The sequence below is a fragment of the Paraburkholderia sp. D15 genome (genome assembly GCF_029910215.1).
Taxonomy (GTDB): Bacteria; Pseudomonadota; Gammaproteobacteria; order Burkholderiales; family Burkholderiaceae; genus Paraburkholderia.
On sequence record NZ_CP110396.1, the window covers coordinates 173,015 to 287,265 of the forward strand.

The window sequence follows — 114,251 nt, forward strand, 5'->3', positions numbered from 1 at the left end:
TTCGGCGAGCAGCAACGCCGCGACATGCTTGCAATCGCGGCCGACCGGGCAGGTGCAATCGCCCTGCGCCCACGGCGAGCCGCCATCGGTGCGAAAGCGCACGCGCGTCTTGTACGGCTGCGCGCGCGTGCCTTGCACATAGCCGCTCAGCGAGGTGCCGTGCCACTTGAGATTCGTGACCGCGCCGACCGAGCGCGCCTTGGCGAGCGTGTGCGCACCGAGCCATTCCGCAATCCGTTCCCGATCGAAGAAAACTGACGACATCAGGGTCCATCCTGCTGTTGTTCTGTTCAGGCCTGTTCAGGCAAAAGCGCCCCCGGACGCGGGATAAGCGGCCCGGCGGACGGTCGACGCAGTCCGCGAGCCCGGGTCGCCGACGCCGGTTGCCGAGGGTAATCGGCCATTTTACGACGTGGCGCGCGCTGCTTGCAGACGCGCCGCCGCGGGTTAGAGCGCAGCGGCCGCGGCGACCTCGATCTCCACGCCGGCCGCCGCCAATACCTGCGCGAGCGCCGGCGGCGGCGCTTCGTCCGTCACCAGCAGATCGACGCCGTCCGGCTCGAACACATGAAGCAGCGCGCTATGGCCGATCTTCGCGCGATCCGCCGCGACGATACGGCGCTCGGCCTGCGCAAACGCGGCTTGCGCGAACGCCACGTCGGCGGGCAGCGCATCCATGAAGCGCCCTTGCAGATCGATCGCCGTGACCGAGACGATCGCGTGACGCACGCGGAACTGGCGCAGAAAGGCGAGCACGCTGTCGCCGAACGCGGCGGAGTCGTCGGCGCGCAATTCGCCGCCGGCGATGAATACGCGATTACCGTTGCGCGCATTGAGCACGCGCGCGACTTCGATGGAGTGGGTGACGACCGTCAGACGCGAGCGCGCGGCCAGCGCCTCGGCGATCCGCAGACAGGTCGTGCCGCCTTCGATGATCAACGATTCGCCGTCCCTCACCCGCCCGGCGATGTGCGCGGCCATCGCCCGTTTGCCCTCGAGACTCGTGCCCATGCGACGCGGGAACGGCGGTTCGTCGAGCCGTTCGGGCAGCATCACGCCGCCGTGGACCTTGATTAGCAGGCCGTCCGCGATCAGCGGCTTGATCGTGCGGCGGATGGTTTCGTCGGACACCTCGAAGCGCGCGGCCAGATCCGTAATCGTGCAGGTGCGCTCGTCGCGCACGAGGCGGAGGATTTCGGACTGGCGGAGGGTGGTGAACATGGCGTTGGCGGCATGGTGGACTGGACGGAGTCTAGCAAAAACCACGGAATTCGATGAATCATTCCCACACATTACCGCATCAAACCACATTCAGCGGTAACGGCGATTTCCGTGGACGGCTCGATTCCCGCGGCCTGACTCGCCAATCCATGACCCTTGTGTGACACAAACCCAATCCCAACAACCCGGTCTCATAGGTGTTGCAATTTGTGTTTTTCATAGGCAATCTGTGCGCATTGAATCAACTCAATCCCACACATGTCCACACCCATCCCTTCCCATGCCCGCGTCGTCATCATCGGCGGCGGGATCATCGGCTGTTCGGTCGCCTATCATCTGACCAAACTGGGTTGGACCGATGTCGTGCTGCTCGAACAGGGCCAACTGTCGTGCGGCACCACCTGGCATGCGGCCGGGCTCGTCGGCCAGTTGCGCGCGCAGGAGAGCATGACGAAGCTGATCCGCTACTCCACCGCGCTGTACGCCGAACTCGAAGCCGACACCGGCCTCGCGACCGGCTGGAAACAATGCGGTTCGCTGTCGGTTGCCCGCACGGCCGAGCGCATGACCCAGTTAAAGCGCACCGCCGCCGTCGCGCGCGCGTACGGCGTGACCTGCGACGTGATCGGCCCGCGCGAAGCCGGCGACCTGTGGCCCGTCATGCGTACCGACGACCTGCTGGGCGCCGTCTGGCTGCCCGGCGACGGCAAGGCCAACCCCACGGATCTGACCCAGGCGCTCGCGCGCGGCGCCCGCCAGCGCGGCGCACGCATCGTCGAAAACACCCGCGTGACGGCGATCCATACCCGCACGCCGCAGCACGAGAAAGCCGCGCACGGCGCGCGCGAAGTCAGCGGCCTCGCGTGGCGCAACAAGGACGGCGACGAAGGCACGCTCGGCGCGGACATCGTCGTGAATTGCGCGGGGCAATGGGCCAAGGCGGTCGGCCGGCTGTGCGGCGTGACCGTGCCGCTGCATTCGGCCGAGCATTACTACATCGTCACCGAACGGATTGCCGGCGTGCATCCGGACCTGCCGGTCATGCGCGATCCGGACGGCTTCATCTACTTCAAGGAGGAAGTGGGCGGCCTCGTGATGGGCGGCTTCGAGCCGGACGCGAAACCGTGGGGCATGAACGGCATTCCCGAGAACTTCGAGTTCCAGTTGCTGCCCGACGATTGGGACCAGTTCGAAATCCTGATGGAAAACGCGCTGCAACGCGTGCCCGCGCTCGAGACCGCGCAGGTCCGGCAGTTCTACAACGGTCCCGAATCGTTCACGCCGGACAACAACTTCATGCTCGGCGAAGCGCCTGAATTGAGGGGGTTTTTCGTCGGCGCGGGCTTCAACTCGATGGGCATTGCGTCGGCGGGCGGCGCGGGCATGGCGCTCGCCGAATGGATCGTCGCGGGCGAGCCGACCATGGATCTCTGGCCGGTGGATATCCGCCGTTTCGCGCGCTTCAACGGCAACGACACCTGGCTGCACGACCGCGTGAAGGAAACGCTCGGCCTGCACTATGCGATGCCCTGGCCGAATCGCGAACTGGACAGCGCGCGGCCGTTCCGTCGTTCGCCGCTGTACGCGCTGCTGCGCGACGACGGTGCGTGCTTCGGCAGCAAGATGGGCTGGGAGCGCGCCAACTTTTTCGCACCGGCGCCTGCCGAAGCGAAGATCGACTACGCCTTCGGCCAGCAGAACTGGCTGCCGTGGAGCGGCGCCGAACACCGCGCCTGCCGCGAAGGCGTCGCGCTGTTCGACATGACCTCGTTCTCCAAATTGCTGCTGAAGGGCCGCGATACGTGCGAGGTCCTGCAAGGCCTCGTCGCGAACGATGTCGACGTGCCGCCCGGCACCACGGTCTACACCGGCATGCTGAACGAGCGCGGCGGCTACGAATCGGATTTCACGCTCACGCGCCTGAGCGACGATCAATACCTGCTCGTCACCGGCAGCGCACAGACCACGCGCGACTTCGACACGATCGAGAAAGCGATCCCGCACGACAAACACTGCACGCTGGTGGACGTCACCGGTCAGTACGCGGTGCTCGCCGTGATGGGGCCACACTCGCGCGCGTTGCTGCAGAGCGTATCGAAAGCCGACTGGAGCAACGAGGCATTCGCGTTCGGCCAGAGCCGCGAGGTCGATCTCGGCTATGCGACGGTACGGGCCACGCGCCTCACCTATGTCGGCGAACTCGGTTGGGAACTGTACGTGCCGGTCGAATTCGCGGTCGGCGTGTACGAGACGTTGCACGCGGCAGGCAAGGCGTTCGGTCTCGTCAACGCCGGTTACTACGCGATCGACTCGCTGCGGATCGAGAAAGGCTATCGCGCGTGGGGCCGCGAATTGTCGCCGGATACGAATCCGTTCGAAGCGGGCCTGTCGTTCGCGTGCAAGCTCGCTAAAGACATCCCGTTTCGCGGCCGCGACGCGCTGCTGAAGTTGCGCGAGCAACCGTTGCGCCGCCGCATGGTCGTGCTGACCGTCGACGATGCCCCACACCATATGCTGTGGGGTGGTGAAGCGATTCTGCGCGACGGCAAGCCGGTCGGTTTCGTGAGTTCGGCGGCGTTCGGGCACACGCTCGGCTGTCCGGTCGCGATGGGCTATGTGAATCATCCGGATCATCCAGGCACCGGCGCGGATACCGCGTATCTGACGGGCGGCGCATATGCGATCGACGTCGCCGGCGAACTGCTGCCGGCGACGCTGCATCTTAAAGCGCCGTACGATCCGCGCTCGGAGCGCGTCAAAGGCTGACGGGCCGGACCTGATGCGCGCGCTTCGATCAACGGCTCAACGTCCGCCGCGCGCCATGCTCGCGAACACGCCGTCGCGGCGGATCAGCCCATGAAACAGCGCCGCCGCGAGATGCAGCAGCACGGTCGCGAACAACGCGAAGGCGAGCCACGTGTGCAACGCGCGCAGCAAAGCGAACAGCGCGGCGTCGTGCGGCGCGATCGGCGGCAGATGCAACGGCAACGGATAACCCGCGGCCGACAGCATCGCCCAGCCGATCAACGGCATGGCCGCCATCAGCAGATACAGCACGAGGTGCGAGGCTTTGGCCGCGAAGCGCTGCGGCGCGGCCATGTCGTCGGGCAACGGCGGACCACCGCGTTTGATACGCACGCCGGCGCGCAGTATCACCAGCAATAGCAAGGCGATGCCGAGCGGCTTGTGAACCGCGAGCAGCACGTTGTGCGCGCGCGAAACGGTGGCCACCATGCCCACGCCGATGAACAGCATCGCGACGATCAAGGGCGCCATCAGCCAGTGCAGCAGACGCGCGAGCGGAGTGAAGTGGGTGCGCGTCGGCATCATGAATGGTCTCCTGCTTCGTTTTTTGTCTGGTTTTCCGCGTGGGTCGCGGCTTGATGCAGCGCGGGCTGCAATGCTTCTTCGCGCGTGCGGCGCTTGTACGACAGCGCATAGGCCGCCGAGCGCGCGGCGAGCAATGGATCGCCGGAGGGTTTGATGCCGGACGGCAGGATGGTCGGATCGAAGTTGACGTCGCGGCATGCACCGTCTTCCTGCGACGTCGCGTGTTCGAGCACCAGCGTGCCGGCGTCGATATGCTGCCGGTCATTGGGCCATTGAAGCGTCGCGTCGTCGGTGGGATCGCCCGGTTGCGCGACCGTCAGAATCAGATGCCAGCGCAACGGTCCGTTCTCGAGGCGCTGATTCAGATCGGCGGCGAGGAAATTCTTTTCGGCCTTCTGCGCGTCCGTGATCGGCGCGTACGGCGTCTCGGGCACCATCGCCCAGCGCACCGCGCGCACGTTGTCCTCGCGATCGCTGAACAGGAATGCGTTGATGCCGTAATACGCGGCGTTCGCCAGACTCGACGAAGGCGGATGCGCCTTCACCCACGCCTGAAACGGCTGGGTCTCCGGATTGGCGGCGTAAAACGCCTTGAGTTTCGCGGGATCGGGCTTGCCGGTCGACGGGTCGGGCATGGCCGCCTGCAGTTGCCGATAGAACTGCTCGGGCGTATGCACCGCGAACACCGGCGTCGAGTTCATCCCGGTGCGCCATTGCTCGCCGTTCGGCAACTGGAACAGCAAGGCCATGCTGCGCACCGGCACACTGGTATCGGGCGCGGACGGATTGCCGCCCGGAATCGCGAAACGTCCGCTCACGGGCGTACGGCCCGGCGCGAACACGGTTGCATGCGAGAGCGTCGCGCCGTCGCCGTTGCTGTCGAAGTAACCCTCCACGCAGAGCCCCTTCGCATGATTGCGCCGATAGCCCGGATGCGGCTGACCCGCTACCGTCTGGAACGTATCGATGATGCGCGAAGCGGACAGGCGCGCTGGCGTGAGCCAGCCGGCGGTGTAGGCAAAGCCGCCGGCCAGCGCCAGCACGACGGCGCCGATCGCGGCGAGCCGGCATGGCACGCAGACGGATCGTGACGGGGGAACGGGTGAGAGTGGCAAGACGCCTCCTGGTTGATCGGGTAGATGCGCGGATAGATGCACTGACCGGCTAACACAGGATTCGGCGATCTATTCCCGTCGTCTTCCGGCGCGCCCGTTCGATGTCCGCGCCGGAAGCCGTGGCCTCGCGCCCTACGCTTCAATTCGCGTTGCCCGATTCGACGCTGCCGCTCGCCACGCCGCCGGTATCGGTCGCACGCGAAGCCTGCGCGGCGAGCGCTTCCTTGTGCTGCTGCACCTGCTGCGCGAAGACGGGGCTGACATCGGGATACGACGCATCGGTCACGTAATTCAGGCCGTTTTGTTGTGCCTCGATCAATTCCTGGTAGACCTGAGCACGCGTCTTGGCTTGCGCAAACGCGCCCGACGAAGCGGTCATGACGGCGATGGACAGAACGGAAAGCGCTGCTGCAAAAGTGATCTTCTTCATGATGAACTCCTGAGAGTGTTGTGCGGGTTCGCATGAGGGAGAACCGCATGTCGCCGGCTTTTATTCCTGTTTTTTTCGCGTGAAAAAATATGCTTGAAAGCGGGAATAAAACGCGCTGTCGCTGTGTTCGCCTCCCCGACAGCCGAGCTTCGGCAACCCTTTGATATCGCGCCGACGCGCGCTCGATGCATCGCCCACACCATGACATCCACGCCCATGCCGCCCGATTCGCCGCTCTCCGAAGCCGACATCCAGGCCTACGCGGACGGTACGCTGACGCCGGAGCGCATCGCGTATCTGCGCGACTATCTCGGCAAGGACCCGGCGGAAGCGCGCCGCGTCGCGTTTTATGGCCGGCTCAACGCGCAGATCCAGGCCGCCTTTCAAACCACGGACGAGCCGTCGGCGGAACGCGGCGGCGCGTCGGCTTCAGGTGGCGCTTCAGATGGCGGACAGGAGCGAACGAAAGGCGTGAAAGAGACAAGCGGGACACGACGCGCCAGAAACACAAAAGGCGCCGGAAAAATGCCGCCACGCGGCCGTCTGCTGAACACGCTCGCCGCGTTGTTCCTGACGGCGGCGGCGGCCAGCGGCTGGATCGCCGCATCGCAGGTATCCGCGCAGGCGCTCAGCAACGCCGCGGTGATGCAACTCGCCGAAACCGCCGCGGCGCCGTTTCCTGCAGCCACGCCGACGCGCGCCGATCCCGATGCACCGGATCTGACGCACATCGGCCTGCGTCTGGTCGATCGCAAGGTGTTGCCGCTCGGCCCCCTGCAACGCGCCGACGAATACGTCTACCTGAACGGCGACAACCAGCCGGTCGTCCTGATCTCGACTCAGGCGTTGTTCGCGCCGGGGCAGCCGCAATGGGCGGCGCGCCGCGTCGGCGATCTGCGGCTGTTGAGCTGGACCACGCAGCAGCGTCGCTTCGTGGTGGCCGGCGATGCCCGCACCCACGGTCTGATGCGCGCCGCCGACGTCATGACGATGCATTAACCGCTCGACCCTCTCATAGCAGGCACGCCATGATCCACGCCGTCTCACCCGCTCGCTCGTACTTGATACGACACAGCGCAAGCCAACGGAATAAAATCCGCTCACGCGTGTTCGCCACTCGAAAGCAACCGGTGACGCGCCCGACGCTCACCGGCCCTCTGCCCCCACCCAGCCCCTTGAACGGGATCAAACATGGATGTCCGTGACGAGTTGATGGAGCACGTGCCGCGATTGCGACGCTACGCGCGGGCGCTGATCAACAATCGCGACCTCGCCGACGATCTGGTGCAGGACACGCTCGAACGCGCGCTCGGCCGCACCGGCATGTTCCAGCCGGGCACCGATCTGCGCGCGTGGCTATTTACGATCATGCACAACGTGTTCGCGAATCAGGCGCGCAAGGCGTCGTCGCGCGCCGTCCACGTGACGGTCGACGACGACAGCGTGAACGAAAGCGAATTCGCGGTCGCCTCCGACCAGACCCGCTCGCTCGAAATGCGCGACCTCGACTACGCGCTGCAACGCCTGCCGCTGGAGCAACGCGAAGTCGTGCTGCTGGTCGGCCTCGAGGAGATGAGCTACGCCGACGTGGCGCTCGCGCTGAACATTCCGCTCGGCACGGTGATGTCGCGGCTGTCGCGCGGCCGCGAGCGTCTTCGCGCGTTGATGGCGGGCACGCAGCCCGGTGCGAAATTAAAGGTGGTGCGATGAACGAGCAATCCCTGCCGATCGGCGAAGAAGACCTGCACGCCTACGTGGACGGCACGCTGTCCGACGAACGCCGTGCCGAGGTGGAGCGCGCGCTCGAACAGAGCCCCGAACTGGCCGCGCGCGTCAGCGACTATTTCTCGCTCAACAATCTGTTCCACGAACGCTACGACCGCGTATTGAGCGAGCCGGTGCCTAAACGTCTGCAAGCGCCCGCGCCGCGCCGCTCGCGCGTGGCCGCCAACTGGCCGCAGTTCGCGGGCATGGCGGCGGCGCTGGTGCTGGGGATCGGCATCGGCGTGGGCACGCACATGGGGCGCGACGTCGCGTTGCCCACGGGCGCGCTTCATGGCGAGACGTCGGGCGACACGCGTCCGGTGAGCGCGGACAGCAGCGAACTGTTCGCCCGCCAGGCAGCGGTCGCGCACGTGGTCTACATGCCCGCGGTGGACCGCCCGGCCGACATGAGCGCAGACCACGAACAGGACTTCGTGCAATGGCTGTCGAACCGGCTCGGCACCAACGTGCATCCGCCGATCCTGTCGAAGAGCGGCTTCAATCTGTCGGGTGGCCGGCTGCTGCCGGGCGCCGATGGACCGACCGCGCAGTTCATGTATCGCGGCCCGAACGGCGAACGCGTGACGCTGTGCATCTCGCGCCGCAAGGTGAACTCGAATACCACCGCGTTCAAGCTGTATCAGGACGGACCCGTCAACGTGTTCTACTGGGTCGATGGCGATTTCGGGTATGCGGTGTCGGGCGGGATCGACCGCAAGCAACTGCTGCAGTTGTCGCACGATGTGTATTCACAGCTGACGGGGGTCGCGCCGGGTTGAGGGGCGAATGGGCGCGCTGCGGCGCGGCTGCATTTCGCGTTATCCCGCCCATTGCGGCGCGCCGCGGTCTGTTATCTAGCTGCCTGCGCCGCGTCCCCGATCGAGCGACGCGGCTCGCAACGCGTCGCCGGGACGGGTGAAGAACTGCTGGCGCAACTGCGCGATCTGCGCATCGCGTTGCTGGGCCGGCAGATTCTGTTGTTCGATCTGCGCGCGCTGGCTCGCATAGTCGGCGTAACGGGCCTGCCATGCGTTGTCCGCCTGCTGCATCTGCACCGCGCGTTCCGCCGCTTCCGGACCGAGCGTCTGCGTGAGTTGCGCGCGCATCGCATCGAGCGAGCCGCCCTGTTTTTGCGCCTGCGCTTGTGCCTGATTCAGTGCATCGAGCGCCGCCTGCTGCTGACGGATGCGCTCGTGCGCGGCACGCACTTCAGGCGGCAAAGCCGCGTCGAGCGTCGCGAGCCGCGCCGCTTTCTGCGCATCGCTCAAGGTTGGATCGGAGGCAATGCGCAGACGCGCGAGATCGGTGTGTTGCTGCTGCGATTCCTCGCCGAAGAACGGCGCATTCCATTCGCCCATCAAGCGCGTGCCCAACGCGTCGCGCTGATCGAGTTCGAGTTGCAATCCGTCGAGATCGATCTTGCTGCCCGGCGCAGGCGTCGCTGATGCCGTTTGCGGCAGTTGCGCCAGCGCCTTCAGATAATCGTTGTAGCGCCGCCAGACATCGCGCGCTTCGTCCGCGGCCGGTGTGCCTTCCAGTTGCGCGTCGATCTGCCGGCGCACCAGCGTGTCGAGCGTCGTCGCCGGGATTTCGTTTTGCGTGGTCAGGAAGTAGTCGAAGAAATCGCGCACCGCCCGCGTGCGCGCGAGACGGCCATGACCGTCGGTCGGCAGGCGCGGCGGCGACGAACCGTCGAGCGAGGCCGGCAAACCGCTCGCCGCCAGGCTCGCATCCGGATCGGCCGCCGACGCATTCGCCGCCTGCGCGGCGCTCGTCGCGTGCCCCGCCTCGCCGGCGGCGACGCGCTGCGACGGCGGCGCGCGATTCACCCAGAACGCGACGCCGGCCGCCACCGCCGCGACCGTCACATACGCCAGCCACTGACTCCGTGCCCGGCCGCGCTGCCGTTCGACTCGCGGCATCCGCTCACACGCCTTGCGTCTTCAGGCGGTTCGCCTGAGTCCGGATCACCGCGACCGGGTCCGCCGCATTCGCGCCGCGCACGCCGAGCAACTGGTTGATCTCGTCGAGATGGTTCCACTTGTAGCTCGTGCCGAGCACCTTGCCGTACAGCGCGCTGCACACCGACACGAGGCCGTCGTTCTGCCCCGACTGACGGCTCAGCATCACGGCGCCGGTGCCGTACAGCACGAGCGTCGACGGATCGAGCACGTTGGCGGAATCGAGCGGCGCGACGCTGGTATCGGTCGCGCCCGGGATGCCGAGCACCGAGGTCGGCTGGATCGCGCTACCGGCCCACGAGTACAGCAGATGCGTGTTGCCGTTCACCGTTTCGGTCGCCGCGCCGGTCTGACACGAACCGGGTGCGCCGAGGCCCGCGCTCGGATAGCGCGTATTGAAGTCCGCCGCGTTTGCCGTAGTCAGCGTTTGTAGCGCGGCCACCGCGTCCTGATCCGTGTTGTGCGTGCTGCTCGTCAGGATGCCGAAGATATTCGCGAACGACGCGATGATCGGCGTGGACAATCCGGTCGGATCTTTCTGCAACGCGGCCACGACGAAGTCCGCGAACTCCGAGCCGCGATGCGGCGTGCCGATCGTCGTCACCGAGGCCACCAGTTCCGGCGCGACCGCCGCGACGTAGCGCGAGGTCAGCCCACCCTGACTGTGGCCGATCAGGTTCACCTTCGTCGCGCCGGTGGCCGCGAGGACCTGCTTCACGTACGCGAGCAGTTGTTCACCGCGCCCGTTCGGACCGTCGTCGCTCTGGAAGCCCGAGAGATTCGCCACGTACACGGTCGCGCCGTGCTGCTGAAGGTCGGACTGAATGCCGTACCAGTAGTCGAGCACGCCGAGGTATTTGTCGGTGCCCGAGAGACCGTGAACGAGAATGATCGGATAGCGCGTGGCCGCGTAATCATCGACGCTGGCGCTGGCCGTCGCGGCAACCGCGCGATTCGCATCCGATGGTGTGGCGAGGGTGAGCAGCAGCGCGAACGGCGCCTGAGTCAAGGCAGCGGCGAGTGCCCAGGCAACGAAGCGAGAACCTTTCGATTTCGACATGTACGGCCTCCGGTTGCGAAGTCCGCGTATTTAGCTATACAAATCGGGCGGCGGCAATAGAGCGGGAACTCCAAATCCCGCATGCTGCACTGCGTTTCGATGGCCTATCGCGCTGTTGCAATGCGGCGGGCATGGAGCGTGGGAAGCTCGACAATGCTGGCTGAATTCGCGCTTGACTTGATCAGTTCGCGCGGCGTGACGCCGAGCAGGCGACCCATCCAATGCGCCATGTGACTCTGATGCGCGAAGCCGGTGTCGAGCGCGATCTGACTCGCGCTGAGCTTGCCCTGCAGCAGCAATGCGCGCGCACGTTCGACGCGCCGCCGCACCACGTATTGATGCACCGGCATGCCGAGCGTTTCGCGGAACAGCACCTTGAAATGCGGCACGCTCAGATCGGCGAGCGCGGCGAGTTCGGTGAGCGTGAGGCGCTGATCGAGATGCGCCTCGATAAAGTCGATCACGCGCGCGGCGGTTTTCGGCGCGAGCGTGCGGCGTTTGTCGTCGAGCGAAGGGGCGCTGCCGATCAGACGCACCACCATCGCCGTGACCAGGCTTTCGGCGTAGAGCGGATCGGACGTGTCGTCCGCTTCGAGTTCCGCGCGCAATGCCCAGGCGAGGTGCTGGAAGCGCGGGTCGCGCATCTGGAACTGCGGACGGATCTGCGACTCGCTCGACTTCAACGCGAGTTGTTCGATCGTGCGTTGCGCGAAGGCCTCGCCGAACCACACGCTGAAAATCGTGCAGGCGTCGTCGTCGGTCCACTGGCCGTCCAGGCCCGCGGGAATCACGTCGGCGTCGCCATGCGACTGGATGCGCGACTGGCGTCGTTCGTTGCACACGCAACGAGCCCGTACCGGCGCACCCACATGCACGCCCACCCGATGCAGCTTGAACGCCGGCATGCGATGCAGCCCCGCCGACACGTTCACCAGCTCCGCGCCGAAGCCTTGCCAGCCCAGGCCCTTGCTGGAGCGCAACGCAATGCGGGAGCCGCTGTGCGGCTGCGGAATCGGGGTGACGGCATTCATCGCTTTCCTCGTGGACGGCGGTCGATATCGGCGTATTGTGCGGGGTTTTTCGCGGCGGCGCTCGACTCTACGGGATATCGCCGCGGATGCTGCGATGCCGCGGCGCAAACCGTCATCCGAATCTGCGCAACGCCATCCCAACCCGCGCGTTTTTACGCCGTCTGCTCTCTACGATGACGTCATGCCGATTCATCGAGGAGAGCGACATGTACGTGATATTTGGGGCGGCCGGACGCGTCGGCCATGCCAGCGCGGCGGCCTTGCGCGAAGCGGGCCAGGCGGTGCGCGCGGTGGTGCGCGAGGTGGTGCAGGATGGAAAGCCGGGCGAGTCGATCGCGCAGGTCGAACGGCTCGAACAGCTCGGGTGCGAGGTCGCGGTCGCGGATCTGCGCGACACCGCGTCGGTGGCGCGGGCGATCGAAGGCGCGTTCGCGGTGCAGATGCTGTGCCCGTTGCCGCGCACGCAGGGCGACCTCGGCGCCGAGATGCGCCAGATGATCGACGCGAGCGTCGCCGCGTTGCAGGCCAATCCGCCGCAGCGCGTGCTCGGCCTGTCCGACTACGGCGCCGAACACGCGAGCGGCACGGGCATCACGACGCTGTTCCACTACCTCGAAACGCAATTGCGCGGCGTCGACGCCCAGTTGATCTTTCTGCGCTCCGCCGAACACATGCACAACTGGGCGCGCATTTTGCCCGCGGTGCTGACGAGAGGCATGCTGCCGAGTCTGCATCTGCCGGCAAGCAAGCGTTTTCCGACGGTCGCGGCACAGGACGTCGGTCGTCTGGCCGCCGAGCTGCTGCTCGACGACCGGGCGCTGAACGTATCACCGCGTGTGGTGAGCATCGAAAGCGTGCAGCGCGTGAGCACGCTCGACGTCGCGCGCACGCTCGGCGAACTGGCGCAACGTGACGTGACCGCACGCGAGGTGCCGCGCGAAGGATGGGCCGCGACGCTCGAAAACGCCGGCCTCGGCGCTGCGCACGCGCAACTGATCATGGATCTGTACGACGCGCACAACGCGGGACGTATCGACGTCGAGGCGAACGTCAGCGAGCGGCATTTCGGGGCGACGACGCTCGCGCAGGCGTTGGCGGCAATCGTGCCGGTGCCCGCCCGTCAAACGGCTTGAGGAGGTCGCATGCACACTTGTCCGGTATGGCGCGTGGCGATGAAGTCGCGGCCTGTCATGAGTTATTGCGCGTCGCGGGACCGGGAGGGCGTCGTCAAAGGTAGGTGGCTCGCCCTCCTGGCTGGCCTGCTGGGCGTCGTGGGTTGGTTCGCGCTGCGGGATCTGCTGAACGCTATCCCCGATAGCAACGACGACTTCGGGCTGTTCTGATTCGTCGTCGTTGGGCGTTGCGGGATGTGACGCGTGGAATTGACGGATTGACGGATTGACGCTGTCAACGCCAAATCCTGTACAATTTGCCTAACTTGCCCATTTTGCCTAAAGGAGGACGCACCATGGTCAACCTGAAGCAAACGCGCCCAACGAGAGCCGCATTGGCGAAGGCGATTGAAAGCAGGGTCGAGCGTATGGACATGGCCGGCCTGCTGGAACTTGCCGTCACACTGAACATTCCCATTCCACGATCGGACACGGCCATTCGTGCTCGCGAGCGGGCGCCCTTTACCCCATTGACGCAACCGTCCGTGCCAAAAGACAAAGTGCTGCAAGGCAGCGGCATCGGTCCAATCGTGTCGGCGGCGGAAGGCGCGCAGATGCTCGATATGGTCACGGTCGATAATGCGGCCGCGGACTGGATCGAGAGCGATCTCGTGGGCGCCGGGCAACTGGTCCACCAGCTTCACATTTCACGCGGGACACTCGATAACTGGCGAAAGGCAAACAAGATCGTCGCCTTGCGCAAAGGCCTTCGCAACTTCGTTTATCCACTTCGGCAGTTCGAGCGGCGTAGGCCCGTCGAAGGTCTCGACGCGATCGCGCCGCTATTCGTTTCGCCGGAAGAAGCGTGGGAGTGGCTGGTTACCCCCAATCGCATGACTGATGGCAAGCCGCCAATCGACAAGCTGCACGATGGTGACGTAACGCTGGTATTAAGCGCGGCGGAGGGCGCGTTCGATTACACGTGAAAATAGCTTTATCTAAATTGCGGGAACGGGTCTTGAAGGCTCGCATTGCCGGCTGGCCGCGCATCATGCCCAATCAACATCGTTCGACGCCGACGAGTGCGGGCCATGGCTCGAGCCGCTTCTCGAGTCCTTCGCGAACGTTCCGTGTTCTCTACGCCGCCGATAATTTTCCGACTGCCTTCGCGGAAACCGTCGTTCGCGACCGCTTCGAAGGCAAGGCCAGGCGCTTTCTCTACCGTCCGCATCTGGAACAATTGTGCGTGACGTCGATCAGTTCGAACCGCAAACTGGCGTTGCTCGATCTACGAGGCGCAGCCGCGTACGAAACTGGAATTGATACCGACGCCAATCGCGCCCGTGGCCATGGCTCCGGGCAAGCACTGTCGGAAGCGGTGCACGCGAACATGGCCGATGTCGACGGCATCCTCTTTAATTCGCGTCTAACCACTGGCGACTGCATGGCGATCTACGACCGAGCGTTTCCGGCCCTCTCGGCCACGCCGCCGGTTGCGCTGATCCAGGCGAAGGTATTGTCAGCCGAGCTCGATCGCCTTGGCATCACGGTTCGCCGGAAGCGCGGCTATGAAGCGTCGTGACACGCCCAATACAAATTTGAATTGAACGCCGCGCGGCTGCGTGACACCGCAACCGCGCTTGAGTCTACGACCACTCGCCGCCCAAACGAACGCTATTCGTTTTCATCGAAGTAATGCCCAAACTTCGTCTGCTTCGTGCGGATATAGCGCTCGTTTTCCTCGCGCATCGGAATCGCCAGCGCCACGCGTTCGCACACCGGAATACCGTGCTTCGACAGCGTGTCGAACTTCTCCGGATTGTTGCTCATCAGACGCACCGACGTGACCTTCAGCGTACGCAGAATGCCGGCCGCCGAATCGTATTCGCGTGAATCGTCCGGCAGGCCGAGGTCGAGATTCGCCTCGACCGTGTCGCGCCCCTGTTCCTGCAGCGCATACGCGCGAATCTTGTTCGACAGGCCGATGCCGCGCCCTTCATGGCCGCGCAGATACAGCAGCACGCCGCAGCCTTCCGCCGCGATGTAGCGTAGCGCGAGATCGAGTTGTTCGCCGCAATCGCAGCGATAGGAGCCGAGCACGTCGCCGGTCAGACATTCGGAATGCAGGCGCGTCAGCACGGAGGATTTATTGGCGACGTCGCCCATCACGAGCGCGAGATGTTCGGCACCGCTTTCGCATACGCGAAACACGTAGGAGGTGAACGTGCCGTAGCGCGTGGGAAGCGTGGCGGTGGCGTCGAGAATGACGCATTCGCCGTCGAGGGCGCCGTCTGCCGCGGGCGACGGATCGTGAGACGTGAGCATGGCGTTGTACAAGGGTGCTGACATGAACCCGAGCGAATCGGGGATGAGGTACGGAGTGCGAGTTTACCGCTAATCGGCGTACCGCACCGGATGCCCATACGTATCATGCGGATGCGCCGCGCCGTCAGTGCTCGCCGTGAATGGAACGCTTGAACCGCCCCAGGTATTCCCGAAGTACCCCAGCGCCGCGCCCCGCCTATACTGGAATGGCCTGTCCCTCACGACAGCACGCCACGCCGGCATGCTGCACTGCGAAACGGAGCCGCTCCATGACAAGCGTTGCACAGCTTCTTAAAACTAAACCGGACAACACCACCGTCTTCACGATCGGGGCCGACGATTCCGTCTACGACGCGATCAAGCTGATGGCCGAAAAAGGCATCGGCGCGCTGGTCGTCACCGACGGCGACAGCATCGCCGGAATCGTCACGGAGCGCGACTACGCGCGCAAGGTGGTGCTGATGGACCGCTCGTCGAAGGCGACGCCGGTACGCGACATCATGAGCAAGGCGGTGCGCTTCGTGCGCCCCGACCAGACCACCGACGACTGCATGGCGCTGATGACCGAGCGGCGCATGCGGCACCTGCCGGTGATCGAGAACGAGCGTCTCGTCGGAATGGTGTCGATCGGCGACCTGGTGAAGAACATCATCGCCGAGCAGCAGTTCACTATCCAGCAGCTCGAGTCCTACATACACGGGGAGCGGCCTTGATCTAGCCGCTGCTCGCGTAGTCGATCTCCCCTGCTGTTGCCTGTAGCCGTCCGCTGTCACGTGACGTAAATCGACGCTGGCACATTACGTACGCGAAGCGGACGCAAAAAAAGCCCAATCCTTCAGTAGGTTGGGCGAAGCTACCTTGCGGCAGCGGAGGTTCTGCAAAACTGGGACCGCCGATTTATCGTTGCGGGTGGGAGCGCGTGCGGTCCACGCGCTCCCACCTCGAAGTTCCTGCATCAAACATCCTGCATCCATCGAACAACCGGTGACGATCAACCGGTCACTTACCGGATCAATTGCCGCAGTACACCGACTTCGGGCCCGACATCGGCTGCACCACGCCGCCAGCCTGGGACGAACCGCTCATCGCGCCACCGTAACCGCTGGTGTCGGCAACCGGTTCCTGGGTTTGCGCGATTGCCGGGTTCTGCGCGTCCACACGGCGCTCAGCCGCCTGGACGTTGCCCGGATAGGCGGCGTCGCTGCTGTCGGCCGGGTTATAGCCGGCGTGTTCCATCTGGATCAACTGGTCGCGAACTTCGGCGCGCGTCACGGGTTGCTGGCTCGACTGGGCGAACGACGCGACCGGGGCGGCGAGAACGGCTGCAATGGCGACTGCCTTGATGAGCGATTTCATGATGACTACCTCCAGACTTGGTTTTATTTGCTTCGCTTGCCACACCATGTGAGAAGCGAGTGATTTCAGTCTAGTCACCTGCCGGTCTCGGGAAAACCCGTAATTCAGAGATAGATAATTGTTGTAATCGCAAGAATGCGTGGTGAATTGCCGGGATGAAGGCTTATTGAGTTAGCCTTACCGTAATAATTGTCGGGATCGTAACGCAATGTGTCTGACGTTTCGAAACTACCGATCGCTTGGTCGATCCACACGCCGCCGAGCGCCGCTTTTGCGCGCGGCTATTCCTGCGTGCGGTCGGGAGCGGCCATGTCGGCGGCCGGCACGATCAGCAACTTCCGCGGTCCGCTAACGAACGCGCTGCCGGGCTCGAAAAACCGCAGCGGCCGCTCCATCTCACGCGACAGCCCGATTCGCGTCGTCACGCCAACCGGCACCTCGCCACGTTCGATAACGCCGATCCACAGATCGCGTCCAGCGCATAGATCGTGTCCGTTGAAGGACTGTCCGATGCCGAGTGCCGTCGTCAGCCGTCCGGGGCCGCGGGCGAGATCGCGCAGCGGCACGCCGGGGCGGCGCGCTTCCACCAGCGCCAGGCCCTCGAGCGGTTCGATCGCGCGAAACAGGATCCCGGCGCCGGTCTCCTCCCGTTCCGCCGACATGTTGAGCATGTAGGACAGTCCGTACGTCAGCCGCACATACGCGTAACCCGGCGCGCGAAACATCGGCTCGTTATACGGACGCCGGCCGATGAACGCGTGACTGGTCGAATCGCCGACCGGATACGCCTCGGTCTCGACGATCCGTCCGCTGATGCGCCCTTCGGGCAGGTCGTGCACGAGGTATTTGCCGATCATGAAGCGCGCGAGTTCGACGGTATCGAACGGCAAGTCGTCACGAAACAAGGGCAGGATGGGCAGCGGTGGTTGACTCATTGGCAGGCTCGGTCCTATCAGTCGCTGATCAGTCTCCGATCGGTCTTTTGTCCGTTCAGATCAGCCGGTTCGCGATGGTTCGTTGTACGGGCACCTCACTTCGTGGCCGCGTCGCGATCACCATGGCACTAATTGGAGTATCGTGTGTTTCCGGTCGCCGGCCCAGCTTTCAAGGCTCGCAGGCAGGCGCCGTCCACAGCCGTCATGCAGTTCCCGCAACCTTCGCACGACCCGCGGCATCGTTCCACGCAGCACCGTTCCATCCGGTTTCCATCCCGCTGTATCCGCAGGTGCAGTACGCGTCCTCATCCGGGGACGATCGTGTCCACAACGACAGGAGAAAGTTGAATGAAAGCATTTCCGGCAATCAAGATGATCGGCGGCGCGCTGGTGGTCCTGGCGTCGCTCAACGCCTACGCGCAAAGCAGCGACGCGACCGCGATGGCGCCCGCCACCGCCTCGGCCGCTACCGGCAAGCAGGCCAAGACCGCGAACCGCGCGTTGGGCCGCAAGGTCCGTAGCGCCCTGTCGAAGACGAAGGGCTTGAGCGTCGCCAACATCACGGTGCGCGCGCGCGGCGGTGCGGTCACGCTGGCCGGCTCGGTGCCCGAGCAGGAGCAGATCGATCTGGCGACGCAAACGGCGCAAGGCGTCGCGGGCGTGACGTCGGTCAAGAACGCGCTGACGATCCGCGCGATCGGTCAGTAAGGCAGGCAGCGCGCAAAATGCGCGCTACCGGAAACGGGCGCCGGTGTGTTTTCACACGCACCGGCGCCCGTTTTTTAGTCCGCTTTTAGTCCGCTTTTCAGGCCTGTCTTTCCGATGCGCCCGTCATCACGCGGATTTTTGGCAATTATCTTTTATAATTTAAAGCGTTAGCGCACATTGTTGACATGATGCATTAGCAATCGCGCTCGCTCCGACGTCCACACCATGCATCGCGGCGGCGCCGGTCAACGCCCGTCGCCGCTCCCATCAAACCCGCATCGACAAGGAAGTCCCGCATGACCACGCCCGCGACCGCTCTGCCCCGCTGGACCCTTGCCGCGCCGTTCGTCGCGTGGATCGTGCTCGGCCTCGCCTATGCGCTGCCCGGCAACGGGCTGCTGCTTGCGCTGGTCGGCGTGGCGCTGTGCGCGGCCGTGTTCACGGCGGTCCATCACGCGGAAGTGGTCGCGCATCGGGTCGGCGAGCCGTTCGGCACGCTGGTGCTGGCAGTGGCGGTCACCGTGATCGAGGTCGCGCTGATCGTCTCGGTGATGCTCACCTCCGGCCCCGAAAAAGCCGGCCTCGCGCGCGACACGGTGTTCGCGGCGGTCATGATCGTGTGCAACGGGATCGTCGGCATCTGTCTGCTGGTGGGCGGCATCCGCCATCGCGAGCAGGATTTTCAGAGCCGTGGGGCGTCGGCGGCGCTGGCCGTGCTGGCGTCGCTCTCCGTGCTGACGCTCGTCATGCCGAACTACACGACCACCAGCGTCGGGCCGATCCTGTCGTCGTCGCAACTGGCGTTCGCGGGCGTGTCGTCGCTGGTGCTGTACGGCGTGTTCGTATTCGTGCAGACCGTGCGCCATCGCGACTATTTCCTCGCCGACGTGCCCGACGAAGACGTTCACGCGGCGCCGCCGACCGTCGGCGTTGCGCTCGCGGCGGGCGGGCTGCTGCTGGTGTGCCTCGTCGCCGTCGTGCTGCTCGCGAAGGTGCTGTCGCCGATCGTCGAAACCGCCGTGCAGAATGCCGGCGCGCCGGCGGCCGTGGTCGGCATCGTGATCGCGGCGCTGGTGCTGTTGCCCGAGGGGCTCGCAGCCGTGCGCGCGGCGCGCGCCGACCGTTTGCAGAACAGCCTGAACCTCGCGCTCGGTTCGGCGCTGGCAAGTATCGGCCTGACGATTCCGACGGTGGCCGCGGTGTTTCTGTGGAACGGTCAACCGCTGATGCTGGGGATCGACGGCAAGGAAACCGTGCTGCTGATTCTCACGCTACTGGTGGGGACGCTCACGCTCAGCAGCGGACGCACGACAATTCTGCAGGGCGCCGTGCATCTGTCGCTGTTCGCGGCGTATCTGTTCCTGTCGTTTGCGCCTTGAGGGCGGCGCGGTGGCGGAGCTGCGGCGCGGTGGCAGGGCGGTAGCCGCAGCGCGTCGAACCACCCGCTACTCTTCCCAATGCGCGGCAATCCAGTCGCGAAACAGATTCAGCTTCGGCTGATGCGCGACCGAATCCGGATACACGAAGTAATAACGCCAGCCGGTCTTGAGCACCGTATCGAACGGACGCACGAGACGCCGCGCGGCGACGTCGTCCTCGATCAGCGCGAGGTCGCTGATCGCGACGCCGAAGCCCTGCAAGGCCGCGTTGGTCGCCATGTCGAGCGTGTCGAAGCTCGGGCCGAGTTCGGGGTCGACCGTCGCGCCGTTTTCCACCTCAATGTCGGGGTCGGCATGAGATTGCGCGCCGTGTTCCGCCGCCTTCGCCAGCCACATCTTCCAGTCCCGATGATCGCGGGTGGGATGCAGCAGCGTGTGGCGCGCGAGATCCGCGACCCGCGCGAGCGGCTTGCCGTTCAGCAGATCCGGCGCGCACACCGGCGTCAAACGTTCCTCGAATAGCGGCACTGCCTGCACGCCCGCGCCCGGCGACGAACCGTAGATGATCGCCGCGTCGAACGGTTCGCTCTGGAAATCGATGTCGTGCTGCCACGTGGTCGTGATCTGCACATGCAGCTCCGGATACTCGGCCTGGAAGCGCATGATCTTCGGCAGCATCCAGCGCATCACGCAGGTCGGCACCTTCAGCGCGAGATCGGTGCGCTGCCGCGTGAGCCGCGATGAAATCTCCTCGATGCGCGCGAAGCTCTCCTTCACGACCGGCAGCAGCATCTCGCCTTCGGCGGTGAGCGTGAGGCCCTTCGCATGCCGCTTGAACAGCGGAAATTTGTAATAGTCCTCGAGCGCGATGATCTGCCGGCTGACCGCGCCTTGCGTCAGGCACAGGTGATCGGCGGCACGGGTGAAGCTGCGATGGCGCGCCACGGTTTCGAAAATCTGCAGCGCGTTGAGCGGCGGAAGACGGCGCATCGGGTTCGGTCCGGAATCAGAAAAAGTCATTGCGCGGACCAGACGGCGTACGCCGCGCCGGCCCTCTCGCAAGCCGACAGCATAGCGTTTCACAAATCGCCGCGCGACCAATCCGGCGCCGCCCGCGCCACGCGCGCATGAGCTTACGTCATGCGCGCCATGCGCAGATTTCGATTGGCGCGGGATTTTGGCAAACCTAGAGTGCAAGCACCGGCCACCAGAACAACGCCATTCAGACCCGACCTATCCGCCAGAGGAATGACCATGCCCCACTCAGTTCAAGCCGCCTCGTCTCACACACGTCACATGCGTCACTCGCGTCACTCGCGTCACACGCGCCGCGCGTTCGCCACGCTCGCCGCCGTGCTCGCGTTCACCGGCGTCGGCGCGCTGTGTGCGTTGCCCTCGGCCGCGCATGCCGATGCGCTCGATACCATCGCCAGGACCGGCACCGTGCGCATCGGCGTGTTCGAGGACTACCCGCCGTTCGGTTCGATCGGTCCGGATATGAAGCCGCAGGGCTACGACATCGACGTCGCCAATCTGATCGGCAAGGCGCTCAACGCGAAGGTCGAACTCGTGCAGGTGACGGGCGACAACCGCATGGCCTATCTCGCCGACCACAAGGCTGACATGCTGCTTTCAGTCGGCCAGACGCCCGAGCGCGAAAAGGTGATCGATTTCTCGCAGCCGTACGCGCCGTACTACCTCGCGGTTTTCGGTCCGAAGTCGCTGCCGGTGAAGAACGCCGCCGACCTCGCCGGCAAATCGATCTCGGTCGCGCGCGGCACGCTGGAAGACCTGAGCGTGACGAAGATCGCGCCGCCCAGCGCGAACATCAAAAGATTCGACGATCCCAACGGCGCAATATCGGCGTTTCTTTCTGGTCAGGTACAGTTGATGGTGGTCGGCAACGACGTCGGCGCGACGATTCTCGCGCGGCATCCGGCCAACGATCCGGAGCAGAAATTCTCGCTGTTCAGCTCGCCGGATCACGTCGGCCTGAACAAGAACGAGCCGCGTCTGAAGCAGAAAGTCGACGACGTGATCGCCCGCGCCCGCAAGGACGGCACCATGAACGCGATTTCGCAGAAGTGGCTGCGTGCGCCGTTGCCGGCGGACCTCTAACACACGCAACACCGACCTGATCGACGGACTCACGATGAGCGCCACGCCATGACCTATGCGTTCGATTTCAGCGGCTTCGGCCTCTACGCGGGCCTGCTCGCGCGCGGCGCGGCCGTCACGCTCGGGCTCACCGCCGTGTCCACGGCGCTCGGCGGGGCGATCGGCATCGGCGGGGCGAGCATCGCGGCGGCGGGGCCGAAATGGGCGCGCTGGCTCGTCGCGAGTTACGTCGAGCTGATCCGCAATACGCCGTTCATCGTGCAGTTGTTCTTCGTGTTCTTCGGCTTGCCGAGCCTCGGCATTCACATCGACGAAATCCAGGCGGCGATTCTGGCGATGAGCGTCAATCTCGGCGCGTACGCGATCGAGATCGTGCGCGCCGGCATCGATTCGATTCCGCGCGGTCAGGTGCAGGCAGCGCAGGCGCTCGGTCTGCACGGACGCCAGGTGTTCCGCTTCGTCGTGCTGCCGCAGGCGGTCGCCAATGTTTTTCCCGCGCTGCTCGGCCAGGTGCTGATCGTGATGCTTGGCTCGGCGGTGGTGTCGCAGATCTCCGTGCCCGATCTCACCTACGCGGCCAACTTCATCCAGTCGCGCAACTTCCGCTCGTTCGAGAGCTACGTGATCATCACCGTCACGTATCTGGTGCTGTCGATCGTGTTGCGGCAACTGCTCAATCGTTTTGGGCGCGGTCTGTTCGCGGGCCGGGCCGCGCGCGGTAACGACAATAGCAGCAGCAACAGCAGCGGCACCGCGCCGCGCAACTGGCGCAGCCGCCTGATGTGGCGCGGCGCCCGCACCCTGCCGACGGAGCGCTGATCATGGTCGAATTCACGCTGTGGGACATCGCCCGCAATCTGCTGCTCGCCGCGCGCTGGACGGTGCTGCTGTCGTTGATCGCGTTCGTCGGCGGCGGGATCGTCGGCTTGATCCTGCTCGCGATGCGCGTGTCGCCGATCGCGTGGTTGCGGCGCATCGTCATCGTGTACGTCGAGGTATTTCAGGGCACGCCGTTGCTGATGCAACTGTTTCTCGCGTTCTTCGGTTTGCCGTTACTGGGCGTCGACGTATCGCCCTGGGTCGCGGCCACGGTCACGCTGACGCTCTACACGAGCGCGTATCTGGCCGACATCTGGCGCGGTTGCGTCGAAGCGGTGCCGCGCGGTCAATGGGCCGCGGGCGCGAGTCTCGGCATGACCTTCGGCCAGCAATTGCGCTATATCGTGTGGCCGCAGGCGTTGAAAATCGCGGTCGCGCCGACGGTCGGCTTTCTCGTGCAGGTCGTGAAAAGCACCGCGCTCGCGTCGATCATCGGCTTCACCGAATTGACCAAGACCGGCACGATGATCACCAACGCCGCGTTCCGTCCGTTCCCGATCTACGGCATGGTCGCGATGATTTACTTCGCGATGTGTTTTCCGTTGACGTGGTATGCGCGCGTGCTGGAGAAGAGGCAGAAGGTGGGACAGCATCGCTAGGCCGATTGAGCGCAACAAGGTCTCCAGCAGATAAGAAACGGCAACCGCACAGCGAACGCGGTTGCCGTTTTCGTTTCCCGGATCGACGCTATCTCGCCGCCTGCGTCGACTTGCGCAGCTTCGCGACCTCCGCCGCGCTCACCGACGGCGCGCCGTTATTCCACCCGGCCCGCACGAAGCTCAGCACGTCGGCGATCTGCTGATCGCTGAGCACCGGCGCGTACTTCGGCATCGGATACGGTGCGGGAATGCCGCCGATCACCAGGTCCTCCGTGCCGTTCAGCGTCACGTTGATCAACGACGACGGGTCCGTCTCCAGCACGTTCGGATTGCCCGCGAGCGGCGCCAGCATCGGCGCGAAACCGCGCCCGTCGACGCCGTGGCAATGCATGCAATACGCGGTGTACACGCGTGCGCCGGCATCGTTGGCGGGACGGTTCAGCGATACTTTCGTCGTTTGCGGATCGTACGCGTACGGCGGCGCGCCGCTCCCGCCGGCGGCAGGCAGCGACTTCAGATACGTCGTCATCGCGGCGATGTCGGTATCGCTCATGCCCTGCGTGCTGTTGTTGATCACGCTCGTCATCGAACCGAACGCGGACGCGTGCCGGTTGGCGCCCGTCTTCAGGAACGCCTGCAGATCCTGATCGTTCCAGCGGCCCAGGCCGACGTTGTGCTCGCCGGTCAGATTCGCCGCGAACCAGCCGTCGAGCAGACCGCCGGTGAGAAACGCGCTGCCGCTTTCGTCGAGGGCTTTCTCCTGGAACGCGATGCCGCGCGGCGTATGGCACGATCCGCAGTGCCCGAGCCCCTGAATCAGATACGCGCCGCGATTCCACGCGACGTCCTTGCCCGGCTTGTCGCGATAGACACCCTTCTCCAGGAACACCATGTTCCAGAACTTCAGCGGCCAGCGCATGTTCAGCGGCCACGGAATGTCCGGCTCGCGATTGGCCTGCTGCACCGGCGCGACGCCGCTCATGAAGTACGCGTACAGCGCCCTCATGTCGTCGTCGGCCACCTTCGCATACGACGGATACGGCATCGCCGGATACAGGTTGTGGCCGTCTTTCGCGACGCCTTCGCGCATCGCCCGCGCAAAGTCTTCCTCGGTGTAGGTGCCGATGCCGGTCTGCGCGTCGGGCGTGATGTTGGTGGTGTAGATGCGACCCATCGGCGTGGTCATCGGCAGGCCGCCCGCGAACGGCTTGCCCTTCGGGGCCGTATGACAGGCGGTGCAGTCGCCGGCTTTCGCGAGATAGGCGCCGCGCTGGATCAGCGCCGTATCGGTGGATTGCGCGGTGGATTGCACGTTGGCGCCCGTTCCGGTTTGCGCCGCCGCCTGTCCGGATAGTTGCGCGTACAACGGCAACGCGATGCACAACGCCGCGCCGACGCCCTTCAGTGTGTTCTTCATGATCGGGCTCCGGTTAGGCGGTACGCAGCTGGCTGCCGACCGGCAATTGCCGCAGCCGCGTGCCCGTGGCCGCATAAATCGCGTTGGTCAGCGCGGGCGCGAGCGCGGCCGTGCCGGGTTCGCCGATGCCGCCGGGCGCCTCGCCGCTCTTCACGATATGCACCTCGATCGGTGGCGACTGATCGATGCGCAGCATCCGGTAGTCGGTGAAATTGTTCTGTTCGACGCGGCCGTTCTTGATGGTGATCTCGCTGTACAGCGCCGCCGTGATACCGAACACGATGCCGCCCTGCACCTGCGCCTCGATCGTGTTCGGATTCACCACCATGCCGCAATCGACCGCGCAGACCACGCGCTTGACCGCGACGTCGCCCTGCTCCACCGCGACCTCCACCACGATCGCGAAGAAGCTGCCGAACGCATGCATGACCGACACGCCGCGCCCTTGCCCCTTCGGCAGCGCACCGCCCCAGCCCGCCGCCTGGGTCGCGACGTTGAGCACGTTCAGCGCGCGCGGCGTCTTGCCAAGCAGATCCTGGCGGTATTTGACCGGATCGATCTTCGCCTGCGCCGCGAGTTCGTCGATGAAGCTTTCCACCACGAACGTGCCGCGCGTCGGACCCACGCCGCGCCAGAACGCGGTGGGCACGGTGCGCGGTTCCTGGCGCACATAGTCGATCAACTGATTCGGCAGGTCGTACGGCAGATCGGCGGCCACTTCCACCGCGTCCGGGTCGATGCCGTTCTTGAACGCAGGCGGCGCGAACCGCGCGATCACCGACGACCCGACGATCCGGTGCTGCCACGCGACCGGCTTGCCGTTCGCATCGAGACCCGCCGAAATCTTGTCGTAGTAGTACGGCCGGTACATGTCGTGCTGGATGTCTTCCTCGCGCGTCCACGTGACCTTGACCGGCGTCGACAGTTGTCTGGCCACTTTGACCGCCTGGGTGACCATGTCGAACTCCAGCCGCCGGCCGAAGCCACCGCCGATCAGATGGTTGTGCACGACGATGCTGTCGGCCGGCAATCCGGTGACCGCGACCGCGGCATCCACCACACGGGTCGGCACCTGCGAGCCGAGCCAGATGTCGCAACCGTCGGGCCGCACGTGCACCGTGCAGTTGACCGGCTCCATGGTGGCGTGCGCGAGGAACGGCTGCTGATAGACCGCGTCGACGCGCGTCTTCGCGTTGGCGAACGCGTTGCCGACGTCGCCGTCCTTGCGCGCCACCGCGCCGTTGCGCTGCGCCGCCGAGGTGAGATCGGCGACGATCTGCTGCATCGACAGCGAACTGCCCGTGCCTTCGTTCCACTGGATGACGAGCGCCTGCACGCCGCGCTTCGCGGCCCATGTGTGGTCGCCGATCACGGCAACCGCGTTGTCGATCTTCACCACCTGGCGCACGCCGGGAATCTTCTTCGCGTTGCTGTCGTCGACGCTCGCGAGCGTGCCGCCGAACACCGGGCAATTGGCGATCGCCGCGTAGACCATGTCGGGCACGCGCACGTCGAGACCGAACATCGCGGTGCCGTCCACTTTCTCCGGCGAATCGAGCCGCTTCTGCGGCGTGCCGATCAGCTTGAAATCCTTCGGCTGTTTCAACGGGACGTTCTGCGGCGCGGGCAGTTTAGCGGCGGACTCCACCAGCTGACCGTAACCGATGCTGCGTTTGCTGGCCTCGTGAATCACCTGCCCGTTCGCCGCATGACAGCTCGCCGGATCGACCTGCCATTGCTGCGCGGCGGCAGTCGTCAGCAGCACGCGTGCGCTCGCGCCCGCGCGGCGCATCGGCTCCCACGCATAGCGGATCGACGTCGAGCCGCCGGTCAGCTGACCGCCGAGCAATGGGTCCATGAAGAGCTTTTCGTTCGGCGGCGCGTGATCGACCGTGACCGAATCGAGCGGCACTTCGAGTTCTTCCGCGATCAGCATCGGAATCGACGTATAGACGCCCTGGCCCATCTCGACCTTGGGGATCACCAGCGTGACCTTGCCGGTCGTGTCGATCTGGACGAACGCGTTCGGCGCGAATACGCCGCTTTGCGGGGTTTCGATCCCGTCGCCGCCCACCACCGAGGCGCCCGCCTTCCGGTCCTGGCTGGCGGCCGGCAGACTGAAGCCGAGCAGCAGGCCGCCGCCGGCCGCCGCGCCGACGGTCACGCCGAATTTCAGAAAGGCGCGCCGCGATACGCGTGCCGCTCCCGCCTTCGGCAACGGCGCGCCGTTGCCTGCATCGAGCAGTCCCTGGGACATGTCAGGCTCCCTTCGCGGCTTGCTTGATCGCCGCGCGGATGCGGTTGTATGTCCCGCAGCGGCAGATGTTGCCGGCCATCGCGGCGTCGATGTCGGCGTCGGTGGGATTGGGGTTGCTCGCGAGCAGCGAGGCCGCCGACATCACCTGCCCGGACTGGCAGTAGCCGCACTGCACCACGTCGAGCTGCCGCCACGCCTGCTGCACTTTCTGCCCGGCAGGCGTCGTGCCCACCGCTTCGATCGTGGTGATCTTGCGCTCGCCGACCGCGGCGGCCGGCAGCACGCAGGAGCGCACCGCGACGCCGTCGAGATGCACGGTGCAGGCGCCGCATTGCGCGATGCCGCAACCGAACTTGGTGCCCGTCAAGCCGACGAGATCGCGCAGCACCCACAACAGGGGCATGTCGGGCGGGGCATCGACGGTATGCGACTGGCCGTTGATATTCAGGGTTGTCATGAGCGGCTCCGGGTGGGGTTTGTTGTCGATGAAGCTGTTTAGACAGAGACGTCGAACCAAATCACTGAGACCGGCCGCCTTTATTCGATCAGCCAAACTAATACGCGTGGCGGCTCACGTTCAGTTCAAACAGGCATTCGATGCATGGCGCGAACGCGCCGGGGAAGATCGGCAAATTGTAGTCGCGCATAAACAATTGCGCAGCGTGGCCGCGCGGCGAGGCGAGGTCGCGCGAGGCGACGCGACGGGCCGAAGCGATTTTGTTAGGATGGGTTGGCGCGATTCGACGGCCTGCATCGGCCGGTTTTCATTCGATCCGACCTCACGCATGCCGGAGCGTTTCCGGCCGACCATCCGAAGGAGCCGCACGATGAACGATCAGCAATGCACGCAAATCCTCTCGGAGATTCGCAAACCGCTTCTGTCGCTGCACAAGGCGATTCTCGATCACGAGCGCGCGGCGTATGAAAAGGAATTCGGTCCGGTGACGCCGGCGGCGTTCCTGCAAGTGCTCATCAACGGGTCGGGGTTTCGCTGGCTCGCGCCGCTGTCGACGGTGATCGCGAGCGTCGACGAAATTCTCGACGACAAGGAAGCGGATGCCGCCGACCGTCTCGGCGCGTATGAAGCGGTGACGGGCCTGTTTTCGCCCGATCAGCCCAACAATGTTTTTCTGCCGCGCTATCTGCCGTTGCTGCAGGCCGATCCCGCGATCCTGCATCTGCATGGGCAGGTATCGCAGGTGTTGCGTGGCGTGGCGGAGAAGTAGCGGCGGCGCCCGGCTGCGGCTTGAGCGTTTTTTGAGCGCTACTTAAGCGCTAGCCAAGCACCACTCAAACGCCGCTTAACCGCGGCCTTGCGGCAGATAAGGCATCGGGTCGATCGGCTTGCCGTCGCGGCGAAGCTCGAAACCGACGGACACACGCGAGTTGTTCTCGTCGCCCATCTCGGCGATCTGCTGCCCCTGGCGAACGATATCGCCGGTTTTGACGAGCAGCCGGCGGTTATGCGAGTACGCGGTCAGGAAGTCCTTGTTGTGCTGGACGATGATCAGACTGCCGTAGCTGTTCAAGCCGGTCCCGGCGTACATCACCTTGCCGTCGGCGGCGGCCCGCACCGGATCGCCCGGCTTGCCGCCGATTTCGATGCCGCGCGTCTCGCCCGCCTGGAATCCCTCGACGACACGACCGCCCGCCGGCCACGCCAGCGCGACGCCGTTCGCGTGCCGCGAGGTTTCCTGCATCACTTCGCGGGCCACGGCAGGGCTCGGCGCAGGTGCGGAAGTGTTGGGTTGCGCGGTACTGGCCGCGGATGCGGACGCGGAGGCATTCGTCGAAGCATTCGTGCAGGCAGTCGCGCCGCCGGCCTGCTGCGAGGCGGCCGCAACGGATGCTGTCGACGCCGTCGCGGTCTTCGAAGCAGCCGCAGCGGCGGCCGCCGTGGCATTCGCCGCATTCGCCGCGCGCACCGTTTCCGGCGACGCGACGTGCACCACCTGCCCCAGTTTCAATCGCGACTTCGCCGTCAACCCGTCGTTCCACGCCTGCAACTGCCTGACGCTCACATGATGACGCTGCGCAATACGCGCGAGCGTATCGCCGTGCTTCACGCGATACACCAGCGGCGGCGATTTCTTCAGCGACGTATGGGGATTTTTGCCGGGATTGGCGGCGACTTTCAGTTGCGCGCACGCAGCCGCGCTCGCCGATGCATCCGGCGCATTCGCGGCCGGCACGGCGGAGGCCGTGGCATCCGTCGCCGCGCCTGTCTGTGCGTTCTGCTGCCCGACGTTCGCGCAACCGCCGACGGCCAATGCGACCCACACGCCGGCCAGGCTGGCCTTGATCGTTCTGTCGAAACGCTTTTCCATCATGTCCGACTCCTGCCTTGTTCAAGGGCGGACCGGATGCACGCCTGTCGCGTGCGATGCGCGCGTTGCCACGCCGCGCGGCCTGTCTTCGCGACACGGCGAGGCCGTCTCGTGCGGCGCTCATCCGGGTCCTGCCGATCGATCCGCCCTGCCGCCGGCACCGGATGCCCGCAGGCATCGACACAGCGCCTCTCTCGCGAAAAGGGCCGGACCTCGATAAAAATTCCAGCGGAATTGTAAAGTGCGTCTTGAAGAAAACGCTCCGCTCCAAACAAACTGATACAAACCTTACCCGCCGTGTTGCGGAGAACGTTGCGCCCGCAACGGGTGTTCAACGCAAAACGCGGAGTCGGCGCGAAGCCGGCATGCGGTCGGTAACGTTTGCTATAACGGCATGGGATCGGAGAACTTGAATCGTTTTCGTCATGGGACGGCGAGCGCATCGGCGACCGGCGAAAACGGCAGGCAATAAAAAAACCGGTGTCTGCTTGAGAACAGACACCGGTTTCTTTTCATCGCGTCGTCGCTGACGCATTTCGGTTCAACGCACGAGCGCGTTCAGCGCAATACGTTCAGCGCAATGCGCTCAACGCAGCGCCTTGACCGCATCGGCGGTGACGTCGGCATGCTGGCCGCCGTACGTCGCGCGCAGATAGTTCGCGAGTTGCGCCGCGTCCTCGTCGCTCAGTTGCTTCGCGAAGCCCGGCATCTCCTGCATCCGTTCGAGGCCCGGGAAATCCTGCGCGGCGAGACCGTCCAGCATCGCGACGAGCAGGTTGTGCGGATCGCTCTGACGCAGCGTCGAGTTCGCGCGCATCGGCACCGCGACGTGCGGCTTGCCTTCGCCGTTGATGCCGTGACAGCCGGCGCACACGGCGAGATACACGTTGCGGCCCGCTTCGAGCTGCGCGGCATCGGCCGACACCGACTGCACCGGCTGCGGCGCCGGCGGCTGCACGCCGAGCAGATACGTCGACATCGCGCGCAGATCGTCGTGCGTCATGTACTGGCTGCTCAGATGCACGACCGGATACATCTCGCCGAACGCCGAGCCTTGCGGCGCGATGCCCGTCGCGAAGAACGTCTGCAGATCGGCGGCGTTCCAGCCGCGCGCGGCGAGACCCTGCGGCGTGATGTCCGGCGCGGCGATGCGGCCGAGCGCGGCGCCCTCCAGCGGTTTCGCGCCGTCGAGCTGACCGGTCTTCGCGCGCGGCGTGTGGCATTCGGCGCAATGGCCGAGCGCGCCCGCCAGATAGCGGCCGCGATACCAGTCCGCCGCCGCTTCAGCCGAGGTGCCCGCGGGCGGCGTGCTCGACGCGTCCGGCAAGCTGTCCTTCAGAAACACCCAGTTCCAGAAACGCACGCCGAAACGCATGTTGAACGGGAACGACAGCTCGGGCGCGTGGTTCGGCACCGCCGCCGGCTTCTGCGCCATCAGATACGCGTAGATCGCATCGCTATCCGCGCGCGAGAGCTGACGGTACGACGTATAGGGCATCGCCGGGTACAGATGCTTGTCCGGCGTCACGCCGTCGTGCAGCGCCTTGTACAGATCGTCCGCGCTCCAGTTGCCGATGCCGTGTTCCTTGTCCGGCGTGATGTTGGTGCCGTAGAAGGTGCCGAACGGCGATGCGAGCTTCACGCCGCCGGCGAAACGTGCGCCGTCCGCCGTGGTGTGGCAGGCCGCGCAGTCGGCGGCTTTCACGAGGTAGCGGCCGCGCGCGAGCGGATCGGCGGCGGTGGATTGCGGGCCGGCCGCCGCGGCGGCGGCAATCGCCGACGCGGACAGGTCCTCGTGCTTGCCGCACGCGCTCAGCGCGAACGCGGCGCCGAGCAGCAGCAGCGCGTGACGCAAGGTGGTGGTGGGTCGGCGCATCATGCGGCGGCCCCTTCGGTTTGCGCGGATTGGCCGGGTTGGCCCGCCGTGCCGCCCTTCACGAGGCCGGGCGTGGTCAGCACGACTTCCTTCACCGCTTCGTAGTAACGCACGTAGCCCGTACAGCGGCAGATGTGATCGTTCAGCGCTTCGGTGATGGTCGCCTCGACCTGATCGCGCGCGACCGGCTGACGCTTCAACCGCTCGATCAGCACCGTGGCCGCATTGACGAAACCCGGCGTGCAGTAACCGCACTGGAAGCTGAAGTGTTCGAGAAACTTCTGCTGGATCGCCGACATCTCGACCACTTCGCCCGCCTCGTTGCGCTTCGCGTGACCTTCGATCGTGCGGATGGTCTTGCCGTTGAAGTAGTTCGCGCCGGTGATGCAGGTGCGCACTTCCTCGCTGGTGCCGTCCGGGTTGTCGACGATCACCACGCACGCGTGGCAGATGCCCTGGCCGCAACCGAGCCGCGAGCCCGTCAGATGCAGATACTCGTGCAGGTAGTCGATCATCATCAGACCGGCGGGCACGTCGGCCGGGCCGACGATCTCGCCGTTGACCTTGATCGATACGGGCAGCGTGCGGAAATGCGTGAGCGGACGCTCGACCACGCCGGCGGCGCTCGCCGGTGCCGCGGCGCTTGCCGGGGATGCTGCGCTTGCCGGGGATGCTGCGCTTGCCGGGGATGCTGCGCTTGCCGCGGATGCAGCCGCCGCGCCGGACGTAGCCGCCGGGCTCGATGCAAGCGCGGCGCCCGACGCCGGCACCTTGGCCGCGTCGGCAGCGGTAGTCTGGCTCGCCGCTTTAGCCATGTCTTTGTTAGGGGCCGTCATGCGAGCACCTCCTGAATGCGTTGCGGGGTAACCGGCAGATCGGTGAACCGATGACCGATCGCGTGCGCGATGCCGTTCACGATCGCGCCGACCACCGGGATCATCACCACTTCGGCGATGCCCTTCGGCGGATCGGTTTCGGTGAGCGGCGGCAACACTTCGCTGGTCTGTTTCCAGACCGCGACGTCTTCGGCGCGCGGCAGGTGGTAGCGGTTGAAGTTCCACGTACCGTTGCCGGGACCGTCTTCGTACAGCGGCAGATATTCGTGCAGCGCGTGGCCGATGCCCATCGCGAGGCCGCCTTGCAACTGGCCCGACACGAGTTGCGGCGAGATCTGGTTGCCGCACTCCATGATCGAGTGATGCGCGAGCAGATCGACCTTGCCGCTCGCTTCGTGCACCGACAGTTCGACCAGCGTGCCGACCGCGCTGTAATACGTGACGGCCGCGTTGTTGCGCTGAACCGGCGGAATGAACACGCGCTGACGATCCAGCACGCGATAGCGATTCGTCGTGGTCTGCAATTTCTTGCGGTCGTCGGGTGCGTTGTCGCCGTAGCGCAGCGCGAGACCATCGAGCGGCAACCGATCGACCACGCCGTCGATCTCGAAGTCCGCCTCGGTCCACTGCCAGCGATTGAACACGTGCACCACCGCGCCGGTGACGAGACCCAGTTCGTGCGCCTTCTTCGCGAGCTGTTCGAACGGCAGCGCTTCGAGCCCCGCCGCCGACAGCTTGCCGTCCACCCAGCGCGCGTCCTCGATGCGCACCACCAGCGGCGCGGCCTGACCGCCGCCACCGCCCTGGCTCCAGATCGCGCGCGCCGCCGGCCATAGACCGTGCGTGAACACGACCCGCGCCGCCTCGCGCGTGCTGTGCGTGAAATAGAACGCGGAGTTGGTCGCGCTCGACGGCGACGCATAGCCCGGCGACCAGCGCGGATTCGCCGCGAGCTTGTCCTGATCCGCCTGCGACATCATGTACGGATCGCCGCTCGTGACGACCGGCAGATCCGGCCAGTCGGTGATCGCGACGTGCACGTCGGTGGCCGGCTTGCCGAGCCACTTCGCGACCGCGACGGCCTGCGAGGTCGACATGCCGGTGCCGATCTCGGCGGCCGTGTGCTGCAGACTGATCTTGCCGTCGGCGCTGAATTCGACCTTCGCGAACGAGGTCTCCGCGCCGGTGCCGAAGTCCTTCTGCACGCACGCGAAACCGACGCCGTAGCGCTTGCCCGGATGGGCGGTTTCGTACTCGGCCTTACGCTTCGCGCGATTCACCCACAGCGGATGCACGCGCGCCTGGTTCAACACATCGTCGACGCGGATCGCGCCGGCCGGGACCGCGCCCTGGGTGTTCTTCATGCCGGAGCGCAGCGCATTCTTCAGACGGAATTCGATCGGATCGAGATTCAGTTGCGCGGCGATTTCGTCGACCATCATTTCGGTCGCGGCCATGCTCTGCAGCGTGCCGTAGCCGCGCGCCGAGCCGGCGTCGATCGCGCGCGAGGCGATCGCCACCGCCGAGAGATCGGTCTTCGGCAGATAGTAGATCGACTGCGCGGCGGTCGCGCCCACCATCGCCACCGAGGGCGAGAAGTTGCAGCGGCCGCCGCCGTTCGCTTCCATCTGCGCGGTGAACGTCTGCATCAGACCGGTCTTGCGATCGACCGCGATGCGGTAGTTCATCTTGAACGCGTGACGCTTCAGCGAGGTCTGGAACTGCTCGTAGCGATCGTTCGCGAGACGCACCGGACGGCCGTTCGAATACATCGCGCAGACGAGGCCGTAGAACGGCACGTTGAAGTGATCCTTCGAGCCGTAGCCGACCGTGTAGCACGGGTGGATGAACAGGTTCTTCACCGGGAACGCGCACTTCGCGACCATGCCGGCCGCGCTGTCGACCACCTCGGACGGCGCCTGGGTCGGCACCACCATGTGCAGCGATTGCGTCGCGGCGTCGTACCAGCAGTTCGCGTTGTCGGGCTCGAGCGCGGCCGTGTCGATCGACTGCGTGTTGTACTCGCGTTCCATCACGAGCCAGTCCGGCGACGGCTTGTCCAGTTCCTGCTGGATCTGCCCGGCGTAGAACATGCCCTGCTGATCCAGCTTGCCGTGCTCGACGCCGTCCGGCCACACCGGCTGATGCTTGCGCATCATGCTTGGGAAGATCGGCGCGTCTTTCAGGCTGGAGAACACATCGTCGTCGTACGGCGTCTTGCCGCCCACGCGCACGAAGCGGAACGTGCCCCACGGATCGCGTTCGAGCGGACCGGTCTGCGCGCCGTAGCGAATGATCTGATCCTGGAACTTGAGCGCATCCTTCGCGAAACGGAAACGTGCGAAGTCGTGATAGATGAGGATCGCGACCGCCTGGCCGAGATACGCGGGCGTCTTGCCCGGCGGCAGCAGCATGTCGTCGCCGTAGAAGGCGGGGAAGATCAGGCCGTCGCGCGTCAGATCGGCGGCCGTCACCACGCGGTCCGGTTGCAGATCCGCGCCGAGCAGCGACAGATCGAAGCCCTCGTACGTGCGATCCGCGAGCGTGGTGCGCACGATGAACGCGTGCGATTGCTGCTGCGGCCAGTGCGGCATGTCGGTGGCGCGAATGTCGCGGGCGAACACCTTCGAGCCGGTCACCTTGGCGATTCCGTCGATACGGAATTTCGCCTGACCGTTCGCGGCATCCCACTGCACCGGCGTCAGAATTTTCTCTTCGAACAACGCAGCGAATGCGCGGCTGCCCATCGGCGCGAGATACACCGACACACCCGCAACGACGCTCGCCTTCAGAAAACTACGACGCGAAAGGTCGAGTTTCCCCATGGACTTCTCCTTTAAAAAACACGGCGGCAACCCGGCGGCGGAACGCGCGCGCGTTCCCTGCCGCCGCACGCGCGGCGACGCGCGCGCTGACACGCAAGGTTTGCGTGCCGGACGGAAGTGGAACCACGAAGGAGGTGTTCGAACTACGGACCATTATGCGCGTCCGTACTACCGGCGATCTACAACGCCCTTGGTCTGGCGCGCCGCGATCGATCTGATTGACCTTTGAACTACCGTGAGTTGCCTTTTTGTCTGCCCTTTGCCGGGCAAAGGTCGCGATTATCGCGCTGATTCGCCGCAGGGTGCGCCGATTTTTGGCCGCTATTTTGCGAATAACGGATTGGGTATGACAAAAGCGCGGCGTTATGTCGCGCCGTTATGTTTTGACGTTTATAGCGCTTTTTATAGGGGTTTTCGTTGCGGGCGCATTTTTTACTTTTACGTTTCGCGCGGTGAGCGTGGTCAGCGCGTTCAGCGCGCTCGGATCGTCAGGTGCATCGTTCCCGGGCGCGTCACGCGCGCACGATGCCGATGCCGAGTGCCTCGAACGGCGCGGTGAGCGCATCGCCGGTATTGCGCTCGACGACGATCGTGCTCGCCGCCGTCACGTCCGCGATCCGGTACGCCGACGCCGCGTGCAGTTTTTCCGCCGACGCCAGCACGACCGTCTCCGCCGCGTGCTCGGCGAACGCGCGCTTTACATAGGCCTCCTCGCGATCGCCGGTGCTCAGTCCCGCCTGCGGATGCACGCCGGTCACCCCCATGAAGAACAGATCGGCGCGGATATGGCTGAGCGTTTCGATCGCGGCCGCGCCGACGTTGACCATCGAGTGTTTGAAAAGACGCCCGCCGATCATCACGACTTCCAGTTGCGCGTGATTCACCAGTTCGACCGCGACGCTCGGACTGTGCGTGACGATGGTCGCCCGCAAGTCGCGCGGCAGATGACGCGCCAGTTGCACCGCGGTCGTGCCGCCGTCGACGAACGCGATCTGGCCCGGCGCGATCATGCCCGCGGCCGCGCGGCCGATCGCCGCCTTCGACGCCGACTCGATCCGCTCGCGCCCGGCGAAATCCACCGCTGCCGGCGACGCCGGCAGCGCGCCGCCGTGCACCCGTTGCAGCAGGCCTTCGGCGGCGAGTTCGCGTAAATCGCGGCGGATGGTGTCCTCGGAGACGTCGTACTCGACGCTCAAGGTCTTCGCGACCACTTGCCCGTTGCGTTTCAGGGCGTCGAGGATCAGTTGCTTTCTTTGCGATGTGAGCACGGTGTCGGTCTCGAAGGATGGCGGGCAAGGCTGCCACGCGAATTTCGCCATTCTACATTTTGCACGAAATTACTTGTTATTGCACGAACTCGCACGATAACATGACTCGCATGCGGCGCTGCCCGCTTCGTCAACGAGAACAGGATGCAAGCCATGACCCAGAATGCCGCCGAGCGGGTGCGGATCATCGACGTCGAAGTGCTGTCGGACGACTGGTACGTGCTGAAAAAAACCACCTTCGACTTCCTTCGCGCCGACGGCAGCTGGCAACGTCAGAGCCGCGAAACCTACGACCGCGGCAACGGCGCGACGCTGCTGCTGTTCGATCCGCGCCGCCGCACGGTGGTGCTGACGCGCCAGTTCCGGCTGCCGGCCTTCGTCAACGGTCATCACGGCATGCTGATCGAGGCGCCGGCCGGTCTGCTCGAAACGGCCTCGCCGGAAGAACGGATTCGCGCGGAAGTCGAGGAGGAAACCGGCTATCGCGTGCATGAAGTGCGCAAGGTCTTCGAGGCGTTCATGAGCCCCGGTTCGGTCACCGAGAAGCTGCATTTTTTCGTCGCCGAATACGATGCGCGCGCGAAAGTGAGCGCGGGCGGCGGTATCGCGGCCGAAGGCGAGGATATCGAGGTGCTGGAGTTGCCGCTCGATCAGGCGCTCGCGATGGTCGAGCGCGGCGAGATCGCCGACGGCAAGACGATCATGCTGTTGCAGTACGCGAAGCTGAATCTCTGACGTCGCGGTGGGCAGATTCAGAGCTAATTCCGACAGCAGATCCCCAAACCCTGACTCGCCGGTTCATGACGCGTACGCGATGCTCCGATCCATCGCGCATCACGTTCGGAAACGGCCGCTAGCTCGCGGCCTGCTAAAAAAATATCCTTGATGATCCTGTCGTTTCGACGCGCCCCGCTTGGCCGTGACACCTGTCACGCGCGGCGGTCTGCGTTCGGCGAACGGAAACGACACGTCATTTCCATGATTTATTTTTTTGCTCCGTCGCGTGCCTCCGCGTGACGGATGAGGTCGAGGTTGCAGTGGATTCCCTTCATTCCGCGAACCGCTTCATGAGCGGTTTTTTCTTCGGCGCGCTGGTGAGCGCCGTCATCATGGTGCTGCTCAGTAACGCCGGCGAGTTCTCGCCGTTCATCGCGCGCCTGCATGCGGTCCAGCAGGTGATCGTGACGGTGCTGATCGCCGTCGTGATCGTCGATGCCAAACCGTTGGCCTACAAAACCGTCTGGCGCGAACGCCGTTGCAGCTTCGTGCTCGACGAAGACCTGAGCGCGACGTTGCGCGGGCGCACCTTCGGCATTCCGGCGGGCGTGGTGATCGGCATCCTGTTCCAGAACTATGTGATGAACTGAGGGCCGTCAGGCATCGAAGGCCGAAAGTCGAAAGCGGGAAATGGACAGCCGGAAATAGACAGCGCGTCGGCGTCTAGAACTTGTGCCGGATCGCCGCGCGCACCACCACCTGCTTCGAGGTCGACGACGGCGACTGCGTGCCGGGCGTGAACGCGTCGTCGAGAATCGAGTACGTCGAATCGCCGGTGACCTGCTGATACTCGCCTTGAATGTAGACGTCCGTGCGCTTGGACAGGTTGTAGTCCGCCATCAGGCCGAACGAATGAATGCGCGGCTTCACGCCGCCGTTCGAGGCGTCGTAGCTTTCCATCGTGTACACGTACTGCGCGCCGACGAACAGCATCGGCGACACCTGGTATTTGCCGTTCAGCTCGAAGTTCTGATACTTCAGCGAGTTCAGCAGAATGCCGGGCGGCACGAGCGGCGTGATGCCCAGGTAGCCGTTGCCGGTCGGGTCCAGGTAGTTCGAGTTGGTGTACACGAAGCCGGCCGTCGCCGGCCCGAAGTTGTATGTGATGCCGCCGCCGAACACACGCATGCGTCCGGCAATGAAGCTCGCGTCGTTCGACGTGATCGCGCCGTTCGCGCCGAAACCGGGATTGTCCGCCTGCAGATACGCACCCGCGACCAGCAAGCCGCCATACGCATACTGTCCGCCGAAGCTGTACGCACGATTGTTCGCGAAGTTCGTATCGTTGCTGAAGCTGTACACGCCGCCGAACTGGAACCCCGACAGCGACGGGCTCGTGTACTTGAGCGAGTTGTCGAGGCGGAACGAGTTGTCGGTGTTGTCGTTGTCGTACGGGTGCGAAAACAGCTCGCCGGCCCAGTTGCCGTTGGCCGTTGTCTGCGCCAGATAGTCGACCACCGAATCGTATTGACGGCCAAACGTCAGGCTGCCGTAACTCTCCGAACTCAAGCCGACGAACGCCTGACGGCCGAACATCCGGCCGCCCTGATTGAAGCGCCCGGAGCTGACGTCGAAACCGTTTTCCAGATCGAAGATGGCCTTCAGGCCGCCGCCCAGTTCTTCCGAGCCTTTCAGGCCCCAGCGGCTACCCTGTGCGTCGCCGCTCGCGAGTTCGTACACATGCCCGCGGCCGACGTTGTTGGTGTAGTTGATCCCCTCGTCGAGCACGCCGTACAGCGTGACGCTCGTCTGCGCGGCGGCAGGCGTGGAGAAAGCGACGAACAGGGAGGTAGACAAAGCGGTGGAGACAGCCAGCGCGAACACTTGCTTGTTCATGATGATCTCCCTGCACTCGAGCAATGGGACAACTCGATCCGGCCGCTTTCTTGTTGACGCTTGTTGACGCTCCGACAGGACTTTCACCGAGTCCGACGCGTCTTGAAGAAATCCTCACACGCCGTTAGCTGGGCGTCTATCGGGTGTCATGCAGATATCTCAAATTGTTGCGAAATCTCCACTTCGTGCGAACGCCGCTTCTTTCCCGACGCACCTTCAGGTAAACGGCAACGCCGCGCCTGGACTGAAGTGCAGCACGACCGGCAACGCGTTTCCGCTGCCCGCGACGTGCCCGGCCCGCTGCGTCTTTGTCACGGAAAGAAATATAATCGAAAGCTTTCGCGGCGCTGCAGCGGAACTCAGCGCCGTCACCAGGGGTCACCTTTCTAGCCCTCTGCAACCGGACCTGCTTCGCGCCGTCCAGTTGAAGCGGCGACGTGGATCGCGTATCCGCCGCAGCACGACACTCCATTCATCAAGCCGTGTGAGACGCTTGCCGCGCTGAATCAGCGCGCCGTCGCACGAGGCTGCTTTGGGCGCCCATCATGCAACCGTCCTCCTCTCGACTCGTCGAGCTCGATTTCTTCCGCGGCCTCGTGCTGCTGATCATCGTCGTCGATCATATCGGCGGCAGCATTCTGTCGCGCGTCACGCTGCATGCGTACGCGCTGTGCGATGCCGCCGAGGTGTTCGTGTTCCTCGGCGGCTTCGCGACCGCCACCGCGTACGCGGCGCTCGCCGAACGGCGCAACGAGACGATCGCGCGCAGCCGCTTCCTGCGGCGCTCGCTGGAGATCTATCGCGCGTTCCTGATCACCGCCGGATTGATGCTGCTGGTGAGCGCCGTGCTCACCGCGTTCAGCATCGACGGGCCGAATCTCGCCACCACGGATCTCGACGATCTGATGGATGCGCCCGTCGCCGCATTGCGCGACATCCTGCTGTTCCGCCGCCAGCCGTACCTCGCCTCCGTGTTGCCGATGTACGCGTTCTTCGCGCTGCTCGTGCCGATGATCCTGCCGCTCGCGCGCAGCAAGCCGTGGTGGCTGCTGGCCGGCAGCGTCGCGCTGTGGGCGGGGGCGCCGGCCATCGACGCGTATCTGCCCGCCGCGCCCGACATGCACTGGGACTTCAACCCGTTCGCATGGCAATTGATGTTCGTGCTTGGCGTGCTGGCCCGTTGCCAGCCGGTGTATCAGCGCGTCAGCGCGCATCGGCTGGGCTGGGTGATCAGCGTGCTGGCGGTCGCGGTGGTGGCCGCCGCCGCGTACTACAAGCTGTTCATCGAGCGCGAGCCGCTCGACGGCAGTCTCAAGCAGAACCTGTCCTATCTGCGCGCGTTCAACTTTCTCGCGATCGCCTGGCTCGTCGCGAATCTGATCCAGCTCGGCTGGGCGCGCAAGCTCGCGCAACGGCTGCCGTGGGTCGGCGTGATCGGCCGCAAGGGGTTGTTGTGCTTCATCGCCGGCGCGGTGATTTCGCTGGTGGTCGACTCGGTGCTGTACGCCGCCACCGACGGCTATCTGAACTACCCGCTCGGCCTGCTCGCCGATGCGGTCGCGGTCGGCGCGCTGTTCGCGGTCGCGCTTGGCGAACAGCCGGTCCGGCGGTTCGCGTCGCGGCTCGTCGGCGTGCGCCTGCGCACCTCGCCTTAAACTTCGCGTGCGCGCGCCTTCGCGCGGTCCGCGGCGGCTTTTTCCCCGTTATGCGTTCACTGCTCCCTTCCGCCCTCGTCGCGCTCTGCGTCGCCGCGCAGGATTCCGCCTGCGCGAGCACCGTGCTCAGCCGCAGCTTCCATTCGGACGCGCTCGGCCGCGACTGGCACTACACGATCTATCTGCCCACCGGCTATCGTCACGACGCCGCGCGCATGCCCGTGCTGTATCTCCTGCACGGCAATAACGGCGACGCCAACGACTGGCTCACGCAAGGCCATCTGCAGGCCGCCGCCGACACGCTGATCGACCGCAAGGACATGCCGCCGGTCGCGATCGTGATGCCGCAAGGCGGCACCGGCTGGTACGTCGATCGCAAGGAAAAGATGGAGACCGCGTTCTTCGACGATCTGCTGCCGGAGATCGAAGCGCGCTACGCGGTATCGACGCAGCGCGGCGGACGCATGATCGGCGGCGTGTCGATGGGCGGCTTCGGCGCGTTGCGCTACGCGCTCACGCAGCCGGAGCGCTTTTGCGGCGCGCTGCTGCTGAGCCCGGCGATCTATGCGAACGAGCCGCCGCGCGCGTCGGCGGCGCGGCGCGTCGGCGTGTTCGGCGAGCGCGAGTTCGATCCGCGCGTGTGGCGCGAGCTGAACTATCCGGCGCAATGGGAGCGCTACATGAGCAAGCCGTATCGCCTGCCGATGTTCATCGCCGCCGGCGACGACGACCTCGCGATCCAGGCCGACGCGTCGTCGCTTTACACGCATCTGCGGCTGGCGGGCAACCCCGCCGCGCTGCGGGTGATCGACGGCGGCCATACATGGGACGTGTGGAGCGCGCTGCTGCCGGCCGCGCTCAAGTACACGCTCGGCTGCGCGAAGCCGTCGACGCAAACGCAAACGCAGACGCAAACGCAAACCCAGGCGCAGGACCATCCGTCGAACGGACGGCCTTGAAGGCCGGCGCGCTTACTCCACCAGATCGGTCCACAACACCATCAGCACGGTCATCAAGGCCGGGCCGATGAAGATGCCCAGCAAGCCGAACGTCTCCGCGCCGCCGAGAATGCCGAACAGCACGAGCAGGAACGGCAGGCGCGTCGAGTTGCCGATCAGCACCGGCCGCACGAAGTGCTCGGCGACGAACACCACCACCGAGCCGAACACGGCCAGCCCGATCGCCCCCGCCACCGCGCCTTGCGACAGCAGCCACAAGGCCGCGAGACCGAAGGTGAGCGGCGCGCAGAACGGCAGCATCGCGGCGACCGCGGTGATCGCCGCCAGCAACGCGACGTGCGGCAGCCCCGTCACCGCGTACGCGACGCCCAGCAGCGCGCCCTCGCCCAGTCCCACCACGACGAGCCCCGACACCGTGCCGCGCACCGCCGTGGCCATGCGCTGCAGCAGTTGCGCGCCGTCTTCGCCGAAACCGCGCCGCATGCCGGTGGCCAGCGACGCCGACAGACGCGGCCCCGCCTGAAAGATCACGAACAGCGTCACCAGCATGAAGGCGAACACCATCACCGCATGCGCGGCGCGGGCGCCGAAATGGCGGCCGAGCGTCATCACGGTGGCGCTGTGCAGCCCTTTCATGGCCGCCGAGTCGCGCAGCGGCTGCGCGAGGTTGGCCTGCCACCAGGCCGTGATCTGCTGCACGCCGAACGGCAGACGCTGGATGAAGTCCGGCATCGCGATGCCGTTTTCCTGCACGGTCCTGAACCACTCGGTCATGTCATGCGCCTCGTGCAGCGCCTGCGCGATGCCGATGCCGACCGGCAGCACCACCAGCAGCGCGATCGCGAGCGTCAGCACGGCGGCGATCAAGGTGGTGCGGCCCGTGAACCAGCGCTGACCTTCGATCTTGCGCAGCAGGGGCCACAGCGCGATGGCCAGCACGCCCGCCCACGCGACCACCGCGATGAAGTCGCGCACCACCCACAACGCCAGCAGCACCAGCCCGATATACAGCGCGAACGAGGCGGCCTTCTGTTTTTTGGAGCGGAACGGCGAGGTTGGCGAGGTTGGCGAGGTTGGCGCGGTGGGTTGCGAGGCGGGCGAGGCGGCGGGCGGTGGAACGGGCGGGCGTGAATTCATGAATGAGCGCTTTGAAATGGGATTGTGTCGATACGTGTAAAAGTCCGGCATCGGACGAGATTCTCCGCAATGCGCGTTCCTTGCACGTTCGGAGTTGTTCGATGGCGTTCGAGATCGTTCGATGTAAGCGAGCCGACCGGAAAAAACCAGAACCGTTACACTGCCTTTCCACGGTCGCTCGCCAGATAGATGACATCTTAAAGGAAGCGCTGTCGGCCTTGCCGCGCACTTCGGGGCGCTCCCGTCGTCGCGCTGCGTACAACACTGCGTTGCAAAAATCAGCCTTATCTCTAAATTGTCGTCATATGACCCGCAAAACGCCGTCATTTCGGGCAAGCGCGGAAGTCAAATATCATTGTTGCTAATTCGAGAACAGTGTTTCAACTCGCGCACAATGGCTATCCGGCGCGCACAGGGCTAAATTCGGCACACCACAATACGGAGCCGATGATGATGACCTTAGAGTCCATCCCCCTTGACGGTACCAATGGCGTGCGCATCGAAATTCTCGAACGCTCCGACACGACGCTGGTGATCCGCTGGGTCGAACCGGGGCGATGTCATTATGGCGAGCAGCGCTGGCGCCGCCGCTCGGCGCACACCTCGGGCACGTGCGCGGTGTCGCGCCGCAAGATCCGTCGCGGCGACGCGGTGTTCAAGCCGGCCGAACGCCCGGCTCCCGCCAATGCCTCCGCGATGATCTGCGCCGAACTGCTGGGCGATTTCGCCGAAGCCTGAGCGGAACGCGCGACGTCCCGCCGTCTCGACGTCTCGACACTCGATCCGCCCGTTCGCGCCGTTCGGCGCCGGGGCAGCGTACAAGCACGCGAACTGCCCCGCCGCCCCCGGCCCGCTTTGCTTCCCCCTTTGCCTCACCCCTCCCCGATTGCGGCCCTCCGGCCGCTGCGCTAAGGTGCAGGAGATTGCGCCACGTCACCGCGCCGGCTATCCGCGCGGCTAAAGTGACCGGTGCATTTCCACCCACCGCGCCGCGCCACCCGCGGCGCCGTCAGAGGGCACACCATGGCAGAAGACACGCCGGACACCACCCGCACGGCATCCCCTTCCCCGGTCCCACCCGCCGCACGCGCCGCCGTGCAACCCGCCGCGAAACCCGCCGTGCAACCATTCGCACCGCAACAATTCTCCACCGACGTCCTGCTGGAGAAATACGCGAAGGGCGACGAGCAATCGGCCGATGACGTCTTCCGCCGCGTCGCGCGCGGCGTCGCCCAGGCCGAGCCGGAAGCCCTGCGCGAGTCCGTGGAGGCGCTGTTCGTCGACAATCTGCGGCACGGCGCGCTCGGCGCCGGGCGCATCATGAGCGCGGCCGGCACCGGCATCGCCGCCACCCTGATCAACTGTTTCGTGCAGCCGGTCGGCGACGCGATCAAGGACGTCGACGAGCAAGGGCTGCCCGGCATCTACGTCGCGTTGCTGCAGGCGGCCGAAACCATGCGCCGCGGCGGCGGCGTCGGCTACAACTTCTCGGCGATCCGTCCGAAGGGCGCGCGGGTGCGCACCACCAGTTCGTCCGCGTCCGGCCCGTGCAGCTACATGGACGTGTTCGATGCGTCGTGCCGCACCGTCGAAAGCGCGGGTTCGCGGCGCGGCGCGCAGATGGCCGTGCTCGACTGCGATCACCCCGACCTGCTCGAATTCATCGAGGCCAAGCATTCGAAGGGGCGCTGGAACAACTTCAACGTGTCCGTCGGCGTCACCGACGCGTTCATGCGCGCGGTCGAGGCCGACGAGACATGGCAGCTCGTGCACCGCGCCGAACCCTCGCCGGCGCTGCGCGCGGCCGGCGACGTACGGCAGCGCGACGACGGCCTGTGGGTCTACGGCGAACGCCCGGCGCGCGCGATCTGGGAGCGCATCATGCGCTCCACCTACGACGTCGCGGAACCCGGCATCGTGTTCATCTCGCGGATGAACGAGGACAACAACCTGCGTGCCGTCGAAACCATCCGCGCGACCAATCCGTGCGGCGAGCAGCCGCTGCCCGCCTACGGCTGCTGCAATCTCGGTCCGCTGAACCTGACGCGCTTCGTGACCGATCCCTTCGCGCAGCGCGAAGGCCGCCAGCCGTCGTTCGATTTCGACGCCCTCGCGCGGCGCACCCGCACCCAGGTACGCTTTCTCGACGACGTGCTCGACGTCACGCTGTGGCCGCTGCCGGAGCAATACGACGAATCGCGCGCGAAACGGCGCATCGGCGTCGGCTTCACCGGTCTCGGCGATACGCTCGTGATGCTCGGGCTGCGCTACAACTCGCCGGAAGGCCGCGACTTCGCGGTACGGATCGCGCGGCTGATGCGCGACGAAGCGTATCGCGCGTCGGTGGAACTCGCACGCGAGCGCGGCGCGTTTGCGCTGTTCGACGCGACCCGCTATCTGGAAGCAGGCACCTTCGCATCGCGCCTGCCCGAGGACATCCAGGCCGCAATCCGCCGCGACGGCATCCGCAACAGCCATCTGCTGTCGATCGCGCCGACCGGCACGGTCAGCCTCGCGTTCGCGGACAACGCGTCGAACGGCATCGAGCCCGCGTTTTCGTGGACCTATAACCGCATGAAGGTGATGGCCGACGGCAGCCGCGAATCGTTCGACGTCGAGGACTACGCGTACCGTCTGTATCGCGAACTCGGCGGCGACACCGGCAAGCTGCCGGATTACTTCGTCAGCGCGCTGGAGATGTCGGCGCGCGACCACCTCGACATGATGGCCGCCGTGCAGCCGTACGTGGATACGTCGATCTCGAAGACGGTGAACGTGCCCGCCGACTATCCGTTCGAAGCGTTCGAAAGCCTCTACTTCGATGCGTGGAAAAACGGCCTCAAGGGTCTCGCGACCTACCGCCCGAACGAGACGCTCGGCGCGGTGCTCAGCGTGAGCCCGGCGCCGCGGGACGACGACACGCTCGCCGACAACGATCAGGACCCGCTGCGGATCGCGATCGACCATCGGCCGAAAGGCGAATTGCCGGCGATCATCGAGAAAGTCGAATATCTGACGCAGGCGGGCAAGAAATCGCTGTACGTGGCGGTGTCGTTCATCGAGGTCACCGGGCGGCTCGGCGGCGAGGAAGTCACGATCGAACGGCCGATCGAGTTCTTCATTCCGACCGGTCAGCGCGACGAATCGCAGCAATGGATCACGGCGACCATGCGCTCATTGTCGCTGGCCGCGCGCGGCGGCTTCGTCGCGCGCAATCTGCAGGACATGCGCAAGGTGTCGTGGGATCGCGGCCAGGTGCGGCTTGGCGAGGTGCAGCGGCTCGACGGTCACCGCACGCCGCGCTGGCACGATTCGGAGGTCGCCGCGCTCGCCTTCGCGATCCAGCAGATCCTGCACCGGCGCGGCTTTCTGGACGCCGAGGGCGATCAGGTGCCGTCACGCATGCTGGCGCGTCTGCCGCGCGGACAGGTCAATGCGGAGTCGGCGCTGTCGGCTGATTTCGGCATTCGCCCTAACCCGGACGATGTCGACGCCACTCACACGAACGCCGCGCTGACGCAATCCGCCGGCGTGCTCGGCCTGCATACGATGCTCGGCCGCAAATGCGGATCGTGCGGCGCGAACGCGGTGATTCGCAAGGACGGCTGCGATTTCTGCACCGCGTGCGGCGAGGTGGGGGCGTGCGGGTGACGGGTGCGGGTCGTTACAGCAACGGGCACGCGGTCACCTGCGTGCCCCGCTCGACACACCAACGCTCGTAGTCGCGCAGATAATCGCGCTCGGCTTCGTCGAGCAGATCGAGGTCGATCAGATCCCAGTCGTAGCCGACCGCGACGATATTCTCGAACCTCACCTTATCCGCCTCGGTCTCACTGGGGTGAATGATCACGATGTTCTCGATCCGCACGCCGCCCTTGCCCGGCAGATAAATGCCCGGTTCGACCGACACCACCGCGCCAGGCACGAGACCGTACGCCGCGCCCGGCGCAAAGCGCACCCCGCCTTCATGCACGTGGATGCCGACGCCGTGCCCCGTGCCGTGACCGAAGTCGTAGTCATGCTGGCGGCAGACCTCGCGCACGGTTGCATCGACATCCGCGCCGGTGGCGTCGGCGGGAAACGGCGTGACCAGACCCTTGATGCAGGCCTTCAACGCGACCGTGTAGATCCGCTTCTGCCACGGCTGCGCGTGCGTCGACGGATCGGTTCTGCGCAGCACGACGCGCGTGCAATCGGTCGCGAAACCGCTGTCGTAGTAGGCGCCGCTGTCGAGCAGCACCAGTTCGCCTTCCTGCAATTCGACCTCGTCGCTGGCCGCCGTGTAATGCGCGGACGCGCTGTTCGCGCCGTTCGCCGCGATCGACGTGAAGCTCAAGCCGACGGCGCCGCGTGCGCCGTACGCATCGTTGATCGCGCGGGCCAGGTCGTATTCGGTGGGACGTTTGCCGGCGTCGCCGGATTTGGTCCAGCGCATGGTTTCGGCGATCGCCGCCGAGCTGCGCGCGAACGCGTCGCGGAACTGATCGAGCACTTCCGGCGTCTTGGCGGCCCGCATCGATTCGACCGGACTGAAGTCGGTGTGAACCGCCGCGGGCCACACGCGGCGCACCGCATCGGGCAGCGCGCAATTCACCGCGTCGGCGCTATAGCACACGTGTCGAACGTCGAATGCACCCAGCGCGCGCGCGAGTTCGTCCATGTCGCGGCGAATCACCTGCAACGACGCAACCGAAGGCAATGCGACCGGACACGTATCGCAGCCTTCCGGCAGAAACAGCACGACCTGCTCGCCGATCACGAACAGAAAACCCAGATGCGACGACGCCTGCGGGATATGATAGCCGCGGCTGTTCAGCAGATAGCTGAGGTCGTCGGAGACGCAGGTCAGGAAACAGACCGGTTGCTCCGCATGGTTCGGTCGATAAGTTTGATCCGTTTGATCGGTTTGCCCGAGATACGCGTGAATGTGCTGATTGAGCGTCGCGATGTTGTGCGCGACGCTCGCCCCGGTCACCGACTCCGGCAATTCGAAGATCGGCCGGTCCACGTTCCAGCCAGGCAGATCGATCGCGCGATCCACTTCGCGACCCGCCAGACTGGTCCACGAAAAATTCGCCGCCGATGTCGCCTCGACCATGCCTTCACGCTGCGCGACGTTCATCCGCAACGCGTCGTAGCCTACGTTCCTGATCCGCGCAGCGTGCGCGACCAGCCACCCCGCGATCGCCTTCCACATCGACGCGCCCAAACCCAGCTTTTCGACCCGCACCCGCCGCGGATCGCACTGCGCGTCGGCCTGCAGGTGATAGCGGCCGTCGACGAACAGCACGAACTGCGGCACGCCGAGTTCGCGCGCGACCCGCTCCGACAGAAACACGCCGTTGCCGGTCGAGCCGTCGAAGGCGGACACGGCATAACGCGGGTCGTTACGACGCGGCAGAAACTCGGTGACGAACTCGTCCTGCGAGGTGACCAGCAGCGCGTCCAGACCCAACTGCGACATGAGCCGCGAAAGCCCGGCATGGGTACCGGCGACGTCGGCAACGTAGGGCGCGAGGCCGGAGAAGTGGTATTTCAGTCGATCGATCATCGGAATGTCTGGGTCTTGTTATCGGTCATGCGTACGCAGCGACTGGCACTGTGCGTCGAAAGTACCGTGCGCCTAAATTTGCGTCAAGCTAAAATTTTACTCTGACTAAAATTTTGCGATGAAGTCCGGCAAAGGCAAACATCGGGCGCGGCAAGCAACGTGACGCGCCAGCCTCGAACGCGTCGCGACTGAACAGTATTTAACCTGGCTGCCGCCGCCAGGCGGGCTTCCGGCAAATTCGGCGCGCTACAATGCCGCCTGAATTGTCGTCCGGACGGTTGGGCCTGGTGCGATTTCGCCGCACGCGAAACGCCGGCGACGGCGTGACATTGTCCGCATGTCTTGTCTATCGTCGCTTTGAAGGAGATCCATGGAATCGGACATCATGCGCATCGGTCAGCGCATTCGCCGCCTGCGCCGCGAAGCCAGGATGACGCTGCTCGAGGTCGCTTCCGCGGCGAATCTGTCGATCGGCTTCATGTCCCAGGTCGAGCGCAATCTCACGGGCATTTCGATTTCGTCGCTGGTCAATGTCGCCAGGGCGCTGAACGTGCCGCTCGGCGTGCTGCTCGACCAGCCGCGCCAGGAGCAGCCGGACTCGCACGAAGGCGCGCGCCAGTCCTATTCGATCGATGAAACCCAGCAGCGCTACGAGCGGCTGTCCACCACGTTCTCCGGCAGCCTGCTCAATGCCGTGAAGGTGCAATTGCAGGAAGGCTACCGCTCAGAATGGGTCGCGCACGGCGGCGACGAATTCGTGTACGTGCTCTCGGGCGAGGTGAGTTACGCGGTCGGCAAGAAGGAATACAGACTCTCGTCGGGCGATTCGCTGCACTTCGACGCGCAGCAGCAGCATCGCGTGACGAATCTGGGCGGCGGGGTCGCGGAGTTGATCTCGGTCGGCACGCTGCAATTGTTCGACGACGACCATTCGGTGTTCGTGTCGCTGGCGAATCAGGCGAAACCGGCGCGCTCGCGCAAGACGTCGAAGAGCGCTCCTGCTGCTTCATCCGCTACCTCATCTGCCACCTCATCTGCCACTTCAACGGCCACCTCAACGGCCGCATCACCTACCGCGGCCCTCAACCAATCCGCGACGCCTGCCCGCAAGAAAACCGCACGCGCCGCGAAATAAGCACGCTGACGAAGCACACCCGTAAGCACATCTGGCGCGGCGATCCCATCCCCGCCAGGCTTGCGATCGCAAGCGTCCCGCCTCACCCCACTCTCGCGTAATACAGATTCTGCGGGTGCTTCGCTTCGGCGAAGAAAAACCACCGCTCCGCGACCAGTCCCGCGTACTGCACGAGGCACGCGGCGACCAGCAGCCCCAGCGACGCGCCGATGCCATGCAGGCTCGCGGCCAGCGCGATCAGCACGACCGGCACGACGAACGCCGTCGCCAGAAACCCCCACTTGATGCCGCGCAACGTGCCCGCCGACTTGCCGTGAAAGAACTCGCGCAGATTGAAGGCGCCGGCGGTGAAACCGCGCGACACCTGCACAAGCTTCGGATTGTGGATGCCCGTGGCGCTCTGCACGGTCGACTTCGGCCGCAAGCGCGCATTGCGCACCAGCGACGCCGACCGGCTCGCGCAACCGGCCAGCGTCAGCACGCATGCGCCCAGCGCGAGGCCGCCGGTCGGCGCGGACACGAACCACGCGCTCAGCGCGGCCGCGAGCGTGAAACCGGACGCGCAGCCGAGCAGCGCGAAATTGACCAGCGTGAGCGGCGTCGCCCATTCCTGCAGAAAACGCAGACACGCGTAGATCATTCCCGTGCAGACGAACAGCGCCGCGCTCGCCAGCACGCCGAGCCAGCCCAATGCGAGCGTGATCCGCCACGGCGACCCGAGCCAGTGCGCGACACCGTAGAAGAATGCGCAGGCGAGAAACGCCGGCAGGCACAGACATTCGCGCGATAGCCATGATGTACGCCACATCGCGATCGCACGCCACGCGCGCTCCGGGTGACCGAGGTGGAAGAACGACGCGATCAGCCCGAGCCCGCCGAGCAGCACGGACACCCCCGCGCCGGTCACATAGAACATCCCGGCGGGCGACGCGATCAGCCCCAGTTGCGCGGCACTTTCCACGCCGACGAGCGCGATCAGCAGACCCTGAGCCGCGCCGCTCAGCGTGGTGAGAAAGACGACGGAGAAAGCCGGATTCATTGCGAAACCCCCGTAGGTGCCGTAGGTGTCATGGATGCCGTACGTGCGTTCGGATTCAGATGCGCGTCGCCATCGACGCGAGATGGAGCTCGCCGCGCTCCAGTTGCGCTTCGAGCGACTCCGGTGCGCGGCTGTCGTCCGTGGACGAATCGGTCGCCGTGCCGGCGCTCTTGCACGAGCACGCGCCGCTACCGCAGCCGGCCGCCTCGGTCGGCACGCGCGGCAGATAGTGATTCGCGGGCCGCGTGTTCCACTCGGGCATCAACTGATAGCCGCCGCGCTCCTCGATCGCCTTCGACACCACCGACTGCGGATCGTGAATATCGCCGAACAGCCGCGCCGAGGTCGGACACGCGAGCACGCAGGCCGGCTGACGATCGCGCTCGGAGAGGTTCTCGTCGTGAATCCGGTCGACGCACAACGTGCACTTGGTCATCTCCTTGCGGCTTTCGTCGAGCTCGCGCGCGCCGTACGGACACGCCCACGCGCAGTACTTGCAGCCGATACAGCGATCGAAGTCCACCAGCACGAGCCCGTCTTCCTTGCGCTTGTAGCTCGCCCCGGTCGGACAGACCGGCACGCAGGGCGGGTCCTCGCAGTGCAGGCACGACTTCGGGAAGTGGATCGTTTCCGCCTTCGGGAAACTGCCCGCCTCGAAGGTCTGCACGCGGTTGAAGAAGGTGCCGGACGGTTCCAGGTCGTACGGTCTGAAATCCGCGAGACTGCCCGACTCGCCCGACGTGTTCCATTCCTTGCAACTCGTCACGCACGCGTGGCAGCCCACGCATACGTTCAGGTCGATCACCAATGCCATCTGTGTCATCGAAGGCTCCTTCCTTGCGTGCGCTCATTTGCGTTCATTCATTTGCGTCCGCTCATTTGCGTCCATTCGTGCCGCGCAACCTCGCGGCGAACTCCCCGCGTCCGGCGAAATACGTCTGCACGATGCGCGAAATCACGCCGGTCGAGCCCGGTAAGCTCGGCATCGCCGCGAATTGCGGCAGCGTGTGCCGCGCGTCCGCTTCCGCCGGATAGAGCCGCACGCGCACGTCGTACCACGCCGCCTGACCGGTCACCGGGTCCGAGTTCGAGAACCGCGCGGCGGCATCGTCGCGGCCCGGCAATTCGTCGGTGATCAGGTGATTGAGCAGGAAGCCGCGCTGCGATTCGTTGGCGTCGGCACCGAGATTCCAAGCGCCCGATGCCTTGCCGATCGCGTTCCACGTCCACACGGTGCCGGGCTCGACGGTCTCGCTGTAGCGCGCCATGCAGCGCACACGCCCCCACTGCGACTCCGCGTAGATCCAGCTGCCGTCCGCGATGCCGTTTTCGGCCGCCATCCGCGGATTCACGTACAGATAGTTTTCGCCGTGAATCTGCCGCAGCCACGCGTTCTGCGAGTCCCACGAGTGGTACATCGCCATCGGGCGCTGCGTGACCGCCGCAAGCGGAAAACGTTCAAGATCGGTCGCCGCGCTTTCGAGCGGCGCATACCAGAACGGCAGCGGATCGAAATACGTTTCGATGCGTGCCCGCAGATGATCCGGCGGTTGCCGGCCGCTCGTGCGGCCCTGCGCGGCCAGCCTGAATTTCTGCATCACGTCCGAGTAAAGCTGGATCAGGATCGGCTCGCCGAATTTGCGGAAGCCGTGCTTCACCGCCCAGTCGAGATACGGCCCGTTGCAGTTGCGCATGTATTGCAGGTCTTCGGGCAGCGTGTAATGGAACACGCAGTTGTTCTCCGCGTAACGTTCCCACTGCTTCGGATTCGGTGCGCCGACCAGCGCCTTGTCGCCGTCCTCGCCGCGCCAGCCGATCAGAAAGCCGACGCCGGAGTCCGGCGTGGTCGTGAAATTCACGACGAAGTCGGGATAGTCACGAAAACGCCGCGTGCCGTCCGCGCTCGTGAAAGCCGGAAATTTGAGCCGCGACGCGAGTTCGATCAGCACTTCCTGGAACGGCTTGCACTCGCCGGTGGGCGGCACGACCGGCACGCGCACCGAATCCACCGGACCGTCGAACTCGGAGATCGGACGGTCGAGCATCGACATCGCGTCGTGACGTTCCAGATAGGTCGTGTCCGGCAGGATCAGATCGGCGAACGCGGTCATTTCCGACTGGAACGCGTCGCACACCACCAGAAACGGAATCTTGTACTCGCCGTCCGGGTGACGGTCGGCCAGCATCTCGCGCACCTTCGTCGTATTCATCGACGAATTCCACGCCATGTTGGCCATGAAGATCATCAGCGTGTCGATCGGGTACGGGTCGCCGCGCCACGCGTTGGTGATCACGCTGTGCATCACGCCGTGCACGGCGAGCGGATACTCCCACGAGAACGCCTTGTCGATCCGCACCGGACCACCCTGCTCGTCGATGAACAGGTCCTCGGGGGCGGCCGGCCAGCCGAGCGGACCGGTGGCGAGCGGCGTGTTCGGCTTGACCGCATCGGGACTGTTCGGCGGTTTCGCGGACGGCGGCACCGCGCGCGGAAACGGCGACTTGTGACGAAAGCCGCCAGGCCGGTCGATGGTGCCGAGCAGCGACATCAGCACCGCCAGCGCGCGGATCGACTGGAAGCCGTTGGAATGCGCGGCGAGGCCGCGCATCGCATGGAAAGCGACCGGATTGCCGCTCACCGTTTCGTGTGTTTCGCCCCATGCGTCGGTCCAGCGGATCGGCAGCGTGATGCGGTGCTCGCGGCTCACCTGGATCATTTCGGCGGCGAGCCGGCGAATGGTCGATGCCTCGATGCCCGTGATGCCGGCGGCCCATTCCGGCGTGCACGCCGCCACACGTTCGCGCAGCAGCGCGAAGGACGGCGTGACCGGCGTGCCGTCGCCGAGCGCATAACGGCCGTCGAGCGCAGGCGTCACGCCGGGCGTGTGATGCGGGACCGCCTGTCCGGCCTGCGCGTCCCACCATAGATGATTCTGCGGAAACAGCGGATTGCCCTCGGGCCGCTGCGGATCGCGCACGAACAGGCCGAAATTCGCGCTGCTTTCGTCGAGGTCGACCAGTTCGGCCGCGTTCGTATAGCGCTGCACGAACTCGTGATCCCATGCGTCGGCGGCGATCAACTCGTGCAGAAAGGCCATGAACAGCGCGCCGTCGGTGCCCGGCTTGATCGGCACCCATTCGTCGGCGATCGCGGCATAGCCGGTGCGGATCGGATTGATCGCGATGAAGCGCCCGCCCGCGCGCTTGAACTTCGAAATGGCGATCTTCAGCGGATTCGAGTGGTGGTCCTCGGCGGTGCCGATCATGAAGAACAGCTTCGCGTGGTCCAGGTCCGGGCCGCCGAACTCCCAGAACGAGCCGCCGATCGTGTAGATCATTCCGGCGGCCATGTTGGCCGAGCAGAAACCGCCGTGCGCCGCATAGTTAGGCGTACCGAACTGCTTCGCGAAGAGGCCGGTCAAGGCCTGCATCTGGTCGCGGCCGGTGAAGAGCGCGAAGCGTTTCGGGTCGGTCGCGCGGATCGCCGCGAGACGCTTTTCGAGGACGTCGAACGCGTGTTCCCACGAGACCGGCTCGAACTGCGCGCTGCCGCGCTCGGCGCCGGCCTTGCGCATCAGCGGCTGGGTCAGGCGCGCCGGCGAGTACTGCTTCATGATGCCCGAGGCGCCCTTCGCGCAGATCACGCCCTGGTTCAGCGGATGCGCGGGATTGCCGTCGATGTAACGCACCTCGCCTTCGCGCAGATGCACGCGGATCCCGCAGCGGCATGCGCACATGTAGCACGTGGTGGTCTTGACCTCGAGCCGTTCGTCCTGGGTGCGGGCGTGATGTTCCATGCGCGGTCTCCGTCGCGGCTTCGATGGATCGAAGCGCTGCTGATGCGATACCGACCATCGTATGCGTGACGGGCCTGCAAGGGAAATCGCTATTCGTGAGAGAAACCATCCGCTGGGCCGATAGTTTCGGTTTGGCTTTCAGTGGCGCCCGGTGGCGCTCAGCGGCCCTCACTGCCGTTCGGCGACGCCCTCAGATCGGCGTCAACACCGGTTCGCCCGCGAAATGCCGCCTCGCGTTGTTCAGGAAGTTGTCGACGGAAGCCGCGATCGCCTCCGGCGAGCGGCCACCCACGTGCGGCGTCAGCACGACGTTGTGCAGCGCAAGCAACGCTTCGGGCGGATGCGGCTCGCCCTCGTAGACATCGAGCCCCGCGCCCGCGATGCGGCCTTCGCTCAACGCCCGCGCGAGCGCGGCGGTGTCGACCACGCTGCCGCGCGACACGTTGACGACGAAGCCCTGCGGGCCAAGCGCATCGAGCACACCTGCGTCGATCAGATGACGCGTGCCCGCGCCGCCCGGCGTCGCCACCACCAGGAAGTCGCTCCATTGCGCGAGCGCCGTCACACTGTCGAAGAAACGCAGCGGCGAGCCCTCGCGCGGCTTGCGGTTGTGATAACCGATTTCCATGTCGAAGCCCGCGCCGCGCCTGGCAACTTTTTCGCCGATGTTGCCGAGCCCGACGATGCCGAGTCGTTTGCCGGACACGTTCGGCCGCATCGGCAGCGTGTCGCGCCAGACGCCCGTGCGGGTCGCCTGATCGAGTTGCGGGACGTCGCGCACCACGGCGAGCAGCAGCGCGAACGCATGATCGGCCACGCAATGATCGTTGGTGCCGGCGCCGTTCACGAGCACGATGCCGCGCGCGCGGGCGTGATCGACGGCGAGGTTTTCGTAGCCGGCGCCGAGCGCGCTCACCAGTTCGAGCTGCGGCATGCGGTCGATTTCCGCGGCCGTCAGTCCGGTCGTGCCGTTGGTCAGCACGGCGCGGAACGTGGCGCCGTGCGCGTCGATCGCGGCCGCGCGGTGTTCGGCATCGGGGGCGTGGGTCGCGTCGAACTCGGCGTCGATACTCGCGCGGCTTGCGTCTTTCAAGGGGATCAGGACCAGCAGGGAGGGCTTCATGACGGAGCTTTTTGGGCGGCGGCTTGTGGACGACGGATTGTTCGCCATAGCGGCGGTTGACGGACTGGTTCGTTAGCGGGCCAGTGTAGCAAGGCATGACGAGCCGCGCTCACAGCCAGCCTCCGGGCCTGCCCCGTTGACCTGAAGTCTGCCTCGGCCCCGCCGTCAAATGACTGCACGGCGTGCGCAAAAAAATCATGCGTCGCACGTGTTTGTTTTTTGCCGCCGCCCAACGGTCTTAGAATAGCGGCTACACCGCCCCCGAGAAGCCCATGCTGGATATGCTCCCGCGCGACCCCGCGCCTAACCGTGCCGTTCCGGATAACACCGTGTCAACGGACGACGCCGAGATGTTCGACCTCGCGCCCGTCTCCCTCTGGCTCGAAGATTTCAGCGGCGTGCGCGCGTTGTTCGACGCGTGGCGCGCCGACGGCGTCACCGATCTGCGCGCCTATTTCGCCGACCATCCCGAGCGGGTCGCCGAATGCGCGCACAGCATCCGCGTGATCAAGGTCAATCAGAAGACGCTGACGCAATTCGAAGCCGCCGATTTCGACGCGCTCACCGGCAATCTCGCCGCCGTGTTCCGCGACGACATGCTCAAGACTCACCTCGAGGAACTCTGCCAGTTGTGGGCGGGGCACGCGCAGTTCACCAGCCACACCGTCAACTACACGCTCGGCGGCCGCCGGCTCGACGTATTGCTCAAGGGCGCCGTGCTGCCTGGCCACGAGACGAGCTGGGACCGCGTGCTGGTGTCGGTGGAAGACATCACCGAACTCGAAGGCGCGCGGCATCGCGTGACGCTGGCCGAGCAATACGTACGCGGGCTGTTCGAGCATTCGCCGGTGTCGCTGTGGGTGGAAGACTTCAGCGCGGTCAAGCGCCTGCTCGACGAAGCGCGCGCGGCCGGCATCAACGATTTCCGCGTGTTCACCGACGTGCATCCGGAGTTCGTCGAACGCTGCATGCAGGAAATCCACGTGCTCGACGTGAATCAGCACACGCTCGACATGTTCGCCGCGAAAGACAAGCCCATGCTGCTGGCCCGTCTCGGTGAAGTGTTCCGCGACGACATGCGCCCGCACTTCCGCGAGCAGTTGATCGACCTGTGGGACAACAAGCTGTTCCAGCAGCGCGAAGTGCTCAACTATTCGCTCGACGGCAGCGAGGTGCACGTCCATCTGCAGTTTTCCGTGCTGCCGGGTCACGACAAGCACTGGGACCTGGTGCTGGTCGCGCTCACCGACATCACCGCACGCAAAAAGGCCGAAGCCTACCTGGAATTCCTCGGCAAGCACGACGTGCTGACCAAGCTGCGCAACCGCTCGTTTTACGTCGACGAGTTGAACCGGCTCGAACGCAAGGGGCCGTGGCCGGTAACGATCATCATGGCCGACCTGAACGGCCTGAAGCGCGTGAACGATCAGCTCGGCCATGCAGCGGGCGACGCGCTGCTGCGGCGCGCCGGCGAGGTGCTCGCGAAGGCGATGGAAGCGCCGTTCCACGCGGCGCGGATCGGCGGCGACGAATTCGCGATCCTGATGCCCGACACCGACGAACGCGGCGGCGCGGCGATGATCGACGCGATCCGCCAGCTGGTGGACATGAACAACCAGTTCTATCCGGGCTCGCCGCTGAATTTTTCGATGGGCGCGGCCACCTGTCAGCGCGGCGACCGGCTCGAATCCGGCGTGCAGCGCGCCGATCTGCTGATGTACGAGGAGAAGCGCGCCCACTACGCGAATCAGCAGGACGGAGGGACGCTCGGCGAGTGAGGCTATGCGGGCGCGGGGGAGCGGCTTAAGTGGTTGAGTCGGTTGAGTCTCGGTTGAGTCTCGGTTGAGTCTCGGTTAAGTCTCCTTTAAGGCGCATTCAACGCAATCGCCCAGCCTCGCGGCGCGCCGCCACTCGATCGATCACATGCGCAACGCAGCACACCGTCACGCACGACAAGCCAGCGAGCGCGAGCGCCGCGCCCAGTCCGCAGAACGGCGCGGCCGCGCCGAGCCACAACGCGCTCAACGCCGGCCCTCCGCGATAGATCACCCCGTACGATCCGAGCACCCGCCCGCGCATGGGCTCCGGCACGGATAGATGAATCAAGGTCTGCGCGCCGATGCCGGTGACGACGATCGAGAATCCCAGCGCGAAAAACAACCCCAGCGCCAGATGAAAATCGCGCGTCACCGCCAGCGCGAGCGTACACAGCGCGGCAGCCAGCACATGGCGGCCGACCAGCGTGGCAACGTTGCATGCGTTGCCACGTCCACTGATCCACACGCCCCCCGCCAACGCCCCCAGACCCGCTGCCGCGACCAGCGTCGCGAAGCCGCGAGGGCCCCGTTGCAGCAGTTGCTCGCTGATAGCCGGCGCGAGATCGGGCACGCCGCGAACACATACCGCGCTGACACTCAACATCACGAATACGCCGCGTAGAGGCGCAGCGGACGCCAGGTAGCGAAAGCCGTCGAGCGCCTGTTCGAGCCAGCGTCCGTCAGCCTTCATCCCACTCGGCCGTACAGCGGCCGGCATCCGCAACAGCACGCCGATAAACACCGCGTAGCTCAATGCGTTCAGCCAGAACAGCGCCGCGACGCCGAGCTGGACGAGCACGACACCTGCCACCGCCGGACCCACGAAGCGCGCGAGATTGAAGCACAGCGAGTTGATCGCTACCGCCGACGCGAGCCGCCGGCGCGGCACGAGGTTCGAGATCCAGGCCATCCGCGCAGGCTGACACAAGGCGTTCGCGATGCCGGTGACGGATGTCACCAGCAACAGCGACGTGAGCGACGCGGACTCGCCCAGCAGCAGCACGCCTTGCAATACAGCCATTGCCATCGCGACCACCTGGCAGTAAAGCACGACCTTGCGGCGATCGTGACGATCCGCCATCACGCCGGCGAGCGGCGCGAACAGCACGGTGGGAAACAGATCGGCGAACGCCACGATGCCGAGCCACAGGCTCGATCCGCTGCTTTCCCACGCGAGCCAGCCCGCGCCGATCCGCTGCAGCCACGTGCCGGTCAGCGACAGCGCGTTGCCACACGTGTAACGCCGGAAATCCCGGCCGGCAAGCGCATGAAAGCGCCTGCCCCGGCGCGCGCAGCCCGCGCGTGACAACTTGCGCATCGGTCGCCTCAGTGCACGGCGCGCTGCGAACCGAGCACCGCCATCTTGCTGCCTTCCTGCGCGATGTTGACCTTGCGGGCCCGGCTCACGCGCGAGCCATAACCGACGATCTCGCCGCTGGCGATCGTCACGACCAGGTCCCTGAAGCAGGTTTCGCCCTCCACCTCGGTCTCCGAATCCACGTAGCGCTGCACGACGTAACCCGACGACGAGCGCAGCATGATCAGATCGGTCCACGCCTCGGCATCATAGTCGCGGCCCACGTGCACCGACGCGCCGCGCGTGCCGTACGGATGCTTGATGACGAAGTCGTCCTTGTTGTCGATCAGATCCGCCCGGCTGATGCCGTCACCCAGCTTGCGGCTCAGCGGCACGAGCGCGCGGATCGCCGCGAGTTCGGCGTCGTTGAACAGATAGGCGAAGCGCGGGTCCGACATCACAACGATGCACAGTTTGTTGTCGCCGATCCAGCGCCCCGCCAGCGACGACTGGATCGCGACGCGGCCCTCCACCACGCTGCGGCAAAACCGCTCCCATTGCCCCACATCCTGAATCGAGCGCTGCACGCCGTATTTCAGATAGCCGAGCCGGAACGCCGAGTCCGCCCCCCGGTTCAGCTCCTCCGGTGTCAGCATGGCCGCGCGCAGGCCGCCCGCCTCGATCCGTCGCTTCAGATGCGGCAGCTCGAGAATATTGCCGCCCGCCGGATGCAGCAGCGCGATCCCGTCGATCGCATCCAGACCGCGCGCGGCGGCCAGCGACGACAACCAGTCCGGCACCCAGTCCTCGCGCTCGAACACCGACGGCGTGCCGCCCCACGATTCGATCAGCTCGCCCGCCCACGGCGCCGAGCGCCAGTAGCGATTGATCATGCCTGCATAGACGATGCCGCCCGGCGCGTTGGCGTTGAACTCGATGATCCTCAGCGTCGCGAGGCTGTGTCCCATCAGATCGAAACGGCACAGGTCGATCCGGTTGTTCGACGGCTGCGTGTCCTCCTTCACCCAGCGGCTGAGCGGTTTCGGAATATCGAGGAACTGCTGCAGATTCTTGTCGGTGCGGTACGCGTTGACGATCTTCTCCAGGGCGTTGAATACCGTCTTGATGCGTGCCGCCAGAATTTCCTCGGTTGCGGCATGAAGCGCACACACGCCGGCCATCACGGGATACGGACGCGACTGATTGCCTTCGAAACTCATCGACAAGCCGTCTTCCGCCGCGCATTTGCGCACGTGGGCATAGGCCCGGTTCAACTCGGCTTTCGCCGGGTCCTTGCCTAACGTGATCCAGTCTTTCGCCGGATCGAACACCGGCAGGTCGCTGCTCATCGAATGCGATTCAAGCATCGCTGTCTCCTTTACCGAAAGCATGCACAGGGGGGCTCGTGAGGAAAAATGAGCCGCCGGATCGGAAATAACGCAGGGCCGATCCGGCCACGTGAACGATTACATGAAGACGTTTCCTGAACAGCTCCCAGCATTGGTAGCGAAGACCAGCGTGTCGCCTAACATCAAGACTGCGAACTAATTAAAAATACCGCAGTCAGTAAAGGTATTTGAGAAGAGGAACTCGCCATGCCTCCCGAACACGCCGGATGGTGGAACGACCTGTCCTTCAACCTGCAAGGCAGCGAGCAGATCGATCAGGCGGTGGCGGCGCTATCGAATGCGGCATGCAATCTCGGCTTCACGTATTGCTCGTTCGGGTATCGAGACCGGCCGCCGTTCAATGCCGGCAATATCGTGGTCATGAGTTCCTATCCCGACGCGTGGCGCGCGAGGTATCGCGAACAGCGTTATCTGGAGATCGATCCGGTCGCCCAGCTGGACGCGACGAATCCCGCGCCGGTCGTGTGGAGCGACGATCTTTTCATGGACGCGCAGCTGCTGTGGGACGAAGCGCGCGCGGCGGGGTTGAAGGTGGGCATTTCGCAGCCGTGCTGGGATCCGCGCGGCCGATGCGGCGTGTTTTCGCTGTCGCGGGATCGCGACGCATTGAAGCAGAGCGAGGTCGACGCGTTGCGGCCCTACCTCGCGGCACTCGGTCATCTGTCGATGACCTACATTAACAAGCTTGCCGATCGCGAACGGCACGACACGGCGGGCGCGAATCTCACGCGCCGCGAAATCGAAATCCTGCGCTGGACTGCCGACGGCGGATCGGCCAAGAGCATTTCCAATGCGCTCGACATCTCCGCCGACACGGTCAATTTTCACCTGAAGAATTGCATGCGCAAGCTCAACGCGCCGTCCAAGGTCGCGGCGGCGGCTTATGCGATCGCTTACGGCTATTTATGAGGACAGACGCGCTTCGCCATAGGTACTCACGATACGGAGATCCTGCTCGTGCGCGGAAAAGCGCTCCCATTCGAGCCCGTTCACGTCGACGCTCGTGGTGAAGCCTTCCGCGTCATCGTCCTCGAAGCCGACGTGGCGCAACTGCCCCGCCTTCTCCGGCGTCATGTTGATCGAGAAGTTCAGCAGATCGGTGCGCCACATCGCGTAGCGGCCGGGGACCACCGCGGTCGGCTGCTGGCCGAGACGTGCGCTGTAATCGGCGATCGACGCGTCGAGGTCGGCCACCGCGAGGGCAATGTGAAAGCGTTTCATGCTGGATTCTCCGGAATGTGTGGGGACGGCCACACCATCCTAGCGGGACGCCGGAGCGCTAACCAGTTGCCTCGTCATCCCGGTATCGGCGTTACCAGCCAGGCGCGGCGTTCAGGTGGGTTGCCCGGATGGATTGCCCGGATGGATTGCCCAGGTCTCTTGCCCCGATGCGTCGCTCGGGCAGAGCCCGCGCCCTGCGCCATGTCAACTGACCGGAAAGCGCAGTTCGAAACGCACCACGCCCGGCGCCGGGCACATCGCCCGCGCGCCGCCGCCGTGCAGATGCATGATCGCCTTCACGATCGAAAGACCCAGTCCGCTCGATTCGGTAAATTCGCTGCGCGCCGCGTCCGCGCGATAGAAGCGGTCGAACAGACGGTCCAGTTGCTCGTGCGGAATCGGCGCGCCGTCGTTCTCGACCGCGACGATCGCGTCCGTGCCGTCGTGCGTGCCGCTTAAGCGCACCACCGAATTGGGCGCGCCGTAGCGCACGGCATTGACGACGAGGTTGTGGAGCGCGCGGCGGCACAACATCGGGTCGGCGTGCAGCGTCCCCGTCGCGTCGATCGTAAAGCGCATGCCGCGCTCGTCGGCGAGGCCCTCGAAGTAGTCGGCGATGCGGACCAGTTCGTCGTGCAGCGCCAACGACTCCCGCTCGATCGACAAGGTCGCGTGATCCGCATGCGCGAGAAACAGAATGTTCTCGGCGATGTGGCTCAAGCGGTTCAACTCTTCGAGATTCGATTCGAGCAACTGCTGATAATCGTCGGGCTCGCGCTGTTTGGCCAGCGTCACCTGGGTCTGGCCGATCAGCGCGCCGACCGGCGTGCGGATTTCATGCGCCAGATCGGCGGAGAATTGCGACAGTCGCTCGTAACCGTCCGCGAGACGATCGAGCATGGCATTGAACGACTGCGCGAGCTGACGCAGCTCGACCGGCGCGGCCTCGCTATCGAGCCGCACCGCGAGATTCGTGGGGCTGATCTGCGCGGCGTGCGTGGCGATCTCGCGCACCGGCCGCAACGCGCGGCGCAGCACGTAGTAAGCGAGCAGCGTCGACGCGAGCATTCCGCACACGGTGGCGAGCAGAATGCGGTCGCGATACGCCGCGAGCATCCGCATTTCCTGGGTCATCGGGTGCGCGGCGATCACCTCGACGTCGGCGCCGTCCTCGCGCGCCTTGACCGACGCGATCGCCCAATGCACCGGCACGCCGTCGGCGAGCAGGGTGCGCGGATCGTCGCCGGGCATGGGCAGTTGGCCGCCCGGCTCCGCCTGCAGCGGCGGCACCGCGATGCCGGCCGGGTTGACGTCGATGAACGGCGCCTCGTTACGCTTGCGGAACAGCAGCACGTCCGCCTCGCCGCCGAGCATGGTCTCGAACAGCAGCGGCCGCTGCTTCAGCTCGCTGACGGAATACAGGTCCTGCACGATCCGGCTGAAATGCTCGACGCGGCCGTTCAGCACGACGTCGGCGCGGCGCTCCAGCGAAATTTGAGCGGACTGATAGAAGTACATGCCGAGCGTGCCGATCACGAGGCACGCGATCGACGCGAACAGCACCGTGGTCCGTGCCGTGAGAGAACGCTCGCTCCACCACGTCATGAGCCGTCGCCGAACGTGTAGCCGATGCTGCGCACCGTATGGATCAGCTTCTTCTCGAACGGATGATCGACCTTCGCGCGCAACCGTTTGATCGCCACGTCGACCACGTTGGTGTCGCTGTCGAAGTTCATGTCCCACACTTCGGAGGCGATCTGCGTGCGCGACAGCGCCTCGCCCTGACGGCGCACCAGCAGATGCAGCAGCATGAATTCCTTGTTGGTCAGCGCGATCTCCACGCCCTCGCGCGTGACCTTGCGGCGCAGCACGTCGAGCCGCAGATCGGCGATTTCGAACACGTCGCTCTCGCGGATCACGCCGCGCCGCAACAGCGTGCGGATGCGCAGCACCAGTTCGGTGAACGAGAACGGCTTGACGAGATAGTCGTCGGCGCCGAGTTCGAGACCGCGAATGCGATCGCTCACATGATCGCGCGCGGTCAGGAAAATCACCGGCAGATCGCGCCGCGCGCGCAGCGCCCGCATGATTTCCCAGCCGTCGATGCCGGGCAGCATCACGTCCAGCACCACGAGGTCGTACGCGTGTTCGAGCGCCATGTGCAGACCGTCCGTGCCGGTGCGGGCGAGATCGACCGCATAGCCGCTCTCGCGCAAGCCTTTCTTCAGGTAGTCGCCGGTTTTCGGATCGTCTTCGATGACGAGGATGCTCATGGGACTGCGCGCAACGAACGAGGGCAAGGAATCGAAGCAGGCGCTGGATGCGATGCGTGAACAGGCGCGCGGGCTTCGGTCGACGGAAAGATAGCGGACATTCTACGTGGCGCCGGAAAAACCGTTCATGACGTTTTTGTCATCGTCCGGTCACTCCGCTGAGCCGCCCGCCTCCCTATTCTGCCGTCACCGTTCACTCACCACCTGGAGTCGCTTCATGAAGATCGTTTCCGCGAAGGTCCTACGTACGCTGGCCGCCCCGGCCCTGGTCGCCGCCGCGCTGTTCGCCGCCGGACCCGCCGCGCAGGCCCAGAACGCCATGCCCACCGGCGTGCGCGGCACCGTGACGTCGCTGTCCGGCGACCTGCTCAAAGTCCACACGCGCGACGGCAAGGACGTCGACGTGAAACTCGCGAAGGACACGCCAATTCGCGGCGTCGCGCTCGCCAACGTGAACGACATCAAGCCGGACAGCTATGTCGGCACCGCCGCGATTCCGCAGGCCGACGGCACGCTGAAGGCGCTCGAAGTGCACGTGTTCCCGGCCAGCATGCGCGGCTCCGGCGAAGGCCACCGTCCATGGGATCTCGGCTCGAACAGCACGATGACCAACGGCACCGTCGGCTCGCTGGTGGTCAGCAACGGCCGCACGATTACCGTGAAGTACAAGGACGGCGAGAAGAAGATCGTGATTCCGCAGGACGTGCCGATCGTCAGCCTGCAACCGGGCGACCGTTCGCTGCTGGTGCCGGGCGCCAAGGTCGTGCTGTTCGCGCATAAGGAAGCCGATGGTTCGATGGCCGCGAACTTCATCTCCGCCGGCAAAAACGGCGTGACGCCGCCGATGTAATGGCTACGCCGCCCAAACGTCACCGCGGTCACCGAGGTCAGCTCGTTCATCCGCTCGTCGTGCGCGTCACTCACTGGATCAACGCCTTCGCGATGGTCTGCATGGTGATGAGCGGCTGGGCGATCTACAACGCGTCGCCGATCTTCCCGTTCCGCTTTCCGGCGTGGGCGACGGTCGGCGGCTGGCTGGGCGGATCGATCGCCTGGCACTTCGCGGCGATGTGGCTGCTGTGCGCGAACGGGCTGCTGTACGTGTCGTACGGGATCGGCCGCGGGCATTTCCGCCGCAAGCTGCTGCCGGTGCATCCGCGCGACGTCGCGCATGACGCGATGCTGGCGCTGCGCCTGCGGCTACCGCACGACACGGGCCGCTACAACGCGGTCCAGCGTGCGCTGTATCTGCTCGTGCTATGCCTTGGCGTGCTGCTGGTCGCATCGGGTCTGTCGATCTGGAAGCCGGTGCAGTTCTCGTGGCTGACCGCGCTGTTCGGCGGCTTCGATTTCGCGCGCCGCGTGCATTTCGTCGCGATGGCGGGCGTGGTCGGCTTCGTCGTCGTGCATCTCGCGCTGGTGCTGCTGGTGCCGCGCACCTTGCTGCCGATGCTGACCGGCCGCGCCCGCTCCTCCACTCATACAGGAACCTCGGCATGAGCGCTGATCGTCCCACGGATGCGCGCAAGACGCGCATCGTTCTCAGCGAACATCGGCCGCAGATAGAGCGGTTGCAACGGCGTCTCTTTCTGCGCTCGTCGCTTTCCATCGGCGCGCTCGCGATGCTGTCCGGCTGCAACATGCAGGACGGCGATTCCGTCGACAAGGTGCTGTGGGCGATGTCGCGCTGGAACGATCGCGTGCAGGGCTGGCTGTTCTCGCGCAACAAGCTCGCGCCGACCTACGCGGCGAGCGAGATCACCGATCCGTTTCCGTTCAACGCGTTCTATCCGGAGTTCGACGCGCCGGATATCGACGGTTCGACCTACCAGCTCGAAGTGTCCGGCCTCGTGTCGGACCGGCGCGTGTGGACCCTCGAGCGCCTGCGCACGTTGCCGCAGGTGTCGCAGATCACGCGTCACATCTGCATCGAGGGATGGAGCGCGATCGGCCAATGGCGCGGCGTGCCGTTCCGCACTTTCCTCGAACGCATCGGCGCCGATCTGAGCGCGCGCTACGTCGGGTTCAAATGTGCGGACCGCTACTATTCGAGCCTCGACATGGCGACGGCCCTGCATCCGCAGACGCAACTCACGCTGGACTTCCGCGACGCGCCCTTGCCCGCGAAATACGGTTATCCGCTCAAGCTGCGCGTGCCGACCAAACTCGGCTTCAAGAACCCGAAGCACATCGCGGCGATCTTCGTGACCAACACGAATCCCGGCGGCTACTGGGAAGATCAGGGCTATAACTGGTTCAGCGGGTTATAGGTTTCCGGATAGAGGCTCACCGATCGATCTCGCGCATTTCAAACCGCGGTGACGTAACGCGCAACGGGCTTCACCACGCGCGGCGCGGGCGGATCGTAGGCGGTGCGCATGCGTTTGACTTCATCGACAGGGCTCAGGCCGAACAGGCGCTTGAACTCGCGGCTGAACTGCGACGCGCTTTCATAACCGACGCGCGCCGCCGCCGCGCCCGCGTTCAAGCCGTCCTGCACCATCAACAGACGCGCGTGATGCAGACGCGTGGTCTTCACGTACTGCATCGGCGAGGTTGCCGTGACGGCCTTGAACTGCGCGTGAAAGACGGCGAGACTCATGCCGGCTTCGGAAGCCAGGGTGTCGACGTCGAGTTCGCCGTGATAGTCCGCGTGAATGCGCCGCAGCGCTTTCGCGATGCGCCCGAAATGATTCTGATGCGTGAGCGCCGCGCGAATCGCGCCGCCCTGCTCGCCGGTCAGCACGCGATAGCAGATTTCGCGGACCACGCCGGGCGCGAGAATGCGCGAGTCGAGCGGCGACGCCAGCGCTTCCATCAAACGTTGCACCGCGTTGGATAGCGCCGGATCGAGCGGTGTCGAGTAGATGCCGACCGGTTCGTTCTGCGCGGCGCCTTGCGTTTCGTTCAACGCCATCAACAACTCCGCCACCATGGTCAGATCCACGCGCACCGAGATCGCGAGAAACGGTGTCTGCTCGCTCGCCTCGGTCTCGCATTCGAACGGCAGCGGCACGGACAGCACGAGATACTGCTGCGCGTCGTACTGATACACCTGATCGCCGAGATAGCCGCGCTTGCGGCCCTGACACACGATCACGATGCTCGGCTCGTACATGACCGGCATGCGCGGCATCGGACTGTTGGCGCGCATCAGGCTGACGCCGTCCACGGTGGAACGCGTGATGCCGGGTTTCGGTGCGAGCAGATCGAAGAGTTCGACGACGCGCTGTTCGGCGAGGCCATCGGCGATGGCGCCGGAAACGGCTGCATCGGCGGCATCGGCGGATTGGGTGACAGTTCCGCTGGCGGAATTCGACATGACGATAAGGTGACGCGCAAGAGAATAATGCTTGAAATTTAGCACTAAAAGACCTACAGCGCTGCGCACCAGGAGTTTTAGGCAAATCTTCAAGACATTCAGGTATTCCTCCCCACCGTGACGGCTCCTAAGATGGGAACCCTGCCGGAACGAGTCTTTCCGCGCCGCGCCGGGCCTGGTTGCCGACGCATTGCCGCAAGCGACCCCGCTGGGCATGCCGACCACGTTGCTTCCTGCGCGCGCCGCGATTCCGGGTCATGACGAGGTGGAGCCTGACGACAGCACGCCGTCGCACGGGGCACCTCGTGTCGTTATTTTCCTTGCTGGAGCTACCCATGAGCACGACTTACGCCTATGCAGCGACCGACGCCACCGCGCCGCTCGCTCCGTTCGAAATCCAGCGTCGCGAACTGCGCGCGCACGACGTGCAGATGGACGTGCTGTTTTGCGGCGTGTGCCATTCCGATTTGCATCAGGCGCGCAACGAGTGGAAGAACACGATTTATCCGGTGGTGCCGGGCCACGAGATCGTCGGCCGCGTCACGTCGGTGGGTCCGGACGTGACCAAGTACAAGGTGGGCGACCTGGTCGGCGTCGGCTGTCTGGTGGATTCGTGCCGCACGTGTGCGAGTTGCCGCGAAGATCTCGAGCAGTATTGCGAGAACGGTTGGGTCGGCACGTATAACGGCGTGGACAAAGTAGACGGCCAGGTGACGTACGGCGGTTATTCGACGCAACTCGTGGTGGACGAAGCGTTCACGCTGCGGGTGCCGGAGAATCTCGATCCGGCGGGCGCGGCGCCGTTGCTGTGCGCGGGTATCACGACGTATTCGCCGTTGCGGACGTGGGGTGCCGGTCCCGGCAAGAAGGTGGGGATCGTCGGCTTGGGCGGTCTGGGGCATATGGGCGTGAAGCTCGCGCGGGCGATGGGCGCGCATGTGGTGCTGTTCACGACGTCGCCGTCGAAGATCGAGGATGCGAAGCGGCTGGGCGCGCATGAGGTGGTCATTTCCCGGAATGCCGAGGAGATGGAAGCGCATGCGAATAGTTTCGATCTGATTCTGAATACCGTGGCTGCGCAGCATGATCTGAATCCGTTTTTGAATCTGCTCAAGCGGGATGGGACGTTGACGCTGGTTGGCGCGCCTGAACATGATCATCCGTCGCCGCAGGTGTTCAATCTGATCTTCAAGCGGCGCAGGCTGGCTGGGTCGTTGATCGGCGGCATTGCCGAGACGCAGGAGATGCTGGATTTCTGCGGTGAGCATGGGATTACTTCTGATGTTGAGGTGATTCCCATGCAGGGGATTAATGAGGCTTATGAGCGGATGCTTAAGAGTGATGTTAAGTATCGGTTTGTGGTTGATATGGAATCCTTGCGGAAGTAGGTGAGGTTTTTTTGGGCTCGCGCTGGGCTGTTTTTTGGCCTTTGCCTGCTTTGTTTGTGGGATTTTTTTTGGCCTTTCCTTGCATTCTTATCGGTCTATTTGCGTTACCCCTGTGCGGGGCGGCACCTACTTCTCTTTGCCGCGGTGTTTAGACCGGAGACATAGGTAACAGATGTGCGGAGACATGGGTAACACATGATCCGCTCATTCCTGCTGGTTCAGGTTGATGGTTCCGAAGCGGTGATGCGCAAAAAACAGGTCGTAGCAGTTCTCTTCATCGACGCGCGCGCGGATGGCCACGGGCAGGTTCTGCAATGCATTTGATACCTTGAATCGCCGGTTCCTGAAGCGTAGTTCGCCGTTCCACTTCACGCACTGCACGTGATCGTTTTCGCCGTACTCGATTGGCGGCAGGATCTCCGGATAGGCGCGCGGACTCGGTCGATAACGCGTAACCGGGGTCGCCATGTCCAGCGCCTGATGTGGGCGCTGATGGTTGTAGACCGTGCGCCACTCATCGAACGCCTGCTGCGCGCTGGACAGATTCCTGAAGTGGCGTCCGGCGATCACCTCGGCCTTCAGCGTGCGGTGAAACCGCTCCTCCTTGCCGTTGGTCTGCGGATGCGCCACGCGGCTGTGTGACAGGCGCACACCCAGCCGGATGAGCCAGATGGCCAGTTCGGTCAACTGGCCCGGCTGGCTGGGGCTGCCCCACGGCGAACCGTTGTCCGCGTTGATGCGCCGCGGCAGCCCATAGCGGCGGAAGGTGCGCTGCAGATGATGCTGCACGATCCGGGTGTCGGTGCGAATGCAGGCATCGAGCGTCACGTTGTAGCGCGAATGATCGTCCAGCAGGGTCAGGGGCGAACAGTGGCGGCCGTCCTGCAGGTCGAACCAGCCCTTGAAATCCATCTGCCAGAGATCGTTGGGCTGTGCATGCTCGAAGCGCTGCCAGGCCGTGGCGGCCTCGGAGGCAGCCGGGTCGATGAGCCCGTGACGATGCAGGATGTCCGTCACGGTACTCGGGGCCGGCACGTCCCTGTGGCCCAGGTCGCACAGACGCCGGCTGATCTTGCGTCCACCCCAGGCGGGGTGTGCCCGCCGCAGTTCGACTACCTGCTGCTCGACTGACGGTGGCGTGCGCGCCGGATTCTGCAGGGGGCGGCGCGAGTGATCTGTCAGCGCGGCAACGCCGCCCTGCGCGTGGCGCTCAAGCCACTTGTAGCCGGTCTTCGGACTGATGCCAAAGCGCCGGCACAGGTCGCGACGGTTGGCGCCTTCCTGCAAGGCCAGATGGACGAATTCCAGACGCAGATTCATGGTGTCTCTCGGATTCCAGGGCATGACCGGCTCCAGGCGATTCGCTCGCCAAGAGTGTTACCCATGTCTCCGTACACCCGTTACCTATGTCTCCGGTCCATACACCGCGGCAAAGAGAAGCAACCGTATTGGAAGTCAAGCGACGGGTATCGGGTGGGCGGCGGATCACATGTCGATCCGCCGGCGACGTACAGGCGAGCGCATGCCGCACGATCTCCGATCGCGCCTTCGGTAAGAACGCTTGAAGAAGTTCAGATGATCGACGGCCTCCAGTGCGTGTCATGCTGGACCATCGTATTGAGTGTGACGATGAGCTTGCGGATGCACGCCGTGATGGCGACCTTGAACGGCTTGCCCGCCTCGCGTAGCCGGTCATAGAAAGCGCGAATGGTCGGATTGAAGCGCAGCGCGGGCACGCAGGCCATGTAAAGAGCGCGCCGTACGACGGCTCGCCCGCCCTGAATGCGACGCCTGCCGATGTGTTTGCCGCTGTCGCTATTGAACGGAGCGACGCCGGTGAGCGCGGCGATCTCGCGGCGGTTCAGCGAACCCAGTTGCGGCATGAAGGCGATCAGCGTTGCGGCGGCGCCGGGACCGATACCGGGCACGGAGCGCAGCAGATCTTCCTTCTGACGCCACGCGGGAGACGAGCGCAGGAACGAGTCGATATCGTTGTCCGCGATCCTGATCTGCTGCTTGAGCCATTTGATGTGGTCATTCAGGCTTTCGCGGGCGGCGGCGTGGGCGCGCTCAAGACGGGCCTTCTCGGCCACGAGCATGTCCACGAGCTGGGCGCGGCGCAGCAGCAGGGCCTGCAACTGCTCGGTCTGCACATCGGTGAGCGGGCGCACCACGGGCTTGATGACCGCGGCGAAACGGGCGATGGCAAAGGCGTCGATGCGATCGGTCTTGGCCCGCATGCCGGTCGCGCGGGCGAAGTCGCGCACCTGCCGGGGATTCACGGCGACAGCGGGCAGACCCGCCTCGCAGAGGGCTCTGAGCACGGCGAGTTCGAGCTTGCCGGTGGCCTCCATCACGATCAGGGTGGGGTTCAACGCGATGAGACGTTGTACCAGTTGATCGATGGCGGTCTGCTCATTGTCGACACGAAAATGGTCGGTCGTGTCGTGAATGGCGATGTCGAGCGTTGTGCCGCTGACGTCGATGCCGATATAAACGGAAGAAACAGGATTCATCGTGGTACCCATACTTGCAGGAAAATACGAGCTCGAGGCTCCGTCAACTGTTCGGGTTATGAGGATGAAAAGGACAGTCGCTCAAGCTTCTCTGCGTGCTCGAAGCACTGAAGGCAGACGAGCTGACTGTCCCTGTGGCGACAACTGATCGGGTCGTCGTCACAGGAGGGAATATACAAGTAGGCAAGAGAAAGCCGCTCACACCGCTAACTCTTAAGCGGGTCCCCCGCACAGCCACGGTAGTGGACCATCTGGAATCTGCGTTCTCGCACATTCCGCCTCAGTGACACAGCAGTCATTCTTCCGGCGGCGCTGCGCGCGCCGTGCGGTTCATCAATAAGCCACTTTCGTGGCTTTACTGCGTTGCGCGCCAGTCGCACACGAGCGCCAACATCCATAACTATTAATTACGTGATCCGAATCATTCATTCCGGCACTCCGCGCACGGAATGAATCGCGGACCCTGCGGGATCACGAACGCAAAAAACGAGGCAGACGTACCCCCGATGAACCCATCGGCGCGCGCAGCGCCGCCGGAGGAATGACTGCTGTGTCACGAACGCGGAGTGAGAGATAGTACGGATTCCAGATGGTCCACTACCGTGGCTGCGCGGGGGCTCCGCTTAAGAGTTAGCGGTGTGAGCGGCTTTCTCTTGCCTACTTCTCTTTGCCGCGGCAAAGAGAAGTAGGTGCCGCCCCGCACAGGGGCAACGCTAATAGACCAAAAGCAAATCAAGAAAAGGCCAACAACAACAACAACAACAACAACAACAACAACAACAACAACAACAACAACAACAACAACAACAAACAAACCACCCAACCACCACCCCAACAAACCCCCAGGAGCACCCCGTGATCGACAGAATAACCGCCATGCGCACATTCCTGCGAATCGTGGACACGAACAGCTTCACCCGCGCAGCGGAGTCCTTAAACATCCCACGAGCAACAGCCACAACAACAGTCCAGAACCTGGAAGCCCTGCTAGGCACCGCGCTATTAGTGCGCACAACACGACGCCTAAGCGTCACCCCAGAAGGCGCCGCCTACTACGAACGCTGTGCGCAAATCCTCGCCGACATCGACGAGATGGAAACCAGCATCCGCAACGCGACCGACAACCTCACCGGCCGCCTGCGCATCGAAATGCCCAGCGCGATCGCCACCACCATCGTGCTGCCCGCGCTCAGCGACTTCCACACCCGTTACCCCAACCTGGATCTCGCCATCGGTATCAGCACCCGCACCACCGACATGATCTCGGAAGCCATCGATTGCAGCATCCAGCTCGGCGAGCTCCCCGACTCGAATCTGGTCGCCCGCAACCTCGGCACCCTCGAACACGTGACCTGCGCAAGCCCCGACTACCTGGCCCGCTACGGCACGCCCATGGATCTCGACGATCTGCGCGGACACGCCGCCGTCAATTGCATGTCGCCGCATAACGGCCGCGAAGTGGATTTCGATTTCGAAGTGGACGGCGAAGCGCAAAAGGTCAAGGTCAAAGGCTTCGTCAAAGTCAGCGACGAACCCGCCTACCTCACCTGCGGTCTGCAAGGCCACGGTCTGATCCAGCCCGCGCGGATCGCCGCCAAACCCTATCTCGAGTCGGGACTGCTGCGTGAAGTGCTGCCGCAATGGAAGCCGGTGCCGATGCCTGTCTCGGTCGCGTATGTGAAAAACCGCCGGGTATCGCCGCGCGTGCGCGCTTTCGTCGACTGGCTCGCCGAGGTGTTCGAACAGGCCGAATACGTCGACCAGGACCTCACGCGCGTACGGCAGTTGTTGCGCGGCCTGCATCCCGCGTGAAGCGGGTCATGCAGGCCGCGAAGGCGGGAATGGCCCCGCCGGACTGGATCGACAGCCGGGTTACGGCTGCGTTATTGCCGCGTTATTGCCACGTAGTGGCTGCGTATTGACGGTGTAGCGGCTACGTTACGGCTGAATCAAGGCTGACGCGCTTGCGGCGCCGCCCCCGGACAAGCCGGGTCCTTGCCCCAATGACCGTCGCACACGCGCCAGCGGCACAACTGGTCCTCGAAGAACCCACGCTGCGAACACTCTTTCACGCGCTCCGCGAGCTTCGCGTTGCCCGGCGCCGTCGCGCTCACCTTGGTGGTTGCGCTGCCGGTCGCCTTGGTATCGGCCGGCTTGGTGCGCGCAACCAGCGCGGCCAATAGATCGGCATCCGAATCGTCTTTCGAAGCATTCGCCGCCGGACGCGCCTTCTTCGTCTGCGCGACCGCCGTCGGCGTGCTCGCGTGATGGTTGCCCGCGCTCGCCGTCGTGCTCTCCTTCTTGCCGTGCGCGGCATCATGCTTACCGTTGCTCGCCACAGCGACTGCCGTCTTGCCGTGCTTGGCCGCGGGCACCTGCACCGCCGACGCGGACGTGGCCGACGCCACCGGCGCGGGCGCACTGCTCGGCTCCGCGCCATCGGCCAGCGCGCGCGACAGACGGCTGGCGTCGCCGCTTGCCGGCACCGTGGCGGAGGCCTTGCTGTCGCTGTCGTCGGCGATGATGGTGGCCGCCTGCGAGGCCGAAGCCGCGGCCGGTTCCTTCGCGGCGGCCTGCGCCGTCGCACCCGGCGCCGCATTCGCCGACGATGCGGGTGCGGCAGCGGTGGCGGCCGTCGGCGAGGCGCCAGAAGTGACAGGCGCAACCGGTGCGGCAGGCTTGCCGGCCTCGGAGGCGGCGGACGCCAGCGTCTCGTCCTGCTGACGCTGCTGCATATGCCATGCGCCCCAGCCGCCGGCCGCGATCACGAGCAGAGCGACCAGCAACAACGGCGCCTTCGAGCGGCGTGGTTTTTCGGTAGGCGGCGCAACGCGGCCTTCCAGGTTCGCGAGAATTCGCGAACCATTGGCATCAGCGCCTTTAGCCTTATCGGATAACAGGCTAGGCGGGGCTTTGGAATTCGAACTTTCCGGCGCACTCATTCACTGTCTCATTGAATCCTGGATTATTTCGCCGTGATAATACCGTTCCGGCTCGTTCCGAGCAGGCCTGATTCTAAGAGCAAGCATTACAAAATACAATTGTTTCCAATTCCCGGGGTCGCCTTTGATTGCCGTAGTACTTCTCGCCTATTTCGCGGTCGCAGTCCTGATCGCCGCAATGCTGCTATTGCCACCGGTTCGTGCCTATTTATCAGGCGCGGCACTCGCTATTCATGATCGTCTTATGCGCGGAGCATCGCGTGGCGCGTCCCGTGCGCGCGGTCAATTAACACGCTCGGCAAGAATTTCGCAATCGGCCGCGGTCGATATGCAAAAGTTACTGGTAAAGCGGCGCTTGCTGATTTTTACCACGACAGGTATTCTTGCGACGCCGCCATTGGTGGCATTGGCATTACGCGGCAAGCAATTATTCCAATTCGATGACACTGCGCGGGTACCGGACGAGAAAATTGCCGCGCTATTGAACGGCGAACAGCTCGTGCCCCCGCCGCCGCTGCCGCCGGAGGTATTTGCAACGCAGGAAGTCGAGCAGATCCGGCCCGCGCTGAAAGACGCGAGCCGCGACTGGAATTTGCTCGATGCCGACTTCAGAACGCGCTTATTGCTCGTGTATAAAATCATGCACGAGCAATATGGGTATGAAATGGCTTTGCTGGAAGGTTATCGCAGTCCGGAGCGGCAAAACCGGCTGGCGCAAATGGGGGGCAACGTCACCAATGCCGCAGCGTTTCAGAGCTATCACCAATACGGCCTTGCCGCGGACAACGCCTTTTTGCGCGACGGCAAGCTCGTCATTTCAGAAAAAGATCCCTGGGCCATGCGCGGCTATCAGTTATACGGGCAGACCGCCGAGCAGGTGGGCCTGACGTGGGGCGGCCGCTGGAAATTGATGGATCTCGGGCACGTCGAATATCACAAACCCGGCTTCGTCATCGGGCGTGGTCATTAAGCTAAAGCGGGTAATAAAGAGGTTGACAAATGGGGCGTTCAATCAATTTTTCCGGAAAAACGCGGCAATGCCGCATGCATCGCGGCATTGCCGCGCACGCAATCGCCGACTCCCGTCCGCGCGAATTTAACAATCCGGCAACCTCCGCTTTCATCTAAATATGCTTTCGTTTTATTTCAAACGCCGCACGCGCGCCTCGCTGGCTGCCGCATCCCGCGACACGACATACATCACCAAGACCTGAACGGCTATGCGACGCATTCTCCACGTGGTGTTCCACCCACGCACGCTCTCGATCATCGGCCTGCTCGCGCTCGCTGCTGTTTTATTCATCGGCGCGGCAGTCATGCAGATCGACCCGATGTGGCCGATGCTCGCGTTCGGCGCGGTACTCGCGCTGATCGTGCTGGTCTGGCTGATCCGCCGCCTGCTCGCGCGGCGCGCGAACAGCAAGCTCGGCGAGATGCTCGAACAGCAGGCGGAAAAGCAGAACGAGTCGGGGCCCGCGCCCACGCCCGCGCGTCAGGCCGAACTCGACGTGCTGCGCACCCGCCTCGTCGATGCAGTCAAGACCATCAAGACCTCGAAGATCGGTCAGTTGTCGGGCGGCTCCGCGCTGTACGAACTGCCGTGGTACATCGTGATCGGCAACCCCGCCGCCGGCAAGAGCAGCGCGGTGCTGAACTCGGGTCTGCAATTCCCGTTCGCCGACAAGAACAACGCGGTGATTCACGGCATCGGCGGTACGCGTAACTGCGACTGGTTCTTCACGACCGAAGGCATTCTGCTCGACACCGCGGGCCGCTACTCGGTGCACGACGAAGACCGCACCGAATGGCTCGGCTTCCTCGGTCTGCTCAAGCGCTTCCGGCCGAAGGCGCCGATCAACGGCATCATCGTCACGGCGAGCATCGCCGAGCTGACCGGCAGCAAGCCGGAATTCGCGATCAACCTCGCGAAGAACCTGCGCCAGCGCGTGCAGGAACTGACCGAAAAGCTGGAGGTGTTCGCGCCGGTGTACGTGATGTTCACCAAGGCCGACCTGATTACCGGCTTCACCGAATTCTTCAGCGGCAGCGACCGCCACGAATACGACCGCGTGTGGGGCGCCACCCTGCCCTACGTGCCGGATGAAAAGCGCGACGTGGTCGGCCTGTTCGACGAGCACTTCGAGGAACTGTACGACGGCCTGAAGGAAATCAGCATCGCGCAGATGTCGATCAACCGCGGCAACAAGCTCTCGCCGGGTCAGTTGAGCTTCCCGCTGGAATTCTCGACCATCAAGCCGGCGCTGCGCGCGTTCCTCGCCACGCTGTTCGAGACCAATCCGTTCCAGTACAAGCCGATCTTCCGCGGCTTCTACTTCACCAGCGCGTTGCAGGAAGGCGAAACCAACAGCGCGGCCGCCACCCGCATCGCGAACCGCTTCGGCCTGAGCGCCGACAGTCTGCCCAAACCGCATAGCGCATTCTCGAAGAACGGCTTCTTCCTGCGCGACCTGTTCTCCAAGGTGATCTTCGCCGACCGTCAGACGGTGCGCCAGTTCGCGAGCCCCGCGAAAACGCGCATGCGTTACGCGACCTTCTTCGGCTTCGTCGCCGTGCTCGCGCTCGCGCTGGGCGGCTGGACATGGTCCACGGTCAACAACCAGCAGCTCACCGCGAACGTGCAGGCCGACCTCGACAACGTCGTGCGTCTGCAGCAGAACCGCAACGACCTGCAATCGCGTCTGCAGGCCATGGACGTGCTGGAAGACCGCATCGACCAGCTCGAACAGTTCCGCCGCGACCGCCCGCTCGCGGTGTCGCTCGGCCTGTATCAGGGCGATCGCCTCGAACAGCGCCTGCTCACCGAGTACTACAACGGCGTGCGGCAGATCCTGCTCGACCCGGTGTCGCAGAATCTCGCGTCGTTCATGAAGGACGTCAACGCGCATCCCGAACAGCTCGCGCCGTTGAACCGCACGCCGGATGCCGGCGCGATGCCGGTGTCCGCGCACGCGGCGATGGCGGCGAACAACCAGGGCGGCCTGTATAGCGACGCCTCGCCCACCAATGTCGAAGACGCGTACAACGCGTTGAAGACCTACCTGATGCTGAGCGACAAGCGTCACGTGGAAACCGCGCATCTGACCGACCAGATCGCCCGCTTCTGGCGCGGCTGGCTCGAAACGAATCGCGGCAACATGCCGCGCGACGAGATGATCCGCAGCGCCGAGCGCATGATCACGTTCTACCTGTCGCGCGTGTCCGACGACGACTGGCCGATGATCGACGAGAACCTGGGTCTCGTCGACCAGACCCGCGAAAACCTGCGCCACGTGGTGCGCGGCATGCCGGCCCGTCAGCGCGTGTACGAGGAAATCAAGGCGCGCGCCTCGACCCGCTTCGCGCCCATGACGATCGCGCGCATCGTCGGCGAGAACAATACGGCGCTGGTCGCGGGCAGCTACGCGATCCCCGGTACCTTCACGCGCGAGGCGTGGTTCCAGTACGTGCAGCCCGCGATCCGCGACGCCGCCACCAAGGAACTGCAGGCCAAGGACTGGGTGCTCAACACGTCCGCGCACGACGATCTGACGCTGGAAGGCAGCCCCGAGCAGATCCAGAAGGCGCTGGTCACGATGTACAAGACCGAGTACGCAATGCACTGGCAGAAGTTCATGCAAGGCATCGCGGTGCAGAACTTCGGCAGCTTCGGCCAGGCGGTGGATGCGATGAACCGCCTCGGCGATCCGCAGGACTCGCCGATCCGCAAGGTGCTCGAAACCGCGTACGACCAGACGTCGTGGGATAACCCGTCGCTGTTCAACGCGAACCTGAAGCGCGCGCAGAGCGGCGTCACGAGCTGGTTCAAGAACTGGTTCTCGCGTGCGCCGACCGGTCAGCTGAACGCGAACATCGACATCAACGGCAATCCGGTCGAGATGCCGATGGGCCCGATCGGCCAGGAGTTCTCGGCGCTGGGCCGCATCGTCCAGACCGGCGACAACGGTTCGATGCTCAAGGGCTACATGGACACGCTGTCCAAGGTCCGCACGCGCTTTAACGTGATCAAGAACCAGGGCGATCCGGGACCGGGCGCGCGTCAGCTGATGCAGCAGACGCTCGACGGCAGCGGCTCCGAACTGGCCGACTCGCTGAAGTACGTCGACGAGCAGATGCTCACCGGCCTGACCGACTCGCAACGCAAGGCGCTGCGTCCGCTGCTGGTGCGTCCGCTGATGGCCGCCTACGCGGTGGTGATCCAGCCGGCCAGCGTCGAAGTCAACAAGGTGTGGAACGCGCAGGTGTACCAGACCTTCCAGGGCTCGCTCGCGAACAAGTATCCGTTCGCCGGCGACGCGAAGATCGAGGCCGGCGCGGGCGAAATCGCCCAGGTGTTCGGCCCGGACGGCGCGATCGCCAAGTTCGTCGGCACCACGCTCGGACCGCTCGCGGTACGTCGCGGCGATACCCTGACGGCCCGCACGTGGGGCGACATGGGTCTCGCGCTGACGCCGGACTTCACCAACGGCTTCGCGCGCTGGGTCGCGCCGCTCGCCGGCGGTGCGGCGGGTGCGTCGGCGGGTCAAAGCTCGGCCGAGCCGCAGACCGTGTTCCAGATCCTGCCGCAGCCGAGCAGCGGCACCACGGAGTACACGCTTGCGATCGACGGTCAGCAGATGCGTTACCGCAATACGCCGCCGCAGTGGACCAACTTCGTGTGGCCGAATCCGTCGGGTTCGCCGGGCGCGACGCTGAGCGCGACGACCTTCGACGGCCGCACGCTGCAGCTCGTCAACGAGCCGGGCCGCTACGGTCTGGAGAAGCTGATCAACTCGGCGCAACGCAAGCGCCGTCCGGATGGCACCTTCGACCTGTCGTGGACGCAAGGCAACGTGACGGTGGCGGTCAGCATGCGCATCATCAGCACGTCGCAGGCGTCGGGCGGCAGCGGCGATGCGCCGCAACAGCAGAGCCTGCGCGGCCTGAAGCTGCCGTCGTCGGTGGCGGACGTGAGCGCGGCGGCGAATTCGGTCAACGCGACGGCCACCGGTGCGCCCGGCGCTGCGCCTGGTATGGCGCCTGGCGCTGGCGCGATGTCCGGTGCGGCGGCCAACCCCGCAGCCAACCTCGCGCCGGCCACGGCCGCCGCGGTTTCGAACACTGGGAGCGCGCAATGACGCAGACCGTACAGGCGCAAATCGCTTACTTCGGCAAGATTCCGTCGCGCGGCGACTTCGTGAAGAGCGCGCATAACCCGCAGCTGCTCGCCACGCTCGACCGCTGGATCGCGGAAGCCATGGAACTGCTCACCGACGATCCGCGCTGGAAGATCGTCTACGAAAACGCCAAGCCGATGCATTTCGCGTTTCTCGGCTCGCGCAGCAAGCTGGCGATCGCCGGTCACATGATGGCGAGTCACGACCAGTCGTCGCGCCGTTTTCCGTTTCTCGCCGCGACCGCGCTGGAAGTCGAGAAGCCGCTGACCTTCCTCGCGCACAGCCCGCTCGCGTTCGCGCGGCTGTGGTCGCGCATCGCCTCGCAGATGAAGCCGCTGCTCTCGCCGAGCGAACCGGCCGGCGCACTGCAGGCGCTCGGCGACACGCTGGTGCCGATCGAGATCGGCGGTGGCCCCGGCAATCCGCACGACGGCACCTTCAACGATTTCGTCGAGCATCAGACACTCGCCGGTCTCGAACAGATGCTGCTCGCGAGCGGCCACCCGGTACGCCTGCGCGGCGCGATGCTCGCGCTCGGCTCGCTACTGCGTCCGGTGATGCAAAGCGGCTCCTCGCATCTCGAACGCGGGCTCACGCTGCCGCTGCCGAACGACCCGTTCTACCGCAGCCTCGTCGCCGCGTTCTGGCTCGAACTGATCGCGCCGTTCATCGCGCAGGCCGATTTCGAACTGGCGATTTTCATCGGCACGATCGCCGAGCGCGAGCGGCTCATCATCGGCTTCAACGGCGCTTCGGCCAAAACGCTGCACAGCGTGGTCGATCCGCAGTCGTACGCGGCACACAACATCGACATCGACGATCCCGAGTGGATCGACGAACACGCACAGAATGACCATGGCATCAGCAAGCTCGTCAGTTATCTCGACCAACCGCAACTGTCGCTGCGCGTCAGCATCGACACGTTCCGCGAAGCTTTCACGGGAGCCTGACGCGATGGCTACACGTTTTTCAGGCGTCTCCAGCACGCGCGTCGCCGCGCTGCTCGCCGGTCTTTTGCTGGGCGCTGCCGCGCACGCCGACAACGACGGCCCGGCGCGCGTCATGCCGGTCGACAACAGCGGTATCTCGATTCACACGACGGTGTTGCCGGCCGCGGCTTCCACAAACCCGCAACCAGGCACGGCCGGCCCCGCCGTCACGACCGCCGGCCTCGCGAGCGGCACGACCGGCGCCGGCACGGGTACGGTCACGGCGGCCCCGCCGCCCGCCAATGCGACGCCGGGTCAGGTCGTGGTCGGCGGCAAGGTGCCCGACGAAGCCACCAAGGCGGCCGTGCTCGCGAAACTGCGCGACACGTACGGCGCGATGAACGTGGTCGATCAGATCGAAGTGGCCGATGTCGCGACGCCGCCGAACTGGTCGAGCAACGTGCAGAAGCTGATCGGCCCGCAGTTGAAGCAGATCAGCAAGGGGCAGTTGAAGATCGACGGCACGCAGATCGACGTGAAGGGCGAGGTGCACAACGAATCGCAGCGCCAGCAGCTCGCGAGCGACATGGCGAACGCGCTGAATCCGACCTACACGATCAAGAACGGCCTGCGCGTGAGTGCGTCCGAACAGGGACTGCTCGACCAGACGCTGGCCAACCGCACGATCGAATTCGAAACCGGCAGTGCGACGCTGACGCCGCAAGGCCGCGCGATTCTCGATCAGATGGCCGCCGCGATGCAGAAGATGTCCACGAAGACGGTCGCGATCATCGGGCACACGGATAACTCGGGCAATCGCGCGTCGAACATCGCGCTGAGCCAGGCGCGTGCGGATGCGGTGAAGGGGTATCTGGTCGCCAAGGGCATCTCGCCGCAACTGATGACGACCACGGGCGTCGGTCCGGATCAGCCGATCGCATCGAACGATACGACGGACGGACGGGCGCGTAACCGGCGGATCGAATTCCGCGCGGGGTCCTGATTCAATTTCCCGTCGTGGGTGTTTGACAATCGACGGTCGACTATCGACTGTCGAGTGCCGGGTAACGCGCCGTGCAGGCGCTTACCCGGTCAGCGCACCGCACCCGCTCAACTATTCTCTTCCGGCTTCACGCCCAGCAACTCGCGGATGTGCGCGAGCGAGCCGTCGTCCTTGACCACCGTCGCCAGCCATTGATGCAGCGGCATATCCGCGGCCTCGGCGGCTTTCTCGGCGAAATACGCGGCCGGATTGTGCGGCTCCGTGCCACGAAAGAAGCGCGCCACCGCGCGCAACTGCGCGACGGCCTGCGCACGGCTCTGGATTCCTGCGATCGGGCTGGTCGGCGTGGTCGTCAACACGGGTTCCTCGCGTTGCGGAGAAGTCTTGAAGGTCGGCTCGGCGCGTTCGTGCTCGTTGGCCGCCGGCGTTTTGGCGGCAGGTGCGTCGGCATTCACGCCGAGTTCGCGCGCAAACCGCTCGGCCAGACGGAACACGCTCTCGTACGCGTCCTTCGCCTGACGGAAACTCGGTGCGGTATCGCCCGCGCGGCGGTCCAGTTCCTGTTCGAGCGCGAGCATCGCCGCTTCGAACGCTTTCAGATCGGCCAGCAGCGCGGTGTAGAACGCGGGCGGCGTCGCGCGTTTGGACGCCTCGATCTGTTCGATCGACGGCTTGCCGCGCGCGATATCGTCCGCATGATCCGGGTCACGCTTGACGGCCTGCGCGACGTGCGTGGCGACCTCCCAATCCAGCGCGCTGTACGCATTGCCCTGCGACGACGTGAGCGGCATGGCCCGCAACAGCTCGCCGGTGCGGCCCATCAGCCACGCGACGTTGCCGAGGCGATACTCGGTATCGTCGCCTTCCGGCAGCGGATGCACGGTGTCCCAGAAGCGCTCGCACAGCCCGCCGAGCAGCGTGTAACCCTGCGTGAGACCGCCGATGCCCTCTTCCAGCGCAAGCGCCTCGGTGAGCCAGACGGCGAGCCGCAGGTCTTTCGTCTGCGTGCGCAGCAGTGTGCTCGCGCGCTCCACGACGAACGGCCAGTCGGCCTCCTTGATATCCGTCACCCATTCGCCCTGATCGAGCGAGGGATCTTCGAAACGGCGCGCGTGCTGGATCGCGTCGAAGTCGGCGGAAAACAGCAGGTCTTCGCCGCAGGGCGAGGCGTCGCTGAGCGGCGCCAGCAGCGGGGTCAGGTTAGTCGGCATGACAGAAGGCAATGGGTTTCCGAAACGACATAAAAGCAGGCATTAAAACAGATTGGCGATCACGCGGGCGAGCCGCGTCACACCACCGTGTAGTCGAATTCGCCGGCTTCGCTCGCGCGCACCGCGATGCGTTCGAGCGTGGCGCCGTTCGCGATCCGCTCCAGCACCTGCTGCGCGACTTCGGGCAGCAGCGTGCCGTTCAGGATGTGATCGACATTGCGCGCGCCCGAGTCCACCTCGGTGCAGCGCGCGAGCACCGCATCGATCAGCGACTCGTCCCACTCGAACACCGCCTTGTGATTCGACTCGATGCGGCGGCGAATCCGCTCCAGCTTCAGTTCGATGATCTCGGCGAGCACGTCGTCGGAAATCGGGTAGTACGGCACCACCTTCATGCGCCCGAGAAAGGCCGGCTTGAAGGTCTTGTACAGTTGCGGGCGCAGCGTTTCGGCCAGCGCCTCGGCGTCCGGCAGTTCCTCGGCGGTCTTGTTCAGGCAGGCCTGCATCACCGCCTGCGACCCGACGTTCGAGGTCAGGATGATCAGCGTGTTGCGGAAATCGATCTCGCGGCCCTCGGCGTCGTCCATGGTGCCCTTGTCGAACACCTGAAAGAACATTTCGAGCACGTCCGGATGGGCCTTTTCGACTTCGTCGAGCAGCACCACCGAATACGGATTGCGCCGCACCGCCTCGGTCAGCACGCCGCCCTCGCCGTACCCGACGTAGCCCGGCGGCGAGCCCTTCAGGCCGGACACGCTGTGCGCTTCCTGGTACTCGCTCATGTTGATCGTGACCATCTTGCGTTCGCCGCCGTACAGCACGTCGGCGAGCGCCAGCGCCGTTTCGGTCTTGCCGACGCCCGACGGGCCCACGAACATGAACACGCCGCGCGGCTTGTTCGGATCTTCGAGATTCGCGCTGGCGGTGCGCACGCGTTGCGCGATCGCGTCGAGCGCATGGTCCTGGCCGATCACGCGCGCGGCCAGCAGCGGTTGCAGATTCAGCACGGTCTGAATCTCGTCCTTGACCATGCGGCCAAGCGGAATACCGGTCCACGACGCGACGATTTCGGCGACCACGTGGCCGTCCACCTGCAACGGCACCATCGGCTGGCCGCCTTGCAGCGCCTGCAGTTCGGCGACGCGTAGCGCCAATGTTTCGCGCGCTTGCCGCGCCCTCTCCACCTTGTGCGCCTGCTCCGCGTCCGCGCTGCTCGCGCGGGCCGCGTCGATGTCGGCGCGCAACCCGACGATCTCGGTCACCAGCGCGCGCTCCTTGTCGTAACGCGCTTCGTCTTCGGCGAGCGCGGCGACGTCCTGTTCGCGCAGCGCGCGCAATTCCGCCAGACGTTCGTCGTGTGGTGTGTCGTGCACGGTGCCGCTCGCCGCTTCGCGTTCGAGCGCGGCGATTTCGGCGTCGATGCGTTCGAGGCTTTTCTTCGTATCGTCGATCGCGGCAGGCGTCGAGCTATGCGCGAGCGCAACCTTCGCGCAGGCGGTGTCGAGCACGCTGATCGCCTTGTCCGGCAGTTGCCGCCCGCTGATGTAGCGATGCGACAGACGCACGGCCTCGGTGATCGCGTCGTCGAGCACGCGCACGTTGAAGTGCTTCTCCATCAACGCGGCCATGCCGCGCAGCATGGCCGCGGCCAGCGTCTCGCTGGGCTCCTCGATCTTCACCACCTGAAAGCGCCGCGCGAGCGCCGCGTCCTTCTCGAAGTATTTCTTGTACTCGCTCCACGTGGTCGCCGCGATGGTGCGCAATTCGCCGCGCGCGAGCGCCGGCTTCAGCAGATTGGCCGCGTCGTTCTGCCCCGCCTGGCCGCCCGCGCCGATGATCGTGTGCGCCTCGTCGATGAACAGGATGATCGGATGCGCGCTCTTCTTCACTTCGTCGATCACGTTCTTCAGGCGGTTCTCGAACTCGCCCTTCACGCTCGCGCCTGCCTGCAGCAGCCCCATGTCGAGCACGTGCAGCGCGACGCCCCTGAGCGGCGCGGGCACGTCGTCGGCGGCGATGCGCAGCGCGAGGCCTTCCACCACCGCCGTCTTACCGACGCCCGCCTCGCCCGTCATGATCGGGTTGTTCTGGCGGCGCCGCATCAGGATGTCGATGGTCTGGCGAATCTCGCCCTCGCGGCCGATCACCGGATCGATCTTGCCGTCGCGCGCGCGCTGCGTGAGATTGCTGGTGTAGGTATCGAGCGCGGGCGTTTTCGACGGCGCGCCGGGCGCGGCTACGTTGGCCGCGGTTTCAGCGGCCGCATCGTCCGCGCCGTCCGCCGTGTTGCCGCGCTCGGTTTCGCGCGAGCCCGCGGTCAGTTCGTCGAACTTGTGCTTCAGATCGTTCACACGCACGTCGCGCAGCAACGGCGACATACGGTCCGCGAATTGCGCGAGATCCGGCGCGGTCAACAGCGCGAGCAGCAAATGCCCCGAACGGATGCGTCCGATCTGCGAATCCAGCGACGCGATCAGCCACGCCTGTTCGAGCAGTTCGATCAGATGCTTCGAGAACACCGGCGTGCGCGTATTGCCGGTGTTCAGCCGTTGCAGTTCGCGTTCGAGATCCGCGCGCAACCCGTGCGCGTCGACCTTGCTCGCGCGCAGCACCAGCGCGATATCGCTCGCCGCTTCGTCCAGCAGCGCCAGCAGCAGATGTTCGAGATCGACCTCGTAGTGACCGCGCGCGAGACAGTTGTTCGCAGCCAGCAAGGCGGCCTGCCGGCAGGTCGGATTCAGTTTGGCGATCAGGGTGTTGAGGGACGTGCTCATGTCGTGCGATCCAGGTCGGGTTTCTGTCGTTATGGTCAGTGAATCACGTGCAATTCGTAGCGGGCGTCCGCGCGATTGCGGTCGGCTTCGCGCGTGCACAGGAACGCGTCCCAGCCGAGTCGCGCCCCCTTGCTCAACAGGCTCGGCCCCACTTCCTCGCGGCGCAGCACCAGCGAGACTTCGTATTCGAGCGTGACGCCCGCCAGCAGCGTCAGCATGCGTTCCAGCGCGACCGCGCGCTCGGCGCCGGGCAGGAAGGCTTCGTAGTCGGCCTTGTCGAGCGGACCGATCACGAGGCGCGCGCGCATGTCGCGTTGCCAGACGCGTTCGCCCGCCAGCGCGGTCGCACCGAGCGTCGCGTTGACGCTGCCGAGCACCGTCAGTTGATCGGGTGGCACGTCGTACCATTTGCCGACAAACTGCTCGACCCGCACGCGCACCTTGAAATACTCCGAGAGCGTGCGCTGCAGGTATGCCGCCGATACCGGCCGATGCCGCGCGGCCAGCGCGTAACCCGCGATCGCCTCGTCGAACAGCGCGCCCTCGCCGCGTTGCAGGCTGTCGCGCGTGTCGTCGTCGGCGACGCCGGCCAGTGCGAGCAGCAACGGCAGATAGCGTTCGTCGCGGTCCAGTTCGTAATGCAGCGGCAGGCGGTACTTCTTCCACGCCGCGTAGAACAGCGCGGTCGCGCGGTTCGAGAACACGTCGAAGAATTCGCGCGCGGCGCGGTCGCGCTTGAGCTGCTCGCGCGCGACGATCTGCTCGGTGTAATGCAACGGCAGCGCGCCCTGGCCGCCGAGCAAACCGAAGAACGCCGGCGTCAGGTCGACCTTCTCCAGCGAGCCGTCCGCGAGCGCGGCGCTACGCTCGGCCTTGTCCTTCAGCAGCGTGCCTTCTTCGCCGTACGACTGCGCGCCCTGAATCTCGCTGGGCGGAAACGACATCGACAGCGTGTTACGGAATGCCAGCTTCTGCGCGACGATTTCGCCGGGCCGGCTTGTTTGTGACGGCGTTTGCTGAGCGAACCACTTCTCGAGAATCCGCACCGCCTGAAAAAACTGGAAGCGATACGGCTCGTCGAGCAGTTGTTCGACTACGCCAGGATCGATTCGCCGCTGCGCGGTTTGCATCGCAAGATCTCCTCGCCCGTGCGCTTCGACACGACGACCAGTTGCACAAAGCTGTTCAGATGCACGTACAGCCCAAAAAACGTGTCGATGACCCGCACGAACGAAGCGAGACTCGTGCCGACGAAATGCTCCTCGTCGATCGTCAGGCGAATCTCGATGCCACGCACGAAGGTCGCGAACGGCTTGCCGGGCAGCCACTGCACGGCCGCGCGCTGCTCGATGCCGACCAGTCCGTCGATATGCCGCGCCGACACCGCCGTGCGGCGCAGGTCGTAAAGCACCAGCATTTCCTTGAGCGCCGACAGCCCGTTGGCCGCCAGCGACACATGATTCAACGCCAGATGCGAAATCAGCCGCCAGTGCACCGCGCGGCCGCGCTCGAAGCGCACGCTCGGCGTGGGCCGGCGCAGCATTGTCACGCCGTTGGTGGTCGAGCCGCCTTCGAAATACAGATCGCCGCCTTCGAGCCCGACCGCGAGGCCCGACGGCAGATCGCGATTGGTACAGGTGATGTCGAGACTCAACGTATCGGTCTGCGGCGACGCCGGTTCGAAGTCGATATCGACGATCGAAATTTCCGTCTCGTAGCCGGGGCTGTTCTGCGCGACCCAGTCGTTACGCCGCGCGAACCAGTAATGACCGGCGCGCGCCGCCTCGCCGTGATGCAGCGAGTAGAACGGCCGGAATTCGATCACCGTTTCCTCGTGCGCCTGCTGGCGGACGAGCTTCACCGAGTCGATCGAATACACCTCGTACGCGAACGCGCGGCGCGATTCGGCGATCACCGGATACGACACCGATTGATGATCGATCCGGATCGGGTCGCCGTGCTGCTTGAACAGATTCACGATCGGCGTGCAGAACAGCCGGAAATGATGCGCGGACAACGAATCCAGCAGACGCGCCATGTGCGAGTCGCTGCGCACTTCCTTGAGCACCACGTGCAGCGTCAGGCGCGTGCAGCGGCCGCTCGCGCGCGTCATCGCGGCGAGATCGAAGTCGGCGAAATTGAATTTCTCGGGGAACGCGAAATACTCGGTCAGCAACCGGTAGGCCGGGTGCGATTTGGCCGGGTAGTCGATCAGCGCGTCGTCCTCGTCGAAGCCCGCCTGCGCGAGCGGCGACACGCGCAGCGGGGTCCACACGCCACGGCGGTCGGCTTCCACGTAGGTGGCCAGCGCATTGACGAACAGGCAGTCCGAGAGCGCGGCGATGAACGACTGCTCGCCGTGCAGATGCGCGCGCACCGTGCCGAGTTTCAGCGCGCCCAGATCGAGCGGCGCGGTGGATTCGAAGGTGATCGACACGATCGCCGTGGCGTTGCCCGGCAGGACCGTCGCGCTCGGCGCCATCGCCACCGACGTGTACTTCGCCTCGGAGATGCGGATCGGCGCGAGCGTGACGTCGTAGGCGGTGCGGAAACGGCATTGCGTGCCGCGGATCGGCCGCGACTTCAGTTCGGTGCCGCGCTCGATGCGCGTCGGTTCGGTCAGATGCGTCAGCGCGGCCGGCGTGCCCAACTGCGCGATCGAGCACGACGGAAACGGCCGCAGATAGTGCGGGTACAGCACTTCCAGCAGTGCTTCGGTGAATTCCGGGTAGTCATCGTCGAGTTTCTTGTTGATGCGCGCGCCGAGCAGCGCGAACGATTCGATCATCCGCTCGACGTGCGGATCCTCGCAGTGCTCGCCCGACATGGCCAGACGCGCCGCGATCTTCGGATAGCGCTCGGCGAAATCGCGCGAATAGCGCCGCAGAAATGATAATTCGCGCTCGTAATACGGCAGCAATTCTTCCATCGATCTATCCCCGGACCTGATACTTGCACGCTCCGTCCCTGACCGCCGTTGCGCGTCACGGCGGCGGCGGAGCGTCGCGCCTGATACTGCCTGATGCCTGATGCTTACTGCCTGATACCTCGTGCTGAACACCTGCTGAAGCCGAGCCCCCTGCGCGGCTCAAGCCGCGGCTCGCTGCGCGGGCTACAGTTTCGCGCGGGCGCGCGTCACCGAGTATTGCAGCGTGGAGGGTTGCAGCATCGCGTCGAAACTCACCGGTTCTTCCGCCGGGTGCACGACCAGCAAAGCCTGAATCGCGAAGTTCAGCGCATTGGTGGACTGTTCGTTCAGTTCGAGCGTCACCGCGACCTGCTGCAGGCGCGGCTCGTGCCGCGCGATAGCCTGCTGAATCGATTTACAGATAAACGTGCGGTCGAAGTGGCTCGCGAGACTCAGGCCCGCGAAATCGTTCAGCCCGTACGTGAGCACCGATTGCTGACATTCCGGCAGCGCCGCGAGCTCGTGCTCGGTCAGCGCGATGCGCGTATTCAGGATCGCCTCGACGTCGCGGGCGACCGTGCTCTTCAATTCCTCCAACGACAATTGCCGCATCGCCGGGGAAGCCGGCAGATGCGGTTCGTCGTCGAACAGCTTGTCGAGAAAGCTGGGTTCGAAGCGTTTCATCAGATTCCGAAGCAACCGGCCGATGCGAGGCGCGGGCCGCGCGCGCGGGCGGCATCAAACCGCACACGCCGCGCGCACCACCCGCGCCGCGACATCAGACCGCGTACGTCTTGTCGTTCTTCGTCAGGCTCCACGCGCCTTGCGCGTTGCCGCCCTGATTGCCGCCGATCTTCTGCTGCGTGTACTTCCATTGCACGGCAGCGTACTTCAGCGAGAACTGTTCGGTCGGCAGACCTTCGCCCACCACGCTCGGCGTGACGCTCGAGATGATCACGTACTTGAGCTTCACTTCCAGGTACTTGATGCGGTTGCCTTCACCGTCCGAACGCATGAAGTCGATCGTGACTTCGTCGAAGGTCGTGCCGCCCGACGCGTGTTGATAGATCAGCGGGCTGACCACGTCGATGTCTTTCGTGAACTGCATGTCCGAGTGTTCGCAACGCTCGGAGGTGTGACCACCTGCCGTCGATGCCGTTGCCGAACGCGGTTGCGTGATGGAATGGCTCCACGAATCGATTTCAATCCAGCCAGCGTGATCTTTATCGGCGGACTCGCCCTTGATCGCCGGATTGCCGAATTTTAAATAGATATCCTTCATAACTCATCGACTCCCCAAAGAGGTGGTTTTAACAGCTAACCCGCGCGGCCCGCGCGGGTTAGCTGGACTTGGACTTGATTTATGAATTGGCCGGTTTCGGCAGATCGGCAACCAGACGCAACGAGATCGAGAGTTCGTCGAGCTGGAAGTGCGGGCGCAGAAACGCGACCGAGCGGTAGACGCCCGGCTTGCCCGGCACTTCGGAGACCTGGATCGATGCCTCGCGCAGCGGGAACTGCGCTTTCTGTTCCTGGCTCGCGTTATCGTCGAGCAGCACGTATTGCGAAATCCAGCGGTTCAGGAAAACTTCCACGTTCTGCGCCGACGCGAAGCTGCCGATCTTGTCGCGCATCATCGCCTTCAGGTAGTGCGCCACGCGCGACACCGAGAAGATGTATTGCAGCTGCGCGGACAGCACCGCGTTCGCATTCGCGCTGTCGGTGCTGTACTTCTTCGGCTTCTGCACCGATTGCGCGGCGAAGAACGCGGCGTAGTCCGAGTTCTTGCAGTGCACGAGCGGGATGAAGCCGAGGTCGCTCAGTTCCTTTTCGCGGCGGTCGGTGATCGCGATTTCGGTCGGGCATTTCAGCGCGACTTCACCGTCGTCGGTCTTGAACGTGTGGGTGGGCAGATCTTCGACCAGCCCGCCGCCTTCCACGCCGCGGATCGCCGCGCACCAGCCGAAGTCGTCGAACGCGGCCGTCAGACGCGCGGCGAACGCCCATGCCGCGTTACACCACAGGTATTTGCTGTGATCGGTGCCGTCCACTTCCTCGACAAAGTTGAAGCCCTCTGCCGTGGCGCCGTCTTTCGGATTGAACGGCAGACGGCCGAGAAAACGCGGCAGCGTCAAGCCGACGTAGCGCGAGTCTTCGGAGTCGCGGAACGACTTCCACTTCGTGTATTCGACCGTGTCGAACACCTTGCCGAGATCGCGCGGCTTGCCGAGATCGGCGAAGCTCTCGAGACCCAGCAGTTCCGGCGACGACGACGCGATGAACGGCGCATGCGCGGCCGCCGCGACGTGCGCCATCTGCTCGAGGAAGTACATGTCTTCCGGCTGACGCGTCACCTCGAAGTCGCCGATGATCGTGCCGAACGGCGAGCCGCCGAAGGTGCCGAACTCTTCTTCGTAGATTTTCTTGAACAGCGCGCTCTGATCGAATTCGATCGCGGTCTTGAAGTCGCGCACCAGATCGCGCTTGGGCGCGTGTAGCGCCTTGATCTTGACCGTCGCGCCGGTGTTGCTTTCCTTGCACAGATAGTCCAGACCGCGCCACGTGCTTTCCATGCGCTGGAATTGCGGCGCGTGCATCACCGCGCTCAATTGCGTGGAAATCAGGCGGTCGAGTTCCGCGACGCGCGCGTCGATCGTGGCCGACAGGTTGTCGGACACCACCACGGTGCCGTCGAGCACTTCGCGCACGAGTTCGCCGATCAGGTCTTTCGCGCGCGCGTGTTCGGACTCGGACTTCGCCACGCGGCTTTTCTCGACGATCTCGTCGAGCAGCGTGGATTCCGTGCCGCCTTGCGCGGTGGCGAGTTGAGCTGCTGCCGTTTGCTGATTCATCTCACACCCCGTACGTACTTATTCGCCCTGCTTGTCGTGGTCCGCCGCGTTGCCCTGGTCTTTCGCGAGGCTTTGCAACTGCTGCGTGTTGTTGAGCACTTCGCTCAGCAGGTCTTCGAGCTTGTCGTTGCCGGCGAGCTTGTTGCGCAGGTCGGCAAGCTTCGAGCGCGCCTCGAGCAGACGGCGCAGCGGCTCGATCTGCGAGACCACTTCGTCCGGATTGAAGTCGGCCATCGACTTGAAGCGCAGGTCGACGGCGAACTTGCCGCCCTCCTCGCTCAGACGGTTTTCGACCTGGAACGCGGCGCGCGGCTCGATCGCCTTCATCACGTCGTCGAAATTGTCGCGGTCGATATTGACGAACTTGCGATCGCGCAGCTTCGGCTGCTCGACTTCCGACTGCCCGGCCAGGTCGGCGACCACGCCGACCACGAACGGCAGTTCCTTGATTTCGATCGCATCGCCGCGCTCGACCTCATAGGTCAATTGAACGCGCGGCGGCCGCACTTTTTGCAAGCGTTTTTGAATACTTTCTTTCTTCGCCATCGTCGGCTCCCGGATGCGGATGGATCAAGCCATGCTCAGCGCAGCGCGCTGAACGGATCGGACGCGCCACCACTCTTCGCGGCCGTGGTGGGCTGCGGAGCGGGCGGAGTCTGCGCGGCGGGCGCCTGCGTGGCGGCCGGCGCCGCGCCACCGGCATTCGCCTCCGGCGTTTCAGCGGCCTTGCCCTTGGGCGGACGATGCGCGATGAACTTCTTCTTTTTCGGTACCGGCTTGTCGTTCGGGTCGGGCGGGAACAGCGTGGCCTCGCCGAGCGTGTCGCGCAGCTGTTTGGCGAGCGCCTGCGCGTCGGACTTCGCGTCACCCGCGAGCGACGCGTCCTGGCGCAGCTCGCCAAGCGACTGCGTGGCGACGCGCAGACCGGCCACCGCCAGCACGCTCTTCGCCTGACGGTCGGTCTGGTCGCGCTGCAACGCTTCCTGCGCGGCGACGATCGCCTGGCCGTAATGGCCCTGCGTGAACTGGATCTGCGCGATGCGCGACCACGGTTCTTCACGCGTCGGATCGGTTTTCGACAATTGCTGGTAAAGCGCCATGGCGCGGTCCTGATCACCGCCCTTTGCGACGGTATCGGCATCCGCGAGTTGCTTATTAAAAGCCTCCGGTGTGGTCGCCGCGTTGTTGCCCTGTGTCGCGCAACCGGCCATCACGCCGCACGCCAACACAACCCCAGATAGTTTTACTAAGAGACGCTCATTCATCGTTTTTCACCGACGTGCGAATTTTTTAATTCAAGGAGAAACCGGAGTTTTGCTTTGCTTCAAGTGCGCGGGTATAGTACAGGCCAATTTTCGATAATTCAACTTTCGTGTGAAGAGACATTGCACAAAAAAAATGCATGTCGATCATTTAAACGAAACATGCAGAAATTGTTTCCTGGCGCAATAGCGTTATTGTCGAAAGCGGAAAAAATTTCCACCATCTGGCGGCATGTCGCGGGCTAGTCGGCGATACATGCGCTTTGCATATAGCGGCAATGCGCGGCATTGCGTGCATGCAAATAGCCGGGATTGATTTCGTTATTGTCGTTTTGACGGGGGCGGCGCCAAGCCGGTGATGGTTATGAATTCGCGTTTTGTTCGCCGTGCATCGTTATTGATTGCGAGCGCCGCCGCCTGCGCGCTGCTGCTGGGCGGCTGCGCGGCCGCCGTGCCGGCGCTCGGCGCCGCCGCCAACGCGGTGATGCAGGCGAGCGGCCTCGGCAAGCCGGAGTTGCCGGACGCGCAGAAGCCGCCGCGCAACGTCGGTTTGACGTTATACGCGGCGCCCAATCTGAATGCCGCGACCGACAATCGTCCATTGGCGCTGGTGGTGCGGCTTTATACGCTGAAAGACCCCACTTCGTTCCAGCAGGCGCCATTCGACGCGTTTACCGATCCCGCGAAGGAAAAGACCATACTCGGCGGCGATTTGCTGGGCGTACGCGAAGTGACGCTGATCCCGGGGCAACGCTACACGGTTACCGAAAAAGTCTCGCGTGAAGCGCAGGCATTCGGTATCGTCGCTCTATTCCGCGATCCGGCCATGCAACGCTGGAAATTCGCGTTCGATCCGGCGAAGTCGGAGAAATCCGGCATAATGATCGGCCTGCATAACTGCGCAATGACCGTGACCAACGGCACCGTGATCCCGCCGGAACAGGGATTGCCCGCGCAGCCGCTGAATATGCTTTCCTCGGTAAGCTGCGGATAAAGATGCTGTGCAAATGCGATTTAACAGTTTTTAGACAATTAACAAAGCGGCGCTCGAATCGGTTATCTCCGGGTGCGCCACACGCTGAACGCATATAACAGGTTTGAGATGAGTTATTCCGCAAAAGTGCTCTGGGGGGAAGGCCTGTTTCTGAGGCCGCAGCATTTTCAGCGTCAGGACGCCTATCACGAGGCGCGCCTGTTCGAATCGATCCAGGCGATCCAGCCGTACAACTGGGGCGTGCGCAGCGTGCGTTTCGACCGCGACGCGCTGAGCAGCAACGTGCTGCGTCTGAGCGAGCTGTCCATGGTGTTTCCGGACGGCGCGCTCTACTCGGGGCCGCAGGCCGACGAACTGCCGCCGCCCATCGCGCTCGAAACGCTGCCCGACGGCATCAACGAATTCACCTTCTATCTTGCGTTGCATCCGCTGCGCGAAACCGGCGCGAATTATTCGCAGGACAGCAACGCGGGTTTCGTGTCGCGCTACGTCAGCACGCAGACGCCAGTGGCCGATCATTTCACCGACGCCGCCGAAGCCGACATCACCTTCCTGAAGACCAGCGTCAAGCTGATCGCACACAGCGAGCCGCGCGACCAGTTGCTGTCGGTGCCGCTCGTGCGCATTCGCCGCACCGCGACCTCGGGCTTCGAATTCGACGACAGCTTCGTGCCGCCGTGTCTCGCGATCGAGGCATCGCCGGTGCTGCATCAGCGGCTGCGGCAACTGATCGACGCGTTGCAGGCCAAGGTCAACGCGCTGTACGGTTTTCACCGCGAGCCGACCAAGAACATCATCGAGTTCCGTTCCGGCGACATCGCGTCGTTCTGGCTGCTGCATACCGCGAGCGCGGCATTCGCGTCGCTCGCGCATCTTTACCAGCATTCGGCGCTGCATCCGGAGCGGCTGTTCCAGGAACTGCTGCGCCTCGCCGGCCAGTTGATGACGTTTTCGAAGGGCTACGCGCTGTCGGATCTGCCCGCTTACCGGCACGACGATCCGGGTCCGCCGTTCGCGCGGCTCGACACGATCCTGCGCGACCTGCTCGAGACCGTGATCTCCACGCGCTACTTCGCGATCGCGCTGGAAGAAGTGCGGCCGTCGTTCCACGCGGGCCGTCTCGACTCGGGCAAGATCGACGACAAGACGCAGTTCTTCATCGCCGTGTCGGCCAACATGCCGACCGCCGAACTCGTCGAAGCGGTGCCCGCGCGCTTCAAGGTCGGCGCACCGGACGACGTCGACAAGCTGGTGCTGTCGGCCATGCCGGGCGTGCGGCTCGTCTACACGCCGCAGGTGCCGCCCGCCATTCCGGTACGGCCGGGTGCGTGCTACTTCTCCTTCGAATCGCGCGGCGCGCTGTATGACCGCATGTTGCAGGCCCAGTCGGCAATGATCTACGCGCCGTCGGGCATCAACGATCTTCAACTCGAACTGATCGCCGTCACATCATGAGCTACGCGCCTTCCCTGTTTGGCGGCAGCACGCCTGCCGCGACGCCCGCCCCCGCAAGCGAGCCGAGCTACCAGGTCCGCTCGCTGCTCGATCTTCTGTATGACGGCTTCTTCATGCTGTTCCTGCTGAAGAACGGCCGCGAGCCGGGCGATCCGGTCGAATTCAGCCAGCGCATCCAGCAGTTCCTCGGCGACTTCGAGCGCGGCGCGAAAAAGCTCAATGCGTCCGCGGAAGACGTGTATGCGTCGAAGTTTGCGTTCTGCGCGGCAATCGACGAATCCGTGCTGTCGTCCACCTTCAAGATCCGCACGGAGTGGGAACGCCGGCCGTTGCAGCTTACGCTGTTCGGCGAGCAGCTCGCGGGCGAGAAATTCTTCCACTATCTGGAGGAATGCCGTGCGCAAGGCGCGCCGCGTCTGCAATCGCTCGAAGTGTTCCATATGTGTCTGCTGCTCGGCTTTCAGGGCAAGTATCTGCTCGAAGGACCGGAGAAGCTCGCGTATCTGACCGCGCGCATCGGCGACGAAATCGCGCATATGAAGGGCAAGCGCGCGCCGTTCGCGCCGCATTGGCCGCTGCCCGATCAGGTCGCGCACCGGCTCAAGCGCGAGGTGCCGCTGTGGTCGATCGGCGCGGTGTTCGCGCTGGTGGGTCTGCTCGCGTATCTAGGGCTGAACACGTATCTGCGCGATTCGACGCTGCGTTCGCTCGCGCCGTATTCGCAGGTGGTCAAGCTCGGCCCGCAATCGGCGACGTTGACGATTTCGTTGCCGTAACGAGCGAGTGGTCACGCGCGCTCGACCGGTATCGGCACTATTCGACGCGATGGCGCGTCGCTAAAGTCGCGCAATACCGTCAAAGCCCGCACCGGATAAAAAACGGCCCGCATGAAATCATGCGGGCCGTTTTGTTTGCGCGTTTTGTTTGCGTGAAACGAACCGACAGACGCTTACTGCGATTCTTCCGCCCACACGCCGTTCTCGCGCGCCATCAACGCGGTCGATGCCGACGGTCCGAACGTTCCCGCCGTATAGGCACGCGGCTTCTCGCCCGACTTGCCCCAGCCTTCCAGAATCGGTTCGGCCCACGCCCATGCGGCTTCCAGTTCGTCGCGACGCATGAAGTGCGTGAGGCGGCCACGGATCACGTCGATCAGCAAACGCTCATACGCCTCGGCGCGGCGCTCGGTGAACGCCTGCTGCAGATCGAGATTCAGATTCACCGGCAACATGTGCATGCCGCTGCCCGGCTCCTTCGCGAGCACCTGCAACTGGATCGATTCTTCCGGCTGCAACTGGATCACCAGCTTGTTGCCGTAGTTGCGTCCGCCGCTCGGGAAGATCGAGAACGGCAGCTCGGAAAACTCGATGACGATCTCCGACACCTTCTTCTGCATCCGCTTGCCGGTACGCAGGAAGAACGGCACGTGCGCCCAGCGCCAGTTGTTGATATGCGCGCGCAACGCGACGAAGGTTTCCGCGCGGCTGCCCGCCGGCACGTTGTCCTCTTCCTGATAGCCCTTCACCGCTTCACCGTCGACAGCGCCCGCGGTGTATTGACCGCGCACGGTATCGCGAGCGATGTCCTCGGGCGTCATGGGCCGCAGCGAGCGCAGCACCTTGAGCTTTTCGTCGCGCACCGCATCCGGATCGAGCGATACCGGCGGTTCCATCGCGACGATGCACAGCAGTTGCAGCAGGTGGTTCTGCACCATGTCGCGCAGCGCGCCGGTCTTGTCGTAGAAGCCGGCGCGGCTGCCCACGCCGACCGTTTCCGCGACCGTGATCTGCACGCTCTTGATGTACGGCGCCTGCCACAGCGGCCCGAAAATCGGATTGCCGAAGCGCAGCACCATCAGGTTCTGCACGGTTTCCTTGCCGAGGTAGTGGTCGATCCGGTAGATCTGCGCTTCCTCGAAATGCCGGCCGACATCCGTGTTGATCGCCTGCGCGGACGCCAGATCGTGACCCAGCGGTTTTTCCAGCACGACGCGCGAATTGCCGTCGATCAGCCCGGCCGTCGCGAGGTTGTCGCAGATATTGGTGAACAGGTCCGGCGAGGTTGCCAGATAGAACACGCGGCGCACGCCTTCGCGCGACGCTTCCTTCAGGCGCTGATAGTCTTCCGCCGAATCGACGTCCATGCGCACGTATTCGAACAGCGCGAGAAATTTGTCCCAGGCGGCCGCATCGAACGCTTTCTTTTCGATGAAGGGCTTGGCCTTCAGCTCCATGAACTCGTTGATGTATTCCTCGCGCGACCAGGGCTTGCGGCCGATCGTGAGAATGCGCGTTTCCGGCGGCAGATTGCAGTGCAGATGCGCCATGTACAGCGCGGGCAGCAGCTTACGGAACGACAGGTCGCCCGTGCCGCCGAAGATGATCATGTCGAGCGGCAGGTCGGGAGTGGCGGAAGCGTGTTGAGTCGTCATAGCGCGGTCACGGCGTCGTGATGGAGGAAGCGTCGGTCAAGGGCAGAAAAAGCGGGCGAACGGGCCCGAGGCGGGATGCGAGCGCCGGGAAACGGCGCCTTTTTTCTGGCAAACGCCTATGGTGCAACGTTTTGAGATAGTTTGCACGGCAACATCTGCCCCAGCTTGGCGCAATATGCCAACCTTGGGGGTTAAAGGCCTGTTTTTCAGGCCTTTTTCGCCGCGCAGGAAATTGTGCGCCGCAACTGATGTTGCCGGTGCGGTGTCGCTTTTGAACGTCTCAGGCGGCGGGAAGAGGATCGGCGGACGCGTTCCGCGAGGCGCTCGGCGAAGCCCCGGGTGACGCCAGCGCGTCACGCGCCACGCGACACGCCGCCAGATCCCACGCCGCGCAGCCGACCGTTTTGAAGACGATCGCTCTGTTCGTTTCGTGAGCCTCGCTTGCCTCGTTTGCCTCGTTTGCCTCGTTTGCCTCGTTTGCCTCGTTTGCCTCGTTTGCCTCGCTTGCAGTGAGCGGCGCCGAGCCGTCCAGCACCGACGCAATCCCGCGCACGCTCGCCCATTCGACGCCGGCCTGGATGAAGTCGCCGGCCTCGTGTTTCGCACCGGCCAGATCATCGACGTACAACGCGCTGCCCGCCAGCGTGCGTGCGCCGATTTCAGCCATCTCGGGCGTGAACGCGCCAACGCCGATCACCAGACGCCCGGCGCGCGCGGCTTCGTCGTACACCGGTTGCCGGCTGGTGGTCAACGCGATCACGACGTCGATCGAGTCGGGAAGCGGCGCATCGGTGTCGGGCAGCGGCTGCAAGTGGAGGACGCGATGACGGGCGTCGCTGCTGGAATCGTCACTCGCCTTTTCACCCGTTTTTTCACCATACTCCACGCAAAACGCCTCCGCGCGTGCCGCGCTGCTGCCCTTCACCCACACCCGCGCATCCGGATAAAGCTCGCCGATCGCCTCCAGATGATTCAGCGCCTGCGTGCCGGTGCCGATCAGCAGGAATTCACCCGGCGGCCGTGCCATGAAAGTCCGTACGCCCAGCATCGACATCGCCGCGGTGCGCCGCCCCGTGACGCTCGGGCCGTCCAGCACGAACAGCGTTTCACCGGTGTCGGCGTCGAAGGCCATCACCTGGCCGTGGATGGTCGGCAGATCGCGCGCACGGTTGCTCGCACACACATTGACGAGTTTATGAATCGCGAGATCGGGGGCGGTGGCCGGCATCGACAGCAGGATGCCGCCGGCGTTGAGCGGCACGACCAGCCGCTCGGGACTCGCAATCCGCTGCTGCGCGTAATCGAGACTCGCGCGCTGCAACGCGTCGACGAGCGCCGCGTACGGAATCAGCCGCGCGGTCGCGGCGGCATCGAATATTTTTGTGATCGGGCGAGTCATGTGCGAGTGGTTCCAATCTTGAGCGTTGGGTTGAATTCGAAGGACGTGTCTTCGGATACTGCGCAATGAAAAACCGCCGGCCGCTGCAACGGGTCCGGCGGCGATCCAGTATGCCAAAGCATCGGCATGCGTGGCGCGATTCCACGCCACGCCGCGCGACGCCACGCGAGACGGCTAGCGACCTCGCGCGCTAGCGCCAAGAAGGTTCACTGCGCCGTGTCCTTCGCGCCGCCTTTCTTGCCACCCTTGAACATCGCGCGGCACGCCGGGCTGAGTTCGTCGACGTGCTGTTTCATGCAGGCGGTGATCTTGTCTTCGTTGGGAATGTCGGCGGCGCAGAAATGCATGGCGTCGCCGCGGCACGCCTTGGTCTGTTCGTCGCGGCTCGCGGCGCTCGCTGCCGTGGCGGCGCCGAGCGCGAATAAGGCGACGGCGCATAGGGCCTGGAGTCGGGTTGTCCGGATGCACGGGGCTTGAGTTCGATTCATGTTGGTTCCTTCAGGTCGGTTTCATGCCGCAAAGTCGGTGCTTCGACTTCAGCAGAAAACGGGCCCGATCATCCCGGACGGGGCCAACTTCATGACGTTCGCAACGGCATCGCCGCGCGCGTCTGTTTTTATTCGCCACACAGATATTTGGCAAATATCTGTCACACGAATATTTGGAAAATATTCGTGTGACGCATATAATGCGTTTATTCGTCTCACAGATAATGCGCCATGATCCACGTCATCGCTCAACCCGCCCAGATCGCTCAGCTCCTTGCCGCCAGTCGGCGTCAGGTCGGGCTGACGCAGGCTGAAGCTGCCGCGCGCGTCGGCCTCAGCCAGAGCCGGCTGTCCACGCTGGAGACCGACGCCTCCGCGCTCACGCTCGAGCAATTGTTGATCCTCTGCGGCATCTACGGTCTGCAGTTGCAACTGAGCGATAAGAGTTGGCCGGCCATGGCCGCGCAGTCGCGGATCGAATGGTAAGCATGGGCCGCCGCACTGCTTCGCGCGCGCTCTCCGTGTGGGCCAACGGTGAGCGGGTCGGCGTCTGGCGCGTGCCCACGCGCGGCCCGATTGAGTTCGCGTACGACGCGGCATGGATCGGCTCGCCCGCCGGCCGGCCGTTGTCGCTGTCGCTCCCGTTCCTGCCGGGCAATCCCGCGCACAAGGGCCCGCGCGTGCTCAACTATTTCGACAATCTGCTGCCCGACAGCGAGGCGGTCAGAAAGCGCATCGCCCAACGCTACCGTACCGATACGCTCGACGTGTTCGACCTGCTGCAAGCCATCGGCCGCGACTGCGTGGGCGCCGTCCAGTTGCTCGATGAAGACGACGTGCCGGTCGGCGTCGAACGGATCGAAGGCACGCCGCTGTCCGACGACGACATCGAGACGATGCTGATCAACACGATCGGCAATCCCGCGTCCATCTCCACCGACGACACCAACGACTTCCGCATCTCGCTCGCCGGCGCGCAGGAAAAAACCGCGCTGCTTCGCCACGCCGGTCAGTGGCTGCGCCCGCACGGCGCCACGCCCACCACGCACATCTTCAAGCTGCCGCTGGGTCTGGTCGGCAACAAGCTCACCGACCTCAGCACCTCGGTGGAAAACGAGTGGCTCTGTCTGCGGCTTTTGCGCGCGTATGGTCTGCCGGTCGCGAACGCGGAAATCGCGAACTTCGGCAAGCAGCGGGTGCTGTGCGTCGAACGTTTCGACCGGCAGTTGCATTCGAGCGGACGATGGCTGCTGCGGCTGCCGCAGGAGGACTTCTGCCAGGTCTACGGCGTGCCGTCGCATCTGAAGTACGAGAACGACGGCGGTCCGGGGCTGCTCGATCTCGCGCGGATTCTCCAGCAGTCGGAGAACGCGCGCGCAGACATCGAAACGCTGCTGGCAAGCCAGATCCTTTTCTGGATGCTGGCCGCGCCGGACGGCCACGCGAAAAACTTCAGCATTCGCCTGCTGGCCGGCGGCCGCTACCGGCTCACGCCGCTCTACGACGTGATGTCGATCTGGCCGGTGGAAGGCAACGGTCCGAACCAGTGGTCCTGGTACCGGGCGCGGCTCGCCATGGCGCTATGGTCGCGCCACAAACACGACGCGTTCCGCGACGTGCAGCGGCGCCACTTCAACACCATGGCGCAAAAATGCGCGCACGGCGCGGATGCCGAAGCGCTGATCCAGCGCCTGATCGAACAGACGCCGGCGGTCATCGAGCAGGTCTCGGCGGAACTGCCCGAGCGCTTTCCGGCCCGGGTCGCCGAACGTATCTTCAAGGGTCTGAAAAACTCGGCGGCCAAACTCGAGAAGATGCCGGCCACCTAGCACATCCGCATGGCGTTTCGCCGCATTCAAAAAGAGGTATCCGAGTTATTTCTCTACAGATGCGTATCGCATTAATCGGTAAAATGGACCTGATGCCGAGCGCATCGAACAGGTCGCCAATCTCATCCGCTATGCCATTTGTACCGATGAGCTTGACGAGCGCCTGATAAAAACACAGACCGCGAACCTTTTTACGGTACATTTGCTGTCCCTCGGATGGACGGCCCCATGCACCTTGAATGTGCACGGCGGTTGCCCTGTCGGACAGCACTCCACAGCACCCTTCGAAACGGGGATTCTCACGCAGTATGGCCAACGAAACACACTCACCGGACTCCATCGCAGTCGCCGAGCGCGTGCGCGAGTTGATGAGCCGCCACGGAATCGGCAAGCGCCAGCAGACCACGGAGCTGTGCCGCATTCTGGACCTGAGTTTTTCCCAGGGACACCGCAAGCTGCGCGGCAACAGCCCCTGGACCCTGTCGCAGATTAAAAAAGTCGCCGAGGTGTACGGCGAGCCCGCCGCGCAGTTGTTCGGCGCGCAGTCGCTGGATCCGGGCATGGTCGGCGCGATCGCCCAGGAGGCGATCTTCAGCATCGGCGCGCTGGAGCTGGCCTGCACGGCGTGGGTGGGCGCCGCGCTCGAACCGGGCAGCCGGCCGGAATTCGTCGCGTATTCGCGGCTCGGCCAATGGCGCGTGGCGCGTCATGACGGCACGCTTTACCAGAGCGCATACGAAGTCCACAAGATCGAGATCTATCCGCGCCGCGCGGAAACCGACAAGCCGACCATCGCCGTGGTCGACGACGACCAGGCCAGCGCCGACAATCTGCGCGACTATCTGGAGCGCAGCGGCTTCGCGGCGGTCGCGATCTATGGCCTCGCCGCCTTCAACGAGCAACTGCAAAGCCAGGTGTTCGACGGCGTCGTGATCGACTGGCTGTTCGGCTCGCAGACCTCGGCGGCCGCGATCCGTGCGGTGCGTGCGTCGGAAAATCCCGACGCGCCGATCTTCGTGCTGACCGGCGAACTGCTGACCGGCAAGGCCAGCGAATCGGAGATCAGCCAGGTGATCCGCAATTACGACGTCGCGTGTTACGAGAAACCGGCGCGCATGGCGATTCTGGTCGCGGATCTGTCGAAGCGGTTGAATCGGCCTTAAGCGTCGGCCTTGAGCGTCGGCCTTGAGCGTCGGCCTCAAGCGGGCTGACGCGCCGTTGAAGTCCGCTTGACCCTCGCGGCTTCTTGCCGGGTCGAAGCCGCGCGCGGCGCCATCGCGACGCGCACACGCCCCCAGCGGCGCCGTCTCACACGGTATGCCGCGACGCCAGCGCACGCTGCAACGCACTGCGCAGCTCTTCGTAATGTACTGGCTTTAATAACGCCTCGAAAAACGGTTGCGGGACGTTTTCGCCATTCACCTCACTGCCCACCGCTTCCGCCGCCTCCGGCGCATACGCGCTGACCACGATCACCGGCACCCCCGCCGACGGGCCGCCCCGTCCCGCGAAGTCCGCCAGAAACGCGTAACCGTCCCGCTCCGGCATGTGCAGATCGAGCAGCACCACATCGCAGCGGCGCACGTCGAGCCACGCGAGCGCGTCGTCGGCGGTGCCGAGCGCATGGGCGTCGAAGCCCATGTGCGCGACCATCTCGCTCAGCGACTCGCGAATCAAACGGTTGTCGTCGACGATCAGCACGCGCGGCCGCGCGCCATCGGGCGCGCTGCGCGCCGCCACGTCGGGCGGCCCGGCTGCCCCGACCGGCGCGACCGGAATCGTCACCGTGAAGGTGGTGCCTTCGCCGACCGTGCTCGCCACGTCGACGGTGCCGCCGAACAGCTTCACCAGCCCCTGCACGATGGTCAGCCCCATGCCCGCGCCTTCGAAGCGGCGCGTACGCGAGCCGTCCAGTTGCGTGAACTCCTCGAAGATGCGCGGAATCTGCTCCTGCGGCACACCCGGCCCCGTATCGCTGACGACGAAAATCAGCACCGCCGGCCGCTGCTTCAGTTGCACGCACACCGATCCGGTCTCGGTGTAGCGGATCGCGTTGGTGACAAGGTTGTTGACGATCTGCCGGATGCGGTGCGGATCGGAATCGACGAGGCCGCTCATGCCGCTCGCCTCGCTGTCGAGTTGCAGCCCGCGCGCGGCGGCCGCCATCGCGTGTTCATCGACGATCGACGCCAGCAGCTCGCGCGGCTCGAAATGCTCGTGACGCAATTCGAGCTTGCCGGCGCCGAGACGCGCGTAGTCGGTCAGGTCCTTCATCTGCGCTTCGAGATGCCGCCCGGCGGTTTCGAGCCGCTGGATCACCTTGCGGTCCGCCTCCGAGTGATAGTTGAAACCGAGCAGTTCGATCGACGAGACAATGGCGTGCAGCGGCGTGCGCAGTTCATGGCTGATCATGCCGAGGAACGCGTCCTTGGCGAGGCTCGCCTCGCGCGCCGCGCGGCTCGCCTGATGCTCCGCTTCCAGCGCCGCGTGCTGCTGATGCATCAGACGCGTGCGGCGGCGGCCGTTGAGCACCAGCAGCAGCGTCGCCGCCGCCGACAACAGCAACAGCAGCAGACCGCCCGCGAACAGCATGCGGCGTTTGTCGATGAAATCGCGGTTCATCGCCTCGCGATCGGCGACGTCGGCAAAGCGGCGGCTCAAGGCGAGATCGTTGACTTCGTTCCAGTGCTCGCGCAATTCCGCGACGATCTGATTGGCCTCGCCGCGGTTTTTTTGCAGTTCGTCGACCTCGGGCCGGATGTCGGCCAGCACATGATCGAGCGACGCGATTTCGTCGAGTTGCCGTTGCAGCAACGTGAGTTGCGTGGTCAGCCGGCGCGTGGAGCCGGCGATCACGTGCAGCTTCGATTGCAGCAACTGATAGCGCAGCACGAGCCGCTGATAGTCGTCGTCGACGCCGGATTGGTACAGCAGCAACTGGTTCTCGAAGCGCGCATAGGCGATCTGCAATTGCGCGGCGTCCCAGTAAAAACCGTCATAGGTGCCGGTCAACTGCTCGGTGGCGCGCGGATTCAGCAGGTTCGCATACAACAGATAGCCGATCGCGCCGGCCGGCGCCGCGAGCGCGGTCAGCCAGATCAACACGTAGAGAACGCGCCGCCAAGGGCGAAGCGCTATTTGACGATGAGTGCCTTGATCTGCCATACGAATTTCGAATCGCCCGACGCGCCCGTCAGTTCGTCGGGGAACGCATCGCGCGGATAGATGAGAAACAGCGGCCCGAAGTCGCTGATCTTCAGGCGCTGGCCGTTCATGCTGTACGCCACGACCACGCCGTAGCGATCGCAGTCGGATACCGGCACGGTGTACGTGTAATCGTCGAGCGTATGGACCTCGACCTGGCTGCCGTAGGCGCCGGCCGTCTTCAGAATATCCGCCAGCAGCGGTCCTGTGAAGGTCGAGCGCGGCGTCCAGGTGGTGGCGGTCGTGATCGAATGCGCCGGCAGCGCGAGCAGTTGCGCCTCGTTGAAGCGATACACGTGATGCGCGGCGTCGGTAGTCTTGCCGATCTTGCCCGATACGTCGAGTGCCAGCGGCACGGTCGAGGCTTGCGCCTGCGTCGGTGTCTGCGCTTGCGTCTGCGCGTGTGCGCTCCATGCGGCGAGTGCGCACATCAGGCCGATGGCCCAGCGAGTACCTCGACTTGCATTACCGCGCACGCCGCTGCGCACGCCGCTGCACACGCCGCTGCGCACGCCCCCATCGCTTTCCGCACTGCCCTGCATCGTTATGGCCTTGGTCATTGCTTTATTTCTATTCCGTAATCTTTTTTCGCTGCCGCCGCCCTGCACCAGCGGCGACGCGCGTCACCCCGACGCGCGATCTTTGAACCGCATGCATAATATCGCCAAAATTTTCTTCGTCTCGAAAACGGGATCGGCCGTGGCGTAGGCGCGACAAGCCTTCGCCGCAGCGGCGGCACCCGCTCGAACACGCACCACGACGTCCTCTCGAATTCATGAACAAGCCGGTTTTGCCTCTCACGTACGAACAGCTCGATCAGTGGATCGAATCGCTGCAGCCCGCGTTGCTGGCCGAGCGCTTCGCGCTCGCGATCGGCATTCTGCGCGGCGGCGCACCGCTCGCGTTGATGGTGTCGCACGCGGTCGGCACGCCGGTCGCGTTCCTGCGATACGACCGCCAGTCGCGCACCGTCGCATGGGATTCGACGCTGCCGGTTCCACCCGCGGGCACCAGGGTGTTGTTATGCGAGGACATTGCCGGACGCGGCTATACGCTGACGGACTGCATCGCGTTCCTGCGGCATCACGGCCTCGACGTGAAGACGTTGACCGGCGCGGTGGACGACCTCAGCCGCACGCAACCCGATTACGCGATCGACGCGCGCGGCTACTTCGCGCTGTTTCCGTGGGAACGTCAGGCGTACACCGAGCGCTATCGCGACGACTGGGCGCGCGTGGAAGCCGGCGACGCGCCCGCGATGGCCGACGATCACGACTACGCGACGTACGCGATCGACCTCGACGGCATTCTGCTGCCCGACGTGCCGCTCGCGCGCTACGACGAGGACCTGGCCGGCGCGCTCGCCGAACGCGACGCGCTGCTGCCGTTCGAGGTGCTGCCCGCGATCGACCTGCAGCGCGTGCGCACCATCATCACCGGCCGGCCGGAGGCGGACCGCGCGCGGACCGAGGCATGGCTCGATCGGCACGGTTTCGGTCATCTGCAACTGGTGATGCGTACGCCCGGCACGCACGACGAAAGCCCGGCGGGCGCCGCGGCTCACAAGGCGAGCGCCGCATTGCGCGGCGGCGTCACGCATTTCGTCGAAAGCGATCCGGTGCAGGCGTTGTTGATCGCGCAGCAGGCGCCGTTGCTGCGCGTGATCTGGTGGGATGCGAATACGCGCACCGGGATGCTGGTCGGCGCGCGGGCGTGGGAGTGAGTCTTCTATAGCAACCGCAAATGCCGCGCGGCGCGCTGCGACGCGACCATGATCAGCTTCATCGTCGCGCGCGTTGCACCGACGAACAGCTTGCGCGCGATCCGCTCGTCGAACGTATCGAAGTCGACCTCGGTGAAAATCACGCACGGCGCCGCCTGCCCCTTGAAGCGATAGATCGACTCGAACAGCACGTCGCCCTCGCGGTACTCCGGGTTGCCGAACAGATCGTATTTGCCGGTGAAGCTGCGCAGCCGGTGCGGGCCGAGTTGATCGAGCGCGCTCATCGCCGAGCCCTCGCGGCCGCGGAACGACAACACCACGATGTCCTGCTTGCGAAAGCCGAGCGACAGCGCCTGCGTGATCGCGCGCTTGGTCGCTTCGATGCTGCCCTCGACGGCGTGCGCTTCGTCGTAGACCGACAGCGAAATGTCGGAGCCGTCGAACGGGCTGCCCGATGCGAGCGACGCGGCGACCGGCACCGAGCCGCCCACCACGTCGCGCACGTAGTCGAGAATGTCGCGCGGACTGCGATAGTTGGTGGTTTCCTTCAGCGTGGTCCAGCCGGGCAGCGCGACCGGTTCGCGCATGTAGAGATTCTGCAGCGGATCTTCGAGCCACCACCACGCCGCGCCTGGGCGCAGCAAACGTTCGAGCGCCGCGACCCACGGCTGCTGGAAGTCCTGACCTTCGTCGACGATCAGCACGTCGAATTGCCAACGCGCGTCGATCGGCGTGCCGGCGAATATCGCTTCGAGCCGATCGAACACGTCACCCGTCTGGAAGTCCGGCTCGCGGCCCGCGTCGCGCGCAATCCAGTCGCACAGTTGATGATAGTTGGCCACCTTCGCCTCGGGTGGCGCGACCCGCACGATGTGATCCGCCAGCGGGCGGTTGAAGCACACGTACAAAGGCCGCTGGCCACGCGCCACCGCGTCCTTCATCACCTGCACCGCGAGCTGGGTCTTGCCGGAGCCCGCCGTGCCGATCACACGCAGGCGGAACGGCGCGAAGTCGAGCCGCCGCGCCCACGTCGCGAGACCGCCGGCGAGCCGCGTGACGAGCGTGCCGGCCTGCCCGACCAGTGCACTCGCGTCGGGCGTGAGCGCGAGTTCGTCGGCGAGGAAGTGGTGGATTTTCGGCGCACAGGCAAGGCGCGTTTCGTCGGCCGGCAGCGCCTCGCGAATCACCGCCGCGAGCCTGTCGCGACGGGTTGCATCGACAATACGCGTGGGATTCACGCCGGCGATCGCCGCATCTTTCACCACATGATCCGGGCAGTACAGCAGTTCCTCGACGAAATAGGTGCCCGCGCCGAACGCCGCGGTGAGCCGCCGATGCAATCCCTCGACCGTGTGCGCGAGCGCGATCGCCACGTTGCGCTCCGTTTGCAGATGCACCTTGACGAGCCCTTTCGGCGTTTCGCGCAGAAAGCCGGTCTTCTGTTCGACGATCATCACGCGCCCGGCCGGACTGACGATCACGAAGTCGGCCTCGCCGAATACCGAGAAGTGCTGGTTCAGCCGCGTCCAGTGCACGCCGTGATAGACGGTGTAGTCGTCGGGCAGCGCCGTTTCGAGCAACGCGAGCGTTTCGCGTTCGCGGGCCGCCGCGCCGGTGGCGGCGAGGCTCTTCCAGTCGTCGGGGACAATGCGGGCCATGCGGTGTCTCGTCGGGTTCGGGTGCGCCCATTGTACGCAACGCCGATGACTCGCCGGTGGCGCGTCCCGAGCGTCTTGCGCGCTTTCAAGCCCGCAAAGGTATGCGCATCGTGTATCGTTACCGGCTGAACGCCGCGCGCCCGGCGCGGCTTGCCAACCGTCATGAAAAGGATTGACCGGATGATTACGATCTGGGGACGCACCAATTCCGTCAACGTGCAAAAAGTCTTGTGGTGTTGCGACGAACTGGTGCTGCCATATGAGCGCATCGACGCGGGCCTGCAATTCGGCCGCAACAACGAACCCGACTACCTCGCGATGAACCCGACCGGCAAGATTCCGACGCTGGTCGACGACGACTTCGTGCTGTGGGAATCGAATGCGATCCTGCGCTATCTGGTGCTGCAATACGGCGAAGCGAGCCTGCTCTATCCGGCCGAGCCGAAGTTGCGCGCAAGCATCGACCGCTGGCTGGACTGGTCGCTGTCCACGCTGCAACCCACGGAAAAGCCGGTGTTCTGGACGCTCGTGCGCACGCCGGCCGATCAGCGCGATGCCGCCAAACTCGCCGCCGACTTCACCGCCGTCACCGCGTTGTGGCGCATGCTGGACAACCATCTGCACGCGCGCTTCTTCCTCGAAGGCGAAAAGTTCACACTTGCCGACATCGTGATCGGCGCCTACGCGAAACGCTGGTTCGGACTCGACGGCGTGGAACGCCCGCCGCTGCCGAATCTGGAGCGCTGGTACTCGCGGCTGAGCACGCGCACCGGTTTCAAGAAGTATGTGGATTTTCCGCTGACCTGACGCATCGGGAAGGTATTGCTCGGCGCGCGGCGCCTCTTGCGGTCACGACGCCGCGTGATGACCTTTATAATCGCCTCATGAAGACCGCCAAGCCCGCGTCCGCCATCAAGGCCTCCAACTCCGCCACGCATGCCCATGACAATGCGCATGAGCATGATCACGACCATGCGCATGGCGCTTCGCACGAAGCCGCCCTCACGCTGGCGGAAGATTACTGCCGCGAGCGCGGCGAAAAACTCACGCCGATCCGCCGCAAGGTGCTGGAACTGCTGCTGAACTCCGGCCGCGCCACCAAGGCGTATTCGCTGCTCGACGAGATGCGCCAGATTCATCCCGGCTCCGCGCCGCCCACCGTGTATCGCGCGCTGGATTTTCTGCAGAGTGCCGGGCTCGTGCATCGGATCGAATCGATCAATGCGTTCACCGTGTGCCACGATCTCACGCATTGTCAGCACGGCATTCTGGTGGTCTGCCAGCAATGCGGCAACGTCACCGAACTGCATCAGCCGAAGTTGCGTCAGGCGCTCGTCGCGCAGATCGAAGACGCGGGTTATCGGCTCGCCAGCGACGACATCGAATTGAAGGGATTGTGTGCCGCATGCCAGGCGGCAACGGCTGCGGCAGAGGCAACGGCAAACGCCGCGCCCGCTACCGCACGCTAATCGCGCTAACCCATCACCGCTTAACCTTAACCACCGCGAGCCGCGAACTCAACCCGCCGCGCGGGCGTCGATCGCGTCGTGCAGCAAGGTCACGAGATCTTCGGGTAAGGCGGGTTTGGTCATGAAGTGCTGGAAACCTTCGCCGATACTGCGCAGACGATAGGCTTCGTCGGTGTGACCTGTGAGCGCCACCGCCACCGACGGCGCGTGATCGCCGCGAATCTCGTGTTCGCGCAACCGCTGGATCAGATAGAAACCGTCCATGGCCGGCAGATCGAGATCGCACACCACGGCATCGGGCAGCAAGCGCACCGCTGCCTCGACACCTTCTTCCGCATCCGCGACGGCGCAGACCTGCGCGCCTTCCGCTTCGAGTAACAGGGTCAACGACTCCCGGCTGTCCGGGTCGTCCTCGACGAGCACGATCGTGGCCTGATCGAGTCTCAATGCTCCGTTCATTGTCTGTTGTTGCTCTATAAAACCGGTTAGGCCTTCCGACGTGGCCAATGTATCGTTTTGCTGCGTGCCGCCGATTCTCGCGGCTGCGATGTCGCTGTTCATGGTTTCCGACTCGATTTCATGCGTCGAGTTGCATTGCGCCGACGATTACAGAATGCCGACTCAGGCTTCGCTCGCGCGCACGGTAACGCGCCAAAATTGCACGCCAATGAAAAACCGGCTTTCGACGCCCCGCTGCGACGACCGATGCCGACTTCCGACGCGTCGCCGCGATGCCCGCACATTCCCGCTTGCGCAAGCCGCTTTACGCGCGACGCCCGTTCCCTATTCGATTCTTTCGCGATGCCGACAGCGCGTGGTTCCGCGTGTGTCGTTCATGCCTGCCGGATAGGTAGCACGTAGCGTGCCGCGCCGAAGCACGACGTGACGTGACGTGACGTGACGTGACGTGACGTGACGACCATGCGCGCGCGAGCTCACGCGCCCCGCTTCGGCCCCAGCCCCTGCGTCAGCAGCGCGACCGCATGCCGCGCGATCTCCTCGCCGCCGATGCCGCTGCGCAGCGGATCGTTGCGCCACATCTTCGATGCCGCCAGCGGCAGCAGCGTCAACCCGAGTAGCGTGACAAACGCGAGCGCGGGCTCCAGTTGCGCGTTGAGCCGCCCTTCGGCCTGCCAGCGCGCAATGGCCCCGAGCGCCGTCTTCTGATGCAGGTTGCCGAAGCGCTCCTGCATGCGCTGCCGCAACACGCCGTTGTCGCTGATCACCTCGCGCACCCACAGCGACGGAAACCACGGATGCTCGGTCGCCGCCTGCACGATACGCCGCACGAGTTGCGTGATGGCGGCCACGGGATCGTCGGGGTTTTCGATGAACGGCACACCCAGCCCGCTGCGCAGCTGCGCGAAGCGTTCGTCGATCAGCACGTCGAGGAGTTGATCACGCGTCTTGAAGTAGTAATGCATCATCGCCGGCGTGAAACCGGCCTCGCGCGCGATCTCGCCAAGCGTGGTGTCGCCGATGCCCTGGCGCGAGAACAACTCCAGCGCGGCGTCGATCAGCCGGTTGCGCTGCTCGGGCCCGCGCGCGGCGCCGGACGGACGGCCCGGACGCCGGGCGGGCGCGGGCGCGGGCGCCGTCGCCTCGACCGCCTGCACTTCTGCTTTCAGGCCCTGCTTCACCGACGAATTCCTTGCCATGACATTCAATTTGACGTTCGCTACGATGTCGCATATATTAATCTCCGAATTAATTAATTTCAATGCGACCTCCCCATGGAACATCCGACCACGCTAGAACCGGCGGACCTGACGCAGCCTGACGCGCCGGTGAGCACGCCCGCGAACAACCATCCGCCGGTCCGCCTGCTGTTCGCGGCGCTGCTGCTGGTGATGCTGCTCGCCGCGCTCGATCAGACCATCGTCTCGACAGCGCTGCCGACCATCGTCGGCGAGCTGGGCGGGCTCAGCAATCTGTCGTGGGTGGTGACCGCCTACCTGCTCAGCTCGACCATCGTCGTGCCGCTGTACGGCAAATTCGGCGACCTGTTCGGCCGCAAGATCGTGCTGCAGACGGCAATCATCGTGTTTCTGGCCGGCTCGGCGTTGTGCGGCGTCGCGCAAAACCTGACCCAGCTGATCATCCTGCGCGCGCTGCAAGGTCTCGGCGGCGGCGGTCTGCTGGTCGTGACCATGGCGGCCATCGCCGATGTAATTCCGCCGGCCGAACGCGGCCGCTATCAGGGCATGTTCGGCGGCGTGTTCGGGCTCGCCACCGTGGTCGGTCCCCTGCTCGGCGGCTTTCTCGTCGAGCATCTGTCATGGCGCTGGATTTTCTACATCAACCTGCCGCTCGGCATCGTCTCGCTGGTCGTGATCGGCGCGGTGTTCAAGCCGCACGTGCGCCATGTGAAGCACGTCATCGACTACATGGGCGCCGCGTTTCTTGCCGGCGCACTCACCTGCATCATCCTGTTCACGAGCCAGGGCGGCACGATCCTGCCGTGGTCGTCGCCGCAACTGTGGTTCACGCTGGGCATCGGGCTGGTGTGCATCTGGGGGTTCATCCACGAAGAGCGCAGCGCGGTCGAACCGATCATGCCGCTCGAACTCTTCAAGCAGCGCACCTTCGTGCTGAGCAGTCTGATCGGCTTCATCATCGGCGTGTCGCTGTTCGGTTCGGTCACGTTCCTGCCGCTCTATCTGCAGGTCGTGAAAGGCTCGACGCCCACGCAGGCCGGCATGCAGATGCTGCCGATGATGGGCGGCCTGTTCGTGATGTCGATCGTCACGGGCCGTCTCATCAGCCGTATCGGCAAGTACCGGATATTCCCGATCATCGGCACGTCGTTCGTCGCGGTCGCGATGGTGTTGCTCGCGCGTCTGCAGATCGATACGCCCATTCATGTGATGTATGTGTACATGGGCATTCTCGGTTTCGGTCTCGGCATGGTGATGCAGGTGCTGATTCTCGCCGTGCAGAACACGGTCGAGTTCCGGCACATGGGCGTGGCCACGTCGGGCGCGACCCTGTTCCGCTCGATCGGTGGTTCGATCGGCGTGGCCGGTTTCGGCGCCGTGTTCTCGAACGGTCTCGCCGCGCGACTCGAAAAACTGATTCCGCCCAACACCGAGTTGCCGCATGCGCTCGGGCCCGGTGCAATTCATCAGTTACCTCAGACATTGCGCGACGATTATCTGCAGGCGTTCGCCGGCGCGTTGCATACGGTGTATCTGTCGGCCGCTTGCGTGGTGGTGCTGGCGTTCGTGCTGGCCTGGTTGCTGAAGGATCATCCGCTGCGCAAGCATTGAACACATCGGCACGCCTCGCGTGAAAAAAATGCACGGCCGATCGTCCTGAGCACATGCGCGTCGATCGGCACCCATCGCAGGGTATTTCGTCGTACCTACAAATGTTCGCTAGCGCACACACGATAGGTACGAACGTCGATTGACTCGCTAATTAAAACGCCACATATTGCGAGCAGCGGCACCGCAAGCGTCGGCTTGCGTCGCTAGACATCCCCAGCGCATGTGGATCGTGATTTCCGCGGACCTCGCTGCCGCTTCAATGCGATCCGGAACATGCCGTAACGGCATCGTTTTCCACAGATGGGTCCACCGCATGGCCACCCAGACCATCACCGGCCACAGCTTCCCCACACCGTGCAAGCGGTGCGGCGGCGCGCTGTACCGGCAAGTCGACTATTGCCCGTATTGCGGCGCCGTGCATCCGCTCGAAGGCGGCCCCCACAAGCGGGCGGTGATTCCCGGCAGCCGTGCGAGCGCGACGAATAAAGCGGCGCTAGCAGGCAGCCATCCGGCGGCGATGGATACGGCGGAGCCGGCCGCGAGCGCCGCCGAAGCCGGCGACGCGTTATCCAGTGAAGCCGCGCTGCACGCGGCGCCCATCGGCGGGTCGCCTGCGCCGGCCCCCGAAACCGGCGAGTTGCCCGCGGCGAAACGCGGCACGGCGATGCCGAACCGGAAGATGACGCTGATCATCGTCGCCGCGCTTGTCGTATTCGGCCTGGTCGCGGGCGGCTATGCGCTGTTCGGCGACAATCGCGATTCGCAAAACGGCAACGGCGATCAAGGCAGCGACGCGACGCAGGACGCGCGCACCACGACCGGCACGATCGCGCTCTACACGCCGGCTCATCCGGCGAGTCAGAGCGCGGCCATCACACCGGGCACGCAGGCCAGCACGAAACCCGCCCAGCTCTACCCCACGACGCCCATTCAGCCACCGGCCGCCGCCGTGCCGGTCAAACCCGCGACGCCGCAATTCCGCGACGCCGCGCAAGCGTTGCAGGCCGCGCGGCTCGCGTTCCGTGCGAACGATCTGTCCGCGGCGCAAGCCGATCTCGGCGCCGCGCAAACGCTGCAACCCAATAACGCCGACGCGCAAAACCTCGCCACCGAACTACGGCCGCTGAGCGCGCGCCGCGACGCCGCGTTGCAGGCCGCGCAAACCTGCGTCGCGCAGCAGGCATGGCCATGCGCGCGTCAGCATGCGAACGAAGCGCTCACCATCGATACCGGCAACGAGACCGCGAGGAACATCCTCGCACGCGTGATTCGCGAGACTGGCTGGGCGCCGCTCAATTCGCACGCAGCCGCGGCGACGACGCAGTGATTAATCGTACGGATGCCGAACGATAGGCGTGCCTGACCAGGCGTGCGTCCGATCGCGCGTGCGTGAAACGGCATTCGAAGAACGTTCGAACCGTATTTGAGCGGCAACAGACGGAGTGCGCCCGCGCAGCACGGCGATCATGAGGAGGCGAACCGTCTCGCGGGCCACCTCGGCGCGCGCGGCGGCGGCGGCAAAGAACGTTACATAGCGCAACACACAGAGCGGCACAAACCTGAACCGATAGGTAGAGAGACCATGCTCAAGCGACTTCTGGCGGGATGCCTCGGGCTAGCGCTGCTGGCCACATCGATTCTGGTTTGCGCGGAGCCCGCGCATTACAAGATCGTCACCGGTCCGGAACGGGGCACCTATATCCAGATCGGTCAGGATCTGGCGAAATGGGTCGCGCAGCCGGTGGGCATCGACCTCGAAGTGATGGCCTCGAAGGGCTCGGCGGAAAACGTGCAGCGCATGCGCTTCGAACCCGGCGTGAAGCTCGCGCTGGTGCAATCCGACGTGTACCAGGCGTACATCGACATGGCTAACGCGGGCAACGCCGACGCCGGCACCGCGATTCGACCGTTGCGTCTCATCATGCCGCTCTACGACGAGGAAATTAACGTCGTGGTGCGTGCGGATTCGCCGATGAAAACGCTCGCCGACATCAAGGACAAAAGCATCAGCGTCGGCCTGCTCGGCAGCGGCACCGCGCAATCGGCCACCACGCTCTATCACCTGATGTTCGGCCAAACGATTCCCGAGCAGAACGTGCAGCACCTGAGCAACGAAGACGCGCTGGCCGCGTTGATCGTCAAGAAGGTGGACGTGGCGATCATCGTGGTCGGCCAGCCGGCGAAACTCTTCAACGACATGAACCCGGAGCTGCTGCAACAGCTTCGCATGTTGCGGGCCGATCCGGCCGCGCCTGAAACCGCGCGCGCCAAACAGACCTACTTCCCGACGACCATCCGCGCATCCAGCTATCCGACCTGGATCAAGGAAGACGTGCCCGCGCTGACCGTGAAGGCGTTCCTCGTCACTTACGACTACGGTCTGCGCGACACCGTCGTGAACCTCGACAGGTTTGCCGATTCGCTGTGCGCGAATTTCGACAACCTGCAGGAACACGGGCATCCCAAATGGAAGCAGGTGAAGCTCGAACTACCGACGCTCGTGCGCGGCTGGAAGTATTACTCGCCGGTCGAAAAACATCTGCGCGCGTGCCTCGTCAACAAGAGCGCGGCGATGAACGCGGCGGCGGCGCAGGCGGTGCAGAAACCGCGCTCGTCGTGCACGGATCAGGAGCGGCTGCTGCTGCTGTGCAAGTGATGCGCCGCTAGCGAACGGCGTCAGGCCTGCCGTTGCGCCGAAGCGGCTACCTCCATGGCGCGCTGCAACGCCTCGTAGACCTTCGGCCGGTTGCATTGCGATACGTTGAAGCGCAGGAATCCGGCCGCCGTCTGCGACGCGCTGAACACATTGCCCGGCGCGAACACCACGCCGCTTTCCAGCGCGTGACGCGCGACCTCGGCGGCATCCAGCGAACCGGGCAAGCGCGCCCACACGAAG

100 protein-coding genes (2 of these 100 running past the window's edge) are annotated in these 114,251 nt (G+C 64.7%); 46 read left to right on the forward strand and 54 right to left on the reverse strand.

All coding sequences use genetic code 11. The features are described from left to right. A protein-coding gene (locus LFL96_RS20315) for a DEAD/DEAH box helicase (protein WP_281002504.1) crosses the window boundary here: on the reverse strand, nt 1–264 show its start. 3,378 nt of this gene lie to the left of the window's left edge; 264 of the gene's 3,642 nt are visible here — the first part of the coding sequence; the start codon lies at nt 262–264; its stop codon lies off the left edge, out of view. Nucleotides 265–447: 183 nt separating this feature from the next. Continuing rightward, nucleotides 448–1,221: a DeoR/GlpR family DNA-binding transcription regulator gene (locus tag LFL96_RS20320; RefSeq protein ID WP_281002505.1), complete on the reverse strand. Its 774-nt coding sequence runs from the start codon at nt 1,219–1,221 to the stop codon at nt 448–450. Nucleotides 1,222–1,479: 258 nt separating this feature from the next. On the opposite strand from LFL96_RS20320, the gene LFL96_RS20325 reads away from it, so the two are divergent. After that, nucleotides 1,480–3,987, forward strand: a complete 2,508-nt coding sequence (locus LFL96_RS20325) for an FAD-dependent oxidoreductase (RefSeq protein WP_281002506.1) — start codon at nt 1,480–1,482, stop codon at nt 3,985–3,987. Between the two features lie 36 nt (nt 3,988–4,023). Here the strand turns inward: LFL96_RS20325 and LFL96_RS20330 are convergent, their stop codons facing one another. The 3 genes from LFL96_RS20330 to LFL96_RS20340 all read right to left on the reverse strand — a co-directional run bounded on the left by LFL96_RS20330 (nt 4,024) and on the right by LFL96_RS20340 (nt 6,096). Beyond that, nucleotides 4,024–4,551 carry a cytochrome b gene (locus LFL96_RS20330; RefSeq protein WP_281002507.1) on the reverse strand — a complete coding sequence of 176 codons (528 nt, stop codon included), beginning with the start codon at nt 4,549–4,551 and terminating at the stop codon, nt 4,024–4,026. Beyond that, a complete protein-coding gene (locus tag LFL96_RS20335; RefSeq protein ID WP_281002508.1) occupies nt 4,548–5,666 on the reverse strand; it encodes a catalase family peroxidase in 1,119 nt (372 codons plus the stop codon). The genes LFL96_RS20330 and LFL96_RS20335 overlap by 4 nt, the downstream gene beginning before the upstream one ends. Nucleotides 5,667–5,805: 139 nt before the next feature. Then, nucleotides 5,806–6,096, reverse strand: a complete 291-nt coding sequence (locus LFL96_RS20340; RefSeq protein WP_281002509.1) for a DUF4148 domain-containing protein — start codon at nt 6,094–6,096, stop codon at nt 5,806–5,808. Nucleotides 6,097–6,297: 201 nt separating this feature from the next. On the opposite strand from LFL96_RS20340, the gene LFL96_RS20345 reads away from it, so the two are divergent. The 3 genes from LFL96_RS20345 to LFL96_RS20355 all read left to right on the forward strand — a co-directional run bounded on the left by LFL96_RS20345 (nt 6,298) and on the right by LFL96_RS20355 (nt 8,639). Beyond that, complete coding sequence (locus LFL96_RS20345) at nt 6,298–7,095, forward strand: transcriptional regulator (protein WP_281002510.1); 798 nt, start codon at nt 6,298–6,300, stop codon at nt 7,093–7,095. A gap of 192 nt (nt 7,096–7,287) precedes the next feature. Next, nucleotides 7,288–7,806, forward strand: coding sequence for a sigma-70 family RNA polymerase sigma factor (locus LFL96_RS20350; protein WP_281002511.1), 519 nt, complete (start codon nt 7,288–7,290; stop codon nt 7,804–7,806). Continuing rightward, nucleotides 7,803–8,639: an anti-sigma factor gene (locus tag LFL96_RS20355; protein WP_281002512.1), complete on the forward strand. Its 837-nt coding sequence runs from the start codon at nt 7,803–7,805 to the stop codon at nt 8,637–8,639. Before LFL96_RS20350 ends, LFL96_RS20355 begins: the two co-directional genes overlap by 4 nt. Before the next feature lie 75 nt (nt 8,640–8,714). On the opposite strand, the gene LFL96_RS20360 is transcribed toward LFL96_RS20355, so the two are convergent. The 3 genes from LFL96_RS20360 to LFL96_RS20370 form a co-directional block, all read right to left on the reverse strand. Further along, a complete protein-coding gene (locus LFL96_RS20360) occupies nt 8,715–9,782 on the reverse strand; it encodes a lipase secretion chaperone (RefSeq protein ID WP_281002513.1) in 1,068 nt (355 codons plus the stop codon). Between the two features lie 4 nt (nt 9,783–9,786). Then, on the reverse strand, nt 9,787–10,881 hold the full coding sequence (locus tag LFL96_RS20365) for a triacylglycerol lipase (RefSeq protein ID WP_281002514.1): 1,095 nt from the start codon (nt 10,879–10,881) through the stop codon (nt 9,787–9,789). Between the two features lie 104 nt (nt 10,882–10,985). Then, a complete protein-coding gene (locus LFL96_RS20370) occupies nt 10,986–11,912 on the reverse strand; it encodes an AraC family transcriptional regulator (protein WP_281002515.1) in 927 nt (308 codons plus the stop codon). Between the two features lie 206 nt (nt 11,913–12,118). Between LFL96_RS20370 and LFL96_RS20375 the strand changes: the two genes are divergently transcribed. From LFL96_RS20375 to LFL96_RS20390, 4 genes are all read left to right on the forward strand, one after another. Beyond that, complete coding sequence (locus tag LFL96_RS20375) at nt 12,119–13,045, forward strand: NmrA family NAD(P)-binding protein (protein WP_281002516.1); 927 nt, start codon at nt 12,119–12,121, stop codon at nt 13,043–13,045. A 9-nt stretch (nt 13,046–13,054) separates the two neighbouring features. After that, nucleotides 13,055–13,255, forward strand: a complete 201-nt coding sequence (locus LFL96_RS20380) for a hypothetical protein (RefSeq protein ID WP_281002517.1) — start codon at nt 13,055–13,057, stop codon at nt 13,253–13,255. A gap of 125 nt (nt 13,256–13,380) precedes the next feature. Then, on the forward strand, nt 13,381–14,010 hold the full coding sequence (locus LFL96_RS20385; protein WP_281002518.1) for a hypothetical protein: 630 nt from the start codon (nt 13,381–13,383) through the stop codon (nt 14,008–14,010). A 65-nt stretch (nt 14,011–14,075) separates the two neighbouring features. After that, a complete protein-coding gene (locus tag LFL96_RS20390) occupies nt 14,076–14,606 on the forward strand; it encodes an RES family NAD+ phosphorylase (protein WP_281002519.1) in 531 nt (176 codons plus the stop codon). 92 nt (nt 14,607–14,698) lie between these two features. On the opposite strand, the gene ribA is transcribed toward LFL96_RS20390, so the two are convergent. Beyond that, nucleotides 14,699–15,349 carry a GTP cyclohydrolase II gene (gene ribA / locus LFL96_RS20395; RefSeq protein ID WP_281003815.1) on the reverse strand — a complete coding sequence of 217 codons (651 nt, stop codon included), beginning with the start codon at nt 15,347–15,349 and terminating at the stop codon, nt 14,699–14,701. 269 nt (nt 15,350–15,618) lie between these two features. Here ribA and LFL96_RS20400 point away from each other — a divergent pair, with 269 nt between their 5' ends. Beyond that, a complete protein-coding gene (locus LFL96_RS20400; protein ID WP_281002520.1) occupies nt 15,619–16,062 on the forward strand; it encodes a CBS domain-containing protein in 444 nt (147 codons plus the stop codon). Between the two features lie 298 nt (nt 16,063–16,360). Here LFL96_RS20400 and LFL96_RS20405 read toward each other — a convergent pair whose 3' ends face one another. After that, on the reverse strand, nt 16,361–16,705 hold the full coding sequence (locus LFL96_RS20405) for a DUF4148 domain-containing protein (RefSeq protein WP_281002521.1): 345 nt from the start codon (nt 16,703–16,705) through the stop codon (nt 16,361–16,363). A 281-nt stretch (nt 16,706–16,986) separates the two neighbouring features. Continuing rightward, the gene (locus tag LFL96_RS20410; protein ID WP_281002522.1) at nt 16,987–17,640 is read right to left on the reverse strand and encodes a DNA-3-methyladenine glycosylase; all 654 of its coding nucleotides are present in this window, start codon (nt 17,638–17,640) and stop codon (nt 16,987–16,989) included. A 348-nt stretch (nt 17,641–17,988) separates the two neighbouring features. On the opposite strand from LFL96_RS20410, the gene LFL96_RS20415 reads away from it, so the two are divergent. Then, nucleotides 17,989–18,348, forward strand: coding sequence for a BON domain-containing protein (locus LFL96_RS20415; protein WP_281002523.1), 360 nt, complete (start codon nt 17,989–17,991; stop codon nt 18,346–18,348). 296 nt (nt 18,349–18,644) lie between these two features. Continuing rightward, nucleotides 18,645–19,727: an ionic transporter y4hA gene (locus LFL96_RS20420; protein ID WP_281002524.1), complete on the forward strand. Its 1,083-nt coding sequence runs from the start codon at nt 18,645–18,647 to the stop codon at nt 19,725–19,727. A gap of 66 nt (nt 19,728–19,793) precedes the next feature. On the opposite strand, the gene LFL96_RS20425 is transcribed toward LFL96_RS20420, so the two are convergent. After that, complete coding sequence (locus LFL96_RS20425) at nt 19,794–20,717, reverse strand: LysR substrate-binding domain-containing protein (RefSeq protein ID WP_281002525.1); 924 nt, start codon at nt 20,715–20,717, stop codon at nt 19,794–19,796. Nucleotides 20,718–21,023: 306 nt separating this feature from the next. On the opposite strand from LFL96_RS20425, the gene LFL96_RS20430 reads away from it, so the two are divergent. The 3 genes from LFL96_RS20430 to LFL96_RS20440 are packed head-to-tail and all read left to right on the forward strand — an operon-like array spanning nt 21,024 to nt 23,323. Beyond that, nucleotides 21,024–21,845, forward strand: a complete 822-nt coding sequence (locus LFL96_RS20430; protein ID WP_281003816.1) for a transporter substrate-binding domain-containing protein — start codon at nt 21,024–21,026, stop codon at nt 21,843–21,845. A 48-nt stretch (nt 21,846–21,893) separates the two neighbouring features. Further along, nucleotides 21,894–22,664 carry an amino acid ABC transporter permease gene (locus LFL96_RS20435; protein ID WP_281002526.1) on the forward strand — a complete coding sequence of 257 codons (771 nt, stop codon included), beginning with the start codon at nt 21,894–21,896 and terminating at the stop codon, nt 22,662–22,664. A 2-nt stretch (nt 22,665–22,666) separates the two neighbouring features. Continuing rightward, entirely contained in the window at nt 22,667–23,323 is a 657-nt protein-coding gene (locus tag LFL96_RS20440) for an amino acid ABC transporter permease (RefSeq protein WP_281002527.1), read from the forward strand. A gap of 88 nt (nt 23,324–23,411) precedes the next feature. Here LFL96_RS20440 and LFL96_RS20445 read toward each other — a convergent pair whose 3' ends face one another. From LFL96_RS20445 to LFL96_RS20455, 3 genes are read right to left on the reverse strand one after another with little or no spacing between them, the layout of a single operon-like run. Beyond that, the gene (locus tag LFL96_RS20445; RefSeq protein ID WP_281002528.1) at nt 23,412–24,740 is read right to left on the reverse strand and encodes a cytochrome c; all 1,329 of its coding nucleotides are present in this window, start codon (nt 24,738–24,740) and stop codon (nt 23,412–23,414) included. Between the two features lie 13 nt (nt 24,741–24,753). After that, nucleotides 24,754–26,997 carry a xanthine dehydrogenase family protein molybdopterin-binding subunit gene (locus tag LFL96_RS20450; protein ID WP_281002529.1) on the reverse strand — a complete coding sequence of 748 codons (2,244 nt, stop codon included), beginning with the start codon at nt 26,995–26,997 and terminating at the stop codon, nt 24,754–24,756. A gap of 1 nt (nt 26,998) precedes the next feature. Next, nucleotides 26,999–27,454 (reverse strand): (2Fe-2S)-binding protein, encoded by a 456-nt coding sequence (locus LFL96_RS20455; RefSeq protein WP_281002530.1) that lies wholly within the window; start codon nt 27,452–27,454, stop codon nt 26,999–27,001. A 370-nt stretch (nt 27,455–27,824) separates the two neighbouring features. On the opposite strand from LFL96_RS20455, the gene LFL96_RS20460 reads away from it, so the two are divergent. Next, complete coding sequence (locus tag LFL96_RS20460) at nt 27,825–28,223, forward strand: hypothetical protein (RefSeq protein WP_281002531.1); 399 nt, start codon at nt 27,825–27,827, stop codon at nt 28,221–28,223. A 75-nt stretch (nt 28,224–28,298) separates the two neighbouring features. Here LFL96_RS20460 and LFL96_RS20465 read toward each other — a convergent pair whose 3' ends face one another. From LFL96_RS20465 to LFL96_RS20480, 4 genes are all read right to left on the reverse strand, one after another. After that, nucleotides 28,299–29,324: a peptidoglycan DD-metalloendopeptidase family protein gene (locus LFL96_RS20465; RefSeq protein WP_281003817.1), complete on the reverse strand. Its 1,026-nt coding sequence runs from the start codon at nt 29,322–29,324 to the stop codon at nt 28,299–28,301. 586 nt (nt 29,325–29,910) lie between these two features. Beyond that, a complete protein-coding gene (locus tag LFL96_RS20470) occupies nt 29,911–31,200 on the reverse strand; it encodes a cytochrome c (protein WP_281003818.1) in 1,290 nt (429 codons plus the stop codon). Then, nucleotides 31,200–32,036, reverse strand: a complete 837-nt coding sequence (locus LFL96_RS20475) for a (2Fe-2S)-binding protein (RefSeq protein WP_281002532.1) — start codon at nt 32,034–32,036, stop codon at nt 31,200–31,202. The genes LFL96_RS20470 and LFL96_RS20475 overlap by 1 nt, the downstream gene beginning before the upstream one ends. Then, nucleotides 32,033–34,861, reverse strand: a complete 2,829-nt coding sequence (locus tag LFL96_RS20480) for a molybdopterin cofactor-binding domain-containing protein (protein ID WP_281002533.1) — start codon at nt 34,859–34,861, stop codon at nt 32,033–32,035. Before LFL96_RS20480 ends, LFL96_RS20475 begins: the two co-directional genes overlap by 4 nt. Between LFL96_RS20480 and LFL96_RS20485 the strand changes: the two genes are divergently transcribed. Beyond that, on the forward strand, nt 34,860–35,090 hold the full coding sequence (locus tag LFL96_RS20485; RefSeq protein WP_281002534.1) for a hypothetical protein: 231 nt from the start codon (nt 34,860–34,862) through the stop codon (nt 35,088–35,090). The two genes, LFL96_RS20480 and LFL96_RS20485, sit on opposite strands and share 2 nt — an antisense overlap. A gap of 283 nt (nt 35,091–35,373) precedes the next feature. Here the strand turns inward: LFL96_RS20485 and LFL96_RS20490 are convergent, their stop codons facing one another. Next, nucleotides 35,374–36,129, reverse strand: a complete 756-nt coding sequence (locus LFL96_RS20490; protein WP_281002535.1) for a DeoR/GlpR family DNA-binding transcription regulator — start codon at nt 36,127–36,129, stop codon at nt 35,374–35,376. Nucleotides 36,130–36,282: 153 nt separating this feature from the next. On the opposite strand from LFL96_RS20490, the gene LFL96_RS20495 reads away from it, so the two are divergent. Beyond that, nucleotides 36,283–36,864, forward strand: a complete 582-nt coding sequence (locus tag LFL96_RS20495) for an NUDIX domain-containing protein (protein WP_281002536.1) — start codon at nt 36,283–36,285, stop codon at nt 36,862–36,864. Between the two features lie 302 nt (nt 36,865–37,166). Further along, nucleotides 37,167–37,496, forward strand: coding sequence for a hypothetical protein (locus LFL96_RS20500; RefSeq protein WP_281002537.1), 330 nt, complete (start codon nt 37,167–37,169; stop codon nt 37,494–37,496). A 73-nt stretch (nt 37,497–37,569) separates the two neighbouring features. Here LFL96_RS20500 and LFL96_RS20505 read toward each other — a convergent pair whose 3' ends face one another. Next, on the reverse strand, nt 37,570–38,742 hold the full coding sequence (locus tag LFL96_RS20505) for a porin (protein WP_281002538.1): 1,173 nt from the start codon (nt 38,740–38,742) through the stop codon (nt 37,570–37,572). A gap of 545 nt (nt 38,743–39,287) precedes the next feature. On the opposite strand from LFL96_RS20505, the gene LFL96_RS20510 reads away from it, so the two are divergent. Then, nucleotides 39,288–40,397, forward strand: coding sequence for an OpgC domain-containing protein (locus LFL96_RS20510; protein WP_281002539.1), 1,110 nt, complete (start codon nt 39,288–39,290; stop codon nt 40,395–40,397). Between the two features lie 50 nt (nt 40,398–40,447). Next, nucleotides 40,448–41,356, forward strand: a complete 909-nt coding sequence (locus tag LFL96_RS20515) for an alpha/beta hydrolase-fold protein (protein ID WP_281002540.1) — start codon at nt 40,448–40,450, stop codon at nt 41,354–41,356. A 12-nt stretch (nt 41,357–41,368) separates the two neighbouring features. On the opposite strand, the gene LFL96_RS20520 is transcribed toward LFL96_RS20515, so the two are convergent. Then, on the reverse strand, nt 41,369–42,493 hold the full coding sequence (locus tag LFL96_RS20520) for an AI-2E family transporter (RefSeq protein WP_281002541.1): 1,125 nt from the start codon (nt 42,491–42,493) through the stop codon (nt 41,369–41,371). Between the two features lie 453 nt (nt 42,494–42,946). On the opposite strand from LFL96_RS20520, the gene LFL96_RS20525 reads away from it, so the two are divergent. Beyond that, a complete protein-coding gene (locus tag LFL96_RS20525; RefSeq protein WP_281003819.1) occupies nt 42,947–43,231 on the forward strand; it encodes a DUF3331 domain-containing protein in 285 nt (94 codons plus the stop codon). 285 nt (nt 43,232–43,516) lie between these two features. Beyond that, nucleotides 43,517–46,144 (forward strand): adenosylcobalamin-dependent ribonucleoside-diphosphate reductase, encoded by a 2,628-nt coding sequence (locus LFL96_RS20530; protein WP_281002542.1) that lies wholly within the window; start codon nt 43,517–43,519, stop codon nt 46,142–46,144. Nucleotides 46,145–46,157: 13 nt separating this feature from the next. Here LFL96_RS20530 and LFL96_RS20535 read toward each other — a convergent pair whose 3' ends face one another. Then, nucleotides 46,158–48,044: a M24 family metallopeptidase gene (locus LFL96_RS20535; RefSeq protein WP_281002543.1), complete on the reverse strand. Its 1,887-nt coding sequence runs from the start codon at nt 48,042–48,044 to the stop codon at nt 46,158–46,160. Between the two features lie 370 nt (nt 48,045–48,414). Between LFL96_RS20535 and LFL96_RS20540 the strand changes: the two genes are divergently transcribed. Further along, on the forward strand, nt 48,415–49,179 hold the full coding sequence (locus LFL96_RS20540) for a cupin domain-containing protein (protein ID WP_281002544.1): 765 nt from the start codon (nt 48,415–48,417) through the stop codon (nt 49,177–49,179). Between the two features lie 82 nt (nt 49,180–49,261). Here LFL96_RS20540 and LFL96_RS20545 read toward each other — a convergent pair whose 3' ends face one another. From LFL96_RS20545 to LFL96_RS20560, 4 genes are all read right to left on the reverse strand, one after another. Continuing rightward, a complete protein-coding gene (locus LFL96_RS20545) occupies nt 49,262–50,218 on the reverse strand; it encodes a DmsC/YnfH family molybdoenzyme membrane anchor subunit (RefSeq protein WP_281002545.1) in 957 nt (318 codons plus the stop codon). Nucleotides 50,219–50,273: 55 nt separating this feature from the next. Next, on the reverse strand, nt 50,274–51,041 hold the full coding sequence (locus LFL96_RS20550) for a 4Fe-4S dicluster domain-containing protein (protein WP_281002546.1): 768 nt from the start codon (nt 51,039–51,041) through the stop codon (nt 50,274–50,276). A 52-nt stretch (nt 51,042–51,093) separates the two neighbouring features. Beyond that, nucleotides 51,094–54,015, reverse strand: coding sequence for a molybdopterin-dependent oxidoreductase (locus LFL96_RS20555; RefSeq protein WP_281002547.1), 2,922 nt, complete (start codon nt 54,013–54,015; stop codon nt 51,094–51,096). Nucleotides 54,016–54,205: 190 nt separating this feature from the next. Beyond that, nucleotides 54,206–55,138, reverse strand: coding sequence for a 2-hydroxyacid dehydrogenase (locus LFL96_RS20560; RefSeq protein ID WP_281002548.1), 933 nt, complete (start codon nt 55,136–55,138; stop codon nt 54,206–54,208). 281 nt (nt 55,139–55,419) lie between these two features. Here LFL96_RS20560 and LFL96_RS20565 point away from each other — a divergent pair, with 281 nt between their 5' ends. Further along, nucleotides 55,420–56,916, forward strand: coding sequence for a diguanylate cyclase (locus LFL96_RS20565; protein WP_281003820.1), 1,497 nt, complete (start codon nt 55,420–55,422; stop codon nt 56,914–56,916). A 97-nt stretch (nt 56,917–57,013) separates the two neighbouring features. Here the strand turns inward: LFL96_RS20565 and LFL96_RS20570 are convergent, their stop codons facing one another. Further along, complete coding sequence (locus tag LFL96_RS20570; RefSeq protein ID WP_281002549.1) at nt 57,014–58,273, reverse strand: MFS transporter; 1,260 nt, start codon at nt 58,271–58,273, stop codon at nt 57,014–57,016. Between the two features lie 8 nt (nt 58,274–58,281). Next, on the reverse strand, nt 58,282–59,619 hold the full coding sequence (locus LFL96_RS20575; protein WP_281002550.1) for a hypothetical protein: 1,338 nt from the start codon (nt 59,617–59,619) through the stop codon (nt 58,282–58,284). Nucleotides 59,620–59,847: 228 nt separating this feature from the next. Between LFL96_RS20575 and LFL96_RS20580 the strand changes: the two genes are divergently transcribed. Then, entirely contained in the window at nt 59,848–60,570 is a 723-nt protein-coding gene (locus LFL96_RS20580) for an autoinducer binding domain-containing protein (protein WP_281002551.1), read from the forward strand. Here LFL96_RS20580 and LFL96_RS20585 read toward each other — a convergent pair. The 3 genes from LFL96_RS20585 to LFL96_RS20595 form a co-directional block, all read right to left on the reverse strand. Continuing rightward, the gene (locus tag LFL96_RS20585) at nt 60,565–60,882 is read right to left on the reverse strand and encodes a hypothetical protein (protein WP_281002552.1); all 318 of its coding nucleotides are present in this window, start codon (nt 60,880–60,882) and stop codon (nt 60,565–60,567) included. The genes LFL96_RS20580 and LFL96_RS20585 overlap by 6 nt on opposite strands. A 204-nt stretch (nt 60,883–61,086) precedes the next feature. After that, nucleotides 61,087–62,487 (reverse strand): heavy metal sensor histidine kinase, encoded by a 1,401-nt coding sequence (locus LFL96_RS20590; protein ID WP_281002553.1) that lies wholly within the window; start codon nt 62,485–62,487, stop codon nt 61,087–61,089. Next, a complete protein-coding gene (locus tag LFL96_RS20595) occupies nt 62,484–63,155 on the reverse strand; it encodes a heavy metal response regulator transcription factor (RefSeq protein WP_281002554.1) in 672 nt (223 codons plus the stop codon). Before LFL96_RS20595 ends, LFL96_RS20590 begins: the two co-directional genes overlap by 4 nt. Before the next feature lie 217 nt (nt 63,156–63,372). Between LFL96_RS20595 and LFL96_RS20600 the strand changes: the two genes are divergently transcribed. The 3 genes from LFL96_RS20600 to LFL96_RS20610 are packed head-to-tail and all read left to right on the forward strand — an operon-like array spanning nt 63,373 to nt 65,425. Next, nucleotides 63,373–64,005: a hypothetical protein gene (locus LFL96_RS20600; protein WP_281002555.1), complete on the forward strand. Its 633-nt coding sequence runs from the start codon at nt 63,373–63,375 to the stop codon at nt 64,003–64,005. After that, the gene (locus LFL96_RS20605; RefSeq protein WP_281002556.1) at nt 64,005–64,655 is read left to right on the forward strand and encodes a cytochrome b/b6 domain-containing protein; all 651 of its coding nucleotides are present in this window, start codon (nt 64,005–64,007) and stop codon (nt 64,653–64,655) included. The genes LFL96_RS20600 and LFL96_RS20605 overlap by 1 nt, the downstream gene beginning before the upstream one ends. Then, a complete protein-coding gene (locus LFL96_RS20610; RefSeq protein ID WP_281002557.1) occupies nt 64,652–65,425 on the forward strand; it encodes a molybdopterin-dependent oxidoreductase in 774 nt (257 codons plus the stop codon). Before LFL96_RS20605 ends, LFL96_RS20610 begins: the two co-directional genes overlap by 4 nt. A 38-nt stretch (nt 65,426–65,463) precedes the next feature. Here the strand turns inward: LFL96_RS20610 and LFL96_RS20615 are convergent, their stop codons facing one another. Further along, nucleotides 65,464–66,477: an AraC family transcriptional regulator gene (locus tag LFL96_RS20615; protein WP_281002558.1), complete on the reverse strand. Its 1,014-nt coding sequence runs from the start codon at nt 66,475–66,477 to the stop codon at nt 65,464–65,466. A gap of 335 nt (nt 66,478–66,812) precedes the next feature. On the opposite strand from LFL96_RS20615, the gene LFL96_RS20620 reads away from it, so the two are divergent. Beyond that, a complete protein-coding gene (locus LFL96_RS20620; protein ID WP_281002559.1) occupies nt 66,813–67,865 on the forward strand; it encodes an NAD(P)-dependent alcohol dehydrogenase in 1,053 nt (350 codons plus the stop codon). A gap of 204 nt (nt 67,866–68,069) precedes the next feature. Here the strand turns inward: LFL96_RS20620 and LFL96_RS20625 are convergent, their stop codons facing one another. Continuing rightward, the gene (locus LFL96_RS20625; RefSeq protein WP_280996340.1) at nt 68,070–69,209 is read right to left on the reverse strand and encodes an IS481 family transposase; all 1,140 of its coding nucleotides are present in this window, start codon (nt 69,207–69,209) and stop codon (nt 68,070–68,072) included. A gap of 227 nt (nt 69,210–69,436) precedes the next feature. Continuing rightward, nucleotides 69,437–70,381 carry an IS110 family transposase gene (locus LFL96_RS20630; protein ID WP_280999422.1) on the reverse strand — a complete coding sequence of 315 codons (945 nt, stop codon included), beginning with the start codon at nt 70,379–70,381 and terminating at the stop codon, nt 69,437–69,439. An 855-nt stretch (nt 70,382–71,236) separates the two neighbouring features. Between LFL96_RS20630 and LFL96_RS20635 the strand changes: the two genes are divergently transcribed. After that, nucleotides 71,237–72,193 (forward strand): LysR family transcriptional regulator, encoded by a 957-nt coding sequence (locus LFL96_RS20635; RefSeq protein WP_281002560.1) that lies wholly within the window; start codon nt 71,237–71,239, stop codon nt 72,191–72,193. A gap of 137 nt (nt 72,194–72,330) precedes the next feature. Here the strand turns inward: LFL96_RS20635 and LFL96_RS20640 are convergent, their stop codons facing one another. Next, entirely contained in the window at nt 72,331–73,323 is a 993-nt protein-coding gene (locus LFL96_RS20640; RefSeq protein WP_281002561.1) for a hypothetical protein, read from the reverse strand. Between the two features lie 124 nt (nt 73,324–73,447). Between LFL96_RS20640 and LFL96_RS20645 the strand changes: the two genes are divergently transcribed. The 4 genes from LFL96_RS20645 (at nt 73,448) to LFL96_RS20660 (ending at nt 80,429) form a co-directional block, all read left to right on the forward strand. Further along, on the forward strand, nt 73,448–74,293 hold the full coding sequence (locus tag LFL96_RS20645; RefSeq protein WP_281002562.1) for a M15 family metallopeptidase: 846 nt from the start codon (nt 73,448–73,450) through the stop codon (nt 74,291–74,293). Between the two features lie 250 nt (nt 74,294–74,543). Then, nucleotides 74,544–78,458, forward strand: coding sequence for a type VI secretion system membrane subunit TssM (tssM, locus tag LFL96_RS20650; protein WP_281002563.1), 3,915 nt, complete (start codon nt 74,544–74,546; stop codon nt 78,456–78,458). Further along, on the forward strand, nt 78,455–79,447 hold the full coding sequence (tagF, locus tag LFL96_RS20655; protein ID WP_281002564.1) for a type VI secretion system-associated protein TagF: 993 nt from the start codon (nt 78,455–78,457) through the stop codon (nt 79,445–79,447). The genes tssM and tagF overlap by 4 nt, the downstream gene beginning before the upstream one ends. A 4-nt stretch (nt 79,448–79,451) precedes the next feature. Then, complete coding sequence (locus LFL96_RS20660) at nt 79,452–80,429, forward strand: OmpA family protein (protein WP_281002565.1); 978 nt, start codon at nt 79,452–79,454, stop codon at nt 80,427–80,429. Nucleotides 80,430–80,536: 107 nt separating this feature from the next. On the opposite strand, the gene tssA is transcribed toward LFL96_RS20660, so the two are convergent. From tssA to LFL96_RS20705, 9 genes are all read right to left on the reverse strand, one after another. Continuing rightward, nucleotides 80,537–81,640 (reverse strand): type VI secretion system protein TssA, encoded by a 1,104-nt coding sequence (gene tssA / locus LFL96_RS20665; protein WP_281002566.1) that lies wholly within the window; start codon nt 81,638–81,640, stop codon nt 80,537–80,539. A 77-nt stretch (nt 81,641–81,717) separates the two neighbouring features. Next, nucleotides 81,718–84,414 carry a type VI secretion system ATPase TssH gene (tssH, locus tag LFL96_RS20670; RefSeq protein WP_281002567.1) on the reverse strand — a complete coding sequence of 899 codons (2,697 nt, stop codon included), beginning with the start codon at nt 84,412–84,414 and terminating at the stop codon, nt 81,718–81,720. A gap of 35 nt (nt 84,415–84,449) precedes the next feature. Beyond that, entirely contained in the window at nt 84,450–85,544 is a 1,095-nt protein-coding gene (gene tssG, locus LFL96_RS20675; RefSeq protein WP_281002568.1) for a type VI secretion system baseplate subunit TssG, read from the reverse strand. Beyond that, nucleotides 85,508–87,343 (reverse strand): type VI secretion system baseplate subunit TssF, encoded by a 1,836-nt coding sequence (tssF, locus tag LFL96_RS20680; protein ID WP_281002569.1) that lies wholly within the window; start codon nt 87,341–87,343, stop codon nt 85,508–85,510. Before tssF ends, tssG begins: the two co-directional genes overlap by 37 nt. A 183-nt stretch (nt 87,344–87,526) precedes the next feature. Beyond that, nucleotides 87,527–88,006 carry a type VI secretion system baseplate subunit TssE gene (gene tssE / locus LFL96_RS20685; protein ID WP_281002570.1) on the reverse strand — a complete coding sequence of 160 codons (480 nt, stop codon included), beginning with the start codon at nt 88,004–88,006 and terminating at the stop codon, nt 87,527–87,529. Nucleotides 88,007–88,100: 94 nt separating this feature from the next. Next, nucleotides 88,101–88,604, reverse strand: coding sequence for a type VI secretion system tube protein Hcp (locus tag LFL96_RS20690; RefSeq protein WP_281002571.1), 504 nt, complete (start codon nt 88,602–88,604; stop codon nt 88,101–88,103). 79 nt (nt 88,605–88,683) lie between these two features. Further along, nucleotides 88,684–90,174 carry a type VI secretion system contractile sheath large subunit gene (gene tssC / locus LFL96_RS20695; protein ID WP_281002572.1) on the reverse strand — a complete coding sequence of 497 codons (1,491 nt, stop codon included), beginning with the start codon at nt 90,172–90,174 and terminating at the stop codon, nt 88,684–88,686. A gap of 18 nt (nt 90,175–90,192) precedes the next feature. Then, the gene (gene tssB / locus LFL96_RS20700) at nt 90,193–90,720 is read right to left on the reverse strand and encodes a type VI secretion system contractile sheath small subunit (protein WP_281002573.1); all 528 of its coding nucleotides are present in this window, start codon (nt 90,718–90,720) and stop codon (nt 90,193–90,195) included. Nucleotides 90,721–90,755: 35 nt separating this feature from the next. Then, on the reverse strand, nt 90,756–91,439 hold the full coding sequence (locus tag LFL96_RS20705) for a tetratricopeptide repeat protein (protein WP_281002574.1): 684 nt from the start codon (nt 91,437–91,439) through the stop codon (nt 90,756–90,758). Nucleotides 91,440–91,800: 361 nt separating this feature from the next. Here LFL96_RS20705 and tssJ point away from each other — a divergent pair, with 361 nt between their 5' ends. The 3 genes from tssJ (at nt 91,801) to LFL96_RS20720 (ending at nt 94,661) form a co-directional block, all read left to right on the forward strand. Beyond that, the gene (tssJ, locus tag LFL96_RS20710; protein WP_281002575.1) at nt 91,801–92,430 is read left to right on the forward strand and encodes a type VI secretion system lipoprotein TssJ; all 630 of its coding nucleotides are present in this window, start codon (nt 91,801–91,803) and stop codon (nt 92,428–92,430) included. A 108-nt stretch (nt 92,431–92,538) separates the two neighbouring features. Further along, nucleotides 92,539–93,885: a type VI secretion system baseplate subunit TssK gene (gene tssK, locus LFL96_RS20715; protein WP_281002576.1), complete on the forward strand. Its 1,347-nt coding sequence runs from the start codon at nt 92,539–92,541 to the stop codon at nt 93,883–93,885. After that, nucleotides 93,882–94,661, forward strand: a complete 780-nt coding sequence (locus LFL96_RS20720) for a DotU family type IV/VI secretion system protein (protein ID WP_281002577.1) — start codon at nt 93,882–93,884, stop codon at nt 94,659–94,661. Before tssK ends, LFL96_RS20720 begins: the two co-directional genes overlap by 4 nt. Nucleotides 94,662–94,834: 173 nt before the next feature. Here the strand turns inward: LFL96_RS20720 and zwf are convergent, their stop codons facing one another. The 3 genes from zwf to LFL96_RS20735 all read right to left on the reverse strand — a co-directional run bounded on the left by zwf (nt 94,835) and on the right by LFL96_RS20735 (nt 98,203). Then, complete coding sequence (zwf, locus tag LFL96_RS20725; protein ID WP_281002578.1) at nt 94,835–96,316, reverse strand: glucose-6-phosphate dehydrogenase; 1,482 nt, start codon at nt 96,314–96,316, stop codon at nt 94,835–94,837. 280 nt (nt 96,317–96,596) lie between these two features. Beyond that, nucleotides 96,597–97,715 (reverse strand): delta(1)-pyrroline-2-carboxylate reductase family protein, encoded by a 1,119-nt coding sequence (locus LFL96_RS20730; protein ID WP_281002579.1) that lies wholly within the window; start codon nt 97,713–97,715, stop codon nt 96,597–96,599. Between the two features lie 206 nt (nt 97,716–97,921). Then, nucleotides 97,922–98,203, reverse strand: a complete 282-nt coding sequence (locus LFL96_RS20735) for a hypothetical protein (RefSeq protein WP_281002580.1) — start codon at nt 98,201–98,203, stop codon at nt 97,922–97,924. 231 nt (nt 98,204–98,434) lie between these two features. Between LFL96_RS20735 and LFL96_RS20740 the strand changes: the two genes are divergently transcribed. The 3 genes from LFL96_RS20740 (at nt 98,435) to LFL96_RS20750 (ending at nt 101,195) form a co-directional block, all read left to right on the forward strand. Next, on the forward strand, nt 98,435–98,689 hold the full coding sequence (locus LFL96_RS20740) for a helix-turn-helix transcriptional regulator (RefSeq protein ID WP_281002581.1): 255 nt from the start codon (nt 98,435–98,437) through the stop codon (nt 98,687–98,689). A 2-nt stretch (nt 98,690–98,691) separates the two neighbouring features. Continuing rightward, entirely contained in the window at nt 98,692–100,032 is a 1,341-nt protein-coding gene (locus LFL96_RS20745) for a type II toxin-antitoxin system HipA family toxin (RefSeq protein ID WP_281002582.1), read from the forward strand. Between the two features lie 308 nt (nt 100,033–100,340). Continuing rightward, nucleotides 100,341–101,195 (forward strand): helix-turn-helix domain-containing protein, encoded by an 855-nt coding sequence (locus tag LFL96_RS20750; protein WP_281002583.1) that lies wholly within the window; start codon nt 100,341–100,343, stop codon nt 101,193–101,195. Nucleotides 101,196–101,340: 145 nt separating this feature from the next. Here LFL96_RS20750 and LFL96_RS20755 read toward each other — a convergent pair whose 3' ends face one another. Together LFL96_RS20755 and LFL96_RS20760 are read right to left on the reverse strand one after the other, a co-directional pair. After that, the gene (locus tag LFL96_RS20755; RefSeq protein ID WP_281002584.1) at nt 101,341–103,197 is read right to left on the reverse strand and encodes an ATP-binding protein; all 1,857 of its coding nucleotides are present in this window, start codon (nt 103,195–103,197) and stop codon (nt 101,341–101,343) included. Then, complete coding sequence (locus LFL96_RS20760) at nt 103,167–103,667, reverse strand: molybdopterin-dependent oxidoreductase (protein WP_281003821.1); 501 nt, start codon at nt 103,665–103,667, stop codon at nt 103,167–103,169. Before LFL96_RS20760 ends, LFL96_RS20755 begins: the two co-directional genes overlap by 31 nt. 344 nt (nt 103,668–104,011) lie before the next feature. Between LFL96_RS20760 and LFL96_RS20765 the strand changes: the two genes are divergently transcribed. Then, complete coding sequence (locus LFL96_RS20765) at nt 104,012–104,959, forward strand: phosphoribosyltransferase (protein ID WP_281002585.1); 948 nt, start codon at nt 104,012–104,014, stop codon at nt 104,957–104,959. 5 nt (nt 104,960–104,964) lie between these two features. Here LFL96_RS20765 and LFL96_RS20770 read toward each other — a convergent pair whose 3' ends face one another. Continuing rightward, nucleotides 104,965–106,617: an ATP-binding domain-containing protein gene (locus tag LFL96_RS20770; RefSeq protein ID WP_281002586.1), complete on the reverse strand. Its 1,653-nt coding sequence runs from the start codon at nt 106,615–106,617 to the stop codon at nt 104,965–104,967. A gap of 180 nt (nt 106,618–106,797) precedes the next feature. On the opposite strand from LFL96_RS20770, the gene LFL96_RS20775 reads away from it, so the two are divergent. Further along, entirely contained in the window at nt 106,798–107,424 is a 627-nt protein-coding gene (locus tag LFL96_RS20775; RefSeq protein ID WP_281002587.1) for a glutathione S-transferase family protein, read from the forward strand. A 77-nt stretch (nt 107,425–107,501) separates the two neighbouring features. After that, the gene (locus LFL96_RS20780; protein ID WP_281002588.1) at nt 107,502–108,086 is read left to right on the forward strand and encodes a Fur family transcriptional regulator; all 585 of its coding nucleotides are present in this window, start codon (nt 107,502–107,504) and stop codon (nt 108,084–108,086) included. Nucleotides 108,087–108,134: 48 nt separating this feature from the next. On the opposite strand, the gene LFL96_RS20785 is transcribed toward LFL96_RS20780, so the two are convergent. Together LFL96_RS20785 and LFL96_RS20790 are read right to left on the reverse strand one after the other, a co-directional pair. Then, complete coding sequence (locus LFL96_RS20785) at nt 108,135–108,647, reverse strand: response regulator (RefSeq protein WP_281002589.1); 513 nt, start codon at nt 108,645–108,647, stop codon at nt 108,135–108,137. Between the two features lie 374 nt (nt 108,648–109,021). After that, a complete protein-coding gene (locus LFL96_RS20790; RefSeq protein WP_281002590.1) occupies nt 109,022–109,744 on the reverse strand; it encodes a TetR/AcrR family transcriptional regulator in 723 nt (240 codons plus the stop codon). Between the two features lie 75 nt (nt 109,745–109,819). Here LFL96_RS20790 and LFL96_RS20795 point away from each other — a divergent pair, with 75 nt between their 5' ends. The 3 genes from LFL96_RS20795 (at nt 109,820) to LFL96_RS20805 (ending at nt 114,011) form a co-directional block, all read left to right on the forward strand. Beyond that, nucleotides 109,820–111,355 carry an MDR family MFS transporter gene (locus LFL96_RS20795; protein WP_281002591.1) on the forward strand — a complete coding sequence of 512 codons (1,536 nt, stop codon included), beginning with the start codon at nt 109,820–109,822 and terminating at the stop codon, nt 111,353–111,355. Nucleotides 111,356–111,668: 313 nt separating this feature from the next. Beyond that, nucleotides 111,669–112,682: a hypothetical protein gene (locus tag LFL96_RS20800; protein WP_281002592.1), complete on the forward strand. Its 1,014-nt coding sequence runs from the start codon at nt 111,669–111,671 to the stop codon at nt 112,680–112,682. A 255-nt stretch (nt 112,683–112,937) separates the two neighbouring features. Continuing rightward, the gene (locus LFL96_RS20805; RefSeq protein ID WP_281002593.1) at nt 112,938–114,011 is read left to right on the forward strand and encodes a TAXI family TRAP transporter solute-binding subunit; all 1,074 of its coding nucleotides are present in this window, start codon (nt 112,938–112,940) and stop codon (nt 114,009–114,011) included. Between the two features lie 20 nt (nt 114,012–114,031). On the opposite strand, the gene LFL96_RS20810 is transcribed toward LFL96_RS20805, so the two are convergent. After that, nucleotides 114,032–114,251: the 3' portion of a PLP-dependent aminotransferase family protein gene (locus tag LFL96_RS20810; protein WP_281002594.1), read on the reverse strand. Its footprint extends 1,208 nt past the window's final position; the window shows 220 of its 1,428 coding nt (coding positions 1,209–1,428); its start codon lies beyond the right edge, outside the window — the gene reads right to left on this strand; its stop codon occupies nt 114,032–114,034.

Excerpts from the sequence above, each read along its gene's own strand:
- LFL96_RS20320 (WP_281002505.1), bottom strand. The coding sequence starts at position 1,221 with ATGTTCACCACCCTCCGCCAGTCCGAAATCCTCCGCCTCGTGCGCGAC.
- LFL96_RS20325 (WP_281002506.1), top strand. The coding sequence starts at position 1,480 with ATGTCCACACCCATCCCTTCCCATGCCCGCGTCGTCATCATCGGCGGC.
- LFL96_RS20330 (WP_281002507.1), bottom strand. The coding sequence starts at position 4,551 with ATGATGCCGACGCGCACCCACTTCACTCCGCTCGCGCGTCTGCTGCAC.
- LFL96_RS20340 (WP_281002509.1), bottom strand. The coding sequence starts at position 6,096 with ATGAAGAAGATCACTTTTGCAGCAGCGCTTTCCGTTCTGTCCATCGCC.
- LFL96_RS20345 (WP_281002510.1), top strand. The coding sequence starts at position 6,298 with ATGACATCCACGCCCATGCCGCCCGATTCGCCGCTCTCCGAAGCCGAC.
- LFL96_RS20350 (WP_281002511.1), top strand. The coding sequence starts at position 7,288 with ATGGATGTCCGTGACGAGTTGATGGAGCACGTGCCGCGATTGCGACGC.
- LFL96_RS20355 (WP_281002512.1), top strand. The coding sequence starts at position 7,803 with ATGAACGAGCAATCCCTGCCGATCGGCGAAGAAGACCTGCACGCCTAC.
- LFL96_RS20360 (WP_281002513.1), bottom strand. The coding sequence starts at position 9,782 with ATGCCGCGAGTCGAACGGCAGCGCGGCCGGGCACGGAGTCAGTGGCTG.
- LFL96_RS20365 (WP_281002514.1), bottom strand. The coding sequence starts at position 10,881 with ATGTCGAAATCGAAAGGTTCTCGCTTCGTTGCCTGGGCACTCGCCGCT.
- LFL96_RS20370 (WP_281002515.1), bottom strand. The coding sequence starts at position 11,912 with ATGAATGCCGTCACCCCGATTCCGCAGCCGCACAGCGGCTCCCGCATT.
- LFL96_RS20375 (WP_281002516.1), top strand. The coding sequence starts at position 12,119 with ATGTACGTGATATTTGGGGCGGCCGGACGCGTCGGCCATGCCAGCGCG.
- LFL96_RS20380 (WP_281002517.1), top strand. The coding sequence starts at position 13,055 with ATGCACACTTGTCCGGTATGGCGCGTGGCGATGAAGTCGCGGCCTGTC.
- LFL96_RS20385 (WP_281002518.1), top strand. The coding sequence starts at position 13,381 with ATGGTCAACCTGAAGCAAACGCGCCCAACGAGAGCCGCATTGGCGAAG.
- LFL96_RS20390 (WP_281002519.1), top strand. The coding sequence starts at position 14,076 with ATGCCCAATCAACATCGTTCGACGCCGACGAGTGCGGGCCATGGCTCG.
- ribA (WP_281003815.1), bottom strand. The coding sequence starts at position 15,349 with ATGCTCACGTCTCACGATCCGTCGCCCGCGGCAGACGGCGCCCTCGAC.
- LFL96_RS20400 (WP_281002520.1), top strand. The coding sequence starts at position 15,619 with ATGACAAGCGTTGCACAGCTTCTTAAAACTAAACCGGACAACACCACC.
- LFL96_RS20405 (WP_281002521.1), bottom strand. The coding sequence starts at position 16,705 with ATGAAATCGCTCATCAAGGCAGTCGCCATTGCAGCCGTTCTCGCCGCC.
- LFL96_RS20410 (WP_281002522.1), bottom strand. The coding sequence starts at position 17,640 with ATGAGTCAACCACCGCTGCCCATCCTGCCCTTGTTTCGTGACGACTTG.
- LFL96_RS20415 (WP_281002523.1), top strand. The coding sequence starts at position 17,989 with ATGAAAGCATTTCCGGCAATCAAGATGATCGGCGGCGCGCTGGTGGTC.
- LFL96_RS20420 (WP_281002524.1), top strand. The coding sequence starts at position 18,645 with ATGACCACGCCCGCGACCGCTCTGCCCCGCTGGACCCTTGCCGCGCCG.
- LFL96_RS20425 (WP_281002525.1), bottom strand. The coding sequence starts at position 20,717 with ATGCGCCGTCTTCCGCCGCTCAACGCGCTGCAGATTTTCGAAACCGTG.
- LFL96_RS20430 (WP_281003816.1), top strand. The coding sequence starts at position 21,024 with ATGCGTCACTCGCGTCACTCGCGTCACACGCGCCGCGCGTTCGCCACG.
- LFL96_RS20435 (WP_281002526.1), top strand. The coding sequence starts at position 21,894 with ATGACCTATGCGTTCGATTTCAGCGGCTTCGGCCTCTACGCGGGCCTG.
- LFL96_RS20440 (WP_281002527.1), top strand. The coding sequence starts at position 22,667 with ATGGTCGAATTCACGCTGTGGGACATCGCCCGCAATCTGCTGCTCGCC.
- LFL96_RS20445 (WP_281002528.1), bottom strand. The coding sequence starts at position 24,740 with ATGAAGAACACACTGAAGGGCGTCGGCGCGGCGTTGTGCATCGCGTTG.
- LFL96_RS20450 (WP_281002529.1), bottom strand. The coding sequence starts at position 26,997 with ATGTCCCAGGGACTGCTCGATGCAGGCAACGGCGCGCCGTTGCCGAAG.
- LFL96_RS20455 (WP_281002530.1), bottom strand. The coding sequence starts at position 27,454 with ATGACAACCCTGAATATCAACGGCCAGTCGCATACCGTCGATGCCCCG.
- LFL96_RS20460 (WP_281002531.1), top strand. The coding sequence starts at position 27,825 with ATGAACGATCAGCAATGCACGCAAATCCTCTCGGAGATTCGCAAACCG.
- LFL96_RS20465 (WP_281003817.1), bottom strand. The coding sequence starts at position 29,324 with ATGGAAAAGCGTTTCGACAGAACGATCAAGGCCAGCCTGGCCGGCGTG.
- LFL96_RS20470 (WP_281003818.1), bottom strand. The coding sequence starts at position 31,200 with ATGCGCCGACCCACCACCACCTTGCGTCACGCGCTGCTGCTGCTCGGC.
- LFL96_RS20475 (WP_281002532.1), bottom strand. The coding sequence starts at position 32,036 with ATGACGGCCCCTAACAAAGACATGGCTAAAGCGGCGAGCCAGACTACC.
- LFL96_RS20485 (WP_281002534.1), top strand. The coding sequence starts at position 34,860 with ATGGACTTCTCCTTTAAAAAACACGGCGGCAACCCGGCGGCGGAACGC.
- LFL96_RS20480 (WP_281002533.1), bottom strand. The coding sequence starts at position 34,861 with ATGGGGAAACTCGACCTTTCGCGTCGTAGTTTTCTGAAGGCGAGCGTC.
- LFL96_RS20495 (WP_281002536.1), top strand. The coding sequence starts at position 36,283 with ATGACCCAGAATGCCGCCGAGCGGGTGCGGATCATCGACGTCGAAGTG.
- LFL96_RS20505 (WP_281002538.1), bottom strand. The coding sequence starts at position 38,742 with ATGAACAAGCAAGTGTTCGCGCTGGCTGTCTCCACCGCTTTGTCTACC.
- LFL96_RS20510 (WP_281002539.1), top strand. The coding sequence starts at position 39,288 with ATGCAACCGTCCTCCTCTCGACTCGTCGAGCTCGATTTCTTCCGCGGC.
- LFL96_RS20515 (WP_281002540.1), top strand. The coding sequence starts at position 40,448 with ATGCGTTCACTGCTCCCTTCCGCCCTCGTCGCGCTCTGCGTCGCCGCG.
- LFL96_RS20520 (WP_281002541.1), bottom strand. The coding sequence starts at position 42,493 with ATGAATTCACGCCCGCCCGTTCCACCGCCCGCCGCCTCGCCCGCCTCG.
- LFL96_RS20525 (WP_281003819.1), top strand. The coding sequence starts at position 42,947 with ATGACCTTAGAGTCCATCCCCCTTGACGGTACCAATGGCGTGCGCATC.
- LFL96_RS20530 (WP_281002542.1), top strand. The coding sequence starts at position 43,517 with ATGGCAGAAGACACGCCGGACACCACCCGCACGGCATCCCCTTCCCCG.
- LFL96_RS20535 (WP_281002543.1), bottom strand. The coding sequence starts at position 48,044 with ATGATCGATCGACTGAAATACCACTTCTCCGGCCTCGCGCCCTACGTT.
- LFL96_RS20540 (WP_281002544.1), top strand. The coding sequence starts at position 48,415 with ATGGAATCGGACATCATGCGCATCGGTCAGCGCATTCGCCGCCTGCGC.
- LFL96_RS20545 (WP_281002545.1), bottom strand. The coding sequence starts at position 50,218 with ATGAATCCGGCTTTCTCCGTCGTCTTTCTCACCACGCTGAGCGGCGCG.
- LFL96_RS20550 (WP_281002546.1), bottom strand. The coding sequence starts at position 51,041 with ATGACACAGATGGCATTGGTGATCGACCTGAACGTATGCGTGGGCTGC.
- LFL96_RS20555 (WP_281002547.1), bottom strand. The coding sequence starts at position 54,015 with ATGGAACATCACGCCCGCACCCAGGACGAACGGCTCGAGGTCAAGACC.
- LFL96_RS20560 (WP_281002548.1), bottom strand. The coding sequence starts at position 55,138 with ATGAAGCCCTCCCTGCTGGTCCTGATCCCCTTGAAAGACGCAAGCCGC.
- LFL96_RS20565 (WP_281003820.1), top strand. The coding sequence starts at position 55,420 with ATGCTCCCGCGCGACCCCGCGCCTAACCGTGCCGTTCCGGATAACACC.
- LFL96_RS20570 (WP_281002549.1), bottom strand. The coding sequence starts at position 58,273 with ATGCGCAAGTTGTCACGCGCGGGCTGCGCGCGCCGGGGCAGGCGCTTT.
- LFL96_RS20575 (WP_281002550.1), bottom strand. The coding sequence starts at position 59,619 with ATGCTTGAATCGCATTCGATGAGCAGCGACCTGCCGGTGTTCGATCCG.
- LFL96_RS20580 (WP_281002551.1), top strand. The coding sequence starts at position 59,848 with ATGCCTCCCGAACACGCCGGATGGTGGAACGACCTGTCCTTCAACCTG.
- LFL96_RS20585 (WP_281002552.1), bottom strand. The coding sequence starts at position 60,882 with ATGAAACGCTTTCACATTGCCCTCGCGGTGGCCGACCTCGACGCGTCG.
- LFL96_RS20590 (WP_281002553.1), bottom strand. The coding sequence starts at position 62,487 with ATGACGTGGTGGAGCGAGCGTTCTCTCACGGCACGGACCACGGTGCTG.
- LFL96_RS20595 (WP_281002554.1), bottom strand. The coding sequence starts at position 63,155 with ATGAGCATCCTCGTCATCGAAGACGATCCGAAAACCGGCGACTACCTG.
- LFL96_RS20600 (WP_281002555.1), top strand. The coding sequence starts at position 63,373 with ATGAAGATCGTTTCCGCGAAGGTCCTACGTACGCTGGCCGCCCCGGCC.
- LFL96_RS20605 (WP_281002556.1), top strand. The coding sequence starts at position 64,005 with ATGGCTACGCCGCCCAAACGTCACCGCGGTCACCGAGGTCAGCTCGTT.
- LFL96_RS20610 (WP_281002557.1), top strand. The coding sequence starts at position 64,652 with ATGAGCGCTGATCGTCCCACGGATGCGCGCAAGACGCGCATCGTTCTC.
- LFL96_RS20615 (WP_281002558.1), bottom strand. The coding sequence starts at position 66,477 with ATGTCGAATTCCGCCAGCGGAACTGTCACCCAATCCGCCGATGCCGCC.
- LFL96_RS20620 (WP_281002559.1), top strand. The coding sequence starts at position 66,813 with ATGAGCACGACTTACGCCTATGCAGCGACCGACGCCACCGCGCCGCTC.
- LFL96_RS20625 (WP_280996340.1), bottom strand. The coding sequence starts at position 69,209 with ATGCCCTGGAATCCGAGAGACACCATGAATCTGCGTCTGGAATTCGTC.
- LFL96_RS20630 (WP_280999422.1), bottom strand. The coding sequence starts at position 70,381 with ATGAATCCTGTTTCTTCCGTTTATATCGGCATCGACGTCAGCGGCACA.
- LFL96_RS20640 (WP_281002561.1), bottom strand. The coding sequence starts at position 73,323 with ATGAGTGCGCCGGAAAGTTCGAATTCCAAAGCCCCGCCTAGCCTGTTA.
- tssM (WP_281002563.1), top strand. The coding sequence starts at position 74,544 with ATGCGACGCATTCTCCACGTGGTGTTCCACCCACGCACGCTCTCGATC.
- tagF (WP_281002564.1), top strand. The coding sequence starts at position 78,455 with ATGACGCAGACCGTACAGGCGCAAATCGCTTACTTCGGCAAGATTCCG.
- LFL96_RS20660 (WP_281002565.1), top strand. The coding sequence starts at position 79,452 with ATGGCTACACGTTTTTCAGGCGTCTCCAGCACGCGCGTCGCCGCGCTG.
- tssA (WP_281002566.1), bottom strand. The coding sequence starts at position 81,640 with ATGCCGACTAACCTGACCCCGCTGCTGGCGCCGCTCAGCGACGCCTCG.
- tssH (WP_281002567.1), bottom strand. The coding sequence starts at position 84,414 with ATGAGCACGTCCCTCAACACCCTGATCGCCAAACTGAATCCGACCTGC.
- tssG (WP_281002568.1), bottom strand. The coding sequence starts at position 85,544 with ATGCAAACCGCGCAGCGGCGAATCGATCCTGGCGTAGTCGAACAACTG.
- tssF (WP_281002569.1), bottom strand. The coding sequence starts at position 87,343 with ATGGAAGAATTGCTGCCGTATTACGAGCGCGAATTATCATTTCTGCGG.
- tssE (WP_281002570.1), bottom strand. The coding sequence starts at position 88,006 with ATGAAACGCTTCGAACCCAGCTTTCTCGACAAGCTGTTCGACGACGAA.
- LFL96_RS20690 (WP_281002571.1), bottom strand. The coding sequence starts at position 88,604 with ATGAAGGATATCTATTTAAAATTCGGCAATCCGGCGATCAAGGGCGAG.
- tssC (WP_281002572.1), bottom strand. The coding sequence starts at position 90,174 with ATGAATCAGCAAACGGCAGCAGCTCAACTCGCCACCGCGCAAGGCGGC.
- tssB (WP_281002573.1), bottom strand. The coding sequence starts at position 90,720 with ATGGCGAAGAAAGAAAGTATTCAAAAACGCTTGCAAAAAGTGCGGCCG.
- LFL96_RS20705 (WP_281002574.1), bottom strand. The coding sequence starts at position 91,439 with ATGAATGAGCGTCTCTTAGTAAAACTATCTGGGGTTGTGTTGGCGTGC.
- tssJ (WP_281002575.1), top strand. The coding sequence starts at position 91,801 with ATGAATTCGCGTTTTGTTCGCCGTGCATCGTTATTGATTGCGAGCGCC.
- tssK (WP_281002576.1), top strand. The coding sequence starts at position 92,539 with ATGAGTTATTCCGCAAAAGTGCTCTGGGGGGAAGGCCTGTTTCTGAGG.
- LFL96_RS20720 (WP_281002577.1), top strand. The coding sequence starts at position 93,882 with ATGAGCTACGCGCCTTCCCTGTTTGGCGGCAGCACGCCTGCCGCGACG.
- zwf (WP_281002578.1), bottom strand. The coding sequence starts at position 96,316 with ATGACGACTCAACACGCTTCCGCCACTCCCGACCTGCCGCTCGACATG.
- LFL96_RS20730 (WP_281002579.1), bottom strand. The coding sequence starts at position 97,715 with ATGACTCGCCCGATCACAAAAATATTCGATGCCGCCGCGACCGCGCGG.
- LFL96_RS20735 (WP_281002580.1), bottom strand. The coding sequence starts at position 98,203 with ATGAATCGAACTCAAGCCCCGTGCATCCGGACAACCCGACTCCAGGCC.
- LFL96_RS20740 (WP_281002581.1), top strand. The coding sequence starts at position 98,435 with ATGATCCACGTCATCGCTCAACCCGCCCAGATCGCTCAGCTCCTTGCC.
- LFL96_RS20745 (WP_281002582.1), top strand. The coding sequence starts at position 98,692 with ATGGGCCGCCGCACTGCTTCGCGCGCGCTCTCCGTGTGGGCCAACGGT.
- LFL96_RS20750 (WP_281002583.1), top strand. The coding sequence starts at position 100,341 with ATGGCCAACGAAACACACTCACCGGACTCCATCGCAGTCGCCGAGCGC.
- LFL96_RS20755 (WP_281002584.1), bottom strand. The coding sequence starts at position 103,197 with ATGGCAGATCAAGGCACTCATCGTCAAATAGCGCTTCGCCCTTGGCGG.
- LFL96_RS20760 (WP_281003821.1), bottom strand. The coding sequence starts at position 103,667 with ATGTGCGCACTCGCCGCATGGAGCGCACACGCGCAGACGCAAGCGCAG.
- LFL96_RS20765 (WP_281002585.1), top strand. The coding sequence starts at position 104,012 with ATGAACAAGCCGGTTTTGCCTCTCACGTACGAACAGCTCGATCAGTGG.
- LFL96_RS20770 (WP_281002586.1), bottom strand. The coding sequence starts at position 106,617 with ATGGCCCGCATTGTCCCCGACGACTGGAAGAGCCTCGCCGCCACCGGC.
- LFL96_RS20775 (WP_281002587.1), top strand. The coding sequence starts at position 106,798 with ATGATTACGATCTGGGGACGCACCAATTCCGTCAACGTGCAAAAAGTC.
- LFL96_RS20780 (WP_281002588.1), top strand. The coding sequence starts at position 107,502 with ATGAAGACCGCCAAGCCCGCGTCCGCCATCAAGGCCTCCAACTCCGCC.
- LFL96_RS20785 (WP_281002589.1), bottom strand. The coding sequence starts at position 108,647 with ATGAACAGCGACATCGCAGCCGCGAGAATCGGCGGCACGCAGCAAAAC.
- LFL96_RS20790 (WP_281002590.1), bottom strand. The coding sequence starts at position 109,744 with ATGGCAAGGAATTCGTCGGTGAAGCAGGGCCTGAAAGCAGAAGTGCAG.
- LFL96_RS20795 (WP_281002591.1), top strand. The coding sequence starts at position 109,820 with ATGGAACATCCGACCACGCTAGAACCGGCGGACCTGACGCAGCCTGAC.
- LFL96_RS20800 (WP_281002592.1), top strand. The coding sequence starts at position 111,669 with ATGGCCACCCAGACCATCACCGGCCACAGCTTCCCCACACCGTGCAAG.
- LFL96_RS20805 (WP_281002593.1), top strand. The coding sequence starts at position 112,938 with ATGCTCAAGCGACTTCTGGCGGGATGCCTCGGGCTAGCGCTGCTGGCC.